General features: G+C 42.9%; 86 protein-coding genes, 1 tRNA gene and 2 pseudogenes. 53 read left to right on the top strand and 36 right to left on the bottom strand.

Going from position 1 to position 115,092, the window contains the following annotated elements:
- The first annotated feature begins 89 nt into the window (after positions 1–89).
- The 6 genes from DW862_RS14590 to DW862_RS14565 all read left to right on the top strand — a co-directional run bounded on the left by DW862_RS14590 (position 90) and on the right by DW862_RS14565 (position 9,616).
- Complete coding sequence (locus tag DW862_RS14590; protein ID WP_120068987.1) at positions 90–2,096, top strand: TonB-dependent receptor; 2,007 nt, start codon at positions 90–92, stop codon at positions 2,094–2,096.
- Positions 2,093–3,253, top strand: a complete 1,161-nt coding sequence (locus DW862_RS14585; protein WP_120068983.1) for a DUF5074 domain-containing protein — start codon at positions 2,093–2,095, stop codon at positions 3,251–3,253. Before DW862_RS14590 ends, DW862_RS14585 begins: the two co-directional genes overlap by 4 nt.
- 20 nt (positions 3,254–3,273) lie before the next feature.
- A complete protein-coding gene (locus DW862_RS14580; RefSeq protein WP_120068980.1) occupies positions 3,274–4,590 on the top strand; it encodes a PKD-like domain-containing protein in 1,317 nt (438 codons plus the stop codon).
- A gap of 30 nt (positions 4,591–4,620) precedes the next feature.
- Positions 4,621–5,922: a DUF5074 domain-containing protein gene (locus tag DW862_RS14575; RefSeq protein WP_004313554.1), complete on the top strand. Its 1,302-nt coding sequence runs from the start codon at positions 4,621–4,623 to the stop codon at positions 5,920–5,922.
- 252 nt (positions 5,923–6,174) lie between these two features.
- The gene (locus DW862_RS14570) at positions 6,175–8,931 is read left to right on the top strand and encodes an outer membrane beta-barrel protein (RefSeq protein ID WP_120068976.1); all 2,757 of its coding nucleotides are present in this window, start codon (positions 6,175–6,177) and stop codon (positions 8,929–8,931) included.
- A 52-nt stretch (positions 8,932–8,983) separates the two neighbouring features.
- Positions 8,984–9,616 carry an AAA family ATPase gene (locus DW862_RS14565; protein WP_004313556.1) on the top strand — a complete coding sequence of 211 codons (633 nt, stop codon included), beginning with the start codon at positions 8,984–8,986 and terminating at the stop codon, positions 9,614–9,616.
- A gap of 94 nt (positions 9,617–9,710) precedes the next feature.
- Here the strand turns inward: DW862_RS14565 and DW862_RS14560 are convergent, their stop codons facing one another.
- Positions 9,711–11,375: a putative transporter gene (locus DW862_RS14560; protein ID WP_008641106.1), complete on the bottom strand. Its 1,665-nt coding sequence runs from the start codon at positions 11,373–11,375 to the stop codon at positions 9,711–9,713.
- Positions 11,376–11,644: 269 nt separating this feature from the next.
- Here DW862_RS14560 and mutA point away from each other — a divergent pair, with 269 nt between their 5' ends.
- From mutA to DW862_RS14505, 11 genes are all read left to right on the top strand, one after another.
- A complete protein-coding gene (mutA, locus tag DW862_RS14555) occupies positions 11,645–13,546 on the top strand; it encodes a methylmalonyl-CoA mutase small subunit (protein WP_008641109.1) in 1,902 nt (633 codons plus the stop codon).
- A gap of 1 nt (position 13,547) precedes the next feature.
- On the top strand, positions 13,548–15,695 hold the full coding sequence (gene scpA / locus DW862_RS14550; protein WP_087318868.1) for a methylmalonyl-CoA mutase: 2,148 nt from the start codon (positions 13,548–13,550) through the stop codon (positions 15,693–15,695).
- Positions 15,696–15,842: 147 nt separating this feature from the next.
- Positions 15,843–16,394: an RNA polymerase sigma-70 factor gene (locus DW862_RS14545; protein WP_008641117.1), complete on the top strand. Its 552-nt coding sequence runs from the start codon at positions 15,843–15,845 to the stop codon at positions 16,392–16,394.
- A gap of 63 nt (positions 16,395–16,457) precedes the next feature.
- Positions 16,458–17,474: a FecR family protein gene (locus DW862_RS14540; protein ID WP_008641120.1), complete on the top strand. Its 1,017-nt coding sequence runs from the start codon at positions 16,458–16,460 to the stop codon at positions 17,472–17,474.
- Between the two features lie 177 nt (positions 17,475–17,651).
- On the top strand, positions 17,652–21,014 hold the full coding sequence (locus tag DW862_RS14535; protein ID WP_120068973.1) for a TonB-dependent receptor: 3,363 nt from the start codon (positions 17,652–17,654) through the stop codon (positions 21,012–21,014).
- Between the two features lie 5 nt (positions 21,015–21,019).
- Positions 21,020–22,660 carry a SusD/RagB family nutrient-binding outer membrane lipoprotein gene (locus DW862_RS14530; protein WP_118408308.1) on the top strand — a complete coding sequence of 547 codons (1,641 nt, stop codon included), beginning with the start codon at positions 21,020–21,022 and terminating at the stop codon, positions 22,658–22,660.
- Positions 22,661–22,685: 25 nt separating this feature from the next.
- Complete coding sequence (locus DW862_RS14525) at positions 22,686–23,588, top strand: glycoside hydrolase family 18 (RefSeq protein WP_008024826.1); 903 nt, start codon at positions 22,686–22,688, stop codon at positions 23,586–23,588.
- Between the two features lie 12 nt (positions 23,589–23,600).
- On the top strand, positions 23,601–24,896 hold the full coding sequence (locus DW862_RS14520) for a DUF1735 and LamG domain-containing protein (RefSeq protein WP_008024824.1): 1,296 nt from the start codon (positions 23,601–23,603) through the stop codon (positions 24,894–24,896).
- 29 nt (positions 24,897–24,925) lie between these two features.
- Positions 24,926–26,479 carry a glycosyl hydrolase family 18 protein gene (locus DW862_RS14515; protein WP_008024822.1) on the top strand — a complete coding sequence of 518 codons (1,554 nt, stop codon included), beginning with the start codon at positions 24,926–24,928 and terminating at the stop codon, positions 26,477–26,479.
- Between the two features lie 248 nt (positions 26,480–26,727).
- Positions 26,728–27,495 (top strand): DNA-binding domain-containing protein, encoded by a 768-nt coding sequence (locus DW862_RS14510; RefSeq protein WP_049702111.1) that lies wholly within the window; start codon positions 26,728–26,730, stop codon positions 27,493–27,495.
- A 285-nt stretch (positions 27,496–27,780) separates the two neighbouring features.
- Complete coding sequence (locus DW862_RS14505) at positions 27,781–29,499, top strand: ATP-binding protein (RefSeq protein WP_120068969.1); 1,719 nt, start codon at positions 27,781–27,783, stop codon at positions 29,497–29,499.
- Between the two features lie 47 nt (positions 29,500–29,546).
- Here the strand turns inward: DW862_RS14505 and DW862_RS14500 are convergent, their stop codons facing one another.
- Complete coding sequence (locus DW862_RS14500; RefSeq protein WP_120068964.1) at positions 29,547–31,109, bottom strand: ATP-binding protein; 1,563 nt, start codon at positions 31,107–31,109, stop codon at positions 29,547–29,549.
- A 123-nt stretch (positions 31,110–31,232) separates the two neighbouring features.
- On the opposite strand from DW862_RS14500, the gene DW862_RS14495 reads away from it, so the two are divergent.
- Both DW862_RS14495 and DW862_RS14490 read left to right on the top strand, forming a co-directional pair.
- On the top strand, positions 31,233–33,410 hold the full coding sequence (locus DW862_RS14495) for a DNA topoisomerase 3 (protein WP_008024816.1): 2,178 nt from the start codon (positions 31,233–31,235) through the stop codon (positions 33,408–33,410).
- Between the two features lie 109 nt (positions 33,411–33,519).
- Positions 33,520–35,556, top strand: a complete 2,037-nt coding sequence (locus tag DW862_RS14490; protein WP_004313572.1) for a hypothetical protein — start codon at positions 33,520–33,522, stop codon at positions 35,554–35,556.
- Positions 35,557–35,583: 27 nt separating this feature from the next.
- Here the strand turns inward: DW862_RS14490 and DW862_RS26630 are convergent.
- Positions 35,584–35,727, bottom strand: a pseudogene (locus DW862_RS26630) (formylglycine-generating enzyme family protein); the annotation flags it as partial.
- Between the two features lie 180 nt (positions 35,728–35,907).
- Here DW862_RS26630 and DW862_RS14485 point away from each other — a divergent pair.
- Positions 35,908–36,966, top strand: coding sequence for a linear amide C-N hydrolase (locus DW862_RS14485; protein ID WP_009038764.1), 1,059 nt, complete (start codon positions 35,908–35,910; stop codon positions 36,964–36,966).
- A 113-nt stretch (positions 36,967–37,079) separates the two neighbouring features.
- Here DW862_RS14485 and DW862_RS14480 read toward each other — a convergent pair whose 3' ends face one another.
- Positions 37,080–38,444, bottom strand: coding sequence for a dipeptidase (locus DW862_RS14480; protein WP_087318873.1), 1,365 nt, complete (start codon positions 38,442–38,444; stop codon positions 37,080–37,082).
- Complete coding sequence (gene aroC, locus DW862_RS14475; protein ID WP_008024813.1) at positions 38,444–39,520, bottom strand: chorismate synthase; 1,077 nt, start codon at positions 39,518–39,520, stop codon at positions 38,444–38,446. The genes DW862_RS14480 and aroC overlap by 1 nt, the downstream gene beginning before the upstream one ends.
- A 162-nt stretch (positions 39,521–39,682) precedes the next feature.
- Here aroC and DW862_RS14470 point away from each other — a divergent pair, with 162 nt between their 5' ends.
- Complete coding sequence (locus DW862_RS14470) at positions 39,683–40,249, top strand: calycin-like domain-containing protein (RefSeq protein ID WP_008024812.1); 567 nt, start codon at positions 39,683–39,685, stop codon at positions 40,247–40,249.
- 103 nt (positions 40,250–40,352) lie between these two features.
- On the opposite strand, the gene DW862_RS14465 is transcribed toward DW862_RS14470, so the two are convergent.
- Positions 40,353–41,138, bottom strand: coding sequence for a porin family protein (locus DW862_RS14465; RefSeq protein WP_032812068.1), 786 nt, complete (start codon positions 41,136–41,138; stop codon positions 40,353–40,355).
- A 121-nt stretch (positions 41,139–41,259) separates the two neighbouring features.
- On the bottom strand, positions 41,260–42,345 hold the full coding sequence (locus DW862_RS14460; protein ID WP_004313579.1) for a PCMD domain-containing protein: 1,086 nt from the start codon (positions 42,343–42,345) through the stop codon (positions 41,260–41,262).
- Positions 42,346–42,478: 133 nt separating this feature from the next.
- Here DW862_RS14460 and DW862_RS14455 point away from each other — a divergent pair, with 133 nt between their 5' ends.
- A complete protein-coding gene (locus tag DW862_RS14455) occupies positions 42,479–43,765 on the top strand; it encodes a serine dehydratase subunit alpha family protein (protein WP_009038761.1) in 1,287 nt (428 codons plus the stop codon).
- 141 nt (positions 43,766–43,906) lie between these two features.
- On the opposite strand, the gene DW862_RS14450 is transcribed toward DW862_RS14455, so the two are convergent.
- A complete protein-coding gene (locus DW862_RS14450; RefSeq protein ID WP_004313581.1) occupies positions 43,907–44,485 on the bottom strand; it encodes a peptidylprolyl isomerase in 579 nt (192 codons plus the stop codon).
- A 481-nt stretch (positions 44,486–44,966) separates the two neighbouring features.
- Here DW862_RS14450 and ilvD point away from each other — a divergent pair, with 481 nt between their 5' ends.
- The 6 genes from ilvD to DW862_RS14420 all read left to right on the top strand — a co-directional run bounded on the left by ilvD (position 44,967) and on the right by DW862_RS14420 (position 53,203).
- Positions 44,967–46,766, top strand: a complete 1,800-nt coding sequence (ilvD, locus tag DW862_RS14445) for a dihydroxy-acid dehydratase (protein WP_015531434.1) — start codon at positions 44,967–44,969, stop codon at positions 46,764–46,766.
- A gap of 114 nt (positions 46,767–46,880) precedes the next feature.
- The gene (gene ilvB / locus DW862_RS14440) at positions 46,881–48,575 is read left to right on the top strand and encodes a biosynthetic-type acetolactate synthase large subunit (RefSeq protein ID WP_015531435.1); all 1,695 of its coding nucleotides are present in this window, start codon (positions 46,881–46,883) and stop codon (positions 48,573–48,575) included.
- A gap of 57 nt (positions 48,576–48,632) precedes the next feature.
- Positions 48,633–49,190 carry an acetolactate synthase small subunit gene (ilvN, locus tag DW862_RS14435; RefSeq protein WP_117611042.1) on the top strand — a complete coding sequence of 186 codons (558 nt, stop codon included), beginning with the start codon at positions 48,633–48,635 and terminating at the stop codon, positions 49,188–49,190.
- Positions 49,191–49,195: 5 nt separating this feature from the next.
- Complete coding sequence (locus DW862_RS14430; RefSeq protein WP_004306752.1) at positions 49,196–49,939, top strand: acyl-[acyl-carrier-protein] thioesterase; 744 nt, start codon at positions 49,196–49,198, stop codon at positions 49,937–49,939.
- Positions 49,940–50,006: 67 nt separating this feature from the next.
- The gene (ilvC, locus tag DW862_RS14425; protein WP_004321861.1) at positions 50,007–51,050 is read left to right on the top strand and encodes a ketol-acid reductoisomerase; all 1,044 of its coding nucleotides are present in this window, start codon (positions 50,007–50,009) and stop codon (positions 51,048–51,050) included.
- A 191-nt stretch (positions 51,051–51,241) separates the two neighbouring features.
- Positions 51,242–53,203 carry an LruC domain-containing protein gene (locus tag DW862_RS14420; protein WP_120068960.1) on the top strand — a complete coding sequence of 654 codons (1,962 nt, stop codon included), beginning with the start codon at positions 51,242–51,244 and terminating at the stop codon, positions 53,201–53,203.
- Positions 53,204–53,346: 143 nt separating this feature from the next.
- On the opposite strand, the gene DW862_RS14415 is transcribed toward DW862_RS14420, so the two are convergent.
- Positions 53,347–55,284 carry an AAA domain-containing protein gene (locus DW862_RS14415; RefSeq protein WP_165861927.1) on the bottom strand — a complete coding sequence of 646 codons (1,938 nt, stop codon included), beginning with the start codon at positions 55,282–55,284 and terminating at the stop codon, positions 53,347–53,349.
- A gap of 66 nt (positions 55,285–55,350) precedes the next feature.
- Between DW862_RS14415 and DW862_RS14410 the strand changes: the two genes are divergently transcribed.
- The 9 genes from DW862_RS14410 (at position 55,351) to DW862_RS14370 (ending at position 68,569) form a co-directional block, all read left to right on the top strand.
- Positions 55,351–57,594, top strand: a complete 2,244-nt coding sequence (locus DW862_RS14410) for an aconitate hydratase (protein WP_008770744.1) — start codon at positions 55,351–55,353, stop codon at positions 57,592–57,594.
- Positions 57,595–57,597: 3 nt separating this feature from the next.
- Positions 57,598–58,794: an NADP-dependent isocitrate dehydrogenase gene (gene icd, locus DW862_RS14405; RefSeq protein ID WP_004315788.1), complete on the top strand. Its 1,197-nt coding sequence runs from the start codon at positions 57,598–57,600 to the stop codon at positions 58,792–58,794.
- Positions 58,795–58,814: 20 nt separating this feature from the next.
- Entirely contained in the window at positions 58,815–60,158 is a 1,344-nt protein-coding gene (locus DW862_RS14400; RefSeq protein ID WP_004299485.1) for a citrate/2-methylcitrate synthase, read from the top strand.
- A gap of 193 nt (positions 60,159–60,351) precedes the next feature.
- Positions 60,352–61,113, top strand: a complete 762-nt coding sequence (locus DW862_RS14395; protein WP_087320508.1) for a DUF1295 domain-containing protein — start codon at positions 60,352–60,354, stop codon at positions 61,111–61,113.
- A gap of 51 nt (positions 61,114–61,164) precedes the next feature.
- Positions 61,165–62,388 carry an NADH:flavin oxidoreductase gene (locus DW862_RS14390; RefSeq protein WP_004315786.1) on the top strand — a complete coding sequence of 408 codons (1,224 nt, stop codon included), beginning with the start codon at positions 61,165–61,167 and terminating at the stop codon, positions 62,386–62,388.
- On the top strand, positions 62,385–63,236 hold the full coding sequence (locus DW862_RS14385; RefSeq protein ID WP_008770745.1) for an SDR family oxidoreductase: 852 nt from the start codon (positions 62,385–62,387) through the stop codon (positions 63,234–63,236). The genes DW862_RS14390 and DW862_RS14385 overlap by 4 nt, the downstream gene beginning before the upstream one ends.
- Positions 63,237–63,427: 191 nt before the next feature.
- The gene (locus DW862_RS14380) at positions 63,428–65,842 is read left to right on the top strand and encodes a TonB-dependent receptor (protein WP_117611036.1); all 2,415 of its coding nucleotides are present in this window, start codon (positions 63,428–63,430) and stop codon (positions 65,840–65,842) included.
- Between the two features lie 40 nt (positions 65,843–65,882).
- On the top strand, positions 65,883–67,271 hold the full coding sequence (locus DW862_RS14375; RefSeq protein ID WP_008776298.1) for a DUF4374 domain-containing protein: 1,389 nt from the start codon (positions 65,883–65,885) through the stop codon (positions 67,269–67,271).
- A gap of 89 nt (positions 67,272–67,360) precedes the next feature.
- Positions 67,361–68,569, top strand: coding sequence for a PepSY domain-containing protein (locus tag DW862_RS14370; RefSeq protein WP_032849564.1), 1,209 nt, complete (start codon positions 67,361–67,363; stop codon positions 68,567–68,569).
- 745 nt (positions 68,570–69,314) lie between these two features.
- Here the strand turns inward: DW862_RS14370 and pfkA are convergent.
- The 3 genes from pfkA to cmk all read right to left on the bottom strand — a co-directional run bounded on the left by pfkA (position 69,315) and on the right by cmk (position 72,208).
- A complete protein-coding gene (pfkA, locus tag DW862_RS14365; RefSeq protein WP_004297914.1) occupies positions 69,315–70,295 on the bottom strand; it encodes a 6-phosphofructokinase in 981 nt (326 codons plus the stop codon).
- A gap of 201 nt (positions 70,296–70,496) precedes the next feature.
- A complete protein-coding gene (locus DW862_RS14360; protein ID WP_004306786.1) occupies positions 70,497–71,366 on the bottom strand; it encodes a 4-hydroxy-3-methylbut-2-enyl diphosphate reductase in 870 nt (289 codons plus the stop codon).
- Between the two features lie 8 nt (positions 71,367–71,374).
- Positions 71,375–72,208 (bottom strand): (d)CMP kinase, encoded by an 834-nt coding sequence (gene cmk / locus DW862_RS14355; RefSeq protein WP_181985794.1) that lies wholly within the window; start codon positions 72,206–72,208, stop codon positions 71,375–71,377.
- 70 nt (positions 72,209–72,278) lie between these two features.
- Between cmk and DW862_RS14350 the strand changes: the two genes are divergently transcribed.
- From DW862_RS14350 to DW862_RS14310, 9 genes are all read left to right on the top strand, one after another.
- Positions 72,279–72,962, top strand: a complete 684-nt coding sequence (locus DW862_RS14350; protein WP_004321840.1) for an energy transducer TonB — start codon at positions 72,279–72,281, stop codon at positions 72,960–72,962.
- Between the two features lie 69 nt (positions 72,963–73,031).
- Positions 73,032–74,006 carry a polyprenyl synthetase family protein gene (locus tag DW862_RS14345; RefSeq protein ID WP_049702117.1) on the top strand — a complete coding sequence of 325 codons (975 nt, stop codon included), beginning with the start codon at positions 73,032–73,034 and terminating at the stop codon, positions 74,004–74,006.
- 15 nt (positions 74,007–74,021) lie between these two features.
- On the top strand, positions 74,022–74,738 hold the full coding sequence (locus DW862_RS14340; protein ID WP_008024785.1) for a hypothetical protein: 717 nt from the start codon (positions 74,022–74,024) through the stop codon (positions 74,736–74,738).
- On the top strand, positions 74,732–75,508 hold the full coding sequence (locus tag DW862_RS14335) for a TatD family hydrolase (protein WP_008024783.1): 777 nt from the start codon (positions 74,732–74,734) through the stop codon (positions 75,506–75,508). The genes DW862_RS14340 and DW862_RS14335 overlap by 7 nt, the downstream gene beginning before the upstream one ends.
- A 120-nt stretch (positions 75,509–75,628) precedes the next feature.
- A tRNA-Ser gene (locus tag DW862_RS14330) sits at positions 75,629–75,716 on the top strand.
- A 74-nt stretch (positions 75,717–75,790) separates the two neighbouring features.
- Positions 75,791–76,591 carry a MotA/TolQ/ExbB proton channel family protein gene (locus tag DW862_RS14325; RefSeq protein ID WP_004315775.1) on the top strand — a complete coding sequence of 267 codons (801 nt, stop codon included), beginning with the start codon at positions 75,791–75,793 and terminating at the stop codon, positions 76,589–76,591.
- A 6-nt stretch (positions 76,592–76,597) separates the two neighbouring features.
- Positions 76,598–77,083 (top strand): hypothetical protein, encoded by a 486-nt coding sequence (locus DW862_RS14320; protein ID WP_008019454.1) that lies wholly within the window; start codon positions 76,598–76,600, stop codon positions 77,081–77,083.
- A gap of 36 nt (positions 77,084–77,119) precedes the next feature.
- Positions 77,120–77,713, top strand: coding sequence for a biopolymer transporter ExbD (locus tag DW862_RS14315; RefSeq protein WP_004315773.1), 594 nt, complete (start codon positions 77,120–77,122; stop codon positions 77,711–77,713).
- Positions 77,714–77,716: 3 nt separating this feature from the next.
- Positions 77,717–78,187, top strand: a complete 471-nt coding sequence (locus DW862_RS14310; RefSeq protein ID WP_004315772.1) for a biopolymer transporter ExbD — start codon at positions 77,717–77,719, stop codon at positions 78,185–78,187.
- A 111-nt stretch (positions 78,188–78,298) separates the two neighbouring features.
- Here DW862_RS14310 and DW862_RS14305 read toward each other — a convergent pair whose 3' ends face one another.
- Together DW862_RS14305 and DW862_RS14300 are read right to left on the bottom strand one after the other, a co-directional pair.
- Entirely contained in the window at positions 78,299–78,838 is a 540-nt protein-coding gene (locus DW862_RS14305; RefSeq protein WP_008024780.1) for a GNAT family N-acetyltransferase, read from the bottom strand.
- A gap of 98 nt (positions 78,839–78,936) precedes the next feature.
- Positions 78,937–80,214, bottom strand: a complete 1,278-nt coding sequence (locus tag DW862_RS14300) for an IgA Peptidase M64 (protein WP_120068952.1) — start codon at positions 80,212–80,214, stop codon at positions 78,937–78,939.
- Between the two features lie 152 nt (positions 80,215–80,366).
- On the opposite strand from DW862_RS14300, the gene DW862_RS14295 reads away from it, so the two are divergent.
- On the top strand, positions 80,367–80,846 hold the full coding sequence (locus DW862_RS14295; protein WP_004315769.1) for an Lrp/AsnC family transcriptional regulator: 480 nt from the start codon (positions 80,367–80,369) through the stop codon (positions 80,844–80,846).
- A gap of 46 nt (positions 80,847–80,892) precedes the next feature.
- Here the strand turns inward: DW862_RS14295 and DW862_RS14290 are convergent, their stop codons facing one another.
- From DW862_RS14290 to DW862_RS14265, 6 genes are all read right to left on the bottom strand, one after another.
- Complete coding sequence (locus DW862_RS14290) at positions 80,893–81,387, bottom strand: dihydrofolate reductase (RefSeq protein ID WP_008024774.1); 495 nt, start codon at positions 81,385–81,387, stop codon at positions 80,893–80,895.
- 5 nt (positions 81,388–81,392) lie between these two features.
- Complete coding sequence (locus DW862_RS14285) at positions 81,393–82,187, bottom strand: thymidylate synthase (protein WP_008019458.1); 795 nt, start codon at positions 82,185–82,187, stop codon at positions 81,393–81,395.
- Between the two features lie 39 nt (positions 82,188–82,226).
- Positions 82,227–83,498, bottom strand: a complete 1,272-nt coding sequence (gene cls, locus DW862_RS14280; RefSeq protein WP_165861926.1) for a cardiolipin synthase — start codon at positions 83,496–83,498, stop codon at positions 82,227–82,229.
- Positions 83,499–83,684: 186 nt separating this feature from the next.
- Positions 83,685–84,014, bottom strand: a complete 330-nt coding sequence (locus DW862_RS14275) for a DUF5056 domain-containing protein (protein ID WP_087318893.1) — start codon at positions 84,012–84,014, stop codon at positions 83,685–83,687.
- On the bottom strand, positions 83,995–84,546 hold the full coding sequence (locus DW862_RS14270; protein WP_004314132.1) for an RNA polymerase sigma factor: 552 nt from the start codon (positions 84,544–84,546) through the stop codon (positions 83,995–83,997). The genes DW862_RS14275 and DW862_RS14270 overlap by 20 nt, the downstream gene beginning before the upstream one ends.
- Entirely contained in the window at positions 84,543–85,328 is a 786-nt protein-coding gene (locus DW862_RS14265) for a DUF6249 domain-containing protein (protein ID WP_087318894.1), read from the bottom strand. The genes DW862_RS14270 and DW862_RS14265 overlap by 4 nt, the downstream gene beginning before the upstream one ends.
- Positions 85,329–85,436: 108 nt before the next feature.
- Between DW862_RS14265 and DW862_RS14260 the strand changes: the two genes are divergently transcribed.
- Positions 85,437–86,969: an rRNA cytosine-C5-methyltransferase gene (locus tag DW862_RS14260; protein ID WP_120068948.1), complete on the top strand. Its 1,533-nt coding sequence runs from the start codon at positions 85,437–85,439 to the stop codon at positions 86,967–86,969.
- Positions 86,970–86,984: 15 nt separating this feature from the next.
- Here the strand turns inward: DW862_RS14260 and DW862_RS14255 are convergent, their stop codons facing one another.
- From DW862_RS14255 to DW862_RS14220, 8 genes are all read right to left on the bottom strand, one after another.
- Entirely contained in the window at positions 86,985–87,812 is an 828-nt protein-coding gene (locus tag DW862_RS14255) for a hypothetical protein (protein ID WP_049702126.1), read from the bottom strand.
- Between the two features lie 179 nt (positions 87,813–87,991).
- On the bottom strand, positions 87,992–89,176 hold the full coding sequence (locus tag DW862_RS14250; RefSeq protein ID WP_120068944.1) for a TolC family protein: 1,185 nt from the start codon (positions 89,174–89,176) through the stop codon (positions 87,992–87,994).
- 157 nt (positions 89,177–89,333) lie between these two features.
- Positions 89,334–92,432, bottom strand: a complete 3,099-nt coding sequence (locus DW862_RS14245) for an efflux RND transporter permease subunit (protein ID WP_120068941.1) — start codon at positions 92,430–92,432, stop codon at positions 89,334–89,336.
- 77 nt (positions 92,433–92,509) lie between these two features.
- Entirely contained in the window at positions 92,510–93,745 is a 1,236-nt protein-coding gene (locus DW862_RS14240; RefSeq protein ID WP_008024757.1) for an efflux RND transporter periplasmic adaptor subunit, read from the bottom strand.
- 85 nt (positions 93,746–93,830) lie between these two features.
- Positions 93,831–94,241, bottom strand: coding sequence for a DUF6769 family protein (locus DW862_RS14235; RefSeq protein ID WP_008024755.1), 411 nt, complete (start codon positions 94,239–94,241; stop codon positions 93,831–93,833).
- 17 nt (positions 94,242–94,258) lie between these two features.
- Complete coding sequence (locus tag DW862_RS14230; protein ID WP_004314140.1) at positions 94,259–94,459, bottom strand: hypothetical protein; 201 nt, start codon at positions 94,457–94,459, stop codon at positions 94,259–94,261.
- Positions 94,449–95,030 carry a zeta toxin family protein gene (locus DW862_RS14225; protein ID WP_004314141.1) on the bottom strand — a complete coding sequence of 194 codons (582 nt, stop codon included), beginning with the start codon at positions 95,028–95,030 and terminating at the stop codon, positions 94,449–94,451. The genes DW862_RS14230 and DW862_RS14225 overlap by 11 nt, the downstream gene beginning before the upstream one ends.
- An 88-nt stretch (positions 95,031–95,118) precedes the next feature.
- Positions 95,119–96,756 carry an ABC-F family ATP-binding cassette domain-containing protein gene (locus DW862_RS14220; protein WP_015531460.1) on the bottom strand — a complete coding sequence of 546 codons (1,638 nt, stop codon included), beginning with the start codon at positions 96,754–96,756 and terminating at the stop codon, positions 95,119–95,121.
- 118 nt (positions 96,757–96,874) lie between these two features.
- Here DW862_RS14220 and DW862_RS14215 point away from each other — a divergent pair, with 118 nt between their 5' ends.
- Positions 96,875–97,273, top strand: coding sequence for a response regulator (locus DW862_RS14215; protein WP_004314143.1), 399 nt, complete (start codon positions 96,875–96,877; stop codon positions 97,271–97,273).
- A gap of 282 nt (positions 97,274–97,555) precedes the next feature.
- Here the strand turns inward: DW862_RS14215 and DW862_RS14210 are convergent, their stop codons facing one another.
- Together DW862_RS14210 and DW862_RS14205 are read right to left on the bottom strand one after the other, a co-directional pair.
- Positions 97,556–99,169 (bottom strand): SusD/RagB family nutrient-binding outer membrane lipoprotein, encoded by a 1,614-nt coding sequence (locus DW862_RS14210; protein ID WP_120068937.1) that lies wholly within the window; start codon positions 99,167–99,169, stop codon positions 97,556–97,558.
- Positions 99,170–99,180: 11 nt separating this feature from the next.
- Positions 99,181–102,150 (bottom strand): annotated as a pseudogene (locus tag DW862_RS14205) (SusC/RagA family TonB-linked outer membrane protein); the annotation flags it as partial.
- A 342-nt stretch (positions 102,151–102,492) separates the two neighbouring features.
- Between DW862_RS14205 and DW862_RS14200 the strand changes: the two are divergent.
- On the top strand, positions 102,493–102,714 hold the full coding sequence (locus tag DW862_RS14200; protein WP_008024747.1) for a carboxypeptidase-like regulatory domain-containing protein: 222 nt from the start codon (positions 102,493–102,495) through the stop codon (positions 102,712–102,714).
- A gap of 548 nt (positions 102,715–103,262) precedes the next feature.
- On the opposite strand, the gene rpiA is transcribed toward DW862_RS14200, so the two are convergent.
- From rpiA to DW862_RS14175, 5 genes are all read right to left on the bottom strand, one after another.
- Positions 103,263–103,964, bottom strand: a complete 702-nt coding sequence (gene rpiA / locus DW862_RS14195) for a ribose 5-phosphate isomerase A (protein WP_120068927.1) — start codon at positions 103,962–103,964, stop codon at positions 103,263–103,265.
- A gap of 362 nt (positions 103,965–104,326) precedes the next feature.
- Positions 104,327–104,977, bottom strand: coding sequence for a hemolysin III family protein (locus DW862_RS14190; RefSeq protein WP_049702131.1), 651 nt, complete (start codon positions 104,975–104,977; stop codon positions 104,327–104,329).
- A gap of 81 nt (positions 104,978–105,058) precedes the next feature.
- Complete coding sequence (locus DW862_RS14185) at positions 105,059–106,978, bottom strand: transglutaminase domain-containing protein (protein ID WP_120068923.1); 1,920 nt, start codon at positions 106,976–106,978, stop codon at positions 105,059–105,061.
- Positions 106,979–106,996: 18 nt separating this feature from the next.
- A complete protein-coding gene (locus tag DW862_RS14180) occupies positions 106,997–109,036 on the bottom strand; it encodes a DUF3857 domain-containing protein (RefSeq protein ID WP_120068920.1) in 2,040 nt (679 codons plus the stop codon).
- A gap of 96 nt (positions 109,037–109,132) precedes the next feature.
- Positions 109,133–110,032 carry a diaminopimelate dehydrogenase gene (locus DW862_RS14175; RefSeq protein WP_055236482.1) on the bottom strand — a complete coding sequence of 300 codons (900 nt, stop codon included), beginning with the start codon at positions 110,030–110,032 and terminating at the stop codon, positions 109,133–109,135.
- Positions 110,033–110,219: 187 nt separating this feature from the next.
- Between DW862_RS14175 and ruvA the strand changes: the two genes are divergently transcribed.
- Both ruvA and DW862_RS14165 read left to right on the top strand, forming a co-directional pair.
- Positions 110,220–110,822 carry a Holliday junction branch migration protein RuvA gene (ruvA, locus tag DW862_RS14170; RefSeq protein ID WP_120068915.1) on the top strand — a complete coding sequence of 201 codons (603 nt, stop codon included), beginning with the start codon at positions 110,220–110,222 and terminating at the stop codon, positions 110,820–110,822.
- A 1-nt stretch (position 110,823) separates the two neighbouring features.
- A complete protein-coding gene (locus DW862_RS14165) occupies positions 110,824–111,816 on the top strand; it encodes a DUF3843 family protein (RefSeq protein ID WP_120068910.1) in 993 nt (330 codons plus the stop codon).
- A 605-nt stretch (positions 111,817–112,421) separates the two neighbouring features.
- On the opposite strand, the gene DW862_RS14160 is transcribed toward DW862_RS14165, so the two are convergent.
- Entirely contained in the window at positions 112,422–113,258 is an 837-nt protein-coding gene (locus tag DW862_RS14160; protein ID WP_055236483.1) for a hypothetical protein, read from the bottom strand.
- A gap of 163 nt (positions 113,259–113,421) precedes the next feature.
- Here DW862_RS14160 and DW862_RS14155 point away from each other — a divergent pair, with 163 nt between their 5' ends.
- Positions 113,422–114,855 carry a CCA tRNA nucleotidyltransferase gene (locus DW862_RS14155; protein ID WP_008641195.1) on the top strand — a complete coding sequence of 478 codons (1,434 nt, stop codon included), beginning with the start codon at positions 113,422–113,424 and terminating at the stop codon, positions 114,853–114,855.
- Positions 114,856–115,092: the final 237 nt, after the last annotated feature.

Genomic DNA, 115,092 nt, shown 5'->3' with positions numbered 1-115,092 from the left:
TCACTTTAAAGAAAGCTACAAATAGTTACCCCCAAGAAATTGCGGGTGAGCCTGAAAGTTTATTATTTAAATTAATAAACAGGAGGATTATGTTCAGGCAGATTCATTTTAGAGTATTTTGGATAGGATGCTTTTTGAGCATGTTTTTATTACTATCAGCACAAAGTAAACTGGATAGCTTACACCATCTTCATGAAGTAGTAATTACTGCTAAAATTAATAAGGAAGTGATTCCGGTGCAGTCTTTATCTGGTGATAAGTTAGAAAAATTAGCCGTACATTCGGTTGCAGATGCCATACGCTATTTTTCGGGAGTACAAATAAAGGATTACGGTGGAATAGGAGGATTGAAGACCGTAAATATCCGAAGTATGGGGACGAATCATGTCGGAGTGTTCTATGATGGCATTGAATTGGGGAATGCACAGAATGGAGTGATTGATTTGGGACGCTTTTCTTTGGATAATATGGAGGCCGTTACTTTATATAATGGGCAGAAAAGTGCTATTTTCCAGCCGGCGAAAGATTTCGGTTCTGCCGGTTCTATTTATCTTCAGTCGAGAACGCCTGTTTTTCAGGCGAATAAGGCTTATCATGTAAAAGCTGCTTTTAAAACAGGTTCCTTTGGCGTTGTCAATCCATCTCTACTTTGGGAACAGAAACTAAGTGAGAATGTAAGTGCGTCACTTAGTACTGAATATATGTATACCACCGGAAAGTATAAATTTACTTATGCAGTAGCTGGGGGATACGATACTACGGCAGTCCGCCGTAATGGCGATGTGAATGCTTTACGCACGGAAGGTGGTTTATATGGTAAAATAAAAGGCGGTTACTGGCGCACAAAAGCTTATTTTTATAATTCAGAACGTGGGTATCCCGGTGCTGTTGTGCGGAATCGTTTTTCACATGAAGATCGCCAATGGGATACCAATTTCTTTCTTCAGTCTTCTTTCAAGAAAGATTTTGGTGAAGCATATAGTCTGTTGTTGAATACCAAATATGCATATGATTATTTACACTATTTGGCAGATCCCAGAAAAGAGGAGGCTACTATGTATGTAAATAATACATATCGTCAACAGGAGGTTTACTTGTCAATGGCTAATAGAGTCACTGTTCTTCCTTTTTGGAATATAAATCTTTCAGTGGACTACCAGTGGAATAAGTTGAATGCCAATCTGACTGATTTCCCTTATCCACGGCGAAATACGACGTTGGTGGCAGCGGCTACCTCTTTGCATTTTGATCGTTTTAAGTTTCAGGCTAGTGTCTTGGGAACTTTCGTGCATGAGAACGTTGCTTCGGATACTACTTCAGCTGGGAATAAAATGGAATTTACTCCTACTGCCATCGCTTCCTATAAACCTTTCAAGAATATTGATTTTAATTTGCGTGCCTTTTATAAGCGGATATTTCGTATGCCGACTTTAAATGATTTGTATTATACATTCATAGGAAATATCAAATTAAAACCAGAATATACAAATCAGTATAATATTGGATTCACTTATCAGAAGTTATTTACCGGAACATGGTTGCAAGCCTTGAATGTTCAGTTGGATGCATATTATAATGAAGTGGAAAATAAAATAATAGCTACTCCTACCAATAATTTCTTTCGTTGGACAATGATTAATTTGGGGCTTGTTGAAATAAAAGGAGTGGATGTTGTTTTACAAGGAGGCTGGAAATTAGGTGATAATTGGACCTTTGACAGCCGCTTATCATATACTTATCAGAAAGCACAGGATTTTACTGATAAGTTGGATGAGGATACATATGGAGGACAAATATCGTATATACCTTGGCATAGTGGCTCGGCTATACTAAATGCTGAATATAAATCATGGGAACTAAACTATAGTTTTATATATATAGGTGAGCGCTATGGTATTTCGGCCAATACTCCGCATAATTATTATCTTCCCTGGTATACAAGTGACGTGTCTCTGGCAAAGAAATTCAATTGGAAAAAGAAGGATTTCAAGTTGGCTTTGGAAGTCAATAATATTTTAAATCAACAATATGAAGTGGTGAGGGCTTATCCGATGCCAGGAACTAACTTTAAATTCATTTTAAACTTAACTATATGATTGTGAATAATATTTTTTCACGCATCTTGTTTGGAATATTAGCAAGTTGCTGTTTGCTGGCTTGCCGGGGAGAGCTTCCGGTTTTACCGTCTGATGAGATAGAAGTCGGTAAGGATCCTTTAGGGGGTGTTCATATTAAAGGAATGTATCTTCTCAATGAAGGAAATATGGGTAGTAATAAGTGTACACTTGATTTTTATGACAGTACTACCGGTAAGTATCATCGTAATATTTATGCTGAACGGAATCCATCTGTAGTGAAGGAGCTGGGAGATGTTGGAAATGATTTGCAGATTTATGGAGACAAGTTGTATGCTGTAATCAATTGTTCCAATTTTATAGAGGTGATGGATGTGGAAACTGCACAACATTTGGGGCAAATAGATGTGGTTAATTGCCGTTATATCACTTTTAGTAATGGAAAGGCGTATGTCAGTTCGTACGCGGGGCCTGTTGGGATAGATCCCAATGCGCGTCCGGGAAAAGTGGTTGAAGTGGATACGACAAATTTAGCTATCACCCGTGAAGTGGTAGTCGGTTATCAACCGGAAGAGATGGTGATAAAGGATGGAAAACTTTATGTTGCCAATTCTGGCGGATATCGTTTCCCTGATTATGACCGGACTGTATCGGTTATTGATTTGAAGACTTTTCAGGTTATTAAAACAATTGATGTAGCTATTAATCTTCACCATATGAAGTTGGATCGTTATGGACGTATATATGTTAGCTCGCGAGGGGATTATTATGGAACCGGATCAAATGTCTTTGTTATAGATACTCAAACGGATCGTGTGACAGGAAGCTTGGGTATTGCCGCGAGTGAAATGTGTTTAAGTGGGGACTCTATTTACATGACTAGTGTAGAATGGAGTTACGTTACAGAAAGTAATACAATTACTTATGCTCTCTATGACGTGAAACAAAATAAAATGGTCTCTCGCAATTTTATAACCGATGGAACAGAGGCGGAAATAGCAATTCCGTATGGGGTGACTGTGAACCCGGAGACGAAAGAAATATTTGTAACAGATGCAAAAAGTTATGTCGTGCCTGGTTATCTCTATTGTTTTAGTCCTGAAGGAAAGAAAAGATGGAAAGTCAGGGCAGGCGATATACCGGCTCATTTTGCTTTTACAACGAAAACATTTCAATAACTAACTGATATTTAATAAAAATGGACAAAAAGATTTTAAGACTAACATTAGTCGTTGCAGTTTCTTTATTTTGGGGAACTGCATTTACAGGGTGTAGTGATGAAGAAAATACTCCGGCGGCTTATCAACTAAAGAAGGAGGATATTCGTGTATCACAACCGGAGGGTGGTTTTGCGGTTGTGATAGATCAACTACTAAAAGTGCAGGTTGAAAGTGAATCAGACGAAGGAATCTCTTATGTGTGGTTGTTGGATGGTACTGAAATTGCTCAGACGAAAGGCTTGGAGTATATGTTTGAAGAGGTGGGAGAATACGAATTGACATTACGTGTGTCACAGGGAGAGAGTCGTTTTGATTATCCCTTTACGGTTACAGTAACTTTTGAAAACATAGAACCAGCTCCTGAAGGAGCGACAGCTTATGTTACTAAAGTTTTTGATTTTGTTCCGGCTGTCGGACAATTTACTAATACATTGCCGGTATATAAAGAAGGTGATACACAGGAGGCTATGAATGAAAAAGTATTGGCAGCCATTGGCAATAATAAAAAAGGAATGATTTCGTTAGGGGGATTCGGAGGATATGTTGTAGTCGGTTTTGACCATACGATAACCAATGTTACCGGGAAACGTGATTTTCGGGTACTTGGCAATGCTTTTTATTCTGCGGCTAATCCAGACTCTGGCGCGCCAGAAGGAGGAAGTTGTGAACCGGGAGTTATCATGGTGGCTTATGATAAAAATCAGAATGGGAGACCGGATGATGATGAATGGTATGAAATTGCTGGTAGTGCTCATGAAGATGCTACATTAGAATTATGGTATGATAAGGCTGTCGCTGCCGGGAATGATGTGAAGACTTATCGAAATTATGAAATTACTTACTATCGGCCGGAAAAAGAACCGATAACTGCGGAAGAAAGAGAAATGTATATTCGCTGGGAAGATAACCAGGGAAAATCTGGATATAAAGTGAAGAATACATTTCATAATCAATGCTATTACCCGGAATGGATAAAGGAAGATAAAGTAACATTTAAGGGAACTTGTTTGCCTCAAAATGCTGTTGATGAGAGTGGACAAGGAAGTTATTTTGTTTTGTATAAATTCCGATATGGTTATGCTGATAATGAATTGAATAGTAAGGATGAATCTGCTATTGATATAGATTGGGCAGTAAATTCGAAAGGTCAAAAAGTACACCTGCCAGGAGTCGATTTCATAAAGATATATACTGGTGTCAATCAGGAAAACGGTTGGCTGGGTGAATGTTCTACTGAAATATCAGGGGTTGAGGATTTACATGTTTTAGGAGTTGATATTGATACTCGCAAATAAGCTAAGAAATAATTGAAAATAAAAGTAAGAATGAGAAAGTTTTTAGTATTGGCAACTGTTGCCTTGGGATTTGTTTTTACAGCGTGTGATGATGAAGATAATTTGAATTCGTCTGTATTAATCGGAAATAAGTCGGGAAGTAATGTGATAGTGCAATTAGATACCTTGTATCTGGATGCCCGGGCTGAAAATCTGTCCGGAACGATGGAGTATTTATGGACAGTAGATGGGAAAGAAGTCTCAACCGCTTCAACATATAAGTTTTCACAACCTAAGACTGGAGAGTATGTTATAGGGTTGACTGTGTCGGATGGCAATGGAGAAACTCTTCAAACGAATATAACTGCCAAGGTAGAAGGTCGGTTTGGAAAAGGAACTTTTATTTTGAATGAAGGAAATATGAGTAATGAAACCGGAACTTTGACCTTTGTGGATTCAAAAGGAACAGCGATGGATAGTGCATACTATCGGGTAAATCAAACTTTACTCGGTAATGTCTGCCAGGATTTGTTCATTAGTGATAGTAAAATTTATGTACTTTCTCAAAATGGAGCAAAGAATGGTGGCGAGGGATTACTGACTATTGCTAATGCGGATAATTTAGAGAAAGAAAGAATTTATGATAATGCTACTTTGTCTTGGCCTACTAATTTAGCGGTAATAAAAGAGGCTCTTTATATTCGTGATAATAAAGGTGTCTATATGCTAAATACTTCTACAGATGCTTTGACTTTTGTCGAGGGTACTGGCGGAGCCTTGAAAAATCGTATGGCTGTGGTTGGAGAAAAAGTTTTTGTGATGGGTAGTAAGAAGCTTTTTGTTATTCAGAATGGAACAGTTATACATACTATTCCTTTTGAAAGTGCCTTGTCTGGTATCGCGAAGGCATATGATGAAAACTTATGGGTATCATGTACAAATCCGGCAAGTATTAATAAAGTTAATCCTCTTGATTATACGGTTGAGTCTCATGCTTTAGATGTTAGTATTGGCGCCGGTTGGGGTGTTGCTCCTGCTTTTTCTGCGAAAGATGATATTGTTTATTTCAGTAATGCAGGCTTTAATCTGTATCGACATATTTTCTCTCAAAATAAGACGGAAAAAGTTGCTAATATCAAAGATTATGTAGAAGATGCCGGAACATATTACAATAGCTTAGGTGTTGATCCGGTAAGTGGAGAGGTTTATTTTGCGACTTTAAAGGGATTTTCAGAGTACAAAATAAATGATATTGCCATATTTGATTTTACTAAAACACCAGCTTTACAGGCTGACATTAAAAATAAGAATAGTTTTCCGGCAGGAGTTTTCTTTACGGAGAATTTTAAGTGATAGATTTAACTCTATAATCTATCATTTTTATTGATGAGGACTTTCTCATTCAATCAAAAAATGTCCTTTTAAAAAGAGTATGTTTTTTGATTGATGGGAAAGTCTTTTTTTTAGATTATACTGTGACCTTGTGTGATTGGAATGTAATAAGTTTTAATAAAATGAATAAAGTGATATACTTTCAGGAAAACTCCTTAAATTTACCTCCACAATTCTGACTCAATTAAAAAACAGACTTATACTGCTATTGACATGAAAACTTGTAGACTATGTGGACTACTTTTGCTGTTACTTTGCATACATACTATATTATATGCTCAACAAACAAGAACTGTCAAAGGCAGAGTGCAGACGTTGGAGCCTGGGAGTAATAAACGACAACCTTTACCTTCGGCTAGTGTTGTTGTTTTGCAAAAGAATGACTCTACTTTCATAAAAGGAATAACAAGCGATAAAAATGGTCGTTTTACTCTTAGTTACCAGCCGCAGAAGAAAAAACAGTATCTGTTGAAAGTCTCTTTTATGGGAATGCAATCCGTATATCATGTATTGGGGGATTCGGCATTAGTGAATGTTGGTACACTTACATTGAAGGATGATGATATTCAGATTGGGGAAGTGATAGTGACCGGGAAATTGCAAGAGGTAGTGATGGAAGGAGATACTACCGTTATTAATGCTGCAGCTTATAAAACTCCCGATGGAGCTTATTTGGAGGATTTGGTGAAGCGTGTTCCTGGATTGGTGTATAATAAGAAAGATCAATCGCTGACATATAACGGACAACCTATCAGTGAAATCAATGTGAATGGTGAATCCTTTTTCTCCGGAGATAAAAAGACGGCACTCGAAAATCTGCCGGCAGATTTGATTAGTAAGTTGAAAGTGTACGATAAAAAATCAAAAGAAGAAGAATTTACCGGAATTAGTTCAGGAGAAAAGAAATATGTACTTGACTTGCAGACTAAGGATGAATTGAATAAAACCTGGCTGACGAATGCCACTGTGGGATATGGAAACAATCAAAAGAAGGATTTAGAAGGGCAGGTGAATTATTTTAGCAAAGACGGGGAAAATCTTTCTTTCATAGGACGTTCCACCAACCGATATCAGAATAGCACTTACAAGGATAATATTAATAATTCGGTGGGAATGAATATGACTCATAAATTCGGAAAGAAGTTTTCTTTGACCGGAAGCATGAACTATAATCTCAATCGGAATGGAAATATTTCTTCCATGTATCAGGAGCAATATTTAACTGCTGGTAACCAATATTCTGCGTCCACTAATGAGGGTAACTCTAAAAGTCGGTCGTTCAATTCTAATATCATGGGTAGTTGGGAAGTGGATAAACGTACACGCATACATTTTAACGGTGGTTTCAGCTTTTCTCCTAACCGGAATGAAAGTAATAGCCAGAATGCTTCTTTTGACGCTCCTCCTAACGTCAATCATGAAAGCTTGTTCGATGATTTTGAATCGATTTCCCAAGATATCAAAGTAAATCGTAGTGAAAACCGGTCGCGTTCGGAAGGGCAATCGAACCGTTATAATTGGATGATGGGGATTATGAGGCGGCTGAATGAAAAAGGTACAACTTTAGGATTGAACATTCAAAGTTCGGATTCTTGGGGGGATAATGAAAGTTTTTCGCTTTCAAAAACTACTTATTTCCGTCTCAAAGATAAGCAAGGCAACGATTCATTGCTTTATCGTAACCAGTATTTGAAGTCACCCCAGAAAAATAATTCGTGGCGGGTAGGGATTAACTTCACCCAACCTATCGGTAAGAAAATGCATATTCGTGCAGCGTATAACTGGAACACTCATTATGAACGCGATAACCGCGACACTTATGAATTGTCTTCTTTGGCGAAGTCGGATGTTTTTGGTGAGTTGCCTCCTGACTATGAAACGGGGTATGTAGATAGTTTGAGTAATCGAAGTCATAGTCGTACTAATGGACATGATCTGAATGTAGGCTTCAATTACTCTGATGATACATGGATGGTGAATGCATCATTAGGGATTACTCCGCAAAGGCGAACCATTGAACGGAAAATGGGGAAATTGTATGCGGATACCACTGTGCATACTATCGACTTTCAGCCTATGATATGGCTGGCCTGGAAAAAGAAAGAGGCACGAATTACTTTTAATTATGACGGTAGAACCCGGCAACCTTCTTTATCGGACTTAATGCCACTTACAGATAATAGCAATCCATTATATATTACTCGAGGGAATCCGGATTTGAAGCAAATGTTTGCTCATAGTATGCGTATAAGCTTTCAACATTCTAAAAAAGGCATATCTGCGAATCTTGGAGGACAGTTGGAACAGAATAGCGTTACACAGGTAATGATATATGATGCACAGACTGGCGGACGTGAGACATATCCTGTCAATATAAACGGTAACTGGAATGTGTATGGAAGTGCTAACTGGTGGAAACGTTTAGGACATTTCTCTTTACGGTTGGATATGAACGGTAATCATAGTAATAGTGTCAGCATGATTAATGAAGATAGAAGTCTTGAGCCGGTGAAAAGTACAACGCGTGACACCGGCTTGAATTGTGAAGCGAATGTTTCTTATCAGCCTGCCTGGGGAGGTCTTGACTTCTCTACTTCCTGGAATTATCAGTATTCGCTTAACTCTGTGAATGATAACAATACATATACCCGTTATTATAATTTCCGTTTGGAAGGATATGTTGATCTTCCTTTGGGCATACAATTACGGACGGATGGGGCTTATACTTTCCGTAATGGTACGAATATCCGTAAAGGAGAAGATGATGAGATGTTATGGAATGCGAGTGCTACCTGGAGGTTCTTGAAAAAGAAAGAAGCAGAACTGTCTGCTTATTGGGTAGACATTTTAGGAAAGAGGAAAAGTTATAACCGTATGGCAACTTCCGACGGCTTTTATGAGTATCGTACGCAGGAAATAAAAGGGTATTTCATCGTTACTTTCAAATATAACTTTCGTTTGATGATGTGATTTTTAGAAAAAAGTCGTATGTTTGCTACAGAACCATAAAACAAAATGTACTATGAGCGGTAATTATGTTATCAACATCGGTCGGCAACTAGGTAGCGGCGGAAAAGAAATAGGAGAGAAGTTGGCAGCCCGTTTGGGGATTGACTTCTACGATAAAGAATTGATTAATCTGGCTTCTGAAGAAAGCGGGTTGTGCAAAGAATTTTTTGAAAAAGCGGATGAGAAAGCTTCGCAAGGTATTATTGGCGGATTGTTCGGCATGCGTTTTCCTTTTATCAGTGAAGGAGCTATGCCATGTAATAACTGTTTGAGTAATGATGCCCTGTTTAAAGTGCAAAGTGATGTGATTCGTCATCTGGCGGCAGAAAAATCTTGTGTCTTTGTCGGACGCTGTGCGGACTATATTCTGCGTGAACATCCCCGTTGTGCGAATGTTTTTATTTCGGCCTCTAAGGAAGATCGTATTGCGCGATTATGCGCCATGCATCATATTGATGCGGAAGCTGCAGAAGAAATGATAGAAAAAGCGGATAAGAGACGTTCGGAGTATTATAATTATTATAGTTATAAAACGTGGGGAGCAGCTGCTACTTATCACTTATGTGTCGATTCTTCTTCTTTGGGAGTTGAAGAGACAGTTCGGTTTATAGAAGAATTTGTAGTGAAGAAACTACAGCTTATATAATAGGCGTAGAAGAAGTCTATAAGAAAAAGAAATAAAGCCGGTATATTCCATTGAAGGATATGACCGGCTTTATTATTTATAAATAAAACATGATTTACATCATCGTTAATAATATCATCTGTCCCGTCAGAATACGGAGGAACATGGATAATGGGTAAACTGTAGAATACCCTACTGCCGGAGCATCTCCGGATGTTGTTTGATTGGCATAAGCCAATGCGGGCGGGTCGGTATTACTACCGGCTATCAATCCCATCAGGGTAAAGTAGTTTACCTTATAATATAATCTTGCGATAGCACCGATTATAAGCAATGGGATAACGGTGATAAGGAAACCACAACCTACGTATAGTAATCCGTCACCTTCGACTACCGTTTGCACAAAGTTGGCTCCGGCATCTATACCGACACTAGCAAGGAAGAGCACGATACCGATTTCGCGAAGCATCAGGTTAGCGCTCATGGTTGTATAAGTCACTAAATGGAGCTTATGACCGAAACGTCCGATAAGAATAGCTACTACCAGCGGTCCGCCTGCCAAACCTAATTTCAGAGGAGTCGGCATACCGGGGAATGCTATAGGAAGGCTACCCAGGAGAATTCCTAAGAAGATACCAACGAAAATAGTCACAATGTTCGGTGTGTCCAGACGTTTTAACTGATTACCCAAAACACCTGCCACACGTTCAACTGCATCTTGCTGACCTACCACCATTACACGGTCACCTACCTGAAGTACCAGATTTGGATCGGCAAACAAGTCCATACCGGAACGGTTGATGCGGGTAACGTTCACTCCGTACATACTACGAAAATGCATAGATCCTAAAGTCTTTCCGTTGATTTCCGGTTTAGTCACCAGAATACGGCGGGAAACCATGGGAAGGTCTTGTTTCTCCCAGTCGAGTTCCACTTCTTTACCGATAAATACGGTAATTGCAGGAGCATCTTCTTCTGAACAGACAATGAATAATTGATCCCCCATATTGAATATGGTTTCATGGTTGGGGATACTTACATGACCTTCATGACGAATACGGGAACAAACGAACTGGCGGCCTAAAAATTCCTTGATTTCAATCAAAGTTTTTCCGCTGATTGATTCATTGCGTACTTCCAGACTCATCATGTGAGGTTTGTGATGTGCATCTCCACTTTGGATTTTCAGACTTTCTTCCTCTTTAGCCATATTGACACGGAAGATGTAACGGATAGCAATGATTGAACCGATAATACCTACCACGCCCAGCGGATAAGCACACGCATATCCCAGTGCGATTTGTGGACCAGTGTAATTAAGCTGGTTCAATGCTTCATTGGCGGCACCAAGTCCCGGAGTGTTTGTGACAGCTCCATAGAGGATACCTACCATCATCGGCAGTTCTACCCGGCCGTTCCAGAGGTAGTAAAGCCCCAGTGCAACAGCGATATTTAACACTACGATGCCTACAGCCAACAGGTTCAATGTCATTCCTCCTTTTTTGAAAGAAGAGAAGAAAGATGGCCCCACCTGAAGACCGATACAGAATACGAACAAGATCAATCCGAATTCACGGATGAAATGTAGGATGTGTGTATCGGCTGTGAAGCCGAAATGTCCCATTAGGATGCCGGCAAACAAAACAAATGTGACGCCCAAAGATACTCCGAATATCTTTATCTTGCCCAAATACACTCCGGCTGCCACTACAAATGCGTAGAGAAGCACGATGTGAGCTACGGAGCTGGGGTCCCACAATAAACTTTGTAACCAATCCATAATATAGCAGTTTTTATAATGTTTTTCTAAAAACGGGTGCAAAATTACTCATAACATTGGAGCAAATCAAATAAATGGAGAACTAAAAAAATAAAGAATGAAGAATTTCTATACAGATTCTATGCGAGAGTGAGAGGTGTGCGAATTTTCTATAAAAAGAAGTTTTGTTTTAACTTATTGGTTATATTTGCAAGTCGAACAACAGACAATTAGAAAGAAATAGATAAAAATAAAGACAATATTAATCTTGTTTTAATTTTAGATAAACTATGGCAGACAAAAAAGAAAAACTCTTCTCAGACTTTTCTCCTGTCTCCACCGAACAATGGATGGAGAAGGTTACAGCCGACTTGAAAGGTGCTGATTTTGAGAAGAAGCTCGTTTGGAAAACAAACGAAGGGTTTAAAGTGAAACCTTTCTACCGGATGGAAGATCTGGAGGGTTTAAAAACTACTGATGCGCTTCCCGGAGAGTTCCCTTATCTGAGAGGAACTAAAAAAGACAACAATGAGTGGTTGGTTCGCCAGGAAATCAGGGTAGAATGCCCCAAAGAGGCCAATGCAAAAGCACTGGACATCTTAAATAAGGGTGTTGATTCACTATCTTTCCATGTAAAAGCAAAAGAACTCAATGCGGAATATATCGAGACGCTGTTGAATGATATTCAGGCAGAGTGCGTTGAATTAAATTTCTCAACTTGCCAGGGGCATGTTGTGGAGTTGGCTAATTTGCTGGTGGCTTATTTCCAGAAGAAAGACTATGATGTGAAGAAGCTGAAAGGCTCTATCAATTATGATTTCTTCAATAAGATGCTGACTCGCGGTAAGGAAAAAGGGGATATGGTACAGACAGCGAAAGCGTTGATCGAAGCTATCCAGCCGCTTCCTTTTTATCGTGTATTGAATGTAAATGCAATCTCATTAAACAATGCCGGAGCTTATATCTCTCAAGAGTTGGGTTATGCATTGGCTTGGGGTAATGAATACATGAATCAGTTGACTGATGCCGGCATTCCCGCTGCCGTAGTAGCTAAAAAGATAAAATTCAACTTCGGTATCAGCTCCAATTACTTCCTTGAAATTGCGAAGTTCCGTGCCGCACGTCTATTGTGGGCAAATATCGTAGCTTCTTATAAACCTGAATGTCTGCGTGATTGCGATAATAAGGGAGCTAATGGCGAATGTCGTTGTGCAGCAAAAATGGCGGTTCATGCCGAAACTTCTACTTTTAATCTTACTTTGTTTGACGCACACGTGAATTTGCTTCGTACACAGACTGAAGCAATGAGTGCCGCTTTGGGTGGGGTAGATTCAATGACAGTCGTTCCGTTTGATAAGACTTATGGGACTCCGGATGAGTTATCAGAACGTCTGGCTCGCAATCAACAACTATTGCTGAAAGAAGAATCTCATTTCGATAAAGTAATTGATCCGGCTGCCGGTTCTTATTATATTGAGAACCTGACTGTATCCATTGCTAAACAAGCGTGGGAAATCTTCCTTGCTACAGAAGAAGCAGGTGGTTTCTATGCCGCATTAAAAGCTGGTACGGTTCAGGCTGCAGTAAACGAAAGCAATAAAGCTCGTCATAAAGCAGTGGCACAGCGTCGTGAAATTCTGTTGGGTACTAACCAATTCCCGAATTTCAACGAAAAAGCCGGTGACAAGAAACCTGTGGAAGGAAAATGCTGCTGTGGAGGTGACTCTCATACTTGTGAGAAAGATGTGGATACATTGGTATTCGACCGTGCAGCTAGTGAGTTTGAAGCGTTACGTCTTGAAACGGAAGCATCGGGCAAACGTCCGAAGGCGTTCATGTTGACAATTGGTAATCTGGCGATGCGTCAGGCACGTGCGCAATATTCTTGTAACTTCCTGGCTTGTGCCGGTTATGAAGTAATCGATAATCTTGGATTTGAAACAGTAGAGGCAGGAGTAGAGGCAGCGATGGCTGCGAAAGCTGATATTGTTGTAATCTGTTCCAGCGATGATGAATATGCTGAATATGCAGTTCCTGCTTTCAAAGCCTTGAATGGTCGCGCTATGTTTATCGTTGCCGGTGCTCCGGCTTGTATGGATGACTTGAAAGCCGCAGGTATCGAAAACTTCATCCATGTTCGTGTCAACGTATTGGATACCTTGAAAGAGTTTAACGCTAAACTATTGAAGTAAGATGAGAAAAGATTTTAAAAACATCGATATATATGCCGTATTTCAGCCTGCTAATGGTGCTGAATGGCAAAAGGCTAACGGTATCTCCGCCGACTGGAAAACACCGGAACACATTGAAGTGAAGCCTGTTTATACAAAAGAAGACCTCGAAGGAATGGAACACCTCGGCTATGCTGCCGGACTTCCTCCGTATTTGCGTGGTCCGTATTCAGTAATGTACACCCTTCGTCCCTGGACCATCCGTCAGTATGCCGGATTCTCCACTGCCGAAGAATCCAATGCTTTCTATCGCCGTAATCTGGCTTCCGGTCAGAAAGGTTTGTCAGTAGCATTTGACTTGGCTACTCACCGCGGTTATGACCCCGACCACGAACGTGTAGTGGGTGACGTAGGTAAAGCAGGTGTATCTATCTGTTCATTGGAAAACATGAAGGTTTTGTTCGATGGTATTCCTTTGAATAAGATGTCTGTATCCATGACGATGAATGGTGCTGTACTTCCGATTATGGCATTCTATATCAATGCCGGTTTGGAACAAGGTGCTAAACTCGAAGAAATGGCAGGTACTATCCAGAACGATATTTTGAAAGAATTCATGGTGCGTAACACCTATATTTATCCGCCTGCATTCTCTATGAAGATTATCTCTGATATCTTTGAATACACTTCACAGAAGATGCCTAAGTTTAACTCTATCTCTATCTCCGGTTATCACATGCAGGAAGCAGGTGCTACCGCAGATATCGAGCTGGCTTATACATTGGCTGACGGTTTGGAATATCTTCGTGCCGGAACAGCGGCAGGCATCGATATCGATGCATTTGCTCCGCGTCTTTCTTTCTTCTGGGCAATCGGAACCAATCACTTCATGGAAATTGCCAAGATGCGTGCTGCACGTATGCTGTGGGCGAAGATTGTGAAACAGTTTAATCCGAAGAACCCGAAATCACTGGCCTTGCGTACTCACTCACAGACTTCCGGATGGTCATTGACGGAGCAAGATCCGTTCAACAACGTAGGACGTACCTGTATTGAGGCTATGGCTGCAGCTTTGGGACATACCCAATCTTTGCATACCAATGCATTGGATGAGGCTATTGCTCTTCCGACAGATTTCTCTGCACGTATCGCACGTAACACACAGATTTATATTCAGGAAGAAACTTACATCTGCAAGAACGTTGACCCATGGGGCGGCTCTTACTATGTAGAATCTCTGACGAACGAACTGGCACACAAGGCTTGGGAACATATTCAGGAAATTGAAAAACTGGGTGGTATGGCGAAAGCTATCGAAACAGGTATTCCTAAAATGCGTATCGAAGAAGCGGCTGCACGTACACAGGCTCGTATCGACAGCGGTCAGCAGACCATTGTGGGTGTGAACAAGTATCGTTTGGAAAAAGAAGCTCCGATTGATATCCTTGAAATTGATAATACGGCAGTTCGTCTTGAACAGATTGAAAATCTGAAACGTTTGAAAGAAGGACGTAATCAGGCTGAAGTGGACAAGGCATTAGCAGCTATCACTGAATGTGTGAAGACCGGCAAGGGTAACTTGCTTGAACTGGCAGTTGAAGCAGCTCGTGTTCGTGCTACTTTAGGCGAAATTTCTTATGCGTGCGAACAGGTTGTAGGACGTTATAAAGCAATAATTAGAACTATATCAGGCGTGTATTCATCAGAAAGTAAAAACGATAGCGACTTCAAGCGTGCTTGTGAACTGGCAGAGAAGTTTGCGAAAAAAGAGGGACGTCAACCTCGTATCATGGTTGCAAAGATGGGACAGGACGGTCATGACCGTGGTGCCAAGGTAGTAGCAACGGGTTATGCGGACTGTGGTTTCGACGTGGATATGGGACCGTTGTTCCAGACTCCGGCAGAAGCTGCTCGTGAAGCGGTAGAAAACGATGTTCATGTAGTAGGTGTTTCTTCACTGGCTGCCGGTCATAAGACATTGGTTCCGCAGATTATTGAAGAACTGAAGAAACTGGGACGTGAAGACATTGTGGTGATTGCCGGTGGTGTTATTCCTGCACAGGATTATGACTTCCTGTATAAGGCAGGTGTAGCTGCTATCTTTGGTCCGGGTACTCCGGTGGCGAAGGCTGCTTGTCAGATTTTGGAAATTCTGATGGATGAAGAATAACTTCTGAGATTCTTTAGAATCTTATAATATTCCCACCTTTTAGACTTGTTTTGGTTTAAAAGGTGGGATGTTTTTTTGTTTATATTCTTTGTCTTCTCTTTATTTTGTCTATATTTGTCCGGCTTTCATTGTAAAAAGACTTAATGAATGAATGGAAACAGAGACAATATAGATGTCTGTTTTGAGCAGTTTTATGCCGCTAACTTCCCGAGGGTCAAGAACTTTGCAAGGTTGTTGACTAAATCGGAGGAAGATGCGGAAGATATTGCTCAGAATATATTTCTTAAGTTATGGACACGTCCTGAACTTTGGCAAGAACAGGAAACCATGACTGGTTATCTCTATACTGTGACCCGGAATGAAATTTTCAACTTGTTCAAGCATCAGAAGGTAGAGCAGGAATATGAAGACAAAGTTTTGAAAGCCCAGTTGTTGGGTGAACTTTGTGACGAAGATTCCTCCCTGTTAGAAAATCTATACTATAAAGAAGTATTGATGCTTATCAAAATGACACTCAGTCAGTTGCCTGATCGTCGCAGACAAGTTTTTGAGATGAGCCGTTTTGAAGGACTTTCTCATAAAGAAATAGCAGATAAATTGCAAATCCCATTACGTACGGTAGAAGATCATATCTATAAAACATTGACCGAACTTCGCAAAGTGTTAATGTTTGTTATTCTCTTCCGGATCTTCCCGTAGTTTCTTTTCCTGAATAGTGATATTTATGTAAGTGTTTCTAAATACAATAATAAATACCACTTTATGAAGAATTATATTCGCGACGTAATCGACCGTTATATTAAGCATGACTATCCGGAAGAAGTCGATCAGGATTTTCGCACATGGTTGATTAGTGAGGAGCGTGCTGACGAGAAAGACTGTGAACTCAATAAACTTTGGGAGGCAACCGAAGCTGCTACAACTCCCGGTTATCGTGATTCTTTGGAACGGATGCACGAACTTACGGGGATCGGGGTGAGACGGCGGATTCATTTTCTACATGCGCGTTTGATAGTCTGGCGGATAGCAGCAGCTTTATTGATAGCCATATCTTCTGTTTCGATTTATTTGGCGTTGCAGAACCGTCAGGCACCGGATCTGTTGCAAGCATATATTCCTACTGCCGAAATGCGGAATCTTACTTTGCCGGACGGCACACAGGTATTAATTAATTCTCAAAGCACTTTACTTTACCCCAAAGAATTTACGGGTGATACACGTTCCGTATATTTAGTGGGAGAAGCCGCTTTCAAAGTGAAGCGTGATGAAGAACATCCTTTTATTGTAAAATCTTCTGATTTTCAGGTGACTGCGTTAGGAACAGAGTTCAACGTGACAGCTTATCCGGATGAAGAAGAAGTGACAGCAACATTGATTTCAGGAAAGGTGCTGGTAGAGTATAACGGACAGAAAAAACAGGAAATATTGAAGCCGAACGAGCAGTTGGCTTACAATAAGCGTAGTCGCTCCGGAAACGTACTTCGTCCTGATATGCAGGATGTCACAGCTTGGCAGCATGGTGAACTTGTCCTTCGTAGTATGACGCTGGAGGAAATATTCACCCGCCTTGAACGTAAATACCCTTACACATTTGTTTATAGTTTCCGTAGTATGAAAGAAGACCGTTTCAATCTTACTTTCGGGCAAAATGCTTCCATAGAAGAAATAATGGATATTGTTGCTCGTGTAGCAGGGAATCTGGACTATCAGATTGTGGGAGACAAGTGCTATATTTCCATTAACGGAAAAAGCAAACTCCGACATCAGGGGACGAAATAGAACCTGTATATTATACTAATATTAACCTTAAAATACATTGAGCCTATGCGGAAAAAATATCCGGGAGAAGCTGCAACCTTCCCCCGGATGTGAAATCGAAATTCTTACTATTAGCGTTAACCAGACGCTACTAAATTCGAGAATCTAACTTTATCTGTATAAACTAATACTAAGAAGATGCAGCAAATTTATGAATTTATAGCCAATAAGCAGGCAATCAGTCGAGTATTTATGCTTTTTTTGTGCTGTCTGCTCCTTTCTACCCCTACTTTTGCTCAAAGTAGTAATGCCCGGATTACGATCCATAAGAAAAACATATCGGTCATCGAGGCATTGAAAGAAGTGGAAAAACAAACGAAACTGTCCGTTGGTTACAACGAGTCGCAGTTGAAAAACAAACCCTCCATCGATTTGGCGTTGGAAAAAGCCACGTTGGAGAACTCTCTCACGGAAATCCTAAAAGGTACAGGATATACGTATCAGCTCAAAGGAAAATATGTCATCATCGTTCCACAAGAACAGAAAGCAACCGAAACTGCTTCCACCAAACGTATCACCGGACGCGTACTGGATGATAGCGGAGAACCGTTGATTGGTGTCAATGTACGTGTGGAAGGTACAAGCATTGGAACTATCACAAACATAGACGGTAACTTTTCGCTCGAAGCTCCTGCAGGAAGTGTGTTGAGTATCAGTTATGTAGGTTACACTCCACAGACGGTAAAAGTAACCGGACAGAATACATATAGCGTGCAACTGGCTTCGGATACAAAACTGTTGAGTGAAGTCGTTGTAACAGCACTTGGCATCAAACGCGAGCAGAAAGCATTGAGCTACAACGTACAGCAAGTAAAGTCCGACGAACTGACCCAAATTAAGGATGCTAATTTTGTAAACAGCCTGAATGGTAAAGTTGCGGGTGTTACTATCAATACGAGCTCTTCCGGTGTCGGTGGGGCAAGTAGAGTGGTGATGCGTGGAACAAAGTCTATTGAACAGAGTAGTAACGCCTTGTATGTGATTGACGGTATTCCGATGTATAATTTCGGTGGCGGAGGAGATACGGAATTTGGTTCAAAGGGAGCTACCGAGGCCATTGCTGATATTAATCCGGAAGATATAGAAAGCATTTCCGTACTGACTGGAGCGGCAGCTGCCGCCCTTTATGGTAGTAATGCGGCAAACGGTGCGATTGTGATTACTACAAAAAAAGGACAGGTAGGTAAGCTGCAAGTAGGTGTATCAAGTGGCATCGAATGGTTGAATGCTTTTAAGATGCCCAAGTTCCAGGACCGTTATGGTACAGGTAGTAATGGTAAAACAGGAAATTCCAATATTTATAGCTGGGGACCGAAGTTGAACTCGGCTGCTCAGACAGGATATGAGCCGGATGATTTTTTTGATACGGGTGCAGTATATACAAATTCCGTTACGTTGTCTACCGGAACGGATAAAAATCAGACTTTCTTTTCTGCAGCTGCCGTCAATTCGGCAGGGATGGTTCCCAACAATAGGTATAACAGATATAATTTCACTTTCCGCAATACGACCAGTTTCTTGAATGATAAGATGAAACTGGATGTAAGTGCAAGCTATATTCTTCAGAACGACCGTAATATGACCAATCAGGGGCAGTACTCCAATCCGTTGGTTTCTGCTTATCTTTTCCCTCGTGGGGATGATTTCTCTATAGTGAAGAATTTCGAGCGTTGGGATGAAGCCCGGAAAATTAGCGTACAGTTTTGGCCGCAGGGCGAAGGTGACCTTCGTATGCAGAATCCTTATTGGATTGCTTACCGTAATCTCCGTCTCAACAATAAGAAACGCTATATGGCTTCAGCAGGTTTGAGTTACCAGATTCTTGACTGGCTGAATGTGGCAGGGCGTGTCCGCATCGACAATACTCATAGCGAATATGAAGGCAAGCTTTATGCAAGCAGTAGCAACACGCTGACTGACGGTAGTTCACAAGGCCATTATACAGTAAATAACGGACAATATTCGCAGACTTATGCCGATGTGTTGGTGAATATTAATAAACGTATTCAGGATTTTACGATTGTAGCCAATATCGGTGCCAGTTATAGTGGAGTGACTAGTAAGGAATTGGGCTATGCGGGGCCTATACGAGAAACTGGTATTCCTAATCTGTTCAATGTTTACGACCTTGACAACGCAAAAAAACGTGCTACGCAGGTGGGTTGGCGCGAAGCGACCGAATCTATTTTTGCCAGTGCCGAAGTAGGGTGGAAAAGTATGCTTTATCTCACCGTTACAGGACGTAACGACTGGGCTTCGCAGCTGACACATTCTCCGCAGGCTTCATTCTTCTATCCTTCCGTAGGGCTTTCGGCTGTCATCACTGAAATGTTGAAACTGCCTGATTGGGTGGATTATCTTAAAGTACGCGGAGCGTTCAGTTCCGTAGGTAATCCTTATCCTCGTTTTCTTACCTATCCTACTTACTCGTATGATGCCAATAAGCAGGACTGGAAATCGCAGACGAATTATCCCATTGGTAAACTATACCCCGAGCGTACTGACTCATGGGAAGTAGGTCTGGATGCAACCCTGTTTAAAGATTTCAAATTGAGCGGATCTTTCTATTACGCCAATACTTATAATCAGACATTTGATCCTCGGCTTCCTGTTTCGTCAGGATATGACAAATTGTATGTACAGACCGGATATGTACGCAACTATGGTTTCGAGGCTATGTTGTCTTATGGGCATCGTTGGGGAGATTTCGGCTGGGACAGCAGCTTTACTTTCTCGGCCAACAAGAATGAAATCGTCGAACTAGTGAAGGATTATGTTCACCCGGAAACGGGCAAAACTTACAACGTCGATAAACTGGAACTCAAAACCGATGAAGGTCGCGGATTCGGAAAGGCGAAATTTATCCTGAAGGAAGGTGGTACGCTGGGCGATCTTTATACCCATGCCGATTTGAAGCGTGATATTAACGGTAATATCCTGATTGACGATAGCGGCAATGTGACAGCCATCGACAATGCCGGTGACATAAAGTTGGGAAGCGTACTTCCTAAGGCAAATTTAGCCTGGAATAATAGCTTCTCTTATAAAGGTATCAATGCCGGTTTCTTGTTGACAGCCCGTTTGGGCGGAATCGTTTATTCGGCAACACAGGCTTATCTTGATCTCTACGGAGTATCTGAAACATCTGCTGCCGCGCGTGATGCCGGAGGAGTATGGATAAACGGCCGTAGCCGCGTGAATCCGCAAAGCTTCTATGAAGTGGTAGCATCGCAGAGCGGATTGCCTACCTACTATACTTATAGTGCTACCAACCTGCGTCTGCAGGAGGCACATATCGGTTACACCGTTCCGCGCCGCTGGCTGGGCAATGTCTGTGATATCAATGTATCCCTTGTGGGCAGAAATCTCTGGATGATCTACTGTAAAGCTCCTTTCGATCCTGAAGCAGTAGCTACTACGAACAACTATTATCAGGGAATCGACTACTTCATGATGCCGAGTACCCGGAATATAGGATTTAACATAAAGATTAACTTCTAAATACTATGATGGACATGAAACGAATATATAACATTCTTCTGATAATGATCCTTTCATTATTTCTGCTTCCGTTGGGCGGTTGTTTCGACAGCGACATCAACCGGAGTATGTACGAAGCGGACGGAGAAGAAATGCAGCGTGAGAATCATATTGTAGGTGCTACGCTCAAAGGAATGCAGGGATTGGTGATTCCTACACGTGAACACCTTTACCAGTTTATGGATGCCATGGCAGGAGGAGCATACGGTGGTTATCTGGAAGGAATTGTAGACACTTGGGTGATGAAATTCTCTACTTTCAATCCCGAACAGGGATGGCTCAAATCCCCGTTTGCCGATCCGATTAAAGACATGTACCCGCAGTACCGCGATATGATGAACAAGACGGATGACCCTGTGGCTTTAGCTTTTGGTAAAATTCTCCGGGTGTGTATCATGCATCGTGTGACGGACATTTATGGTCCGATTCCTTATTCGAAGATGATGGATAATGATAATTCGGGTGAAGACCTGGCTGTCCCTTACGATTCGCAGGAGCAGGTATATACACAGATGCTGAAAGAACTGGAAGAAGCGGATAAAGTGTTGGAGGAAAACAAAGACCTGTCGTCCGAGGCTTTCCGCAAACTGGAAGACTTGTATTACGGAAATATTTCCAAATGGCGTAAGTTTGTACATTCCATGCAACTTCGCATTGCCATGCGTATGAGCTATGTCAATCCTACCGAGGCGCAACGTATTGCGCAGAAGGCTGTGGAAGCGGGAGTGATTGAATCGAATGAGGACAACGCCATGCTTCATGTGGCGGAGAACCGTTCGGAGTTGCTATTTAATAACTGGAATGACTACCGTATCAGTGCCGATTTAGTTTCTATTATGAAAGGTTATGAAGATCCGCGTTTGGATAAGATGTTTGTCAAAGGTGTGCAGACAGTCGATCAGGATGGCGAGAAAGTCGATGTATACGATTATTACGGTGTACGTATCGGCATATTTACCCAGAAGAAAGACGACATGATTAACCTTTACTCAAAGCAGGTGATTTCCAGCACCGACCCTTATCTCTGGATGAATGCGGCGGAGGTGACTTTCCTTCGTGCCGAGGGCGCGTTGCGTGGTTGGAATATGGGAGGCGATGCGCAGGCATTGTATGAAAAGGCTATTGCCCTTTCATTCGAAGAGCGTGGCGGAGCCACCGGAGCAGACCAATATGTGAAGGATGCGGAGAAAAAGCCTATAGACTATGTGAACCCGATGGACGGGGCTGATATTAAGTATAGCCATCCGGCGGTAAGTACCATTACGATTGCCTGGGAACCTGGAGCGGAGTATTTCGAACGGAACCTGGAGCGTATCATTACTCAAAAATGGATTGCAATATTCCCGCTGGGGCTGGAAGCATGGGCGGAACATCGTCGTACGGGCTACCCGAAGTTGTTGCCTGCCGTGGAGAATAAAGACCCCAATAATAGTGTGAATGTAACAATCGGTCCCCGTCGTCTGCCTTTCCCTGCAGATGAATATACGGGAAATCCGAAATACATCGATCAAGCTGTAGAAATGCTGAATGGTCCCGATGCCGCAGGAACTAAACTTTGGTGGGATAAGAAAGACCATTCCATTGAGAATAGTCAATCTTCAAACTAGAACGAACCTTTAAATCAATGAGATTATGAAATATAAATCAATCTTTAAGTTATGCCTACTGACTACTTTCCTGTCGGTTGCCACCATCAGTTGCGACGACTGGACGGAAATGGAAATACACGATAGTCAGGTGAATGGGTTTAAGGAACAGAATCCGCAAGAATATGCGGCATATACGCAGAATCTTCGCGCATATAAAGCAACGAAACATGCTGTCGTTTATGCCCGGTTGGATAATGCTCCGGAAGTATCTACCGGTGAGAAGGACTTTCTCCGTGCGTTGCCGGACAGTATCGATATAGTGACGATGCGTAATGCCGACCGTCTGTCCGAATATGACCGGGAGGATATGAAGTTGGTACGTGAGGATTATGGTACGAAAGTGCTTTACTATATAGATTGCACGGCTAAAGATAAACTGAATACCTCTATTACTTCTGCTGTTGAGGCAGTGCGTACAGGGACATTTGACGGGCTTGCCCTCGGTTCGGAAGGCTCTGCGGTAGACGTCTCGGCGTTAAAGTCGCTACTGGATGCTTTGGGACAGACACCGTGTCTGTTAGTTTTTGAAGGTACCCCTTCCTTGTTGCCGGAAGCGCAGCGCAGCCTTTTCAACTATTTCGTACTTGATATTTCCGGTGCATCCGATGAATATGATATAGAAACCTCCGTATTTTATGCCACCGGATATGGCAAGGCCGCTCCGGACCGTCTGTTGTTGGCTGTCACTCCTGACGGTACATTGACCGACTATAACGGAGTGACGCGCAATGCCATCGCCGGTGCTGCTTACGGTGCTCTCAATATGGAAACACCATTGGGAGGTATTGCTATTTACAATATCTCTGCCGATTACTACGATACTGATATTATTTATAAACAGACCCGTGGAGGTATTCAATTCCTGAATCCTGCTTCGGCTCACTAAACGATGTAAGCTATGAGAATACATAAACTTTATCAGTGCTTTGCAGCCGCAGTTTTGTTATTTCTGCCGGTTGCCTGTGATAATACGGATTACAGCGAAAAGTCACCGTTCGATAATTCGGCATACTTGAATGTGGCTGCCAGTAAAAATACGGAGGCTTTCACTTTTAACCGTAAGGTGACAAGCCAAACGAAGACTTTTGCGGTGAAATTGTCTTATCCGGCGGGGGATGATGTGAAGGTCAGCTTGAAGGTAGACGCTTCGTTGACTAGTGAATATAATGCAAAGAACGACACGCATTATGAAGTGCTGCCTGAAACATATTATCAGCTGTTGAAAACAGAAGTGGTGATTCCTGCCGGAAAGACTACTTCCGAAGAAGTAGGCATTAAATTCTCCAAACTCGATGAGTTGGAGATTGACGTAACTTACCTCTGCCCGCTTTCCATTGGAGGAGCCGATGGAGTGGGAGTAATGGACGGTTCGCGCACGATGTATTATTTGGTACGCCGTTCCAGTGCCATTACTACGGCAATGAACTTAAAGAATATTTATGTTGCTGTGCCTGGGTTCGATAAAGGAAGTTCGACGTCAGATGTGGTGAATAACTTGAGTGCGGTAACAATGGAAGCTATTATACGAGTGAACAGTTTCCAGCAAGAAATATCCTCTATAATGGGCATTGAACAGTATTTTCTGATGCGTATTGGGGATAAAGAATTTCCGAACCGACAGTTACAAACACAGACTACGTTTGGTAAATTCCCCGAAATCAATAACCAGAAATTACTGTTGGCAGGTGAGTGGTATCATGTGGCATTGACATGGGATATAGCTACTGCGACTATTGCTTTCTATGTAAACGGACAATTACAAAGTATAAGTACCAGTCATGGTAAAAGTGACTTGACTAGTATCAGTTTGGGAGATAAGTTACCTGATGATGAATTTGGGAATGGGGGTGATTTTAACTTCTATTTTGGGCGTTCTTATGGAGAGTCGCACGATATAAGCCGCCAGTTTGATGGTGAGATATGTGAAGCTCGCATTTGGAATGTAGCCCGTACACAAGAACAGATTTATCAGAATATGTATGAAATCTCTAACCCGACAACCGAACCGGCTTTGTGTGCTTATTGGAAGTTCGACGAAGGGACAGGCACTGTCGTGGCAGACCGAACCGGGCATGGGAACGATGCGAAGGTAGTACCTTACTGGAAAGGTAGTGACCATCTCGAAATGTACAGTAAAACCGATGCGGAATTGTGGCCGAGCGGAATCGAAGTACCGAAAGTGAATCAGGAATAAGTGTGTAGAACTTTTTAAATAATCTATATATGAAACGAATAATACGAAATATATCTTTGTGTGCGTTGCTAGCAGTGGCAATGGGAGCCTGCGAGGAAGAGGCTGCATTGGTGAACCCAAGCGTTGCGCATGACAAATCTACACAGTCACCGGAAGAAGTTGTTGAAGCCGCTTCCTTGCAAAGTGCTTCAGCACCGGGAAGTGGACTTATCTTCCGTGACTTTGTGGTACAGACAGGTGATGAACTATATGTGGAATTGGCGAAACCGGCGGAGCACGACATGACTTTTACCATAGGTTTGAATATTCCTTTAAGTAACGAGGAGTTGAAAGCTTTGCCAGCAAAGTATTATAATATATTTATAGAAAACGTGATAGAAGAACCGGGAGATAAGTTAACTATTACCAACGAGGGAAAAGTAACGATAGCTAAAGGCGAACGGAAATCGACGCGGGTAAGCTTTGCCTTATCAAGAATGACTGTTGATGCTTCAATGGCTGGGTCTCAATATCTGTTACCATTGGTAGCGATGGACGAGGATGGCAATCAATATAAGCTTTTCTATTCTATCACGGAACGAGATGAGGAATATCAGGATAGAACTAAAAAAGATTATAAAGTAGTAGCGTATATTGATACGGAAGTGATGAATCCTTTGATAGCTGACAAAACTACAGCTAAACTAGAGTATCTGAGATCTCGTAGAGACAGAGAAACGATTTATGAAAATGTACCTGTTGTTGATATTGTAAATGTGCGCAAAGCCCTTTTGGGATATGATGCTTCCTCTCGGAGAGTAATTTTGAAGTATACACCAGATATGGAATATGTGCTGAAGCACAATGTTCAGTACATTCAACCGTTGAGGCGGAATGGTCTGAAAGTGTGTCTTTCTATCGAAGGAGGTGGAACGGGAATAGGCTTCGCTAATTTGACAGATCCTCAAATAATTGATTTTGTGGCTCAAGTTAAGGTAGCTGTAGAACTGTTTCAGTTGGATGGTATTCATTTGCGTGATGAGGGAGCCGGATATGACAAGGCCGAAGCACCGACTGTCAATGAAACTTCGTATCCGAAATTAATCAAGGCTCTGCGTGAAGCAATGCCGGATATAATGCTCACTCTTGCAGATGATGGCGGTACTACAGCCACAATGAATAAAGAACAAGAGGGCATTGTAGTGGGCGATTATATTGACTTGGCTTGGAATGTAATCTGGGATTCTCCGGTAAATCCTTGGGCGGATGGTTCGGAACGCAAACCCATTGCAGGGATGACGAAAGAACGTTATGGTGGAATTGCGCTTTATATTAAAGAACGGACCCCAGAAGACATGGGATTTTTTGAAGAATTGCAGGCAAAAGCTAGAGTAATCACTATAGACGAAGGACTTGGAAAAGTTGCGGTTGTAGAAAACATTCCTTATAGGCAGTATAATTTAGAAACGATGGTTGTTGATGGATTTAAGAATCTTTTGATGTGCTTCCATGACAATAATGATGGGAATTATCCTAAATATAGTGCAGCTGTACAAGAAGCTCGAGTTGCGACGCAATTTTATGCTTTCCGCAAAGACTGGTAAGGGAATAAAATAAGGAAGAGGTTGCCCTGTAAGTCTGATAAGTATATCATTCTGTCATTCAGAATGTAGTAAAGAATCTTTTCTTTGTATATTCGAAAGAGTAGATTCTTCGCTTAGCTCTGAATGACAGAGTTAAATGATAGCAAACAATATCTTTTCGGACTGCCTCAATCCGGTAAACTTTTTATTGATATTCTTTATTTTTTCGTTTAATAATATTCATAAAACCAAGTAGAAACAACATCATAATGAAGAATGTATTGAAAATCTGGTTAGTCGACAACACTGTAACCGTCGACAACAAAGACGATAAGATCGGTCAGCTCGAATCGTCCGGTAATCTTTCGTTGAAGGACATCCTCGACGAGATGCACAAGGAAGACACCGGGCTCCGTCCCGAAACCATCGAGCACGTCGTGAAGCTCTACAACCGTGTTGTGAGCGATCTCATCCTTAGCGGATATAGTGTCAACACCGGTCTTTACCACGCCGTAGCGCAACTCCGCGGTGTTATCGATGGCGGAAAATGGAATCCCGAGAAGAACTCCGTCTACGTCTCCTTCACCCAAGACAAAGAACTGCGTGAAGCTATCGCCCAAACCTCTATCAGTATTTTGGGCGAACGCCAAAGCGTGATGTACGTTGCCGGATTCTCACCTGCCACCGCCACTGCAGGCCGTCCGTTCACAGTCAATGGCCGTATGTTGAAAATTGCAGGTACGGATTCTTCCGTCGGCATCACTATCACCGACAGCAAAGAACAAACCACACCTGTCGACCTCAATATGTTGGCCGTCAACAACCCGTCACAACTCACATTCATTGTTCCTGCCGGTCTGGCCGATGGCGAATATACCCTCACCGTCACTACACAGTATGCAGGAAGCACGCTCCTGAAGACACCCCGAACCGCTATCGCTACTTTCTACGTCGGCACGAAACCCGATGCAGGAGGCGGCTCCGGTTCCGGTGGTAGCGAAGGCGGCGGAGGAGAGGCGCCCGATCCTGCGGCATAAATGTTCTCTTGGCCTGGCGGAGCAATGTCCCGCCAGGTTTATGCAGAGAGGCTGCATAGCTCTATACACGCATCATGTATAGAGTTGTGCAGCCTTCGTGTATAGGGCTATACATGCTAAATGCATAACTTTGATCTTTTTCTCTGTTTTGCCCTCTTTTTCATCAAAGACTTATGTATATAGCCATAATTGAGCTTGGTATTTATTTATCTTTTTCGCATTATCTTTTTTATGGTACTAATTTATTAGTACTTTTGTCTTTACCGAAAGAAAAGATCAACGATTATGGCAAGAATAACGATTCCATACGCAGTGGCCGACTTCGCAGAAATGCGTGAACGTGGCTTTTATTATGTTGATAAGACAAATTACATTCCGGGGCTTGAAGACTATAATGCTCCCATCTTTCTCCGTCCCCGTCGTTTCGGGAAAAGTCTGCTCATCTCCATGTTGGCCCACTACTACGACCGTACGAAAGCGAATCGTTTTGAAGAACTTTTTGGCGGCACCTGGATTGGCGAACATCCTACGGAAGAACATAATCAATATTTGGTGATTCGTTATGACTTCTCGGCTATGGTGATGGCGGATGATATGGAAGGGGTGGTACAGAACTTCAATGACCTGAATTGTGGACCCGTGGAAGTTACGGTAGAACATAACCGAGACCTGTTTGGTGATTTTCAGTTTACAACTCGAGGAAATGCTGTGCAGATGTTGGAGGAACTTTTGGGTTATATCAGCTCACATGGATTGCCTAAAGCATATATATTGATTGACGAATACGATAACTTCACCAATCAACTGCTTACTTCCTATAATGACTCACTTTATGAGGAAGTAACCACTAGTGATAGTTTTCTTCTCACCTTTTTTAAAGTTATCAAAGCGGGTATCGGCGAAGGCACGATTCGCACTTGTTTCTGCACAGGCGTATTGCCTGTCATCATGGACGACCTGACCAGCGGGTACAACATTGCGGAAATCCTCACATTCAAACCCGTTTTTTTGAATATGCTCGGCTTCACCTATGAAGAAACGAAAACATACTTGCGCTATGTACTTGATAAATATGCTCCCGGTGCAAGCGAAGAACGTTTCGATGAAATCTGGCAGCTTATTGTGAACAACTACGACGGTTATCGTTTTAGCCCTGTCGGTGAACGTCTTTTTAACTCCACTATCTTAACTTATTTTTTTAAGAAATTTGCCGCTAATGCCGGAAGTATTCCCTCCGAACTGATCGATGAAAACCTGCGTACGGACATCAACTGGATTCGCCGCCTGACTCTTTCGCAGAACAACGCCAAAGAGATGCTCGATGCCCTGGTGATAGGCGGTGAATTGTCATACAACGTCAGAGATCTGTCCGGCAAATTCAACAAGAAGAAATTTTTTGAGAAAGAATTCTATCCCGTCAGCCTGTTCTACTTAGGTATGACTACCTTGAAGAGTGCATACCGCATGGTGCTCCCCAACATGACCATGCGTAGCATCTACATGGATTATTACAACCAACTGAACAAGATCGAAGGTAACGCCAGTCGTTACGTCCCGGTTTATGAACTTTATGATTCCAATCGTAGTTTTGAACCCCTTGTGCAGAACTATTTCGAGCAATATCTGGGACAATTCCCCGCACAGGTTTTCGATAAGATCAACGAGAACTTTATCCGTTGTTCTTTCTACGAGCTTGTCTCCCGCTATTTGAGCCATTGTTACACTTTTGCCATCGAACAAAATAACTCCGTCGGTCGTTCGGATTTTGAAATGATCGGCATCCCCGGCACGGATTATTACACGGACGATCGCGTGGTGGAATTTAAATACTATCGTTCCAAAGATGCCGACCGTATGCTTGCGCTCACCGAACCGCTGGCAGAACACGTAGAGCAAGTGAAAGGTTATGCCGCAGATACAAAAAGAAAATTCCCCAATTACCATGTTCGTTCGTACATTGTGTATATCTGTGCCAACAAAGGGTGGAAGTGTTGGGAGGTTTAATATGAATCATTTGTAGATAAATATGAGGAAGAAGTAATTATACTCTCTTATTCCTCGGGTAGCCATCGACTGACATTTCGTGTGTCAGTACTGAATTCTACTCCAACCTTTTTGACTTCCCGTTCATCTGCCTGATAAGGGATAAGATACCCTTTATCTTCGATTTGCTGTAATGCTTGCTCGGCTGTGCCATTTAGTTTGAATTCGAATACATAAATATACTTCGGTGTTTTGACAACTGCATCAGCCCGTCCTTTTGCACTGCGTACTTCTGCTTGTGTGAACTGTCCCATGAGTTTGAATATCAGATAGAAAACAGTCTGGTAATGCCGCTCTGTCTGGTCATTCAGTTCGTAAGGTATATCGGCAAAGAAGGCTTGAAGGCGGGTTAGAAAAGCATTGATATTGCCACTTTCCAACTCATGGACAAATTTGCCAATATAGAAATCTTGCTCATTATCGGGAATATTAGAGTAGAATGGCAGAAGGAAATTCATAAAGCCATATCTCACTTCATCATTGGGAAAAGCAAGTTGATAAGTCTTGAAACGAGGGTCGTATTCTTTAATCGTCAGATACCCGCTTTGATAAATCAGCGGAATAGGATTCCTGCTTTCTGCCCGGTACTCGTTGAATGACGCTGCGTTTGCTTCCACTCCGTCAATGAGCGTTCGCAGGTCATAGTTGCTATCCATCAGCATCTTGACAAGGAAAGTAGGAGTGCCTGTCTGAAACCAGTAATTCTCAAATTTATATCCATCGAACACATTTAATACACTGAACGGATTGAACATGCCTTCTGCATATTCACAGAAATGATACCCGTCGTAAAGTGAGGTCATCTTATGGATTGTATCTTCTGGTGTCATCCGGTTGTATGAGGTCAGCTTATCCAATTCCGGAGTGAATGTATCTATCAGTTCCTGCTTGGTGATGCCGCAAATGGTGGCATAAGGCGGTTTCATGCTGATATCATTCAGTTGATTCAAATCACTGAATACACTGACTTGTGAGAATTTGGTAACACCTGTCAGAAATACGAAACGCAGATAGCGGTCAGCACTTTTCAATACTCCATAGAATGCTTTTAGCATTTTGCGGTATTCTTCAAACAAGGGCAGATTATCCAGAGCTTGCAAAAGAGGTTTGTCATATTCGTCTACTAATACGACTACTTGCTTTCCGGTTTGCACACATGCGCGTTCTATAATATAGGCGAATCGTTCTTCCGGTTGTCGATCTTGCTTTTCGGTTCCGTAGATTGCTTCCCATTTTTCCAGATGTTGGTTGAGCATCGCTATCAGATCTGCCGGAGAATCATACTTGCGTGCATTCAAGTCAATATGAAAAACCGGATAGACTTGCCAGTCAACTTCCATTTGTGAGATGGCTAGTCCTTCGAATAAGTCCTTGCGTCCCAGAAAGTAAGCCTCGAAAGTGGAAATCAGCAGGCTTTTTCCGAAACGTCGGGGACGGCTAAGGAAATAGGGGATGCTTGTGGACACCATTTTTCCGACAAGGGCGGTTTTATCTACATACAGATAATTTCCTTTGCGGATTTTCTCGAAAGTTTGTATTCCGATGGGCAATTTGCGGTTTAAATCAATCATACTTGTTCTTTGTTATAAGAATTCTACTCTTGCAAAGGTAACATATTTTGTGGGATATTGTTCTTTTAGACAAATATTCGTGTAACTTTGCAAATTGATAGTTTAAAAACAAGAAGAGAAAAAATGATAGTTTGCATAGCCGAAAAGCCGTCTGTAGCACGTGATATAGCCGAAGTACTCGGCGCTCATACCAGAAAAGAAGGATATATAGAAGGAAACGGATACCAGGTGACCTGGACATTCGGGCATCTTTGTACCCTGAAGGAGCCACATGAATACACCCCTAACTGGAAATCATGGAGCTTGAGCAGTCTGCCGATGATTCCGCCACGTTTCGGTATCAAGCTGATTGGGCATGATCCGGGTATTGAGAAGCAGTTTCATGTGATAGAGTGGCTGATGCAGAATGCGGATGAAATCATCAATTGCGGTGATGCCGGGCAGGAGGGAGAATTGATTCAGCGCTGGGTGATGCAAAAAGCTGGCGCACGCTGTCCGGTGAAGCGCCTGTGGATTTCTTCGTTGACGGAAGAAGCTATTCGTGAAGGATTCTCGAAACTGAAAGACCAAGCTGAATTTCAATCACTTTACGAAGCCGGTCTTTCCCGTGCGATGGGTGACTGGCTGTTGGGAATGAACGCTACCCGTCTTTATACCCTTAAATACGGTCAAAACAAACAGGTGCTCTCTATCGGTCGTGTACAGACACCGACGCTGGCATTGATTGTCAACCGTCAATTGGAGATAGCCAATTTTGAACCCAAACAATATTGGGAACTGAAAACAAACTATCGTAATACCACTTTCTCTGCACTCATTCGCAAAAGTGATGAAGAAATTGCCGCGGAAGAGGAAAAGAACGGCGGAAAAAAGAAAATAGATAACCCGGGCATCGACCCTATTGCCAACCGGGAAGAAGGAGAAGCATTGGTAGAACGTATTAAAGACCTACCTTTTGTAGTCACCAATGTCGGCAAGAAAGACGGGAAGGAATACGCTCCACGTTTGTTCGATTTGACTTCCCTTCAGGTAGAATGTAACAAGAAATTCGCTTATTCAGCCGATGAAACACTGAAACTGATCCAGTCTCTTTATGAGAAGAAAGTGGCGACCTATCCGCGTGTGGATACCACTTTCTTGAGCGATGATATTTATCCGAAATGTCCTGCTATCCTGAAAGGACTCCGTGATTACGAAGTCTTGACAGCTCCGTTAGCTGGCACTACACTTCTTAAATCAAAAAAGGTATTTGACAACTCGAAAGTGACGGATCACCATGCCATTATCCCAACCGGAGTCTATGCTCAAAACTTGACGGATATGGAACGTCGTGTCTACGACTTGATAGCCCGTCGTTTTATAGCCGTGTTCTATCCGGACTGTAAAATTTCTACTACCACCGTAATGGGAGAAGTGGATAAGATAGAGTTTCGGGTAACCGGAAAACAAATTCTGGAACCGGGATGGCGTGTCGTGTTTGCCAAGGAAGTAAAAGACCCTACTGAAGAAAAAGAGGAAGAGGATGAAAATGTACTTCCTGCTTTTGTGAAGGGTGAAAGTGGTCCTCATATTCCGGACCTGAATGAAAAATGGACACAGCCGCCCAGACCTTATACTGAAGCAACCTTGCTTCGTGCAATGGAAACAGCCGGAAAACTGGTGGACAATGATGAACTTCGCGATGCTTTGAAAGAGAATGGTATCGGTCGTCCGTCTACCCGTGCTGCAATCATTGAGACGTTGTTCAAGCGAAATTATATCCGTAAGGAAAGAAAGAACCTGATTGCCACCCCGACAGGAGTGGAGTTGGTGCAGCTTATTCACGAAGAATTATTGAAATCGGCAGAATTGACAGGTATTTGGGAAAAGAAGTTGCGTGAGATTGAAAAGAAAACATACGATGCCCGCCAGTTCCTCGAAGAACTAAAGCAGATGGTTTCAGAGATCGTAATGAGTGTACTTTCTGATAATACGAATCGACGCATAACTATTCAGGACGCAGTTGCTGCAAAAGCCGAAGAGAAAGAGAAGAAAGAACCTAAAAAGCGTGAACGAAAACCGAGTACACCGAAAGAAAAGAAACCAAAAGCGGAAAAAACGACGAATGAAGTGAAGACTGATTCGCCCGGTTCTCCTGCTCCGGTGGCCATGGCAGCTTCAACTCCTTCTGCGGCAGGTGAGGTAGATGCGTTTGTAGGTCAACCCTGTCCACTTTGTGGTAAAGGAACCATCATTAAAGGGAAGACTGCTTACGGGTGTTCGGAATGGAGAAATGGATGTACTTTCCGGAAGAATTTCTAATTTTCCGCACAGTAACAAGGTAAAGTGTATGGCTGAAATAGTTTAGTGGAAAACTACTTGATTTATAGAAAAATACACTATATTTGTACATAAATCTATATGGACTACTATGAACCGTTTTGCAAACTACTACAAGAAGATATTCTCGCAAGAGTATATAGATCGCACCATTTCGGGCGGTATCAAGTCACAGCTCACCTTGCTACTCGTTACCATTGCTACGGCGCTGGCTATCTTTTTTATTATCGCGATGCTCTTTTCCATCCAATTGCATGGACACGAGGAATGGGGAGAAAGGCTCTGGGCAGTGTACAACAACTTTGTCGATCCCGGTAACCAAATAGAAGAGACTGCCTGGCCTAACAGGATATTAGTGGGGCTTATCAGCATTTCGGGATCCGTTTTACTGGGCGGTGTGCTCATCTCTACTATCTCTAATATTATAGAGCGGCGTGTGGGAGTGGTATACGCGGGGCGAATGACCTACCGTAATATAAAAAATCATTATGTACTGATCGGATTCAACGAATTGTCTATCAATATGATACGTGAACTGTATGACGAATGTCCTTCGGCACGTATTTTGCTGATGAGCGGTATGGAGTCGGCAACGGTGCGGCATCGTATACAGTCGGCCCTGCCTGTTGAAGTTGAGCGACAAGTGCTTGTTTACTTTGGCAACATTGAGTCGATCGAAGAACTTCAGCGGTTGAACATAGAGAGTGCTATTGAAGTATATGTGCTGGGTGATGAAGAACGTTACGGGCGCGATGCTAAAAATATAGCTATTGTGCACTTGGTAAGTACTCTGCGTGGTAAATGTTATGATGGTAAGATGATGCCTGTGTATGTACAGTTTGATAGCATCCCTTCGTATTCTAACATACAGAAAATGAATCTGCCGCCCGAAGTCTTTTGTATAGAAGGCAAGCCTAATATTTTCTTTCGGCCCTTTAATCTCCATGAAAACTTGGCCCGGCAGCTATGGAGCCTTTATGGAGCTGATTGTGAAAGGCGTTATGATCCGCTGGATTATCGCCCCATAAGCATTACACAACAACCTGATGGAAGTTGGAGTGCTACCAGTCAAGACTATGTGCATCTGGTTATCGTGGGATTCAACCGAGTGGGACGTTCGTTGCTACTCGAAGCATTGCGTATCTGCCATTATGCCAATTATGATGACCGTCTGCCTGCAGATGAACGTATACGTACCCGTATCACTTTAGTGGATCGCGAGATGGAGGCACAGAAAGACTACTTCAAAGCTCAATTCCCCTATATAGAGAGCCAAATAGATGATATTGAGGTGGAATATTGCCATGATGATATTTGCAGTACTGCTATGCGTACCCGCCTGCAGCAGTGGGCACAAAATAAGCATTGTATGCTTACAGTGGCCATTTGTGTGCATGATCCTGATTTGAGTCTTTCATTAGGACTCAACTTACCACATGAAGTTTATCAGTATCAGTGTCGTGTGCTAATCCGTCAGGAGTTTAATAATGATTTGTCGTCGATGGTGGACGACGAGAAGGGACGCTATCGCTATGTCAAGGTGTTTGGTATGGTAGACAGGGGAATAAAGAAAAACATCTTGCAAGATAAACTGGCTTTGTATGTGAACTACTTATACGATTGTTGTTATGCTGATGAAAGCCTCAAACAAAAAGAGGTATTGAAGAAGATGTATGAATCCTATGGTAACCATTCTGCCGACTTTATTTTGATGAACCACCAGGCGCAGTATTTGTGGAATAAACTAAGCGAACCACTACGTTGGGCTAATCGCTATCAGCTGGATGCCTATAGTGTATTTTGTCGCACACTGGGCTACGGCATCAGACGGAGTGACCACTCACCGGCACACATATCCGAATCTATGTTCAATGAAGATCTGCCAGCTCAAGTTTTGTATCTGTTAGTACGCATGGAGAAGTACCGATGGAATGCCGAGCGTACGGTGGCCGGCTGGAGACGTGCTAAGGTGAAGGATAAGGTATTTTTGCAACATCCTCTTATTATGCCTTTCAGCGAATTACTACAAAAGTATCCCGAGGAGGTAGAGAAGGATGCTGATGTAATTTATAATCTGCCCTACATACTGGCATTGGGAGGATATGAGCTTTATAGATTGGCCGATTAATAAGCCGACTTAACATTTATACATAAGTTAGAGAGACACTACTAACCGCAACCCGTAATCAATATCCCACCGTTGTGGGGTCACTCCATAACGGCTGGTGACTTTACAGTATTTCTCGAAGGTGTAATAACTGCCTCCGCGTAATACTTTATGCATATCCTTTTCATTTATTTAATATCTATCGCTAGAAATGAGTTCTGCGATGATAACTGTCATGCATCGAAAACCAAAAACTTCCTCATTCACTGAATAAATTCTTTTTTTTCATTAAAATCATCTTTCTTGTAGGCAATAATCGTGTCATATTTGTTATTTATAAATAAGAGTATCAATTATTTAAAAAGAAAGAATATGAAGAAACAATTAGCAGGAGTTGCATTGGTGTTGGTTGCCGTCTCTTTGGGGAGTATACAGCCTGTGGAAGCATGTACGCGTGCAGTATACATAGGTCCTGACCAGATGGTGATAACGGGGCGTACCATGGACTGGAAAGAAGATATCATGACGAATATCTATGTGTTTCCACGTGGTATTCAGCGTGCGGGACATAACAAGGATAAAACGGTGAACTGGACTGCCAAATACGGAAGTGTAATTGCCACAGGATATGATATTGGTACTTGCGATGGAATGAACGAGAAAGGATTGGTGGCGAGTCTGCTTTTCTTACCGGAATCTATTTACTCTCTTCCCGGTGATACCCGCCCGGCAATGGGAATCAGCATTTGGACACAGTATGTGCTTGATAACTTTGCTACGGTACGCGAAGCCGTGGATGAACTGAAAAAAGAGACTTTCCGGATTGATGCTCCCCGTATGCCGAATGGGGGACCGGAATCTACCTTGCATCTGGCTATAACCGATGAAACTGGGAATACGGCTGTATTGGAATATTTGGATGGAAAATTAAGTATTCACGAAGGGAAAGAATACCGGGTGATGACAAATTCTCCCCGATATGACTATCAATTGGCTATTAATGATTATTGGAAAGAAATTGGTGGCTTACAGATGCTACCGGGAACAAATCGTGCGAGTGACCGCTTTGTCAGGGCTTCTTTCTACATTCATGCCATTCCGCAAACTGCTGATGCAAAAATTGCAGTTCCCAGTGTATTGAGTGTGATGCGTAATGTTTCTGTACCATTTGGTATTAACACGCCGGAGAAGCCTTATATTTCTTCTACCCGTTGGCGTTCCGTTTCCGATCAGAAGAATAAAGTGTATTATTTCGAATCTACTTTGACACCGAATATGTTTTGGCTGGACTTGAAGAAAATAGATTTTAGTCCGAAAGCAGGGATTAAGAAATTGTCTCTGACAAAGGGAGAGATTTATGCAGGTGATGCAGTGAAGGATTTGAAAGACAGTCAATCGTTTACTTTCCTTTTCCAGACTCCGGTCATGTAATTTGTTGGTATCTGTAAATATATAAAAAGAGCGGTGGACAGGTTTGTAATCAAACACTTGTCCATCGCTCTTTTTTATATACCGTTTATAATTAGACTTTTTGTCTGTCCGCTTTATCGTCTGGCGTATTCTTGATGAAATTCAATGACTGCCTCTATCCCTTTACGGAAAATATCCAGTGAAAAGTTTTCGTTTGGTGAATGGATGGCGTCTGATTCCAAACCGAATCCCATCAATACAGTTTTGATTCCCAATACTTGTTCAAAAGTAGAAATGATAGGAATACTACCACCACGGCGTACTGCCAGCGGTTTCTTTCCGAAAGCAATTTCAAAGCCTTTTTCGGCAGCCTGATAAGCAGAAAGCGAAATCGGGCATACGTATCCTTGTCCTCCATGCATCGGAGTTACTTTCACCTGAACAGTTTCCGGAGCAATGCTTGAAATATACTCTGCAAACATCTGCGAAATCTTATGATGATCCTGATGCGGAACTAACCGGCAGGAAACTTTGGCATACGCCTTTGAAGGAAGTACGGTTTTAGAACCTTCTCCCGTATATCCGCCCCAAATGCCACATACGTCAAAAGACGGACGACAGCTGTTACGTTCCAATGTGCTGTATCCTTTTTCTCCGAAAAGCTCTTTTACGCCGATTGCTTCTTTGTATTTCTTTTCGTCAAAAGGAATATGCGCAATCATTTCCCGTTCGGCTTGCGGAACTTCTTCCACATCGTCATAGAATCCGGGAACGGTAATCCGTCCGTCAGCATCCGTCACCTTGCTGATAATCTGGCAAAGTGTGTTGATGGGATTAGCCACCGCACCGCCGAAATGTCCGGAATGTAAGTCCCGGTTCGGTCCGGTCACTTCTATTTCCCAATAAGCCAGTCCGCGAAGACCGGTTGTTAAAGACGGAAGTTCAGCTCCCAGCATACTCGTATCCGAGACAAGGATGACATCTGCTTTCAGTAACTCTTTGTGTTCTTCGCAGAAAGCCTCCAGGCTGGGTGAGCCTATTTCTTCTTCACCTTCGAAGATGAATTTTACATTATTCTTCAGCAAATCGTTTTTAAGCAGATACTCGAACGCCTTTACCTGGATGAATGATTGTCCTTTGTTGTCATCTGCTCCACGCGCCCAAATATATCCGTCCCGTATTTCCGGTTCGAACGGCTGGCTTTTCCAAAGCTCCAGCGGTTCGGCCGGCATTACATCGTAATGAGCATAAACCAATACAGTCTTTGCGTCCGGATCGACCATCTTTTGAGCGAAAACAATCGGATTACCCTTTGAGGGCATCACCAATGCTTCATCTGCTCCGGCTTCAAGTAACAACTGCGCCCAGCGTTCCGCACAAGCCAGCATATCATCGTGATGCTCCGGCAGAGCACTGATACTGGGGATGCGGATGAGGCTGAACAGGTCATTCATCATTTCCGGTTCGTGCGCTATTATGTATTTCTGAATTTCGTTCATTACAGTTGCGTCGTTTTATCCAGTAAGTAATAATCAAGTATAGTCATGGCGGCCATTGCTTCCACGATAGGCACGGCACGGGGCAGTACACAAGCGTCATGGCGTCCGCGTGCTTTCAGGGTGGTGTCGATACCATCAATGTTGACGGTTTCCTGTTCCATCAGCAACGTTGCAATCGGTTTGAATACTACACGGAAATAAATATCCTGACCATTACTCAATCCTCCCTGGATACCTCCGGAGTGGTTGGTATGTGTCTCGATGCGTCCGTTGTTATTATAGAAAACATCGTTCTGTTCGGAACCTTTCATTTTCAATCCCTTGAATCCTTCGCCGTATTCAAATGCTTTGGCAGCGTTGATACTTAACATGGCGTTGCCCAAGGCAGCGTGAAGTTTACCGAAAACAGGTTGTCCAAGTCCGATGGGGCATCCTTTGATGACGCAGGTCAGTGTGCCACCGATGGTGTCGCCTTCTCCTTTCACCTTATATATAAGGTCTGCCATTTCTTTTGCTTTTTCCGGGTCCGGACAACGTACATCGTTTGTTTCTATCAAATCAAGATCGTAATCCGAGTAAGTACCCTCCAATTTGATAGGACCTACCTGCGAAGTATAGGCAGTGATATTGATACCCAGTTGACGAAGTGCTAACTTAGCCAATGCGCCGGCTACCACGCGCGAAATCGTTTCGCGTGCGGAAGAACGTCCGCCGCCACGGTGGTCACGGATTCCGTATTTCACTGTGTACGTGTAATCAGCGTGTGAAGGACGATATACATTTTTCAGATTGTTGTAGTCATTGGAGTGTTGGTTTTCATTCCAAACGATAAAACCAATAGGGCATCCGGTGGATTTCCCTTCAAAAATGCCTGAAAGAAACTCAACTTTATCAGCTTCTTTACGTGCAGTGGTAAGAATGGATTGTCCCGGACGGCGGCGATTAAGTTCTTGTTGTACAAATTCTTCGTCGATGACAATTCCTGCCGGAAATCCGTCAATCACTCCTCCAACTCCTTTTCCATGAGACTCACCGAAACTTGTGAGCCGAAAGATATTGCCAAATGAATTAAACATAGTTGTGGCTTTTTTAAAATTACTATATGCAAATATAACAAAGTTTTCGATAAGAAAGTTGTGAACTCGAAATATCTTCGAAAAAGGAAGCATATTGAACCTTTTTTCTTCTTTTTAGTTTATAAGGGACGAAATTTATTATAATAACTAAACCAAAGACGTATGAAAAAGAATCTATTGTATTTATTGGCATTGGTCTGCTCTCTTACTTTCTTTGCTGCTTGTAGCAGTGACGATGACGACAGTGATAACAAGAATAATGGGAATCCTCCTGAAGAGGAAGCTGCGATAACGGCTCCGGATGTAGTCGGAACGTATTGGGGAAATCTGGATATATCCATGATACCGGATGGTTCTGACCAGGAAATTGTCATAGGAGATGGAATAGAGAAGTTTATCACTCTCTCGCAAGTCAGCAATACGGAAGTGAAGATTGAATTGAAGGAGTTTGAACTGTTTATCAACCAACAGATCCTGAAATTTGGAGATATTGTTGTTGATAAGTGCGAAGTGAAGAAGGGGGAAGGGGTGTCTACATTTACCGGACAGCAAGACCTTACGTTTGAGGGAAATGCCGCTGCTTTGGGTACCTGTCCTGTAACTGTTACGGGAACGGTAGAAGATGGAAATGCAGACATGACCATTAACGTGAAAGTGCCTACATTGCAACAGACTGTAAAAGTGACCTATTCCGGAGTGAAACAGGTGGCGGAGTCTGGTGGAAATTAATTCCTTATTCACCACAGATTACACAGATTAACACAGATTATTTATATTGATAGTCTATGACTTATAAATAATCTGTGTTAATCTGTGTAATCTGTGGTGAGACTTAAAATGCGTACCCAAAACCTATATTCAAATAGATAGGATACATTGCAAAAGTGATTGTATTAAAATTGCTTTTAAATATATCGTTCAATCCCCAGGTGAGATCAGCATACACATTGAGGTGCTTGAAAGCTCGCCATCCGGCTCCCACCTGTAATCCCCACTGGAAATGTCTCAAGTCGTCCGAGAAATCGTAGGTTGCAATTTTGCCGTCGGTAAATTCTACTTTCGGACCGGTGGGATCATCTTCCCGCAAATATCCTTCGTACACATGACCTGAAAATTCTCTTGAAAGCAGATACGAGAAATAAGGTCCGGCTTTGATGTTCCATCGGTTACTTAGTTTGTAGGTAGCCATTAGAGGTATAGTCAGTCCGGCGGTATGTACTTTGGTTTTCACTCCGCCCGTCCATACTCCGCTGATTCTTTCACCTCCTTGTCCGAGAATTTCCATATTGTAATTTTTTACGGTGGCTTCGGTGGTCATTGCTTTGTTTTCGAGCCGGAGTCCGACTATGATTCCGAGTTTGTTCTGAACGGCAATCCATTTGGTTACTTCGCCCCCTATGCTGATGGCCAGTGTCGGGTTATATCCGTCAATCGAACGGATTTCTACCGGAAGGGGAAGCGGGGCTGTGCCGCCAATGCTGAAACCTGCTTTGATTTCATATTCCAGTCCGTGAAGGGCGGAACGGATCAGCGTTTCATTTCGGTCTACCTGTGAATAGCCGGGGAGAGCTATTCCTATACAGGCTAATAAACTGAATATATACGGATAGATTTTCATCATTATGGTTGTTATAAAGTTATTTAATTCCGTTCGTTTGATAATGTGCACGTTTTGTGTGGGTACATTGCTTGAGTGTATTATGAGGTATTGTTATGGAAAATCCTTCATCGAAATCCCGCTAATTTTCCGAGTGATAGATTAACTCGGCCTCGTCGATCAGTAATGTACTTCCGATTGCTCCGTTAAAATGATCTCCTTCCAGACTTGAGGTAAACACAATGGCTATATTATATTTCCCATCCCTTAGCTTCTCCTTATCAATGAATTTTCCGGGGAGAGTGATGAAAGGAAGTTTAAAGTAAGTCCATTCGTTCGTTTCTTTGGCATTATTAATCCGTGCTGTTGAAATCAGGTTCGGACTGGTGAATGCATTCGTTCCGTCGAGAGTGGGAACAGATTCACTGGTTTCGTACATGATGGCATATATGTCACAGATGTCCCGTTTCCCGTTCACAGGTTTTCCTCCCTCTGTAAACTGATCTCCTGCTTTGTATTTATAATAACCAGCTAGATAAGTGGGTACATGCCGGAAAGGAAGGCCGAATTTAGTCGCTTTCAGTGGATTGCTCATTGCGTTACTCACATCGAAAGAACCGATAAACAGATTTCCTGCCGCAATAGGCATTCCTGCTAGCTGACCGAAGAATCCGGTACTGCGTGTCACTAAGGAGAGGCATTTGCCGGCTTTTCCGTCCGTTATTTGGAAAGTGGGATAATCATCGGCTGTTTTGGCTACTCCGGTCATGGCATAACCCGCATTTCCGCTGGCCCATTCCATGACGACCTTATCTCTTTCGCGTTCTACAAATATGTAGTACTTCTTTCCGCCCAGTGTATCTTCGAAGTTATAGTTCGTGGCAAGTTCCGTGTCGATCACTGATACTGTATATGCTTTTTTCCAAATACCGTCGGCAGCTGTGACAGTATATTCCTGTGGGGTATTGAAATTTCGTTCTGTGCCGCTAAGTGGACTGATCGTAGCTCCTGGAGTCAATGTAAATTCAGGTTTGAGTTCTGAAATATCAGTTCCCGGACCGACAAAGATAGTTATGGAATTATTGTTAATAATAGGGCTGGTTGTCATGGCTACTCCCGGTAGTATACAACTTAATATGTCTGCTTCTGCATTGAGAGCTTCTTCGCGGATGCATGAAGAGGAAACAATAGCTAGTAGCAAATAGACAATTACGTGTTTTGCTTTCATTTTTCTATCAATTCTTTCTGTTAAAGTTTGGTATATGGGAGATTTTATAACAATATGAGATTTTATTTGTTCATTATAGAATGTTGGAAAAGAAAGAATTTCCTATTTTTGTGGAATCAAAACTTATAAGTCTATGACTGAATCAGAAAGAAGGCAAATTATAGAATTGATTAAGAAGGAGGTCATTCCGGCTATCGGATGTACGGAACCTATCGCAGTAGCGCTTTGTGTTGCTAAGGCTGCCGAAACATTGGGAGCGAAACCGGAAAAGATAGAAGTCCTGTTAAGTGCTAATATATTAAAGAATGCTATGGGAGTAGGAATCCCGGGAACGGGTATGGTCGGGCTTCCCATAGCGGTTGCTTTGGGTGCGTTGATTGGCAAATCAGATTATCAGTTGGAGGTGTTGAGGGATTGTACATCGGAAGCGGTGGAACAGGGAAAACTGTTTATCGCAGAAAAACGGATTTGTATTTCTCTAAAAGAAGATATTACGGAAAAGCTTTATATTGAAGTGAACTGTAAAACGGGAGATAAAACGGCTAAAGCCATCATTGCCGGTGGACATACTACTTTTATATATATAGCCAAAGATGAACAAATGTTGCTCGACAATCAACAGACAGCTAGCGAAGAAGAGGAAGAGGCTTCGCTCGAACTAAATTTGCGCAAGGTCTATGATTTTGCACTGACTGCTCCGCTGGATGAAATCCGTTTCATCCTTGACACAGCCCGTTTGAACAAAGCTGCTGCCGAACAAGCATTTAAAGGTAACTACGGACATTCTTTAGGGAAAATGCTTCGGGGAACTTATGAGCATAAAGTGATGGGGGATAGCGTGTTTTCTCATATCCTCTCTTATACGTCGGCTGCCTGCGACGCCCGTATGGCTGGCGCTATGATTCCTGTAATGAGTAATTCCGGCAGTGGTAATCAGGGGATATCCGCTACACTTCCTGTCGTTGTCTTTGCAGAAGAAAACGGAAAAAGTGAAGAAGAACTGATCCGTGCTTTAATGCTTAGCCATCTCACTGTTATATATATCAAACAAAGTTTGGGGCGTCTGTCTGCTTTGTGTGGTTGTGTGGTAGCTGCCACAGGTTCCAGTTGTGGAATCACCTGGTTAATGGGAGGAAACTACAATCAGGTTGCCTTCGCTGTTCAAAACATGATTGCCAATTTGACAGGAATGATTTGTGACGGTGCAAAACCGAGTTGTGCCTTGAAGGTAACCACCGGAGTTTCGACAGCCGTACTGTCTGCCATGATGGCAATGGAAGACCGTTGTGTGACTTCCGTAGAAGGAATTATAGATGAAGATGTAGACCAAAGTATCCGTAACCTGACAAGAATCGGCTCGCAAGCCATGAACGAAACGGATAAAATGGTGCTTGACATCATGACGCACAAAGGATGCTGATTTTAAGTATTAAGTATCAAGTATTAAGTATTAGGCATTAAGTATTAGCCGGAATGACGGCATAAAAAAAGTATTAAGTATTAAAACTCCGGCTATATTCGCACGAAATTAATACTTAATACTTTATACTTAATACTTCAATTAATGACAGTGTCCGCCTTCGCAACCGCAGTCGTCGCCACAGCCATCACCGCAGCTGTCGCATCCGCAACCGCAACCACCTTCGCCACTCATCATTTTCACCAATTCCTGGATTTCTTCGTTAGTAGCAGGACGGCTTTCCAGTATTTCACCTTCGAAAATCAGGTCGGCACCAGCCAACGGGTGATTGAGGTCAACTACTACAACATCCGGTTTGATTTCTACTACGCTGGCATTTACGCGCTGACCGTCACCAGTCATCAAAGGTACGATGTTACCTTCTTTAATACGTTCGCTGTCAAACTTGCCATCTATTTCAAAAATATTTTTGGGGAGGTCAATAACGTGTTGTTCGTCATATTGTCCGTAAGCCTTATCTGCCGGAATGGTAAAATCAAATTTATCACCTTTAGAAAGAGCAGTTATCTGATTTTCGAAATCTTCGAGTGTTGTTCCTAATCCTGAAATGAATTGAAAGGGATGTTCTGCTTTTGCTTCTTCGAACAACTCTTTTTCACCATCTTCCATTGTATATAGTTTGTATGCAACGGTAATGTACTTGTTTTCTACTGTTTCCATCTGATCTTTTTTGTTTCTGATTAATAATTCCCGTAAATACGGGTCTACAAAGATACGAATTATTTGCTTGTACTCCGGTATAGGGAGGGTAAATTTCAGATTATTAAGTGCTTTTGTCAGAAAAAGGAAGTGAGGTGCGCAGTTAGATAATAGTTGTAAATTCAACCTTTAAGTGATAAAATAGAGAAATAATACCTCTCTTTTCTTACAATTATTCGCTTTTAAGTGATTTTTTTCTTCGATTTGTTTGGATATAATAAAAAAGCCCTTACCTTTGCAGCACGAAAATAAAGAAAAGAAGATATGAATATGTTACATACATCTATTAACCTAGCAGTCCTGCATATTATTCGCGTCGTGGTGGTCCCATCAAGAGCGTGAGAAAGGTTTTTGTGTTGTATGTGTTCGTACCATAAAAGATAGAATTTAGAGCCTTTCTCACTTGTGTGAGGAAGGCTCTTTAATTAAAAGATAGATTGAAATGAAAAAGCAATTACGCAGTTCGTTTAGTACACAAGGCCGTCGGATGGCGGGAGCCCGTGCATTGTGGGCAGCCAACGGCATGAAGAAGAATCAGATGGGTAAACCCATTATCGCTATCGTCAATTCGTTCACACAGTTTGTCCCGGGGCATGTACACCTACATGAAATCGGTCAGCTGGTGAAGGCAGAGATTGAGAAGCTGGGATGCTTCGCTGCGGAATTCAATACAATAGCTATCGACGACGGTATAGCAATGGGACATGATGGTATGCTTTACTCGCTTCCTTCACGTGACATCATTGCAGACAGTGTAGAATATATGGTTAATGCGCACAAGGCAGATGCAATGATATGTATCAGCAATTGCGATAAGATTACTCCCGGAATGTTGATGGCGGCTATGCGTTTGAATATTCCTGCCGTATTTGTATCGGGCGGTCCGATGGAAGCCGGAGAATGGAATGGTCAGCACCTGGATTTGATCGACGCGATGATTAAATCGGCTGATGAAAGTGTCAGCGATCAGGAAGTAGCGAATATCGAGCAAAATGCTTGTCCTACTTGCGGATGTTGTTCCGGTATGTTTACCGCCAATTCAATGAACTGCCTGAATGAAGCAATCGGACTGGCTCTTCCCGGAAACGGAACCATCGTAGCTACACACGAGAATCGCACGCAGCTTTTCAAAGATGCAGCAGAACTGATCGTAAAAAATGCAAAGTTATATTATGAAGAAGGAGACGAAAGTGTGCTTCCTCGTAGCATTGCTACCCGTCAGGCTTTCTTGAATGCCATGACGCTGGATATAGCAATGGGTGGTTCTACTAATACAGTTCTTCACCTGTTGGCTATTGCTCATGAAGCAGAGGTAGATTTCAAGATGGATGATATCGATATGCTTTCCCGCAAGGCTCCTTGTCTCTGCAAGGTGGCTCCCAATACACAGAAATATCATATTCAGGATGTAAACCGTGCCGGTGGTATTATTGCTATCATGGATGAACTGGCAAAAGGCGGTCTGATAGATACATCTGTTCGACGGGTAGACGGAATGTCATTGGCGGAAGCTATTAATGAATATTCAATCACCAGCCCGAATGTAAGCGAAAAGGCAATTAAAAAATATTCGAGTGCAGCCGGAAATAGATTCAATCTCGTACTTGGTTCACAGGGCATGTACTATAAGGAACTGGATAAAGACCGTGCAAACGGATGTATCCGTGATTTGGAACATGCTTATAGCAAAGACGGTGGATTGGCCGTATTGAAAGGCAATATTGCCCAAGACGGTTGTGTGGTAAAAACAGCAGGTGTAGACGAAAGTATCTGGAAATTTACCGGACCTGCCAAAGTATTTGATTCGCAAGAAGCAGCCTGTGAAGGCATCCTCGGAGGCCGAGTCGTCAGTGGCGATGTAGTCGTCATTACGCACGAAGGTCCGAAGGGTGGTCCCGGTATGCAGGAAATGCTTTATCCTACCTCTTATATCAAATCTCGTCATCTCGGAAAAGAATGTGCTTTGATTACCGACGGACGTTTCAGTGGTGGAACTTCCGGATTGAGTATCGGACATATTTCTCCTGAAGCGGCAGCTGGAGGCAATATCGGAAAAATTGTAGACGGAGACATTATCGAAATCGATATTCCGGCCCGGAAGATTAACGTGCGACTGACGGATGAAGAACTGGCGGCCCGTCCGATGACTCCTGTCACTCGTGACCGTTATGTACCGAAGAGCCTGAAGGCGTATGCCAGCATGGTAAGCTCTGCCGATAAGGGAGCAGTGAGAATTATATAATATAGTTGATAGGTAATAGTTAGCTGCGCAGCACTTAGCGCAATGATTGTAAACCATTCATTTTCAACTGTCATTTCTCAACTATCATTTATCATTTATCAACTATCAACTAATATGAAAGATTTAATAACAGGTGCAGAGGCTTTGATGCGCTCCTTGGAACATCAGGGAGTGACTACCATCTTTGGTTACCCCGGTGGTTCTATTATGCCGGTATTCGATGCCTTGTACGATCATCAAAATATATTGAACCATATCTTGGTTCGTCACGAGCAGGGAGCCGCCCATGCCGCACAAGGTTATGCCCGTGTATCGGGTGATGTAGGTGTTTGCCTGGTGACGAGCGGTCCCGGAGCAACCAATACGGTAACAGGCATTGCGGATGCGATGATCGATAGTACGCCTATCGTGGTGATTGCCGGACAGGTAGGAACAGGCTTTCTTGGGACGGATGCTTTTCAGGAAGTTGACTTGGTAGGTATCACCCAGCCAATCACTAAATGGAGTTATCAGATTCGCCGTGCGGAAGATGTAGCCTGGGCGGTAGCACGTGCGTTTTACATTGCCCGTAGTGGTCGTCCGGGTCCGGTGGTATTGGACTTTGCCAAAAATGCGCAAGTAGAGAAAACGAAATACGAACCGACGAAAGTCGATTTTATCCGTAGTTATGTTCCTGTTCCCGATACGGACGAGGAGACTGTACAGGCTGCTGCCGAACTGATTAATAACGCTGAACGTCCGCTTGTATTGGTTGGACAAGGTGTTGAACTGGGAAATGCACAGAGCGAATTGCGCGAGTTTATCGAAAAAGCGGATATGCCTGCGGGTTGTACGCTGCTCGGACTTTCGGCTTTGCCGACAGAACATCCGTTGAATAAAGGTATGTTGGGTATGCACGGCAATCTGGGACCGAATATCAATACCAATAAATGCGATGTGCTGATTGCTGTTGGTATGCGTTTTGACGACCGTGTGACCGGTAATTTGGCTACTTATGCCAAACAGGCAAAAGTGATTCATTTTGATATCGATCCTGCGGAAGTTAATAAGAATGTAAAGGTAGATGTAGCTGTATTGGGAGATTGCAAGGAAACACTGGCTTCTGTGACGAAACTTCTGAAAAAGAACACTCATACCGAATGGATTGATAGCTTCAAAGAATATGAGAAAGTGGAGGAGGAAAAAGTAATCCGTCCTGAACTTCATCCTGCCACAAACTCTTTGAGTATGGGGGAAGTGGTACGTGCGGTTAGTGATGCTACTCACCATGAAGCTGTTTTGGTAACAGATGTAGGTCAAAATCAGATGATATCTGCACGCTACTTTAAATATACGAAAGAACGCAGTATCATTACTTCCGGAGGACTTGGAACAATGGGCTTCGGGCTTCCCGCAGCTATCGGGGCAACTTTCGGAGCACCGGAACGTACCGTATGCGTATTTATGGGAGATGGCGGACTGCAAATGAATATTCAGGAACTGGGTACGATTATGGAGCAGAAGGCTCCGGTGAAGATTATCTGCTTGAACAATAATTACCTCGGAAACGTACGTCAGTGGCAAGCTATGTTTTTCAACCGTCGCTATTCGTTTACCCCGATGTTGAATCCGGATTATATGAAAGTGGCCTCGGCTTATGATATTCCTTCCAAGCGTGTTTTCACTCGTGAAGAACTGAAGGAAGCTATTGCTGAAATGCTGGCAACGGACGGTCCGTTCCTGCTCGAAGCTTGCGTGGTGAAAGAAGGCAATGTTTTGCCGATGACTCCTCCGGGTGGTTCGGTAAACCAGATGTTGCTGGAGTGCTAGGAGAAGTTGAGAGTTGAGAATGGAGAGTTGAGAGTTCGCATTTAAAAAATTAGAGTTATGAGTGATAAAACGTTATATACAATCATTGTTCATTCGGAGAATATAGCCGGGTTGCTGAATCAGGTAACTGCTGTATTTACCCGTCGGCAAATAAATATTGAGAGCCTGAATGTATCTGCTTCTTCTATTAAAGGTGTACATAAGTATACAATAACAGCTTGGACTGATAAGGACATCATTGAGAAGGTAGTGAAACAGATCGAAAAGAAGATCGACGTGATTCAGGCACATTATTTCACAGAGGATGAGATTTATTTCCACGAGATTGCATTATATAAGGTGTCTACTCCTGCTTTTCAGGAGAATCCGGAAGCATCCAAACTGATTCGTAGATACAATGCACGTATAGTGGAAGTCAATCCGATATTTTCTATTGTCGAGAAAAATGGAATGAGCGAAGATATAACTTCGCTCTATGGTGAACTGAAGGCTTTGAATTGTGTTTTGCAGTTTGTCCGTTCAGGACGTGTAGCGATTACTACCAGCTGCTTTGAACGGGTGAATGAGTTTCTCGATGGACGGGAAGCTATGTATAACCAAAGTAAAAACCAATAAGAATAATGAGTGAAGAAAATAGAATAGGGACTTATCAGTTTGTGGCAGAACCGTTCCATGTTGACTTCAACGGACGTCTGACTATGGGGGTACTGGGAAATCATCTGCTGAATTGTGCAGGTTTTCACGCCAATGACCGTGGTTTTGGTATTGCAACGCTGAATGAGGATAATTACACATGGGTGCTTTCACGTCTGGCTATTGAGTTGGATGAAATGCCTTATCAGTATGAGAATTTCTCGGTTCAGACGTGGGTGGAAAATGTCTACCGTTTGTTTACGGACCGTAATTTTGCTATTATTGATAAGGATGGGAAGAAGATTGGCTACGCACGTTCCGTATGGGCAATGATTAATCTTAATACCCGCAAGCCTGCCGACTTGTTGACTTTGCATGGGGGAAGTATCGTAGACTATGTCTGTGATGAGCCTTGCCCGATTGAAAAGCCTTCACGCATCAAAGTGACAAGCGATCAGCCGATAGCTACCCTGACGGCAAAATACAGTGATATAGATATCAACGGTCATGTAAACAGCATCCGTTACATCGAGCATATCCTTGATTTGTTCCCGATTGAATTGTATAAGACCAAACGTATCCGTCGTTTTGAAATGGCGTATGTGGCGGAAAGCTATTTTGGTGATGAACTCTCTTTCTTCTGCGATGAAGTGAACGCAAACGAGTTTCACGTAGAAGTGAAGAAGAATGGCAACGAAGTTGTTTGCCGCTCGAAAGTGATATTTGAATAAATGTGAGAATATAAAATCAATTAATAACAGATGGCGTAAGTCATCAAAAACTAAAAACAAAAAGAAAATGGCACAGTTGAATTTTGGAGGTACTACTGAAACTGTAGTAATCCGTGACGAATTTCCATTGGAAAAAGCTCGTGAAGTATTGAAAAATGAAACAATCGCTGTAATCGGTTATGGCGTACAGGGTCCTGGACAGGCACTGAACTTGCGTGATAACGGTTTCAATGTAATCGTTGGTCAACGTGAAGGAAAAACATACGATAAGGCAGTAGCAGACGGATGGGTTCCGGGTGAAACTTTGTTCGGTATCGAAGAAGCTTGTGAGAGAGGTACTATTGTAATGTGTCTGTTGTCTGACGCAGCAGTAATGTCAGTATGGCCTACTATCAAGCCTTACCTGACTGCTGGAAAAGCTCTTTATTTCTCACACGGTTTTGCTATCACTTGGAACGACCGTACAGGTGTAGTTCCTCCTGCTGATATCGACGTTATCATGGTTGCTCCTAAAGGTTCGGGTACATCTTTGCGTACTATGTTCCTCGAAGGACGTGGCTTGAACTCTTCTTATGCTATCTATCAGGATGCTACAGGCAAGGCTTACGAAAGAACCATCGCACTGGGTATTGGTATCGGTTCCGGTTATCTGTTCGAAACAACTTTCCAACGTGAAGCTACTTCTGACTTGACAGGTGAACGTGGTTCATTGATGGGTGCTATCCAAGGTTTGTTGCTGGCACAGTACGAAGTATTGCGTGAAAACGGTCATAGTCCTTCTGAAGCATTCAATGAAACAGTGGAAGAACTGACACAGTCATTGATGCCGTTGTTTGCAAAGAACGGTATGGACTGGATGTACGCTAACTGCTCTACTACTGCTCAACGTGGTGCTCTCGATTGGATGGGCCCATTCCACGATGCTATCAAACCGGTAGTTGAAAAGTTGTATAACAGTGTGAAGACTGGTAACGAAGCACAGATTTCTATCGACAGTAATTCACAACCTGATTATCGTGAAAAATTGAACGAAGAACTCCGTCAATTACGCGAAAGCGAAATGTGGCAGACTGCTGTAACTGTTCGTAAACTTCGTCCGGAAAATAATTAATTAGACTAGATTATACAAGTTTTAAAAGAAGGAGAGAGCTTTTTGCTTTCTCCTTTTTTTATTAATAAGATATTTTAAAATGGGTAGGTGAAGCTTGCAGAAACTTTTTTTTGAAAAATATATCAATAATGTGATTAAAATATGCAAGTTTATGTTTATATTTGCACCATCAAATAAAATGAACGAGAAGTATGATGTGTTTTAACTTACCCCAAAGAATGATTAACATTGCTAAATTAGCATGTGTTATCGGTGTTGTTTCTGTTGCTTTCTCAAGCTGTTTACAGAAAGATGTATATGATCCTGCTAATTCAGGAGATAAAGAAGAAGTTACTTTAGATAACTATTTCGACTTTGCCACTACTAAAAATATTCAATTGAATATTGATTATGGAAAGGAATGTCCTAGGGCTTATTTTGAAGTTTATGCTGAAAATCCGCTTTCTTATGTGGCAGAAGGTGGTCAGATTATAAAGAAAGCAGGGGTGTCACATATTGCAACCGGATTTACAGATATACAAGGACGTTATATCAAACCGGCTTCTTTCCCGACAGCAGTTTCAGAAGTTTATATTTATTCTCCGGATTTTGGTGTGCCGACTTTGTATAAAACTAAAGTTGTCGGTTCGGATGTCAGCGCAAAAATAACCTTTGAGAATGCTCTTGATGTTACTCCTGTGGATTCATCAACGAGAAGTGCACAAACAAGGGCTGCGGTGAAATTTATTACAGATGTAATCCCGAACGTATTAGGAACTTGGAATGCAAATTCAGGTAAGCCTGACTATTTGGATGCTTCTAAGAAGATCAACGTGGATGCAACTCTCAAGAGTTATATAACGACATATTTTCCGGAAGGAAAGAATAACGTAGGACCTTTAGTTACTGATAATGCTGATATTCTGATAAAAGAAGATGCAAATGTCGTTATTAACTATTTTGGGGGAGACACAGGAGCGAAAAGTGTATTTGCTTATTATTGCTATCCGAAAGATGCTTCTACTGATGAAATAAGGAAGGCAACAAAGCATGCATGTGTCATATTTCCTAACGCACATGGAAATAGTTTAGGTTATTATAGTGGGGTTGCAGTTAATTTAAAATATATAAATGAGACTGGTAATTTCCCTCAAGAGGACCCGGAACGTATTCCGGCAAATACAAAGATTGGTTTCTTGATATGGAATAATGGCTGGGTAAATGCCAAGGCTAATGGGAATATGTTCTACTCAACCAAATCTTTGAATAGTGACAAAATTTCTCACACTGCAATTTTTGCAGCAAAAAATAAAGCAGGTGACAGAGTGAATGTTATTACGATGGAAGACTGGAAAAGTGGAGAAAATGACTATAATGATGTTGCTTTTGTTATCTCTTCTAATCCTATTGCTGCTATTGAAGTTCCGGAGGTTCCTAATCCAGGTGATCGACAAGGAACAGAAAAGTATTCTGGAGTGCTTGGCTTTGAAGATAACTGGCCGGAGCAAGGAGATTATGACTTGAATGATGTAGTCATGAAATATCAGTCAAGTGTTGATTATAATATAGATAATAAAGTTCTTAATATTATTGATAAGTTCACATTGGCTTGGACGGGAGCTAATTATAAAAACTCGTTTGCGTATGAGGTTCCTTTCGATTTGAGTAAAGCGTCCCAAGTAATAATCAATGGCGATGAAATTACTTCCTATTCAGGTAATGTGATAACATTATTCAAGGATGCTAAAGCTGAATTGGGAGTATCCAATGTGAATGCGGAGGATATGATTAATCAGAATATTCAAGAGAAGACATATACGGTATCCATACAATTTAATAACCCTACTCTTGATAAATCAGTGGTGGTAGCTCCTTATAACCCTTTTATAAAAGTATTCAACTCTGCCACAGAAGTCCATCTGACAGATCATAAGCCGACGACTGGTGCGAATAATCGTTTCCCTTCCGGAGCTGATATTTCTCGTGGTGATGTAGATGGTACCTATTTCATTTGCAAAGATGGTTTTCCGTTTGCAATTCATGTAGATGCTCGTTTGGACGCTTCTATTTTGAATTTAGATCTTAAAAAGGAGAATCAGCGCATTGATAAAACATATCCTAAATTTGCAGAATGGGCAAAAACGCGCGATCCGCAAATAAAATGGTGGAAATAGTTGGAGTGCATTGGAATAATCGACTATCTTTGAGGGTGAAAAATTAAGAATAGTACTGATGTAAAATATTGTTTGTTTTGTTTGTGTTAAAAAAAGTGTGGTTTCGGGAGAAAGTGTGCTTTGTTAAAAGGAGGATTAAGTATTTAATCCTCCTTTTTAATGAATAACATCAACCTTTTATAGAAAGGATGCTTGGCAAGGGTGGAGGTATCTCCTAATATAACAAGTTTCATTCGTGCCCGCGTAATCGCTACATTCATTCTTCGCAAGTCATTTAGAAACCCGATTTGTCCGTCCTCGTTGGCACGTACGAGACTGATGAAAATAACGTCTCGCTCCTGTCCCTGAAAGCCGTCTACCGTATTCACGGTGATGAGGCTGCGGAAAGGGCGTAAAAAGCTGCTTCCTTTTATTTTTCCTCTCAAATATTGCACTTGTGCCTTGTATGGCGAAATCAGACCGAAATCAATTCTTTCATCCAGTATTCGCTCTTTGCCGATACGTTCGATGTAAGTTTCCAGTTCTTGCAGTAGTAGGTTGGCTTCCTGCTTATTGATGCGTCCGAAGCTTTCTCCTACAAAATCTTCGTGAAAGTCCATCTCTGAAGTATTGATCCAGTTCATGGGAGTGTCGAAATCAAGAATCCCCCGATAGCGTACTTCCGGAGCAGCTTCCAGTTCTCCGTGATAAAACCAGTCGGAGGGAAACTGCATGATGGTTTCATGCATTCTGTACTGTACTTTTAATAGAGAGACCGCGGAAGGTTTTTGTTGAACGACTTTTTCCATTAATGTATGATCCAATCCTCCACGGGAAGCTTCTATACATTTGATAGTCGGCGGAAGCTGACAATGATCTCCTGCAAGGATGACCCGGTCTGCTTTGCGGATAGCGATCCAGCAGGCAGCTTCGAGGGCTTGTGCAGCTTCGTCGATGAATAAAGTCGAAAAACGACGTCCGTTGAGCAGGCGGTGGTTGCTGCTGACTAGGGTAGAAGCAATCACACGGGCACTGTCGAAAAGATCGGCATTGATTTGTATTTCCAACTCCGTGGCACGGTCGCGGAGACGACTCATGCGATTACGCATTCCTTCCCGTTCAGAATAACTACCCCGGCGCATCCGGCTACCCATTTCGCGGATAGATTTACGGATTCCCCAAAGCTCCGGATAGGCAGGATGACTTTCAAACCGGCGTTCGTAGGTGGATGAAAGCATTTTGTCGTTGACTCGGGTCGGATTTCCAATGCGGAGCACGGGTACTCCCCGGTCTACCAGTTTCTCACAAATCCAGTCGACAGCCGTGTTGCTTTGTGCACAGACAAGCACTTGTGGTTCCCGGTGTAACGTTTCGTAAATCGCTTCGACAAGAGTCGTTGTCTTTCCGGTTCCCGGAGGACCGTGAACAATAGATACGTCACGCGTACATAGCACCTTGTTGACTGCTGTTTCCTGTGTACTGTTCAGCCATGGAAAGCGGACAGGATATAATTCGCGGAATCCCGGTTTTTGGGTACCCAACAAAATGTCGCGCAGTTCCGCCAGGCGGTTGTCTTTGGCGCGTATCGTGTCTTCCAGTGCCTCGAACATGGCCCGGTACGATGTTTCGTCAAAATAAAGTTGTACCCCCAGTATACCGTCAGTTTGCAGTTCCGCTAAAGCTCCCGCTCCGGGGAGTACAACGACCATTCGTTCTTCGTCGGCAAAGCTGACGGTAGCGATGAAATCCATATACTTCACTTTTCCTTCGAATGACTGGTGGAAAAAGCAAACAGGACGGCCGAACTCAAAGGAATGCTCTATTTCTTTATTTTCGGTCCGTGTAATATCTATTACAAGCTGATTCAGCGAATTGTAGTAACTTCGGCCAAGAGAGACAGGATACCAGCAGAGACCGCGCTTCACTTTACGGGCAACGCCCATTGTTTCGGTCTGCCGCTTAAATTCTTCCTTCTCATATTCATACTCCATCCGCAGGAGGAGTTGCTGTTGCTGAAGGTCTATAATGGGACTTTTCGGATTATTACTCATAATAGGCGCAAAGGTAACAAATCTTCGTTCCGGGTAGAAAAAATATTTCATTTTGTTAAACATTACTCGAACGTCGTTCGTTATTTTAATAGATAGACTAAAAAAACAAAAAGCAATATGGTATATGATGTGACTATGTTAGAAGCTTTCTACGCTGCTTATAAAGGAAAGGTAGAACACGTACGGGCTATACTGAAACGCCCTTTGACGTTGGCCGAGAAGATTTTGTATGCTCATCTGTATGATGTAGCCGATTTGAAAGATTACAAACGGGGGGAGGATTATGTGAATTTCCGTCCCGACCGTGTGGCTATGCAGGATGCAACTGCGCAGATGGCATTGCTTCAATTTATGAATGCAGGTAAGGATCAGGTGGCTGTGCCTTCAACAGTGCATTGCGATCACTTGATACAGGCGTATAAAGGTGCAAAGGCGGATATTGCTACGGCAAGACTAACCAATGAAGAAGTATACGACTTCCTCCGTGATGTATCTTCCCGTTATGGCATCGGCTTCTGGAAACCGGGAGCAGGAATTATCCATCAGGTAGTGCTCGAAAACTATGCTTTCCCCGGCGGTATGATGGTGGGAACAGACTCTCATACGCCTAATGCAGGCGGACTGGGCATGGTGGCTATCGGTGTCGGTGGCGCGGATGCCGTGGATGTGATGACAGGAATGGAATGGGAGCTGAAAATGCCGAAGATTATCGGTGTCCGTCTGACCGGAAAACTAAGCGGTTGGACCTCTCCGAAAGATGTAATCCTGAAATTGGCCGGCATCCTTACCGTAAAAGGAGGAACGAATGCTATTATCGAATATTTTGGTCCCGGAACCGAATCCCTTTCTGCTACCGGGAAAGCCACCATTTGCAATATGGGTGCCGAAGTTGGAGCTACTACCTCTTTGTTCCCCTTTGACGGGCGCATGGCTACTTATTTGAGAGCTACCGGAAGAGATTGTGTAGTTGATTGGGCTGAATCTGTTGATGCAGATCTTCGTGCAGACGACATTGTGACCGACGAACCATCCAACTATTACGACCGTGTGATTGAAATAGATTTGTCAGAACTCGAACCTTATATAAACGGGCCGTTTACACCGGATGCCGCTACTCCTATCTCTGAATTTGCAGAAAAAGTGTTATTGAACGGCTACCCCCGTAAAATGGAGGTGGGCTTGATAGGTTCATGTACCAATTCTTCTTATCAGGATTTGAGCCGTGCAGCTTCTCTGGCAAAGCAGGTGACAGAAAAGAATTTGAGCGTCGCTTCTCCGCTGATCGTCAATCCGGGTTCGGAGCAAATCCGGGCTACTGCCGAAAGAGACGGTATGATTGAAGCTTTTGAACGGTTGGGAGCCACGATTATGGCAAATGCTTGTGGACCTTGTATCGGTCAGTGGAAACGTGAGACGGACGATCTGACACGAAAGAACTCAATCGTCACCTCTTTCAATCGTAATTTTGCCAAACGCGCTGACGGTAATCCCAACACCTATGCATTTGTAGCTTCTCCGGAACTAACGATGGCGTTAACAATAGCCGGTGATCTCTGTTTCAACCCGTTGAAAGACAGACTGGTGAATCATAACGGAGAAAAAGTGAAACTCTCCGAGCCTGTAGGAGATGAACTTCCTTTGAAAGGTTTTGAACAGGGAAATGAAGGGTATATTGCCCCGCACGGAGCAAAAACGGAAATCAGGGTAAAACCGGATTCCCAACGTCTCCAGCTTCTGACTCCTTTCCCGGCATGGGACGGACAGGATTTGCTGAACATGCCTTTATTGATTAAAGCACAGGGAAAATGTACTACCGACCATATCTCTATGGCAGGTCCATGGCTCCGCTTCCGGGGACATTTGGAGAATATTTCTGACAATATGCTGATGGGAGCTGTCAATGCTTTCAATGGTGAAACGAACCGTGTTTGGAATCGTTCGACAAATACTTATGGAACAGTTTCCGGTACGGCAAAGATGTATAAATCCGAAGGTATTCCGTCTATTGTTGTTGCCGAAGAGAATTATGGAGAAGGTTCCAGCCGTGAACATGCAGCCATGGAACCACGCTTCCTCAATGTACGTGTCATTTTGGCTAAGAGTTTTGCCCGTATCCACGAAACAAATCTGAAAAAACAAGGAATGCTTGCTCTTACTTTTGTAGATAAAGCAGACTATGACAAGATTCGGGAACACGATCTTTTGTCCGTATCAGGCTTAGTCCATTTCGCACCGGGGCGCAATCTGACGATTGTTCTTCATCACGAAGACGGAACGAAAGAAAGTTTTGAAGTGCAACATACCTATAATGAACAGCAGATAGCCTGGTTTCGTGCCGGTTCTGCCTTAAATGCAAGATAAAAAATGAGCAAAATAACCATGCAAACAGATGGTACGCTGTTGGTACCCGATGTGCCTACCGTACCTTATATTACCGGCGATGGAGTAGGAGCCGAAGTGACTCCTGCCATGCAAGCCGTAGTGGACGCAGCTATCCGGAAAGCATACGGTGGCAAACGTCGTATCGAATGGAAAGAAGTGTTGGCGGGAGAACGTGCCTTCAACGCGACTGGTTCCTGGTTACCGGATGAAACAATGGAAACCTTTCAGGAATACCTGGTAGGAATCAAAGGTCCGTTGACAACTCCTGTCGGAGGTGGAATCCGTTCGTTGAACGTAGCACTGCGTCAGACACTTGATTTATACGTCTGTCTTCGTCCGGTTCGTTGGTATCAGGGAGTACAGTCGCCTGTCAAATCACCGGAGAAAGTGAATATGTGTGTGTTCCGTGAAAATACGGAAGATATTTATGCAGGTATCGAATGGGAAGCCGGAACTCCGGAAGCTGAAAAGTTCTATCAATTCCTGAAAGACGAAATGGGCGTGACAAAAGTCCGTTTCCCGGAAACCTCTTCTTTCGGTGTGAAACCTGTATCACGTGAGGGCACGGAGCGTCTTGTACGTGCTGCCTGCCAGTATGCGATCGACCATCATTTGCCTTCCGTAACGCTGGTGCATAAAGGGAATATCATGAAGTTTACCGAAGGTGGTTTCAAAAAATGGGGCTACGAACTGGCGCAACGTGAATTTGGCGATGCTTTGGCAGATGGCAGACTGGTGATAAAAGATTGCATTGCAGATGCTTTCTTGCAAAATACACTCCTGATTCCCGAAGAATATTCCGTAATAGCCACCTTAAACCTCAACGGAGACTACGTTTCTGACCAACTGGCGGCTATGGTAGGCGGTATCGGTATCGCTCCGGGAGCAAATATCAACTACCAGACAGGTCATGCCATCTTTGAAGCGACTCACGGAACAGCCCCCAATATTGCGGGAAAAGATGTGGTGAACCCTTGTTCTATTATCCTTTCGGCAGTAATGATGCTCGAATATTTTGACTGGAAAGAAGCGGCTGCTCTGATAGAGAAAGCCTTGGAACAAAGCTTCCTGGACGCTCGCGCTACACACGATTTAGCCCGTTTTATGCCGAATGGAACCTCCCTCTCTACTTCCGCTTTCACTCGTGAGATCGTGGAAAGAATTGAAAAACAAAAGTAACGAATAAAAAACGAAGAAAGATGAAAAAAGAGTACTTGATTTACAAGCTTTCCGAGGAAATGAAGGAAGCTACCCGGATTGATACAGAATTGTTCTCCAAGTTTGATGTGAAGCGCGGATTGCGTAATGAAGACGGCACAGGTGTATTGGTAGGTTTAACCAGAATCGGTAATGTAGTAGGATATGAACGTGTTCCGGGTGGTGGACTGAAACCCATACCGGGAAAACTGTTCTATCGCGGTTATGATGTAGAAGATATTTCTCACGCTATAATCAAAGAGAAACGCTTTGGCTTCGAAGAAGTGGCTTACCTATTGCTTTCCGGACGTCTGCCGGATAAAGAAGAATTGCTTTCTTTCCGTGAGTTGATTAACGACAATATGCCGTTGGAACAGAAAACGAAAATGAACATCATCGAGTTGGAAGGAAACAACATCATGAATATTCTTTCACGCAGTGTATTGGAAATGTATCGTTTTGACGCAAATGCGGATGATACCTCCCGGGATAACCTGATGCGTCAGAGTATTGAACTGATTTCAAAGTTCCCCACTATCATCGCTTATGCTTATAATATGCTTCGTCATGCTACTTTCGGACGTTCTCTGCATATCCGCCATCCGCAGGAAAAGCTCTCTATTGCCGAAAATTTCCTGTATATGCTGAAAAAAGACTATACCGAACTGGATGCACGCACCCTTGATTTGTTATTGATTCTTCAGGCAGAGCACGGTGGTGGTAATAACTCCACTTTCACCGTTCGTGTTACTTCTTCTACCGGAACAGATACTTATTCGGCCATCGCCGCCGGTATCGGTTCGCTGAAAGGCCCGCTTCACGGAGGTGCCAATATTCAGGTTGCCGACATGTTTCAGCACCTGAAGGAAAATATTAAAGACTGGACAAGTGTAGATGAGATAGACACTTATTACACCCGAATGTTGAACAAAGAAGTGTATAACAAAACCGGATTGATCTATGGTATCGGACATGCCGTTTATACCATCTCCGACCCTCGTGCTCTTCTATTGAAAGAACTGGCTCGCGACCTTGCCCGTGAAAAAGGCAGAGAAAGCGAATTTGCTTTTCTTGAACTGCTGGAAGAACGTGCCATCGCTACTTTCGGACGGGTTAAAAACAACGGAAAGACAGTGTCCAGCAATATCGACTTTTATTCGGGCTTCGTGTATGAAATGATCGGTTTGCCGCAGGAAATCTTCACTCCACTGTTTGCCATGGCGCGTATCGTAGGCTGGTGTGCACACCGCAATGAAGAATTAACCTTCGACGGTAAACGGATTATCCGCCCGGCTTATAAAAATGTACTTGATGATTTGGCTTATATCCCAATTAAGAAACGCTGATAAGAACAAATCCTTTTATTAAATAGATAAGTAATCCCGGATGTGTGCCCGATCATTTCAGAAGCGCATCCGGGAAATTTTACATTTTCTCCTTTTTTATGTTCGTAAAAGAATGTACTTCAGATTCTTTCTATTTTTTGTATCGTCATTTATCTCATTTTTGTTATTTTTGCGTGTTACAAAATAGATCGGTATGAGTATAGATACTTTTAATCTGTTTCTGGGGGTGATGAGCCTGATTGCTTTGTTTGTTTTTATCGCCCTTTACTTTGTGAAAGCCGGATATGGTATTTTCCGCACAGCATCGTGGGGAGTAGCTATCTCCAATAAACTAGCCTGGATATTGATGGAAGCTCCGGTTTTCGTGGTGATGTGCGTGATGTGGATCTATTCCGAACGTCGGTTCGAGCCGGTGATTTTCACTTTCTTCCTCTTCTTTCAGATTCACTATTTTCAGCGTGCTTTCATCTTCCCTTTGCTATTGAAAGGAAAAAGTAAGATGCCGCTGGCAATCATGTCGATGGGAGTTCTTTTTAATCTGCTGAATGGTTATATGCAAGGAAAATGGATTTTCTATCTTGCTCCCGAAACGATGTATCAATCCGGTTGGTTCACTTCACCGTGGTTTATTATCGGCACACTGCTCTTTTTCGCAGGTATGCTGTTGAACTGGCAGTCGGATTATATCATCCGTCATTTGCGCAAACCGGGAGACACCCGGCATTATCTGCCTCAAAAAGGAATGTACCGTTATGTCACTTCCGCCAACTATTTCGGTGAGATAGTAGAATGGGCAGGTTGGGCGATACTCACTTGTTCACTTTCCGGTCTGGTCTTCCTTTGGTGGACGATTGCTAACCTTGTTCCCCGTGCCAACGCTATTTGGTGCCGTTACCGCGAAGAATTCGGAGACGCAGTGGGAGAACGGAAACGAGTGTTCCCTTTTCTTTATTAGGGGCGCTTTTCATCACGACTTACGTATGACTTAAATAAAATATCAACTACTATGGAATCTAAACTTTTTAGCCCGGTCACCTTTGGTCCTTTGACGCTGCGGAATCGAACAATCCGTTCGGCAGCTTTTGAGAGCATGTGTCCGGAGAATACTCCCACGCAGATGTTGCTGGATTACCATCGGTCGGTAGCTGCGGGGGGAGTGGGTATGACAACAGTGGCTTATGCTGCCGTGACACAAAGCGGACTTTCTTTCGACCGTCAGTTGTGGTTGCGTCCGTCCATTATTCCCCGTTTACACGAACTGACAAAAGCCGTGCACGATGAAGGTGCCGCAGTAGGTATACAAATCGGGCATTGTGGAAATATGTCCCATAAAAATATATGTGGTGTCACTCCTATATCCGCATCTTCAGGCTTCAACCTCTATTCTCCTACGTTTGTGCGTGGAATGGAAAAAGAGGAGCTGCCGGAAATGGCGAAAGCGTATGGAAATGCAGTCAATCTGGCGAGGAAAGCCGGATTTGACGCCGTTGAAGTACATGCGGGGCACGGCTATTTGATTAGTCAATTCCTGTCTCCCTACACCAATCATCGGAAAGATGAATATGGCGGTTCGCTCGAAAACCGGATGCGTTTTATGGATATGGTGATGGAAGAAGTGATGAAAGCGGCAGGCAGTGATATGGCAGTTTTCGTAAAAATGAATATGCGCGACGGTTTCAAAGGAGGAATGGAGATTGACGAATCCATACAAGTGGCTAAACGACTGTTGGAACTTGGCGCTCATGGATTGGTGTTGAGTGGTGGTTTTGTCAGCAAAGCGCCGATGTATGTAATGAGAGGTGCCATGCCGATTCGTTCGATGTCTTACTATATGAATTGTTGGTGGCTGAAATACGGAGTCCGTATGTTTGGCAAATGGATGATACCCTCTGTGCCCTTCAAAGAGGCCTATTTCCTTGAAGATGCACTGAAATTCCGTGCGGCTCTTCCGGATGCGCCGTTGATTTATGTCGGTGGTCTTGTTTCCCGTCAGAAAATAGATGAAGTGCTCGATTCCGGTTTTGATGCCGTGCAGATGGCGAGAGCATTACTGAACGAACCGGGATTCGTGAACCGGATGAAACAGGAGGAACAAGCACGCTGCAACTGTGGACACAGTAATTATTGCATAGGACGTATGTATACGATAGAAATGGCTTGTCATCAACATTTGAAAGAACAATTACCTTCCTCTTTACAAAAGGAGATTGATAAACTGGAGAAAAAATGAGTGAAATGAAATGGGCAATCATCACCGGTGCGGACGGAGGAATGGGAACAGAAATAACACGTGCCGTAGCCAAAGCCGGTTATCGAATCATAATGGCTTGTTATCATCCGAAGAAAGCGGAGGTTGTTCGTGAACGTTTGAGCAAGGAAATTGGAAACCCGGATTTGGAAGTAATAGCTATCGATTTATCTTCTATGCAATCCGTAGTTGCTTTTGCCAGTCAGATCTTAGAAAGGAATCTTCCCATCTCTTTGTTAATGAATAATGCCGGAACGATGGAGACAGGTTTTCATACTACTTCCGAAGGATTCGAACGAACAGTAAGTGTGAACTACATGGGACCTTATCTGCTTACCCGGAAATTAATTCCGTTGATGGTGCGTGGAGCGCGTATCGTAAATATGGTTTCCTGTACATACGCAATCGGCAAGCTCGACTTCCCAGATTTCTTTCATAGAGGGAAAACGGGAACGTTTTGGCGGATTCCTGTTTACAGTAACACGAAGTTGGCTTTATTATTGTTTACTTTCGAGCTTTCCGAGCAACTTCGAGAGAAGGGGATTACCGTCAATGCTGCCGATCCGGGAATTGTTTCTACTGATATCATCACTATGCACAAGTGGTTCGATCCGTTAACGGATATTTTTTTCCGTCCTTTTATCCGTAAACCCAAGAAAGGGGCTTCTACGGCAATCGGTTTACTGTTGGACGAAAAGGAAGCCGGTGTGACAGGACAACTGTATGTCAATAACCACCGGAAAAACTTGTCTGATAAATACACGAATCATGTGCAAAAAGAGCAGTTGTGGGAGGTAACGGAACGTGCGTTGGCGAGTTGGCTGAAGTAGGTTTTCTTTTCTTTTTTTATTTAAATTATCCAGTATTTACTTATATATAGGTATTGTACATATCTATATATCTCATTTTTGTTGTCTTATTTTTACCAATAGATAGGGATTGTTTGGTATCCCTCTTTCTGCTTACCTTTGCATCGCTTTTAGAGCAATGAAAAGGTATAAAGTAAAAAGGTAAAAAGGAGATGAGCAATAAATATTTTTTGGTTTTTCTGGCATTCTTGTTTTCCGTATCCGTATATTCACAACATGGGCGTCACCGTAATAGTTTAATTTCGGGTAGAGTAATGTCCACGGAGAAAGAAGTGGTGGATTTTGCGACAGTTTATCTGAAAGGAACCAACCAAGGATGCTATACAGATGAAAAAGGTATATATCATTTGAAAACTACAGCCGGTGAATATACACTTGTCGTTTCGGCTATCGGTTATCAAACGGTAGAAAAGAAAGTTAAATTAGCCAAGGGAGAAAGAATAAAAGTAAACGTCACTATCGCGCCGGCGGTAAAAGAACTGGGAGAGGTGCTGGTCACGACATCCGGAGTCGGTCGTGTGAATCAGTCTGCTTTTAATGCGGTAGCCATTGATGCGAAGAAATTGCATAATAGTACGCAGACTTTGGCAGGTGCACTGACTAAAGTGCCCGGTGTAAAACTCCGCGAATCAGGTGGAGTGGGGTCGGATATGCAATTGTATATCGATGGCTTTAGCGGGAAACATGTGAAAATCTTCATTGACGGCATACCACAGGAGGGAGCCGGTGCCGCATTCGATTTGAACAATGTTCCTATTAATTTTGCCGACCGTATAGAAGTCTATAAAGGAGTAGTTCCTGTAGGATTCGGAACCGATGCTATTGGGGGAGTGGTTAATATTGTCACCAACAAGCAACCCGGAAAGTGGTTTATGGACGCTTCCTATTCTTACGGGTCATTTAATACTCATAAATCATACGTGCGCTTCGGACAAACGTTCAAGAATGGTTTTATGTATGAGGTCAATGCTTTTCAGAATTTCTCGGATAATGATTATTATGTAGACACTTATGTACGCGAATTTGAGATTAAAGAAGATGGAAGCGTACGTTTTCCGCCACTTGACAAAAATAAGATTTATCATCTGAAACGTTTTAATGACCAGTATCATAATGAAGCCGTGATTGGAAAAATCGGCCTGGTAGGAAAGAAATGGGCAGATCGTTTGGCGTTGAGTTTCAATTATTCTCATTTCTATAAAGAGATACAAACAGGCGTTTATCAAGATGTCGTGTTCGGTGAAAAATTCCGCAAAGGACATTCGTTGGTCCCTTCTTTAGAATATTACAAAAAGAACTTATTGGTGAAAAACCTGGATCTGCTGTTGACTGCCAATTACAATCATAATATCACCAATAATGTCGATACCGCTTCGCGGGCTTACAACTGGCGTGGAGATTTTTATGAAAAAGGTAGCCGGGGAGAACAGTCTTACCAGAACAGTGAATCTAAAAATAAAAACTGGAATGGGACGCTGAAGATGAATTATCATATCGGACAGGCGCATACGTTTACTTTCAGTCATGTAATCAGTGATTTTGAACGTACGAGCCGCTCTACCATCGGTGCTTCTTCCAAATTCACGGACTTTTCTATTCCTAAAATCACCCGTAAAAACGTCAGCGGGCTTTCTTACCGTCTGATGCCGTCGGACAGATGGAATGTGTCGGCATTTGCCAAATATTACCGGCAATACAACAAGGGACCGGTATCGCAGAATACGGATGGAATAGGCAATTATATCAATCTGTCCAATACGGCAAGCGCTCTTGGATATGGAGCGGCAGGTACCTATTTTATATGGAAAGATCTTCAGGTGAAACTTTCGTACGAAAAGGCTTTCCGCCTGCCGACCACGGACGAACTCTTTGGAGATGAAGACCTTGAAGCTGGCAAAATGAATCTGAAACCGGAGAAAAGTGATAATGTCAATTTGAGTTTCAGCTATAATCATCAGTTTGGCAAGCATGAATTGTATGCCGAGGCCGGTTTGATATATCGGGATACGAAAGATTACATAAAAAGAGGACTGGACGTATTGGGAGGAACAAGCTACGGATATTATGAGAACCACGGTCACGTAAGGACCAAAGGGTATAATTTGTCATTGCTTTATAGCTTCTCGCGTTGGTTTGATATAGGAGGAACATTCAATAGCATCGATACTCGTGATTACGAAAAGTTTCTGGCGGGTTCCTCTTTGCAGGAAAGCATGCACTATAAAGTGCGTATGCCGAATCTGCCCTATCGTTATGCTAATATCAATGCAAATTTTTATTGGAATGACCTGTTTGTCAAAGGAAATGTGTTGAGCATCGGCTATGATAGCTACTGGCAGCACGATTTTCCTCTTTATTGGGAAAATCTCGGAGATAAAGATTCAAAGAATATGGTGCCGGAACAGTTTTCTCATAATCTGTCTTTGTCCTACACCATGAAGAATGGACGTTATAATGTATCATTTGAATGTCGGAATTTCACCGATGCCCAACTGTTTGACAATTTTAGCCTGCAAAAAGCGGGGCGCGCATTCTATGGAAAGTTCAGAGTGTTTTTCGGTAAATAATAAGAGTAAGTTTTTAGTATCAATCAATAATAAAGAATATATGAAGAAGTTTTTATTACAGGCTTTTGCCGTAGCTTTTTGTTTGAGTAGCGGTGTGTTTGTGGCATCTTGCGACGATGATAATAATCCGGTGGATAACCCGCCAATTGATGGAGAAACGGCTTATGTGGTGGCTGCCACAACCGGTGAAGCAAGTTATTTGGTAGTAGCCAATTCTTTGGATGAAGGAACAGTGTCGACTCAAGGGAATGGAACCGAGGTGATTGGCGGTACCTATTGGGTATATAAAGGATTGGATTATGTGTTTGCTTTAGTTTATAATAAAGGTGGCGCAGGTACAGGAGCTTCCTATTATCTGGGGGCAGATGGTAAAATGAAAGAAAAGTACACATACACTTATAATCGTATCACGTCTTATGGAACCTGGGGGGATAAAGTGGTGACTGTTTCCACCGGGGACTCGAAAATAACAGATGAGGATCAGAATGTGGCTCAAGCATTGTTGTTCAACTATTTGGATGCGACCGATGGCAGTCAGGAAGAGGGTACCTTGCTTGCCGAAAATTACTTGGGTAATGGTGAAAAAGTTTCATGGGCAGGTCTGGTTGAAGCTAACAATAAGATTTATACATCTGTCATCCCAATGGGAATGAGTAAGTACGGTATTAAAAAATGGCCGGAAGCTGTGACAGATCAGGAACTTGTGACTAAGACTGACGGTGGTAGCGGCAGCGGTGCATATACAGCCGGTGTCATTCCTTCTACACAATACCCGGATAATGCTTATGTGGCAATTTATAGTGGCACGAACTTCAATGAGACTCCGGTGATTGCCAAGACTGATAAAATAGGCTATGCATGCGGTCGTATGCGTTCACAATATTATCAGACCATTTGGGCCGCTGATAATGGTGACGTCTATGTGTTCTCTCCCGGATATGGACGTACGGCAGTTTCATCTTCAGATTTGAAGAAGGTAACAGGACAGAAGCCTTCGGGCGCAATGCGTATCAAAGCAGGCGCAACAGATTTCGATCCGGATTACTATGTGAACTTTGAAGAGATAGGCACTAAACATCCTATTTTCCGTTGCTGGCACATCTCTGAAGATTACTTCCTGCTTCAATTGTATAAAAAGGGAGCGGAAGATATGATTAGTGGCGGTACAAGTGCAGATGTCAGCGAATTAGCTGTTTTCAAGGCGGAAGATCAGACGATTATGCTTGTTACAGGTCTGCCGGCTGACGGAAAGTTTGGTGGCGAGCCTTATGGAGAAAAAGGGTATGCTTATATGGCTGTCACTGTGACTACGGGCGAGAAACCGGCCTTCTATAAAATAGACGCAAAAACAGGCAAGGCAGTCAAAGGTTTGACGGTAGAAGCTGACGCTATCACTACGGTAGGTAAGATGGAATATCTTTCAAAATAATACAGTCGGTTAAATAGAGAATCTTTTGTATATAAAAGCCTGCCGAGCGGAAAGCTTTGCAGGTTTTTTCAAGAAATAGGATTGAAAACATGAAAAAAATATTCAGAAAGATACATTTGTGGCTTTCCGTCCCTTTCGGACTGATAATAACTCTTGTCTGCTTCTCCGGTGCCATGCTGGTATTTGAAAATGAGGTGAATGAGTGGTTTCGACGCGATCTTTACTACGTAGAAACGGTAAAGGAGTCTCCTCTTCCTATGGATAAGCTGCTTGAAAAAGTGGCGACGACATTGCCTGACAGTGTATCGGTGACCGGTGTCAGCATATCTTCTGATCCCGGACGTGCGTATCAGGTTAGTCTTTCCAAAACACGTCGTGCATCTTTGTATGTAGACCAGTATACGGGCGAAGTAAAAGGAAAAAGCGAGCGTAGCGGCTTTTTTATGTTTATGTTCCGAATGCATCGCTGGTTGCTGGATAGTATGAATCCGGGAAATGAAGGAATCTTTTGGGGCAAAATGATTGTAGGTGTCAGTACGCTTTTACTTGTTTTTGTACTGATTTCGGGAATTGTCATTTGGTGGCCGCGTACACGTAAAGCATTGAAGAATAGCCTGAAAATAACAGCAACAAAAGGTTGGAGAAGGTTTTGGTATGACTTGCATGTGGCAGGTGGAATGTATGCTCTGATCTTTCTACTGGCTATGGCACTGACGGGGTTGACCTGGTCTTTTCCGTGGTATCGGACGGCTTTCTATAAGGTCTTCGGGGTAGAAGTACAGCAACGTGCCGCCCAAGGACATGAACAGAAAAGTGATGCTCAAAAGAGGGATACCAAACTGGCAGCCCATCGGGAAAAGAAAAGAGAAGGAAATGAGGTTCGAAAGGGTGAAAGAGGCGGACGTCCGGAAAACAATCACAGTGATATGTACTCGGTAACTTCACCCTTCGTTTATTGGCAGGAGATTTATGATAAACTAAGACGTCAGAATCCGGAGTATAAGCAAATCAGTATTTCTTCTGGTACGGCAAGCGTGTCTTTCAACCGTTTCGGGAATCAGCGGGCATCTGACCGTTATTCTTTCAATACGGATAATGGTGAATTTACAGAAACAAGTCTTTATCAACATCAAGACAAGTCGGGAAAGATTCGTGGTTGGATTTATTCTGTGCATGTTGGTAACTGGGGAGGAATGTTTACTCGCATACTTACCTTTATTGCTGCCTTATTGGGGGCTGCACTACCACTGACTGGATATTATTTATGGATAAAAAGACTCATAAAGGTACGGAAATGAATGAAATTTTTTCCTACTATAAAGTTGAAAAACATAAAAACATCTGCCACCTGCAACGAAACGTGTGTAATTCACTAGTTAATAGATAGTTGTAACGTTGCAGATACCTGTGGCAGATAGGTTGCAGATAAAGTATCTGCAACACGTTATATAATCAAAGAAAAAGCCTTGATTCCTTTGAGCAAAGCTATGGGATAATTGGGGTGACTCTATGGAGAATTTGTAAAATATCTACGGGGAAACGACAGTATCCTTACGTAGAAACTGTAGTGTCCCGCCTTAGAAACTGTCGTTTCCTGCCGTGGAAATTGTAATTTCTAATGCCGGAAACGACAGTTCCCCGCCTGGAAACGGGAAGTTAATGTATACAATAAACTTTTGCACCCATGGAGAATTGGCTTTGCAAGGCTTATACTGTGTGGCAGATACTTTGATCTGCAACCTATCTGCAACAGTATCTGCAACGTTACAACTATCTATTAACTAGTGAATTACACACGTTTGGTTGCAGGTGGCAGATGTTTTTATGTTTTTCAACTTTATAGTAGGAGGATTACGCATCAAAATTAGGGTCGCAACCGTAAGTCATAAAACAAATTCACCTCTGTGTCCTCCGTGTCCTCTGTGGTGAAAAGAAGCATTGAATAAATGAAAGAAGAGCGGTGAATGATAAGGAAATCTCCCGTTCATCCACCGCTCTTTATCTTATATACTGATATAAGCTGAACTCCTAAAAATAAAAAGATTAGATTGAAAGCTCTTTCAATACAGTGACAAGATCTCTCTTGATTGGTTTGTCATTCTTAATAGCCTTGCTGAACGGTACGTAAACGATTTCATCATGTTCGATTCCGATCATTACGTTACGTTGATCTTCCATAATAGCATCGATAGCAGCAGCACCGAGGCGGCTTGCCAGGATACGGTCGTGGGCAGTCGGGCTACCACCACGTTGCAAGTGACCTAAGATCGTCACACGTACATCGTATTGCGGGTATTCGTTTTTCACACGTTCGGCATAATGCATGGCTCCTCCGGTCAGTTCGCTTTCGGCTACCAGTACAATACTACTGTTTTTTGATTTACGGAATCCGTTCTTGATAAACTCTTCCAGTTGGTCGACTTCCGTACTGAATTCCGGAATAATAGCAGCTTCCGCTCCCGAAGCGATTGCTCCGTTCAGTGCAAGGAAACCGGCATCACGTCCCATCACTTCTACAAAGAACAAACGTTCGTGTGAAGTGGCCGTGTCGCGTATTTTATCCACAGCGTCCAATATCGTATTTAATGCAGTGTCATATCCGATGGTAGTATCTGTACCGTAAAGGTCATTATCAATAGTTCCCGGCAGTCCGATACACGGAACATCAAATTCCTGTGCAAAGATGCGTGCACCTGTCAGTGAACCGTCTCCACCAATGATAACCAAGGCATCAATGCCTTCTTTTTTCATATTATCATAAGCCAACTGGCGACCTTCTGGAGTCGTGAACTCTTTACAACGGGCTGTTTTCAGGATAGTACCACCCAACTGGATGATATTACTCACATTCTGACTCTTAAATTCTTTGATTTCACCCGTGACCAGACCTTTATAGCCTCTGTATATACCTTTGACTTGCAATCCATTGTAGATAGCTGCACGTGTCACTGCACGTATAGCAGCGTTCATTCCCGGAGCATCACCTCCGGAGGTCAAAATTCCGATACACTTAACTGTTCCCATATAACAATCTCTCATTAATTAGTTTGACGCGGCAAATGTACAATAAAAAGTTGAAAGCAGCGGTTATGAAGTTTTTTTTCGTATGAAGAAAACATTAAAAATGTTCAAATAGCCCTTTCTTGCTTTCTTTTTATTCATTCGTGTTACTTTGCCGTTTTTTCTTATGTTGCTTTGCTATTATTCTTTATATGAATAAAGCAATTATTCTTTGATAAGCGTCCGAATGTGATTGTAAATCTTCTCCATCAACCATTTCGGAGTAGAAGTCGCCCCACATACACCAATCGATTTTACGTTTTGAAGAAGAGAAGGATCGATTTCTTTCTCGTTATCTATCAAATGCGAATTAGCGTTCACCTTCAAACATTCTTCAAACAGCATCTTTCCGTTCGAACTCTTTTTGCCGCTGACGAAGAAGATCAAATCGTGTGTAGCCGCAAACTCCCGGAGCTTAGGCATACGGTTGGCAACCTGACGGCAGATCGTATCATAATATTCGAAAGTCGCCTCCGGTGAAATATGTTGTTTGAAGTATTCTACGATTTCTTGAAATTCGTCCAGTGACTTGGTTGTCTGTGAGAAAAGGCGGATACTTTTGTTTAAATCCAGCTTTTTGGCTTCCTCTGCCTTTTCAATCACAATTGCCTTTCCGTCTGTCTGCCCTACCAGTCCCAACACTTCAGCGTGTCCGCTCTTGCCGTAGATGACAATTTGCTTTTCTTCGTCACTGTCTGCCAGATACCCTTGTCGGATGCGTTTCTGCAAACGTAATACAACCGGACAGGTCGCATCGATAATCTCGATCTTATTTTCACGGGCAATCATATAAGTTTCCGGTGGCTCGCCATGCGCCCGGAGCAATACTTTTGCATTTTTCAATTGCTTGAATTCTTCCCGATTGATGGTGATTAATCCCATCGTTTTCAGCCTGTCCACTTCCCGACTATTATGCACAATGTCTCCGAGGCAATAGAGTGTTTCTCCCTTTGCCAACTCTTCTTCTGCCTTATGAATGGCTGTCACCACACCAAAGCAGAAGCCGGAACCTTCGTCTATCTCTACCTTGATCATAAAACAAACTATTTACTTACCTTATTAAATTGTTCGAAAAGCCATTTTTTCTGCTCTTCAATCGATAAGTCGGTATTATCCAGGAGCAGCGCATCTTCTGCTTTGCGCAACGGACTTACTTCACGGTTTTGATCGATATAATCCCGTTGTTTCACATTTTCCAGAATCTCGTCGAAGCTGGCTGCCTGTCCCTTTGCTTTCAGCTCGTCATAACGGCGTTGAGCACGGATTTCGGGAGTGGCGGTTACAAATATTTTCAGTTCCGCATCCGGGAAAACAGTGGTACCTATGTCCCGGCCATCCATGACAATCCCCTTCTCATTTCCCATTGCTTGTTGTTGAGCTACCATTGCTTCACGTACGAAGTCGAGCGTACTGATAGGACTCACTTTGGAAGAAACCTCCATCGAACGGATTTTATTCTCTACATTCACACCGTTGAGATAAGTGTCGGGACGTCCGGTTTCCTTATTCAGCCGGAACGATATATGAATGTCCTTAATTTCTTTTTTCAGCCTCTCCGTATCGATAACGTCTCCGTCGAAAATTCCGTTTTCTATACTATATAAAGTGACCGCACGATACATGGCTCCGCTGTCAATGTAAATGTAGCCCACTTCACGGGCCAGATCTTTAGCCATTGTGCTTTTTCCGCAAGAGGAAAAACCATCGATTGCAATTGTTATCTTTTTCATATTCAGTTCATCTGATTTGTCCGCCAAAGATACGGTAAATTTGAAAATCAACCATAAGTTTGCCGTTAAAAGGAGCAAGACAAGTACGAAAGAATTAAAAAAGTTAAAAAGCCGGATAAAAAGAGGCAAAGAGGGGAACGAATACATGAAAATGTACTATATTTGCCCGGAGACACATGAAAGGACACTTTTTTTTAATCATTATATTAATAAATTTATGGAAGTTAAAAAATCACCCAAAGCAGACCTGGAAGGCAAGAAGTCTACATGGTTGCTCGTTGGTTACGTGGTAGTTCTAGCTTTCATGTTCGTGGCGTTCGAATGGACCCAGCGTGACGTGAAGATTGATACAAGCCAGGCAGTAGCTGATGTCGTGTTTGAAGAGGAAATTATTCCTATTACCGAAACCCCTGAACAAGCAGCTCCACCACCACCTGAAGCTCCAAAAGTAGCAGAATTGCTGGAGATTGTGGATGATAAAGCTGATATTGAGGAAACAACAACTATTATCAATGAAGATAACCAAGCTCGTGTAGAAGTAAAATATGTGCCTGTACAAGTTGTTGAAGAAGAACCGGAAGAACAGACTATTTTCGAGGTTGTAGAAAACATGCCGGATTTCCCGGGCGGACAAGCAGCTTTGATGCAGTATCTGGCAAAGAATATTAAATATCCGACTATTGCACAGGAAAACGGAACTCAAGGACGTGTTATCGTACAGTTCGTTGTTAACAAAGACGGTAGTATTGTAGATGCGAAGGTTGTACGTAGCGTTGACCCGTATCTGGATAAAGAAGCCCTCCGTGTGATTAATACCATGCCGAAGTGGAAACCAGGTATGCAGCGCGGAAAACCGGTACGTGTTAAATTTACGGTTCCTGTGATGTTTAGATTGCAGTAATTTGTAATAATATAAATTAGGAGGCTGCTTTCGGCAGCCTCTTTTTATTCATTAATTTTTTTATTCATCATGTTTACAGCTTCTCAATTACTTGATAAGATAAATCATCATATTTCTGAAATTCAGTTTACCCGGACGCCGAAAGGACTTTATGAACCGATTGAATATATCCTTTCTCTGGGTGGGAAGCGGATACGTCCTGTGTTAATGTTGATGGGATATAACTTGTATCGGGAGGATGTGGCGTCTATATACGATCCTGCCACTGCAATTGAAGTTTACCACAACCACACCTTGTTGCATGATGATTTGATGGATCGCTCGGATGTGCGCAGAGGCAAACCTACTGTACACAAAGTATGGAACGATAACACTGCTGTTCTTTCGGGAGATGCTATGTTGATTCTGGCATTTCGCTATATGACGGGATGTCCGCAGGAACATCTGAAAGAAGTGATGGATTTATTCAGTCTGACTACACTTGAGATCTGTGAAGGGCAGCAGCTGGATATGGAATTTGAGTCCCGCTGTGATGTGACAGAAGACGAATACATTGAAATGATTCGTTTGAAAACGGCAGTGTTGCTTGCTGCTAGTCTTAAAATCGGTGCAATTTTGGCAGGAGCGACTGCTGAAGATGCAGAGAATCTTTATCATTTTGGGATGCATATCGGAGTTGCGTTCCAATTGCAGGATGATTTGTTGGATGTATATGGAGACCCGGAAGTGTTCGGGAAGAAGATAGGCGGAGACATTCTTTGCAATAAAAAAACATATATGCTTATCAAAGCATTGGAGCACGCAGATGAAAAGCAGCAGGAAGAATTGAATCGTTGGTTGAATGCAGAAACTTTTCAACCAGCAGAAAAAATAAAAGCGGTAACTGAAATCTATAATCAGTTGAATATCCGTAATGTCTGCGAAAACAAAATGCGCGAATATTACACCCTTGCTATGGAAAGCCTGGCTGCAGTCGCCGTTGCAGAAGACAGGAAAAAAGAATTGAAGAATCTTGTGAAATTATTAATGTATCGTGAAATGTAGCTAAGTGTCAGAGATATGCCTTACAGACGATTACCAAATACTGATCAAGCAAGAGTTCGGGCGTTGAAAGCGGCAGTCGAAAAGGGGGAGATGTATAACGTACGTGACTTGGCTATTACATTAAAGACATTATTTGAGGCACGTAATTTCTTACATCGGTTCGAGGCTGCGCAAATTTATTATACACAGTGTTACAACAACCAGTCGCGTGCCAGCCGTAAGCATCAGATGAACGTGAAGACCGCCCGGTTGTATATCTCTCATTTTATCCAAGTACTCAATTTGGCAGTACTTCGCGATGAAATCAAAGTGGCGCATAAAGAATTATATGGCCTGCCTGCTTCAAACACAGTGCCGGACCTGTTGAGTGAAGCCGCACTGGTAGAGTGGGGGAAGAAAATAATTGAAGGCGAACAACAAAGAACAACTCAAGGCGGCATACCTATTTATAATCCGACTATTGCACGTGTAAAAGTGCATTATGATATTTTTCTGGAAAGCTACGAACGGCAGAAAAACTATCAGGCATTAACCAGTCGCAGTCTTGATGAATTGGCATCCATGCGTGGGCGTGCAGATGAATTGATTCTGGATATCTGGAACCAGGTAGAAGCTAAATATCAGGATGTCACTCCCAATGATACCAGATTAGAAAAATGTCGCGACTACGGACTGATATATTATTATCGTTCCAGCGAGAAAGTAAAAGAAGAAAAAGAAATATCATGCTGATAGATACTCATTCTCACCTTTTTGTTGAAGAATTTACCGAAGACCTGCCGCAGGTGATGGAACGTGCACGGAAAGCGGGAGTTTCCTATATTTTCATGCCCAACATAGACAGTACCACCATTGATGCTATGTTGTCAGTGTGTAGGGATTATCCGGGTTTTTGCTATCCGATGATCGGGCTGCACCCGACTTCCGTCAATGAATCCTATGAACAGGAATTAGCAGTTGTACGCAAGTACTTGTCGACTTCTAATGAATTTGTGGCTATCGGAGAAATAGGCCTCGACCTTTATTGGGACAAGACTTTTCTGAAAGAACAAATTTTGGCTTTTGAAAAGCAAATAGAGTGGGCATTAGAGTATGACCTTCCGATTGTAATTCATTCAAGAGAAGCATTTGAATATATATATAAGGTAATGGAGCCCTATAAAAAGACGCCATTGACCGGCATTTTTCATAGTTTCACCGGGACATCGGAAGAAGCGGCGAAATTGTTGGAATTCGAAGGATTTATGTTAGGTATTAACGGAGTCGTTACTTTTAAGAAATCGACTTTACCGGAAACACTGACGACAGTTCCTTTGGAACGCATTGTGCTCGAAACCGACTCCCCTTATTTAGCTCCTGTGCCGAACCGGGGGAAGAGAAATGAGAGCGCCAATGTAAAAGACACACTTATGAAGGTGGCGGAGATTTATCAGATAACTCCAGAGCACGTAGCAGAGGTCACTTCTGTTAATGCGCTAAAAGTGTTTGGAATCCGCAAATAAGGTTCGAAAGGTTTTAAATTATATTAATTTGCAGTATTTATTCAAGATAAAAGAGGGAGAATGCTTCAAGAAAAGAAAAAAAAGAATACATTTGTAGCTGAAAATGCAGAAAACATGCAGGGAGAGATGCTCGAGTGGTTGAAGAGGCACGCCTGGAAAGCGTGTATACGCCAAAAGTGTATCCGGGGTTCGAATCCCCGTCTCTCCGCAGACATGAAAAAGAGAAGAGAAGTAAATACAATAATAATAATCAATTAATTAATCTTAAAAATTAGACACACAATGAAAAAGTTATTTGCAATTGTTGCTGTGATTGGGGCCTTCACTTTTGGCTCAATTCAACTTGCTCAGGCTCAAGATGCTCCTGCAGCAGAACAAACTGAACAACAAGCTGCTCCTGCCGCTGAAGCTACTACTGCTGCTGCTCCTGCTGCAGAAGAAGGTGGTATTCACAAGGAAATCAAAGTTAAATTCATCGAAGGTACTGCATCTTTCATGAGTTTGGTAGCTATCGCTTTGGTGATCGGTTTGGCTTTCTGTATCGAACGTATCATTTATTTGAGTTTGGCCGAAATCAACACAAAAAAATTCATGGCATCTATCGAAGCTGCTTTGGAAAAAGGTGATGTTGAAGCTGCTAAAGACATTGCTCGTAACACCAGAGGTCCGGTTGCTTCTATTTACTATCAAGGTCTGATGAGAATTGATCAGGGTATTGATGTAGTTGAGAAGTCAGTTGTATCTTACGGTGGTGTACAGGCTGGTTACCTTGAAAAAGGATGTTCTTGGATCACACTGTTTATCGCAATGGCTCCGTCACTCGGATTCTTGGGTACTGTAATCGGTATGGTGCAGGCATTTGATAAAATCCAGCAGGTAGGTGATATCTCTCCGACGGTTGTTGCAGGTGGTATGAAAGTTGCCTTGATTACAACTATCTTCGGTTTGATCGTAGCATTGATCCTTCAGGTATTCTACAACTATGTACTTGCTAAGATTGAAGCTCTGACTAGCGAAATGGAAGATTCTTCTATCTCTTTGTTAGACATGGTAATCAAATATAACTTGAAATACAAAAAATAATCGAAGATGAGTAAGTTAACATATAGAGCATCGTATTATGCACTTTATGCGATGTTTGCCATCATCCTGATCGTATTGTGCCTTTTCTTCTTAGGAGGAGATGCAACAGGCGATGCAGTGATTGCGGGGGTAGATCCCGAGATGTGGCAGCCGGCTCAAACAGACGCCTTACTTTATTTGATGTATGCTTTGTTTGGCATTGCCATTGCAGCTACTATACTTGGTGCAATATTCCAATTTGGAGCAGCCTTGAAAGATAATCCGGCAAATGCTATCAAATCTTTACTTGGTTTGGTTCTTTTAGTTGTTGTTTTAGTTGTTGCTTGGTCTATGGGTGACGGAACACCAATGCAGATTCAGGGCTATAGCGGTACAGACAACGTTCCTTTTTGGCTGAAAATAACAGATATGTTCCTTTATTCTATTTACATCCTGTTGTTTGTAACAGTTGTTGCAATCATCGTGAGTGGCATAAAGAAGAAATTATCCTAATCAATTGAGTAATTCTCAATTAAATAAGTAATAACAATGGCAAGAGGAAAAAGAAAAGTTCCTGATATTAACTCAAGTTCTACGGCGGATATCGCTTTCTTGTTGCTGATCTTCTTCTTGATTACAACATCAATGGATACGGACCGTGGTTTGGCAAGACTTTTGCCTCCACCGCCCGAAGATCAAGATCAGGATAATACTGATAAAATCAAAGAACGTAACGTATTGCAGGTATACTTGAATAAAGATGATGCTTTGATGTGCGGTAATGATTATATCGGTGTTGATCAGTTGAGAGAGAAAGCTAAAGAATTTATTGCTAACGTTGCTAACGCAGAACATATGCCTGAAAAAACACAAAAGAATGTAGAATTCTTTGGCACATATCTGGTTAATGACAAGCACGTAATTTCTTTGCAGAATGACCGTGGATCTTCTTATCAGGCTTATATCAGCGTGCAGAACGAATTGGTGGCTGCATACAATGAATTGAGAGACGAGTTGGCTGAACAGAAATTTGGAACTACATATGCGGAATTGAATGACGATCAGCAAAAAGCGATTCGTGAAATTTATCCGCAACGAATTTCTGAAGCAGAACCTAAAAAATACGGAGAAAAAAAGAAGTAAGTAATGGGAAAATTTAATAAGACTGGTAAACGTGAAATGCCGGCATTGAATACTTCTTCGTTGCCTGACCTTATCTTTACCTTGTTGTTCTTCTTTATGATTGTAACAACAATGCGTGAGGTAACGTTAAAGGTACAGTTTACACTTCCGCAAGGTACTGAACTCGAAAAACTGGAGAAGAAATCGCTGGTAACATTCATCTATGTAGGAGAACCTACGCAGGAATATCGCGCAAAAATGGGTACTGAAAGTCGTATTCAGCTCAACGACAGCTATGCTGAAGTTGGTGAAGTACAGGACTTCATTTTCCAGGAACGTGCAAGTATGAATGAAGGTGATGCAGCTAAAATGACTGTATCTCTGAAAGTAGACCAAAAGACAAAGATGGGTATTATTACTGACGTAAAAAATGCTCTTAGAAAATCTTATGCTTTGAAGATTAACTATTCAGCTACTAAACGTGGTGAAAAGTAATTAGTTAATTTGATATATAAAAAGGAAGGGTGTCCAAATCGGTTTGGACACCCTTCTTTTTTATATATTAATATTACACATTTGTACAACTCTTTCTATCGGGATTCTTTTTTAATTGTCTTTTACTCCATATACTTCTTTATGTATTCTCTTTTTGATTGTTTCAAAATCCTTTTCACAATCCAGCTCTCCGTGTACCATTAAATACATGGGAAGAAAATCATCTCCGGGTTTGTAAGGAGGTTGACAGTAGTCTTTTTCCCATAGTGTAAAGCCCTGGCGTTGATAAAAGCTGATACGTCGTTTGGCCATTTCCTCCACCGGACGTTCTACTTCCAATACGATCGGGCGTTTTAAATAATTGCACAAGTATTCCAGTGTACGTTTTCCATAACCTCCATTTCGCAGGGCAGGATTGGTTGCAAAGTGTTCTACATAGTAGAAACTGTCAAAATCCCAATAGGTAATGAAGCCGACTGGCAGGTCATCGTCGAAGATGATGTTATTATGAAAGTTGCCCGTACGGTCAGTGTACTCGCGCAGTTGTTCCAGCTGACGGTACTCTTCCGGTGGAAATGCATCAATCAGGAGCTCTTCCATGAATTTGTAATGTTGCAGGTCCGACGTACTGATTGGTTGAAGTCTAATCATGAGGTTTGGGTTTTAAGTTTGACAATAATATGATTGTATATTGATTTTGTTTTTGGATGAGTATTTACCATTGGTTACCATCGATGATTGTTATTCAATTAAGGAACATAAAACTCAATCATTCGGCGGATGGCACGTTGACAAACCGGGCAAAATTCCGGATATCCGTTTGTTTTCATGCGACAGTCGTAGGCAGGACGATAAATACCTTTAGCGGAATAGCCGCCTCCTTCATATACTCCTACCGGATATTTCTTTCTTTCAGCAATAGGAGTAGGGATCGGAGTGCCTAGTGGAAGCATATCTTTCCATTTGGAAGCAAAGTTCACCTGTGTTGAAATATTCTGTTCCCACGGTTCGACGTCCAGTGGATAAGTATCCGTCATCACATCATCCTCATAAAAATACTCATCGGCCAATCCGCCGAAACTGTGCCCGAATTCGTGCACTACCACCGGTTTGAACATGGGGTGATGAGCCGTGGTCAGCGTATAAGAATTGTATATTCCTCCTCCGCCGTATACATCTGTGTTAGCGAGGATAATGATATGTTCGTAGGGGATGCCTGCCAATGCATTGTGGATAGACTTTACCCGGCTGGTAGTCAGATAGCGATCTGAATAAAAGGTATCGAAATGAGAATGAACCGCCGTTTCTTTCCACAGATTTTCGCGAGGAACACTGACACCGCTATCCGTTGAAGGACTGGCTACGGCAACAATATTAAATTTACCCTTCATGGAACGGAACGGCTCGTACGAAAACAAACTTTCGCAGGTACGTTGTGCATCCTGATAGAATATATCCATTTCTTTTTCTGTATATCCCTCTGCCAGGATAGCAACATCTATGCAGTCTTTTTCATTGCCACTTTGCAGCATATACCGGTGTGGAGTAACATGTGATACTCCCCGTTTATGAATCAATATGTCATCCGGACGCACGATATGTTTGTAAGTAGCCATTGTTTTCTTTCGCGGAGAATATAAAGTCACTTCTATTTCCACAGGCTGTTTAGGATAGGGAAGAAGAAAGGTATTCTCAAACCCTTTAGCTGTTTCTTTGGCTTCGTCTGTTGACAGCCATTCTTGAAATAAAGAAGAGAAAGAAGTTTTGTAGATACACTGTTTGCTGGCAAGGTCTTTCACAATAATTTGTCCGTTGCCTTCCAAGGGAAGTTCGGAGAGATGGTGTTGACGGCCTGCCCAGGTGGGAAGCTGTGAAAGCTCATCCAGATAAATAGACTGTTGTGTAGCATCCCCGGTAAAGATATAATCCACTCGCAATGTTTTGTTCTGAAAATAATCAGCAAAATTCTGGGCATAACTTCCTATAGAAGTGTAGAAACACAGAATGATACAGCAAATATGTTTCATATAAATGGTATATTTATGTTTTTCGCAAAGGTACGAACTATTGTTGACTTATCCGCTTTCTGCAAATAAAAGTAATAGATTATAGTATTTGTTGTCGAAAAATCGCTAACTTTGCATAAAAGATTCATTGATAAAAACAATTTGATTCAAAAATGGGACATCATCAATTAGATGCTTTAGATGAGCAAATTCTGAGACTGATTGCAGGGAATGCGCGTATTCCTTTTTTGGAAGTGGCAAGAGCATGTAATGTTTCCGGTGCTGCGATCCATCAGCGTATTCAGAAGCTTACTAATCTAGGAATATTAAAAGGTTCGGAGTATGTTATCGACCCCGAGAAAATCGGATATGAGACTTGCGCTTATATTGGTATATATCTAAAAGACCCCGAATCCTTTGACTCGGTAACAAAAGCTTTAGAGGCTATCCCCGAAGTGGTGGAATGTCATTTCACTACCGGAAAATACGATATGTTTATCAAAATTTACGCGAAGAATAACCACCACTTATTGAGTATTATTCACGATAAGTTGCAACCATTGGGCTTGGCGCGTACCGAAACATTAATCTCCTTCCATGAAGCCATTAAGCGGCAGATGCCGATTATGGTCGACATAGAAGATGAAGATTAATCATTAGTCAGTATTCGTGGTTGGATCACAGTAAGAAACAATTTTCTTACTTTCTTACGTAATCAACGAAAGCATAAGAGCAGAGATGTTTCTCATCCGCAGGATGGGCTTCTCTGCTTTTTTCCTGCCATACCTTTGAAGATACTTCCGGAAAATAGGCATCAGCTTCGGGAGCTGTACTGTCTATCTCTGTCAGGCAAAGTTCGTCAGCGAAGGAAAGAGCCTGCTGATAAATGCTTGCCCCTCCTATAATATAAATATGTTCATCCTCCCGGCAACTTTTCAAAGCCGTTTCGAGTGAAGGAAACACTTCCGCACCGGAACATACTGTATCCGGATTGGAAGATAAAACGATATTTCTTCGATTGGGCAATGCGCCTTTCGGTAATGACTCGAAAGTTTTGCGTCCCATAAGTATGGTGTTTCCGGTAGTTAATGCTTTGAAACGTTTCAAATCATTCGGTAACCAGAAAAGAAGCTTATTCTCAAAGCCTATAGCCATGCGGCGGTCTACGGCAGCAATGATGGATACTTTACTCATATTTTTTACACGGCTACTGCTCCTGCAATATGCGGATGCGGATCATAGTTTACTAACTCGAAGTCCTCAAATTTAAAATCGAAGATGTTTTTCACGTCCGGATTGATTTTCATTTGTGGCAATGGACGAGGCTCCCGTGATAATTGGAGCTTCACTTGTTCCAGATGGTTCAGGTAGATATGAGCATCACCGAAAGTATGAACGAAATCGCCGGCTTTCAAACCTGTCACTTGTGCCATCATTTGCAGTAATAATGCGTATGAAGCAATGTTGAAGGGAACACCGAGAAATATATCGGCACTGCGTTGATATAGTTGCAGGCTCAACCGCCCGTCTGCTACGTAAAACTGAAAGAATGCATGGCAGGGAGGTAAATTCATATTGTTCAAATCTGCTACGTTCCACGCACTAACGATGATACGGCGTGAATCCGGATTGTGTTTGAGTGTCTCCACTACTTCGCTGATCTGGTCGATGAAGCCACCGTTGTAATCAGGCCATGAACGCCATTGATAACCATAGACATGCCCCAAATCACCGTTCTCGTCCGCCCATTCGTTCCAAATACGTACTCCATGTTCCTGCAGGTATTTCACGTTTGTATCTCCTTGCAGAAACCAAAGCAATTCGTATATGATTGATTTCAGATGCAGTTTTTTGGTTGTCAGACACGGGAAACCGTCATCAAGGTTAAAACGCATCTGATGACCGAAGATACTGATCGTTCCGGTTCCGGTACGATCACTTTTTTCCGTGCCTTCGGTAAGTACACGATTGAGTAAATCCAGGTATTGTTTCATAATGAATAATTTGCAGTGAAAATGATTCTCCGTACAAAATTACAAAAATGGAGTGAATAAATTAGCAAACCAGCCGACGAACTTCTTCCAGGGAGAACGCTTTTTCCAAAATTCCGGTGTCAGTTGGGTGCAATGCTCGATATCGTTTCGGAACATATTATTCAATTCACCCGTTATTCTTTTATCAAAAATAAAGGCATTTGTTTCGTAGTCATATCGTAGGCTGCGGCTGTTCAGGTTGGCAGTACCGACTGTGCAGAACAAGTCGTCGACCATCATAATTTTCGAGTGATGGAATCCCCCGTTGTACATGTAGACAGTAGCTCCCCTTTTCATCAGTTTATGTAACTTATAAAGTGCGGCATCCGGGGTAAAAGGAATATCGGAAGCAGAGGAAACCATGATGGTTACATCTACTCCCCGGTCGATTGTCCGGTTCAACGCCTTTTTGATGGAAGAAGTCGGTACAAAATAAGGATTGACGATATGAACATTCTTTTGTGCCGAATAAATGCTCATGGCATAGGCATGACTCAACATACGGCTATTCTTTTTCGGGGTACGGTCTACAATTGCTACAACGATATTTGTGCTGTCTGTCTGTCCCTCATGTTGGGGGAAATAAGCTTCTCCTCCTACGTTCTGTTTAGTCTCTTTGTTCCAAATTGTCAGGAAAATTTCCTGCAAATCATTGACAGCATCCCCTTCGATACGCATGTGCATATCACGCCAGGTTCCGATTTTGGGTAGTCCGTTGATATAATAATCGGCGATATTCATTCCGCCTGTATATGCCACTTTTCCGTCGATAACAGCAATTTTGCGATGGTCGCGGTGGGCGGCATGATTGATATAAGGGAAGGTGAACGGGTCAAACTTGACGATTTCGATTCCTTGTTCACGTATTTTCTTGAGGTGTTTCTTTTTAAGGGGCTTGTTGTTCGACCAGTTTCCGAAAGCGTCAAACATAGCTCGTACTTCAACACCTTCTTTCACTTTTTCGGCTAATAAAGTGAACAAAGCATTAGCAATGGAGTCATTTCGGAAGTTGAAATATTCCAGATGAACATGGTGTTTAGCTTCCCGGATGGCTTCAAATAAATCGATAAACTTCTCCCGTCCGCTTTTTAGCAGTTTGACTTTATTATTATCAGATATAGGGATTCCTGACTCTTCCAAGAAATGCAGTACTAGGGAATCGCTTGTTAGTCTGATTGAGTCTCTGGGCTGCGTCATCAGACTGTCGATGACATCTGCCTGAACATGTAATAAAGGCAGGAATAGAAATAAAATAAATATACGTAGTTTCAAAACTCTTCTCTCTATTTTAGTTTACAGAGCAACAAATATACAACATCTATGTTTGGGCTTACTTGGAGTAAAGGGTAGATTTATTATTGTTTAACACTAAAAGAGAGGGATAAAGAGTTCTTTGACTCATAAAGATAAAAATCCGGGAAACTTATGCTTTGGACTTTTAATCTGTATTTATTTTGTTTATGCCATAGAAGCAACCTTTCGTGTAGCCATAAATAATAATACGACAGCCGCGATAATAATTGACTTTGGATCAAGGCCGGTAGTACCATGATTAATCATACTGATAAATACTTCTCTTATTGTTCCCCAAGCTGCTTCCAATCCGCCTAACCATACAAAAAGTACGGCAGCCACAGTCATTACGAAGGCACTCCAGATACGAGCCAGGTAGTTGCTACGACCGGGTAAATGGTGCATGACACGGCGACTGAATCCGTTGTCTGCTATTTCCTGCTTGTTTTCTGCGAAGAAATCGCGCAAGAGCTTATCATTGTCTATTTCTGTCATAACCGTTTTGTTTTAAATACGTTGCTAATTTTTCTTTTCCACGTGACAGGTGGCTTTTCACCGTTCCTGACGGTACTCCTACAATACCTGCTATTTTGTCGATACTAATGTCCTCCATATAGAACAACATAATGCAGGTTCTTTCCACTTCCTTAAGCATTTTGAGTGACTGATAAACATCCATTTTCTGTCCTACATTCTCTTGTTCGGTACTGTTGATGGCGTCTATTTCTTTTGTATCCAAGTCGGCTGTCTCTTTCCGGCTGCGAATATAATCATAAAAAACATTATAAGCAATACGGTACAGCCACGTAGAGAAACTTGACAAGTTTCGGAAAGAGGCAATGTTTGTATATGCTTTGATAAATGTATCTTGTGCAAGGTCGTCACTCAATTCGCTGTCACCGCAAGTCAGGTTCAGGAAGAATCGCCGGATGGGCGACTGGTACTTCTCCACCAACTGGTCGAAGGCCCTGGTGTTCTTGAACACCACGACCTGCGCGACTAACGATATATCATTGAGTTGGCTCATTTATTCTCGTCGTTCTTTGCTTCGTTTACTTCATTATGTTTCTCTCCGGGTGCGGAAGGGATAATTTCGAAGCTATCGTTTTTGACGTTATCCTGATTCTTTTTTTCATCTTTATGGGTAGTATACGTCCGGGGAGCATCTGTACCTTGAGCCTGTTGTTTACTACCGATGATCCATTGTCCGATACCCATAAATGTAACGAGTAAACCGATCGCTCCAATTCCGAATTCACCGGTGATTGCCCAAAGGAAGATGAAAAGACCGATACCTGTAAAGGTGTTCTTGATGCCTTGTGAACGTGAGTCAACCGTTTTGTTTTCACGAATAAATTCTGCTGGCAATGGCTGACCTGCAGCGAGTGCCTGTTCGGCAAGACGATAGCGTGCTTTCCGATTTTTATAACGGAAGAAGAAGATTACAAACAGAATGAATACCGGAAATCCGAAAACGGCAATGATTGATATGATTGCTACGAGAATTCCTCCGTTGATACCAAAGCCGTGGAATGGGAAATCGTCGTCATCCGATTCGAATGTAAAACTGGCCTTACCATGACCAGTACTGACATTACTTGAGTTTGCATCTACTTCTGTGGAATCAGTGTCCGCTGTATCTACCCCGATGACTGTGACAGCAGTATTGTTTGTTTTTGCTTTATTGTCTTTGGTCACAGTTACCTTTACTTTTCCGACGGAATCGCGGACAACAGTAGTTTGGTTTTGGGCAATAGCCAGTGTGCAAGTGGTCAGTACAACCATCAATGCTAATAGAAAATTTTTCATATCAATAGTTTTTTTATTTATTTCTTTGTCTGTTAGACGTAGTTAATATCATAGAAAGTTGCAAAGAGACGAAATATTTTTGATATTTGCGGAAATTAATAACGAAAAATGGAATTACCCGCTTCTTTTATAGATTATACCCGTGCCCTGCTGGGCGATGAAGAATACGACAAATTAGCTGTTGCCATCCAACAAGAACCACCTGTCAGCATCCGGTTGAATGATGGGAAATTAAAAATTGAAAATGGAAAATGCAGAATTGTACCGCAAGCAGGCTGTATTACTGATTTTCAACTTTCAGCTTTCAATTTTGAATTTAATCAAGTCCCTTGGTCTTCCGAAGGATTTTACTTGGATGAGCGTCTCACTTTCACGTTTGATCCATTGTTTCATGCAGGTTGTTATTATGTTCAGGAGGCTTCTTCTATGTTTGTGGAGCAGGTGCTCCGGCAGTATGTCACCGGACCGGTAAAGATGCTGGATCTTTGTGCGGCTCCCGGTGGAAAGTCTACTCATGCCCGTAGTGTGCTTCCTGAAGGGAGTTTACTGGTGGCTAATGAAGTCATCCGGAATCGTTCGCAGATTCTTGCGGAGAATTTAACGAAATGGGGACATCCGGATGTAGTGGTAACCAATAATGATCCGGCAGATTTTGCGGCTTTGCCATCTTTCTTTGACGTGATTCTTACAGATGTCCCTTGCTCCGGTGAAGGTATGTTCCGTAAAGACCCTGTTGCTGTAGAAGAGTGGAGTCCCGAGAATGTAGAAATCTGTTGGCAGCGGCAGCGGCGGATTATTGGAGATATTTGGGACACGTTGAAGCCTGGGGGAATTCTTATATATAGTACGTGTACATTTAATACAAAAGAGGACGAAGAGAATGCACGTTGGATTCAACAAGAGTATGGAGCCGAGCCGTTAACTGTGCAGGTACAGGAAAACTGGAATATAACAGGAGATCTTTTACCGGATAATTGTGATGGTTCTAAATCTTCTATTCCTGTCTATCATTTTTTCCCTCATAAGACGAAAGGCGAAGGCTTTTTCCTGGCAGCTTTTCGAAAGCCGGAGACAGGAGACGAGATTCCGGTATCTTCTTTCGCCAAGGAGAAGACTTCTAAAAAGAAAGATAAGAAAGGAGGAGCAGCATCTTCTCCTGTTTCGAAAGAACAGCTGAATATTGCAAAAAGCTGGCTGAATGATGAAAATTCGGACAAGTATATATTGTCGGCAGAAGGAACAAGTATCCGGGCTTTTTCAAAGCATTATGCTGATGAATTAATGGCAATGAAACAATGCCTGAAAATCGTATCGGCAGGAGTGGAGATAGGAGAAGTGAAAGGAAAGGATTTGATACCTGACCATGCATTGGCGATGTGTAGTTCACTTTTATGCCGGGAAGCTTTCGCTACGGAAGAAATAAGTTATAAACAGGCTATCACTTATTTACGAAAAGAGGCCATTACCTTGCCGGTAACAGCCCCTCGTGGATATGTTTTGCTTACGTACCGGCATATTCCTCTCGGATTTGTGAAAAACATCGGTAATCGTGCCAATAATCTTTATCCGCAAGAATGGCGTATTCGTAGCGGATACTTGCCGGAAAATATACGCATATTATCGGAAAGTACAGTTGATTAAAGAAGACCCTGCTGATTAAGGCAGTATTCCGGCAGGTATTTCCTGTTCGGAAAGGGTAAAACTAATTTGTTTGCCTGTGCCTGGTTCACCTCCAGCGATTTCTTCCAGCGTGTAGGAAGGAGGTGGTGCAGGTGATGTCCGCGTTTCTCCGATGGGTGGAGTATTCCAATTCAGATTCAAGCTTTTATCCAAGCGGTGAAATACGTATGCGTTTCCCCACAAGATGAATTTATGATTGGAAATAGGTGTTGCCACATCTTCCGAAAAGGTGAGAGTCAGTATAGCTTTCTCATTATTTCCTTCTTCTTTTTCCAGTTTGTAACTTCCTCGAGTTATTAAGGTTAGTCCGGATGAAAAAGCTGTTTGTTCTCCCTGTTTGAAAAAATAAGCATCCCGTGCGTGATTGTTAATTAGAAAAATGTCGGAAATGCCGGGCAGAAGATTTGCGTCTCCGTTGGGTAAGTTAGACAAGTAGCTGCGGAGCAACTTTATATCTTCGTAATTGTCGACAACCTTGATTGGCAGGGTGCAGGTTTCTTGTGTGGCGTTGTCCGTTACTGTCAGATAAGTTTGCCCGGTGAGAATACCGGTAACATAAATCATACGTCCGGCAGGTACTCCGGTCCAGCCGGTTTCGGTTCCTGCGCTTGCGATGCGTGTGTCTTTAACTTCAAGTGAGTAATCACCATTTCCGCTTTCCAGTCCAAGGTAACGTCTGCCACCCATGGGCACTTCATATTCACTGTTGTAAAAACGAAGTGGATTTTCTTCATCCTCTTTACATCCACTGAATAGTGTAAGGATGCAACATAACATGAATAGATAGAATTGTTTAGGTCTCATAATCTGTATTTTATGTTCGTTGCAAATGTAACATATTATTTTGAAATATTTAGTTGGAACTTGAAGAAAATGAGAGGGGAGATATATTTAGACACGGATTATATAAACATACTTACATCACTTAAAATAGAAATTAGTATGTTCAGCGTAATCCATGTCTAAAGGATTTTATGTACTATTTACAGTTTACTCTTGTAAATCCGTGCCATTGCTTTCTGGTACTGATTTTCCAGTTGCAGATAATTTTGATGGCTTTGATAGATGACAGAAACTTCAACGAAATATTCAATCATACTAATCTGTCCACCTGTCAGAGCCTGTTTCAGCAGTGACAGATCTTGTTGCGACTGGAAAGTCTTGCTGTATTCTTCCATCGAAGCATGCAGTGTTTTCGCTTCCCGGTAAAGCTGTGCCAATTCGGACTCCACTTGCAGGGTAGCATTATCCTTTTGCAAGTCAATGTTAAGAGCCTGTGCTTTAGCGATTTTTACCTTATTCCGGTTTTCGAAAAGTGGGAAAGAGAAACCTACCACTACACCGTTGAAAGGTACGCCTGTTTCTGTGTTCCGGCGGTAGCCGAGTTCCAGTTTGGGTAGCCATTGTGATTTATTGACAGCAATCTGTTTACGGGCAACAAGACTTTCGTTGCCGAGTGCCATAAGAGTACGGTCCGTTGCCATGACTTCCGACTTCAATATTTGATAATCAGTAGGGAAAGGTATAGCCGGATATTGGTTTTCCTCGAAAACTACCGGAATATTACCATTCAGCGTATTCAGCTCCTGCTGTTTGTTGCGGAGTGCTGTTTCGTTCAGAGACGCTTCTGTTCTGACATTCAACAGTTCCAGATTGATTTTGTTGGTTTCGAGAGCATTTGCATCTCCCGTTTGAAGACGCTTGGCATACATCTTTGCAAGTTCTTCCGCATTGCGGAGGCGTTCTTCCAGAATATGCTTTTGCTGACGAAGCATGATAATATCCAGGCAAAGTTCTTTCGCCTGTAACAGCTTCTCTTGACGGAAAACATCCGACTGACTGTCAAGAGCTCCGGCTTTGAGACGATTCAACTTGTTGCGTGTAGCATATAAACTAGGGAAATCAAAGCTTTGTGAAACAACCAGTTCGCCGATTGTTTCGCTTTTATCTTTCGCTCCCCATAGATGTGCGTAAGAAAGAGTAGGATCAGGCAGGTTATTATCCGTTTTAGCTTCCAGCTTCTGCGAAGTAATCAGTTGCTCGTTTGCCTGCAACTCCTTATTGTTCGTTTCGATATTCTTCAATACCTGTTCAATTCCGTTTTGGGCTTGCACTTTGCCTATGGTTAAGAAAAGAAGTGCAGCGCTTATGGTCATGATTTGTTTCATTTCTAATTTCTTTATTTATTACAAGCTATTGTTGATAGATACTTTATGATAAGACATCTATTTGTTTGGCACCGAGGAACGACCCGTTTCTCACCGAGAAACACTTGGTTCCTCACCGGGGAACGATGGTTTCCTCACCGAGGAAAAACATCACCCGCTACAGGCTTTCCTGGGCCTTTTTCCGATGCATCATCAGATAAACAATCGGAACGATAAAACCGTTCAAAAAAGTAGACGTTAATAACCCTCCTAAAATCACTTTTGCCATCGGACTTTGAATTTCGTTACCGGGCAAGTCGCCGCCGAGTGCCAATGGAATCAGTGCCAGTGCAGAAGACAATGCCGTCATCAAAATCGGATTCAGACGGTCGAGAGAACCTCGGATCACACTATCATACACATTCAAACCTTCTTCCTTTTGCAGATGATTGTAGTGGCTGATGAGCAACATACCGTTACGCGTTGCAATACCGAACAAGGAAATGAAACCGATGATAGCCGGAATACTGACTTCTCCTGTTGTAATCACCAAAGCAAATACACCACCGATCAGTGCCAGCGGAAGATTCAGCAAGATGACGCCCGACTCTTTCACGCTGCGGAACTCATTATACAATAACAAGAAGATTACTACAATGCTGATAAATGAAGTCAACGCCAGTGTCCGGCTGGCAGCCTGCTCACTTTCAAACTGTCCGCCATACTCGATGTGATAGCCTTCGGGCAGTTGCACCGATGTGTCGATGCGTTTCTGAATATCATTTACAACACTACGCAAATCGCGGTCGGCCACATTGGCAGAAATCACAATTTTACGTTTTACATTCTCGCGGTTGATCGTATTTGGTCCCATGGCCGATACCACTTCTGCTACATAGCTCAAAGGAACTTTGCGACCGTCATTCGTGTCTACCATCAAGTTGCGGATTTTTTCTATTTCATCCCGGGCATCATCCTTCACTTTCACGATCAGATCGAAACTCTTGCCTTGCTCATAAACCTGCGAGATCACTTTTCCAGCCAAAGCTACGTTCACATATTCCGAGAACTCCGGCAGAGTAATACCGAACTTAGCCAGCATTTCCCGTTTAGGCTGTATTTTCAGCTGCGGACGCTCAATCTGTTGTTCCACGTTCAGGTCGGCAACACCGGGAATATCACTGATAGCTCCTTTAATTTGATTACCGAGTGAGAACATTTTATTCAGATCGTCTCCGAATAGCTTGATAGCGATATTCGCTTTCGTACCCGATAACATAGCGTCGATACGGTGGCTGATTGGTTGTCCGATTTCTATATTTGCCCCGGTGATAGTACCCAACTTTTCACGTACATCAGCTACCAGTTCACTGCGCGAACGATCTTTCAGTTCAAACGGAGCTTCTATTTCAGAAACGTTTACCCCTAATGCATGTTCGTCCAGTTCGGCACGTCCCGTTTTCCGGGCTACGGTTTGTATTTCGGGAATCGTCATCAATAACTCTTCTGCCCGATGTCCCATTTTATTGCTTTCTTCCAGTGAAATACCCGGTAGAGAACTAATATTGATGGTGAACGATCCTTCATTAAAGGAAGGAAGGAAACTGCGTCCGAGTGTAAAGAACACTCCGAGCGCAACCACAAAGAGTGCGATTGTACCTCCAAGTGTCACTCGTTTGTGTGCCAGCACCCAAGTCAGTGCCTTTTCATAAATCCCTTTCATCCAACGGGCAAGGGGAGCTTCTTTCAGTTCCTTGTTTGTCTTATTGCTTCCTAATAGATAAGAACAGAGCACCGGAGTCAGCGTCAGAGCAACTACTGTCGACGCGAACAATGCTACGATAAAGGCAACGCCCAGCGGAACCAACATTCTGCCTTCCATTCCGCTAAGGAAGAACAACGGAACAAAGCTGACAACGATAATCAGCGTAGAATTAAGTATAGGCATCCGCACCTCTTTCGAAGCATTGAATACCACCTCGAGTGTACTTAACCTTTCCGCTTCTGCTTTCTGACGGTTCTCCCGCAGTCGTTTATACACGTTTTCCACATCGACGATGGCGTCGTCTACCAATGAGCCGATGGCTATCGCCATACCTCCTAGACTCATGGTGTTGATTGTCAGTCCCATGTAATGCAGCGTCAGAATCGAAACAAGCAGGGAAAGAGGCAGCGTTACCAATGAAATCAATGTAGTGCGCACATTTGCTAGGAACAGGAAGAGTACGATTACTACAAAAATACCTCCTTCAAAGAGTGATTTCTTCACATTGCCGATGGAACTTTCGATAAAGCGGCTTTGACGGAATATGTCCGTTGAAACTTTTACGTCTGGTGGCAGATTCTTTTGCAGGTCTTTCAAAGATGCTTCCAGTTTATCCGTCAGTTCCAGCGTACTGGTAGCCGGCTGTTTGGTAATAGTCATCAGTACGGCAGATTTTCCACGCTCTGAAGCAGTTCCCAGTTTCGGGGCTTTCGGTCCGATGGTTACGTCCGCAATATCTTCCAGCGTGACAGGGAAGTTGTTCACTGTCTTTACTACCGCTTTGCCAAGTTGCTCTGTTTTAGAAGTTGAAAGTACACCGCGTACAATATATTCATTTCCAAATTCATAGAGCACACCTCCATTTGCGTTCAGGTTCATATCCTGTGTCACAGCCATCACTTCTCCCATCGAAATGCCGTAATGACGCATCCGTTCGGGATCCAGCTGAATCTGATATTCTTTGATATCTCCTCCGAGTACGGCAACCTGTGCCACTCCTCCGGTAGACAATAGACGGGGACGGATAGTCCAGTCCGCAATTGTACGAAGATCGAGCATCGAAGTGGAGTCGGCAGTCAGACCGACGATGAGCATTTCGCCCAAGATGGAAGATTGTGGGCCGAGTGTCGGTTTACCAACGTTGACCGGCAGTGATTCACTCACCACTGCTAACTTCTCGCTAACAATCTGGCGAGCGAGATAAATATCGGTTCCCCAATCAAATTCTACCCAGACAACGGAAAATCCGTTGGTAGAAGAAGAGCGGACACGGCGTACACCCGTAGCTCCGTTTACGGCAGTTTCAACAGGAAAAGTGACGAGCTGTTCAACTTCTTCTGCAGCCATACCGTTGGCCTCGGTCATGATGACTACCGTAGGTGCGTTCAGGTCGGGGAATACGTCTACTTCCGTATGCATGGCGGTATACGTTCCCGCAATTAGCAGGAGGATGGCCGCGCAGACTACAACCAACCGGTTGTGTAGGGAGTAATGTATAATTTTATTAAGCATGATATTTCATTAATTGAGAGTTATAAATAACTTGATAGATGCGCCGCAAGAAAATCCGGCTGCGGCACCTCGCCGCTTTAATGTTCGTGACTATGTGCCGGGATGGCATTGCTAGCGCTTGCCAGTCTAACCTGATAAGCACCTTCGGTCACTACACGGTCGCCAGCCTTCACTCCGGTCAGGATCTGAACACTTTTACCGTTGTCGGCTCCTATCGTTACTTCCTGTTTTTTATAACCCTCTTCGTCCAGTTGCAGGTAGATAAAGAAGATACCTTGTTCCTCTGTCAGTGCCGTGCGTGGGAGAGACAGTACGTTTTCCATCGTTGAAGAAAGCAAGAACACCTCTACGAATGATCCGGGGATCACTTCCCCTTTATTGTCGAACTCAAAAGTGACAGGCACATAAAAAGAGTTGTCTCCGGCAGCTTTTCCAAAAGAGAGAAGTTTGCCGTTCAATGCTTTCAGCTCGTAAACCTGATTATTATAAGGAGTCTGGAAATTGGCGGAACTGATTGTACGGAGGTATGGATAATACTTTTCCGACACTTCGGCACGGAGGAAAAGACGACGATTCTGCGTCACGCTCACCAGCGGTTGTCCGATGGTCACGTAGTCACCTTCTTTCACAAGAATGCTTTTCACATATCCTGCAATAGGAGCTGTAATACTTTGGCCGATAGCCGAATGATTCTTGGAAAGGGCTTCGTAACTAAGGCGGGCATTTTCATAACTTTGCTCTGCCTGTGCAAAATCCTTGTCAGATACAATCTTGTTTTTAACAAGCTCTTTCATACGTTCGTACTCCTTCTTAGATACCTCGTAGGCAATGCGGGCACGTTGTACCGGATCACCGTCGGCGATATTTTTTGAAGAAATCGTGACTAGCGGCGTGCCGCTGCCGACGCTCATTCCTTCCGTTACTTTTCCACGGAAAGATACAACGCCGGCCACTGTAGCTACGGCAACCGATTCATCACCTTGGGCAGCCAGCACCTGTCCGCTGGTTTTAATCACTTGCTGGAAAGGTGCAGGTTCGATAACGCTCACCTTGACACCGGCTGCTTCAGCTTTTGCCTTCGGAAGGATGATTTCATCACTGTGCGCTTCGGCAGACTCGTTATGTCCATCGGCCGCTTCATGGTTGTGTTCTCCGCTACATTCGCCTTCATGAGAATGATTGGAACCCTCTGCCTCGTGATTATGTCCTTCCGTGGCATGATCGTGTTCATTGTGTGTGTGTGTGACGGTACTATTATTACAGGAACCCAGCACGAATAAGCCTAGGATTCCTACGAAAATAAGTTTTTTCATAATGATATTTTCCTACTAAATTTTACTGTTTTTTTACGCTACAAAGATAAGGTAACGCAAATGCAACTGATTTGCATTTACGCTTTTACGCAAAAACAGAGTAGGGAGGGGCACGAAGAGGAGTGGCACGGTGTATATCCGTGCCATGCAGAGAGTCTCGGTAGACGTAATAGTTCTTAATCCGTCTCTCTTGTGGCCGTAATAGATGTTCGATGATTACATCCGTGAACAGGGTAGCGATGAATACATAATCCGGTCCGCTATCCGTATGTACGGATGGAGTGGGAGAGTAGAAACGAGTCATACATTCGCTGCTGCAACATGAATCGTTTCCCGGGTGATGATGATGCGTGGGACATTGTTGTTCTACAGGCAAGTCCTGCTTCATGCAAATCATTCCGTTGGGGTGATGATGATGGGGAATAACGGCTGCCACCAACATTATAATGTTGATTAAAAACAGCAGAGTTACTATTATTCGTTTCTTCCCTTTCATCCTTTCTTTTAGAGAATTTATTTTTTTATTGATTCCTTTTCTTTTTCTTGCAAACGTTCCAGCAATTCTGTTGCTGATACATAAATTACTTTTCCATCTGGTGTTCCCTGACTAAGGAGTTTACCATTGCGAGCATTTTTTTCCAGCAATCGCTTTTCTGCCAGCTGAAGACCGCGTCGTAATTTATCGCTCAATTCTTGCATTTCATTATTTGACATAATTCTTGATGCATTTAAAAAGTTCAAGTTCATATATTCGATCCTCGCCATGTTGGTAACCTTCGGCTACAATTACTCGAGGAGAAATACTGTTATCGGCTAACAGCCAATAGTCTACACGCGGCATATAAATCTGAAACAGATTGTTAATGCCTGCCTGATATCGGCGGTAGATAACGTCCATCGGTACATTATGTCCCCCTTCATTGACCCGTTGTAACACACGGTTGACGGCAAGTTCCGGAGAATTCAGCCAGAAATAAATCAAGCTGACTTTATATCCGGCATTTTGTGCTCTTTGAATGAGCCGGGTGTATGAACGGGTTGCCAATGTTGTTTCAATAGAGAAACTTACTTTAGCAGCTAATAGTTCATTAATACGTTTCAACATCAGACGGCCGGCTTCTATAGCCATACTTTCCGGATTGAACGGTGATAAACCTTTGGCGATTTCATCCGCATTAACGAACTCTTTGCATAATAAAATTTCAGGCAGTACAGTGTAGGAAGCTGTTGTTTTACCAGCTCCGTTACATCCGCTTATAATGTATAACTGCCTTGTTTCATCCATTTTTTTCTAACTGCCTGTTATAAATGATGTTGCAAATATACAAATACTTTTATTCCGCCTGCAGCCGATACCCTCTTTTTATTATTTATTATTTCTTTTCCAGTTCTTGCAACGAATCCATTTTTTTCTTTTCGAGGAACTCGTAGATGCCGCAAAGATGTTCCGTCACCTTTTGATTACCGAACTCATACACCTTGCTCACCAGTCCGTCGAGGAAGTCACGGTCATGTGAAACAACAATCAGCGTGCCGTCAAAATCCAGCAATGCCTGTTTCAGGATATCTTTCGTTTTCATGTCCAGATGATTCGTCGGCTCATCCAGGATCAGGAGGTTGACAGGTTCCAACAGCAATTTAATCATGGCAAGGCGGGTACGCTCCCCACCCGAAAGTACTTTCACCTTCTTCATTGATTCCTCGGGACCACCAAACATGAAAGCACCCAGTAAATCACGAATCTTGTTCCGGATATCCCCCTTGGCTACATCATCAATCGTTTGGAAAACTGTCAGGTTTTCATCCATCAACGAAGCCTGATTCTGAGCGAAATATCCGATTTGTACATTATGTCCTAGAGTCAGTGTACCGTCATGTTCGATTTCCTTCATGATACATTTCACGAGTGTAGATTTACCTTCACCGTTTTTACCGACAAAAGCTACTTTATCACCACGCTCAATCGTCAGGTTAGCGTTGCGGAACACCACTTTCTCTCCGTATGCCTTTCCAACACCTTCCATGATAACTGGATAACTGCCCGAACGGGGTGAAGGCGGGAATTTCAGTCGCAATGCAGAAGTATCCTCCTCATCGACTTCGAGCAATTCCAGCTTTTCCAGCATTTTGACGCGGCTCTGTACCTGCAACGTCTTTGAATATGTTCCTTTGAATCGTTCGATGAACTCCTTCGTTTCAGCAATAAACTTCTGCTGCTCGTCGTATGCCTTCTGCTGCTGTTCGCGGCGATCCTTACGCAGTTGCAGATATTGGGAATAGTTCACCTTATAATCATAAATACGTCCCATCGTCACTTCGATGGTGCGTGTTGTAATATTATCCACGAATTTGCGGTCGTGGCTGATTACGATAACTGCTTTCCCGTTATTAATAAGGAAATCTTCCAACCATTGAATAGATTCAATATCCAGATGATTCGTCGGCTCATCGAGCAAGAGTACGTCCGGTTTCTGCAACAGCAACTTAGCGAGCTCGATGCGCATCCGCCATCCACCGCTGAAATCACTCGTCTGGCGTTGAAAATCGCTCCGGGTGAACCCTAATCCGAGCAATGCCTTTTCCACATCCTCTTCATAATTAGTTGCGTCAATCGAATAAAACTTCTCGCTCAAGGCAGACACTTCTTCAATCAGCGCCATGTAACTGTCGCTCTCGTAGTCCGTCCGTGTCTCGAGCTCTTTGTTCAGTTTTTCAATCTGCGCTTCCATTTCATGCAGATGTGAAAAAGCCTGTGCCGTTTCGTCAAACACTGTTCTTCCGTCTTCCGTCATCAGATGTTGAGGCAGATAGGCTACTACGCAATCTTTGGGCGCGGAAACTTTTCCACGTGTCGGTTGTCGTGCGCCTGCCAAAATTTTCAGCAGCGTACTTTTTCCCGCCCCATTTTTACCCATCAGTGCGATGCGGTCTTTTTCATTAATTACGAAAGAAATATCACTAAATAAAGTAGTGCCGCCAAACTCTACGGCTAGTCCGTCAACAGAAATCATACTATTCTTTTAAATTGAGGCGCAAAGATAGCGAAATATATGAATCTTTTTTATAACTTGCGGGCTGAAAAGGGAGATTAATCCCAAAAAACAGATAAAAAAACAATATATAAGCGATATGGAAAGCGAACAAATGAATGAATTCAGACCCTTAATTTTAGTAGCTGAAGACGATGACAGCAACTTTAAATTAATCAAGGCTATCATAGGCAAAAAGTGTGATATCGAGTGGGCTAAAAATGGGCAGGAAATGGTGGAGTTGTTTCAACAGCATCAGGAAAGAACCAAAGCAATGCTGATGGATATCAAGATGCCGGTGATGAACGGGTTGGAGGCAACGAAGATAATTCGTGAGTCTAATACTGAAATTCCTATTATCATGCAGACAGCTTATGCTTTCAGCTCGGATAAGGAAAACGCAATGAACGCAGGAGCAACTGAAGTGTTGGTGAAACCTATTACTTTGAGTATTCTCCGCACTACTTTAAGCAAATATCTACCCGATTTGCAGTGGTGAAATTGATTCGTACGGGAATTTTTTTAATTTATTTAAAAGATGCTTAAACGTTAAATACGGAATAGCGTAGAAAAAGAGTATGATTGGGTAGAAAAATGGTATGTAAAAGATGCCGTTGAATATTCCTTTTTCTCTATTATATTTGAGCATTCATCTGATGAAATTGGATAAAATAAAATAGGCGAACCTCACGGTTGGCCTATTTTTGTTCGCCTCTGTTAATTTGTTAGAGTACAGAAACGACTCTATGTAAAGTCTCTCCTTTGAGAGATTTTAAGTTCATTATTTGTTTCCGCCGGCCCACCAGACCGCTTCGCTATATACATACTGGCCATCACCGAAAGCAGCTTTCACTTCAGGATTTGCCAATACGTCGTCTGCTCCATAACCGAAGCGCAATGGGAACTTATTGTTGTTCAGCGGGTTCTTCAGTACAATGAAGTTTTCTCCTGCACCTTTCAAACGACGGTAGTCGTTATAGGCTTCCAGTGATTCGCCGGATGCACCGAAGAAGGCGAGATACTTCTGTATCATTGTCTCTTGCAGAGGGTTGGCATCGAATAACGGTTCTACTTCATCCGTGAAATAGGTTTCTGCTACATCTGCACCCAAATCACTGTCGCCATCAGCTACCCAAGTGTCAGCGGCATCTATAATTGAGTTTTCCAGATTCTCGAATCCGGCAGTGATTGCAGCTTTTAAAGCACTCTTAGCTTCATCCAGTCTGCCTCCCAAGCGGCATAATGCTTCTGCTTCGAGGAATTTCACTTCATGATAACTGATTAAAAGAGTCGGAGCCGACATTGCCCATGATATCATTGACATACCATAATTGTTCTGCAACTCTTGCGGGGTTCCGTTAGGAGCTGCTTTGATACTTGCGATGTCTGTAGCTTGCGTACCTCCGTATCCATAAGCAATATAGCCGGTGGGATCGGGCTCCAGAAATGCTTGCGGTGCTCTGGGGTCATTGCGCTCAACAAACTTTTCAATCAGACTGGCACTGGCTGCCAAACTGTTACGGCTATAGCTGAATGACCAAAGCGGATTCAACTGCGAATCAGCGTCATAAACAGCCAGTTTACATTCTTCACTTGCATTAGCAAATGATTTGCTCACATAAGTAAGAATGTTCTGAAGATCAGTTGTCTTATTGGCACTTTTATTGAGCAGACGCATTGTATAGCGTGCTTTTAACGCATAAGCTGTCTTGAGCCACATACTTGCTTGAGTACTGGTGTTTGAACCGTAGATCAAGTCTTTAGAACCGACTGCGCCGGACAGACCTGCATCTTTGGCAGTACCGTTATTCAGCAGAGTGATGGCATCATCCAGATTCTGCATCACTTCCTGATAAATGCTTTCCTGCGTATCTATTTTGGGCTGCATATACATTGGTGTGCCGTCCGGATTGAGGATACCAGTCTGGCTGTACGGTGTATTTCCAAATACATCGGCAGCCACTGCTCCGTTGTAAGCGAGCAGGATTTTAGCAATTGCTTCCGTCACTACGTTTCCTTTTTCCGAAGGATCTTCTTCACACTTCTTGATAACGATTTTAGCGTTCTTGATATTTGAATACACGTTGATCCATGCGTTGTTGTAGGTAGTAGCCGTTGTAGGCTCTCCGCTACGTACTTCCGCCCGGTAAAGCTGGTTGGATATACCCGTTTCGTGTTCAATGTAAACAGAAGAATAGAGCGAGAAATCCCCTCCCACAGTGCTGAATGCAGTGCTTACCCCTAAGTCTGTAATCAAAAATTTTGCAGGCGCATCCAGAGGATTGTTAGGGTTTTCATTGATTTTATCCATTGCGTCTTCCGTACAAGCAGAAGCAATGGCAGCAGTCAAGAAAGAAACTGCCAGCAATTTTCCTATTGATTTATATTTTTTCATTGTCTTGCAGATTAAAATTTAATGTTGAAACCAAAGCCGAAACTAGCTGTCTGCGGCATTGAATAATCTTCAAATGCTCCTGCCATGTTGTTGTTACCCTGACTGGCTTCCGGATCGAGGTCAGGCAATTGAGCCCAGATTAGGATATTTCTGGCAAATGCGTTTACAGAAAGTTCCATTGAACGTTTTTGAAGAATTTTGTAGTTGACAGCCACTTCACGCAGTTTGATGAAAGAATTGTCATATACAGAAGATTCGTCAATATCGTTCAGGCGGCTGTAAAATACCTGTTGTGCGTTTGCACCTGTGATAGCGATATCATTTTTAGTTCCATCGGTTTTGTATCCGTCGAAGATGATGGTACCTTCGCGGTTTTCCGTTCTCTTGCTGACACCGTAGTAGTCTGCCAGTCCGGTTGTTCTGCTGTACATCTGGCCACCCTGTTTCCAGTCGAGTACTGCGCTGATTGTACACTTCCATAAACGTAATGTGGTGTTGAAACCCATCAGGAAGTCCGGAGAAACCTTTCCGATTACCTGTGCTTCACCAGCGATAGGAAGACCGTTTTCGTCTACCAGACGATTACCGTTTTCATCTCTCTTGAAACCTACACCATAGATTACAGGGAATTTCTCACCTGCCGAAGCACGTACCTGCGGAGTAACATAACCACCCAGAGAGATATTTTCTACACCCGGTGCCAGTTCATCTACGTAGTTATCGATCTTCGTCCAGTTGAATGCAAAATCCCAGTTGATATTCTTCGTTCGGATGGGGTTGAAGCCGAGAGTGAATTCGTGCGTGTTGGTATGAATCTTACCACCGTTGGTGAGCAGTTTGCTGGCACCGGTAGAAGAAGCCAAAGGCACTTCAAAAATCTGGTCTTTTACATTCTGGCGTGAGTACGTATAACTGAATGTGATTAAATTATCGAGGAAGTTCACGTCAGTACCCACTTCATACGAACGTGTGTTCTGCGGTTTCAGTTTCGGGTCGAAAATCGTGTAGTACGGAGTATAGGCAGTAGTACCTTTCATCGGATACATGATCGGAGTCAGTGTGTAAAAACCACCTCCGTATGTCGGAGTTGAGTAGTAGTTTTCGAGGAAATCCCCTGCTTGTCCTACTTCCGCATAAGATACTCTCAATTTAGCGTGATTAACAACATTGTTTTTCAATGCATCCAGTTCCGTCAGGATGAAGCCTGCCGAAATAGAAGGATAGAAGAACGAACGGTTGTTACGTGGCATATTAGATACGTAGTCCTGACGTCCGGTGAGGGTCAGATAAAGCATATTTTTGTAAGAAGCCGATACGTTACCGAAGAATCCCACTGTACGGTTTTTCCACGTCTCTTCCTCTGTCTGTTGAGTAGTGGCGTTGTTGATGTGGTTCCATCCCGGGAAGTTGTAGTTCGTACCATATTCATAATACTTCTTTCTGTTACTTTGGATAATTTCGTTACCCAATACAGCATTCAATCCCCAGTCCTCGTTGATGCGCCAGTCATAGTTGATGGTCAGCAAAGAGTTGTATGTAGCGTTCGTCCAGCCGTAGTTTTCGATCTGTCCGCGACCGCCACCGGTATTACTACCGTATCCGTAGCTGTCTACATAGTGAGTGGTGTAAGCATCCACGCCGACCATGTATTTTGCGTTCAACTTGTGGTTGGTTGTACCAAAATCAGTCTGATAGCTTGCGTATACATTTCCGAAGAAACGGTTGGTATCTTCTGTGAATTTGTTGTTTTCCATCGCCCAATAAGCGTTGTCAAAGCTACCACGGAAAGAATTCTGTGTGTACGGGTTACCGTCTACGTGACTTGGAATACCGGCAAGATCATAGCTGGGAGGAGCTGCGTAAACCGTTCTTAACAGACCGTTACCGGAAGTCACTGCCTTGTCGATAGAAGTAGTGATATAGTTAGCTGTAAATCCGGAACTCCAGTTGTTGGTCAGTTTCGTGTCAGCACTAACCTTTACATTATATCTGTCCATACCAGTGCTTGAGATAATACCGTCCTGATGTGTATTTCCCAATGAGATAGAGTAGGAGCTCTTGTCGAGCATCTGCGCTACATTCAATGAATTGCTCCAGGTGATTCCTGTGTCGAAGAAGTCTTTTGCATTGTCATACGCCTGTGGAGTAGCCCACGGGTCAAGACCGGCTGCTGCACGTTGGGGAACATAATATTTTCCCTGTTGCTTACCGAACTTCTGCGTGTATTCGTTATCCGTGTTACCTCCATACGTTGCGTCGTTTGGAAGTTCGGAAATCTTAGGTCCCCAAGACGTTCCCGAAGTAGTGCTGAATACTCCACCCGAACCTTGTGCGTATGTTTTCTGGAATTCCGGCAGACGACCGACTACATCGAAGCTGACATTAGAAGAGAAGCTAACCTGTGGTTTGCCTTTTTCCAGCCCTTTACCACTTTTGGTTGTGATGATAATCACACCATTAGAAGCACGGATACCATAAAGTGCAGAAGCAGCCTGTCCTTTCAAAATGTTGATACTTTCAATATCATTAGGGTCGATATCTACCGCACGGTTGGCGAAGTCGGCTCCGCTCACACTACCATTGTTCTGTATGTCTGTGCTAACGTCCGGCGTACTGGTTACCGGCATTCCGTCGATAACGTAAAGCGGAGTGTTGTCACCCGAGAAGGAACGTGCACCACGGATGGTGATCTGTGAAGAAGCTCCTGGCATACCACTTGAAGGCTTAACGTCCAAACCGGATACTTTACCTTGCAGCGCTCCTGCCAGATTGGAGTTGGCAGCCTGCGTCAGCTGATCTGATTTTACGTCCTGAACGGCGTAACCCAGTGCTTTCTTTTCACGCGAGATACCCATGGCTGTCACTACAACCTCATCCAGTGCTTTCGCGTCACTTTTTAATACGACTTTTATTACTCCCGGTTTGATGGAAACGTCCTGCGAAATCATTCCTACATAAGAAATGCGCAAAGTTTTAGCAGAACTTGGTACATGGTCGTTTCAGTTTTCATCATTGTTAATAGTTCTTTAGTCTTTTGGGAGATGTAAAATGATAAAAAGATACCATTTGGGAGGAAATAATGTTCTTTTTATCTTGAAAACATCTTTTTAGACGCTATCTTTATGATAGAAATTCTATTTTAAAATATATTAAATTGAATATTTCTAGTTATAGTTTGTTGGTTTTTACTAGATGGGAGCTTGCAAAATAATACTTTTTAGTTAAATACGTAACACTTTTTCCGGTTTGTCATAATTAGTGTTATCTTTGCAACCTGTTAGAGACAAAAAATCTGTTTATAGGTTAAATTTAAGAGAGAATTTATGAAAAGAAAATTGATGTTCTTAATGACCTTCCTTTTTATAGGTATAGGTCTGATGACAGCGCAGACATCCAGAGTTACCGGTTTGGTTACTTCTGAAGAAGATGGACAACCTGTCGTAGGTGCTTCAATATTGGTGAATGGCACTACCCTTGGTACTATCACTGATATTGACGGTAAGTTTACAATCGCAAATGTACCAAGTTCTGCTAAGACTTATTGATCTTTTTTCTTCCTGTTTTTTCGTGTTTTCTTCTTCTATCTTATTGTTTTTCAGTTATTTTGTTTCTATTTTCGCAAATTGTCCGGTTCTTCCGGTTTCTTTTATTGAAATTTCCTTTATCTGTTCTTGTTTATTTAGTAGTCTCTTTTTCTCATTGATTTTGAGATGGGGGGTAATATTCTACCCGAATTTTTAATGAATTTCCCAGTGTTTTCACTATTATTTTAACTATCATTCGGCTTTGAATAAAAATAAATATGTTTGATGACGTTTTAATATCTGTGTTTTGTGGGAAATGCATTTCTCAACTATACTTATCCCTATGAGAAAAAATACTCATAGCAATGAGAAGAAATACTCATTATAATGAGAACTTTTTCTCATTGCAGTGAGAATATACCCTTGTTAGAATAGGCTAAAACAATGCATTACGGTATATAAATGAAAAGAATCAGAACCGTACAGGCATGAACAAGATTCACCTCTGGGTCCTCTGTGGTAAATAAATTCATTTCCCTACAAAATGCGATTTTCCAGTTTACGTTGTTTTACTCTGCCATGATAACTTCGACATCATAACCTATGAAAAGGCCGCTCTCTATGACACCGATAATGGTTTTGAGTTGTTCTTCGAGCGAAGAATCAATATAGTTAAAACGAGTGTCGAGGATGAAATTCCCATTTTCTGTAAAGACAGGCCCGTCTTTGCCGTGGGCAGGACGCAGGACGATTTCTGATGCACCCAGTCGTTGCAGCTCATGGTCTACATAAGTTAGTGAGTCCGGAAAGATCTCTACCGGAATGGGAAATTTATTTCCCAACTGATTGACGCGCTTGCTGGGGTCGATGATGATGAACGTTTTGCGGCTGTTTCTAATGAGCAGTTTTTCTTTGAACATAGCTCCGCCACGTCCTTTAATCAAGTTTCGCTGCGGGTCTACTTCGTCCGCTCCGTCAAATGTCCAGTCGGGGCGCTTGTTCCAAAGGATAGTTTGTGGGATGCCTAGCTGTATGCAAGTCATCGAGATTTCTTGAGAGGCGGGAATCACTTCAATATGCAAGTGCTCTTCACGAATCCGTCGCGCCAGTTCGAACAGAGTTAGATAGACTGTAGAGCCGGAGCCGGCTCCTATCACATCTCCGTCTTTTGCCGTGGCGGCAATTTCACGGGCTACGTGTTCTTTGGCTTCCCGGTTGATAATGGAGTCCGACCATTGCAGGTGCTTTATAAGATGATTTTCCCAGTCCATAAGTTTATGCTCTAAAATTGTTTTAAGTTTCTCTATATATAACGAATCAGCGAATCAGTTTGTTTGTTCGTTTCAATTTCGGATGGGAAGAGTCTCTTTAGATGAGAAAAGTCTCTTCAACAGCCTTCAATCATTTAAATAGTTAATAAACGATTCGTTAATTTTTAACTTTATTGCGTTAAACGTTAACGAACCTCTGCTTTTTATTAAACCGTGTTATAAGTTAGGCTGCTTTGCCCCGAAAATTTGGAGATAACCGAAAAGTCCGTATCTTTGTACTGTGTTTTTCATAGTATTAGATTTAAGGTTAACAAAGATTGGCTGTCTGGGATAGATAGCCTTTTTTTTGTCCCTACTATTCCTTATAGAATCAGCCAGATGGCAATGATATGCCCGATGCTGCCTCCCAGACAAAACAAGTGGAAAGTGGCATGCATATATGGTTTGCGCAACGAATAAAAAACAGCTCCCACGATATACGAAACTCCTCCGCCAATCAGCCACCAGAAAGCGGTAGTGGCTCCCAGTTCTCCCAGATGATCTAACAAAGGTTTCATGGCTACCAATATACAGGCGCCCATACCTACGTAACAAGCCGTTTCGAGATTACTATGTTCTTTCAGTTTTTTGAAGCTAAGAATGAAACCGGCGATAGCCGACAGCCAGACGAAAGCAAAAATTCCCCATCCCCATCCGCCGGCATGCCGCAGAACAAGCAGGGTAAAAGGAGTGTAGGTTCCGGCAATGTGCAAATAGATAGCTCCATGATCGAATTTACGGAGCAGCTCTTTCAGCTTTCCCGGACGGCTGCCGTGATACCACGTAGAACTGACATAAGAAGAAAGCATCCCCGCCAAGTAGACAGATACACAAGCAACTGCCCACTGCGGTTCTATATTTTCGGAAGCCTTTTCCAATAATAAATATCCGGCCACGATTCCAAGCAGAATACCTATTCCATGGCTAAGGGTATTTGCCCATTCTTCTATATTATTGTATCGTTTGTTCTTCAATGTTCCTTTTTTGAATTGTTAAGTCATAAAAAATATTGAGTTGCAAAGATACTTTATTTTCCGTAAAGCGTTCCCCCCCCCTTATTCTTTTTTTAGAATGATTTTTCCACTGTATTGCCCGGCTACTTGCTTGCGGAAATCAAGAAATGCCGCATATTCATCCGGACTGTAAACCCCTTTAGACATGAACAATCGGTGAACGATGCATATTTTCTTATCTTTCACCTGAATGTCGGAATGAAAACTGCCAAACTTGCTTTTCACGTCAAGTGGTTTCGGAAGTCCTTCAATCACATAGCCTTCCGGCAGTTGGATGCGGATACTGTCTGTATCTGTGTAGCCGTAGTCGATATGAATAGGATAAGTGCGCTTCGTCAGAGGAGGAACACTAAATTCTTTTCGGAACACATTGGCGGGGATAAACAAGCGGTTTCCCGTCTTATGACCGTATTGATTGCTGGTGGCAGTGTAGCGGAAAGTGATGGATGGATTTGTCTCCTTACATTCGCTGATTTGCAGATTCCGGATATCGGCTTGAGACAAGTGGATGCCCGAGCGGATGCGGTCTTTCTGTTTGTTAGGTTCCAGATAGACGATGCCTGCTTCATTTTCGTATTGGAAGATCCGGGAGACTTCGTTCACTTCTATCCGTGCTTTTGCTGTGGGGGAGAGAGTGATGTCGGCAGCGATGTGCTGCGTGTTCAGCGAGTCGGGATAAGTGGGCAGGCGGCACATTTTGCCACCGTCCGGTTCAATTAGTAAAGCATCGTGTCCGGCAATATCCTGGTGAACATAACCGAATGGAAGCGACGGATTGGTGCATTCCAGCCAAAGCGTGTCTTGTGGAAGCGGAACTTGCAGAATGACGTGATTCATTTGGTTGGCACTGGAGAAATCCGGTAACAAACGTTCGTTGGTGGTACTGATAATTGTATAAGTAGAAGCAATCCCCAATTCTTTCAGCATGGCACGAGTGTAATTGGATAATCCCTTACAGTCACCGAATCCCGTGCGGCAGACATCGGTAGCAGCAATAGGCTGTAAACCTCCGATACCCAGTTGGATGCTGACGTAGCGGGTGGTTTTTGCCAGATAATCATAAATGGCTTTCACCTTGTCCCGGTCGGTGGCGCAGTTGGCTGTCAGTTCGTGCAGCTTGGCGCGGAAAGGTTCGGTGAGCAGGTCGCGCCCGTCGAGCAATCGGTATTGCCACTCTCCGTACTTTTGCCAACTGCTCATATCGCCCTCCGACTTGTCATACTTGAAGGCGGAAGGCGCAAAATAGACACGTGGAAGCAGTTCTGCGAAATCCGGCCCGAAAGGTTCTTTGACGATGGGAGAGAGTTTGGAGGCGGTGGCTTCAATCACTTGGTGCCCGTCGGCTCCGGTAGATTCTTTTACTTGGATTTTTTTTCCTTGCGTGTTCAGCTCACGGTATCTGCATCCTTGTCCTGCAGGCAGCTCGATACGGTAAGTTGCTTTCTCCACCCCTTGGTTGGGGTATGCCTGCGGTATAAAGGTGGAATAGCCGATCAATCCGTTATTGCACTTCACCTCCCATTCGTATTTCACTGTGAAAGGGAATGTCGGATAATTACATTCGTAATAATAGAAATAATCGTCCGTGCTAAGCGAAGAACTATATTCACTTTTCTGAAGTTCGCCTTTCTTTATCTTGCGTACACTTTGTCCGCCGGCATTGATGATCTCTCCGGAAAATTTCTGCAAAGAACGGAACATGTCACACCCGCAGAAGAAATGTGCTGCATCCAGTCCCCTATGGTTGAGAACAGTGATTGTCAGGCTCTCTTTTTCTATGGATTGAGTCATGGATTTGCAGAGAACCTCTGTGCGTGCTTCCACGATAATGGAATTGGCATCCTTGAGAATATCCTGTGCACGCACTGTCTGTGTGTGCAGACTTAGGCAAATAAGGACACCGGACAGGCTGAATGCCCGACGTATTATTTGCTTTAGGATGGAGTGATTGGAACGAATCATTCTATTAACAGGTAGAGTTTATATTTTCTTGAGTACGATTAGTGCATTATTTTTTTCGATCACTTTGGTCCAGAGCTCCTGTAGCTGTTTGTATTGTTCGGAAAGGAATATGTATCCTTTCAGGTGGAATACATAATTGAGCAGGATTGTATTTCCCTGTTTCTGGATCATATATTTACATTGTAATCCGTCTCCTTCTGACCGGATAGTTTGTGATTGAGGTAGCTCCTCCACTTCGTAGCCATCGGGGAGAGTCAGCGTAGACAGCATCGTGAACTTGTACGGATAGGGGAATTCGATGGGAAGTACCCGTTCCGTCTGGATAAACGGATTATTTTTCAATTGCGGAAAGAGCATCGGATTAATATAAAGGTGATCGTTCGTCCGGTCGGCTTGCAAGACGAAGTCGAACTCTTCTTCTATCAGTGCGTAGTCATTTTCTTGTTTTTTCACTTTCAGGTTGGTGAAAGTGAGTTTCTCTTTCTGGCTGACATTGTTTTTAGGATTCGAAACGAGACTGTCTTGCTTATGCTTCTCATTCGTCTGATATTCGATGGCTTCCTGCCCGTAAAGAACCGTGCTGCGATGTCCTTTCACTTGGTTTCCCTCTATTCGGGCATCAATCTTCATAAAACTTTTATTGTCGGAAAGAGCCATCACGTTCACCCATTTCTTATCTTCTTTCTCTTTGAGGGAAAGTATGCGTGCTTTGTTTACAGCTAAGTCGAGTGGCAATATATTGAGGGCGGGTACAGCCATGGAGCTGTCTAAAAATACATATTTCTGTTTGGTTATGTCGTAGACGGCGACAATGAATGTATTCAGTTTTTGAAGGGAAGGAAAGTTGTAGGGCAGTATGCCTGATGAACGCCGGCTCATAGCCACCGGATAGGCTTCCAGTCCGAAGTCTTTCAGGATGCTGATAAGGATAAAATTGAGGTCGGCATTACTGCCGCTTCCTTTCTTGATAACCTTTTCGAGTTCTTTACTGTAGAGCTGATACCGTCCGTTCCAGGCCATTTTCTTTTTGAGTACCTGGAAGGCGCAGATGATTTTCTCCTCGAAATTCATTTCGCTGTTGTAGGCTTGTTTGGTTTCGGGACGGAAAGGGTTGGTGAGCGAGAGATATTTGCCGAACTGTGTATTTTCCGGTTTTAGCAGTTGGTGATCTACATCTTCCCATTTCTGGCTGTATGGCTTGTATTCATTGGGTGTGAATTGGGTTCCTTGCAGGTCGAAACTGACTTGTACTTTATAGTCTTCCGGGCACCAGCAATAGGATTCGTCCTGTCGGATAGCCGGAAGGTTGCGTGAGATAAAGGTGGTTTCCTGTGCCGAAACGGTGAAGTCTTTGCTGACTCCCCCTGCACCGGACCCGTCACGTTCCGTGGCATGAATGGAGGAATCTCTTTGCTTCACTTGTATGTAATCCTTTCCTCGGAGTTCGATGTTGTAGACGAACACATGAGGGATTGTGATTTTGTATTGGTTGTAGAGCATAGGAAGTTCCTCTTGCATCATCCAGTTGTCGATATGTGAAAAATAGTCGGAGTAGAGTTTGTAGTGATATTCGATGACAGTCCCCTCTTTGACGGCAGGCAGAGAGAATTTTAGCATTTTATACAGGTTGTTGATTCGCTCGAAAGAAATGGATTCCCGCTTCATGGGTGTTTTGATACATTTTCCATTTTCCATGTTGTAGGAGCAGCCTTCTATGTCACTGGCCCTTTCCTGTCCTTCATCTTTATCGGTAGGAGAGTAGTAAGGAACGGAAACATCGGCGTATGACACTCCCTGCGGTTTTAAAATTTTGATGCGTACCCAGTGCTCGGTAGTCAGCTGAAAACCGTCGTGGTAGATGAAATCACTTTGTCCCTGATGGAATAGATAAATGGCCGTGGCGGTGGTGTCCGGGGCATAAGAGGTGAGAGACAGTTCTTCTTTGGAAGGTTTTCCATATTTCAGATTGAGCTCTATGGTGGCTGTTGTGGCTTGTTGTGGGTAAGCAGGCAACAGATATTGCAATAGAAATGCGCAGAGAATGAATAGTTTTCTCATTATTGTGTTTTTTGTAGTATGCTCACAAAGATAAAAAAAATAGAGAAAGGTGTATCGCCTTTCTCTATTTAATTTTTATTTTATGTATAAAATATATTATACCAAATGTCCGATCCATTCTTCACGGTCGCCGGGGAGAAGGTCGATAACAGGAATTTCTACCATTGTGTAGCATCCCGGCTGTTGCTTCATCGAAGCACGTGCCACACATACTAGCACTTGTGCTGTCAGTGCGGGGTTATTGATGCGCATATTAAATTCGAACAACTGATTCTGTGTTTTGCCGGATACACCTTTGCGAGTGAGATTTACACCATGACCCATATCCAATAGAGCGTCCACGCTCGGAACGAGTTTCACGTGTGTTTCATCATTCACGAAGTAAGGATCTGCTTTGATGGCAGCAGCTACTTCTTCAAATTTATATCCGTCTTTCAGTTCGATGTACACCATGCGGCGGTGGATTCCCGTGCCGGTAGGAATAGTCATGGAAAGAGCGGCTTTCACCCCGTCGATAGCTTTTACGGCTACTGTGTGTCCCATGCTCATACCCGGACCGAAGTTGGTGTAAGTGATTCCTTTCGGAGCAATCGCTTCGAGCATGGTGCGTACGATGGAGTCGCTTCCCGGATCCCATCCGGCAGAGATGATCGATACGGCTTTATGTTCTTTGGCAGCAGCATCCAGTGTGCGGCGTAAGTCTACGATACCAGTGTGGATATCGAAACTGTCTACCGTATTAATCCCCATTGCCAGATATTCTTTTGCATATTTCTCAACGCTGCGGGTTGGCGTGCAAAGAATAGCTACGTCTACATCCCCCAACTCTTTTATGTCCTTTACTACTGCATAGTTTGCCAACTCTTCCGGTTTGTTCTCTGCTCCTGCACGACGAACGACTCCGGCTATTTCGAAATCAGGTGCCGCCTGAAGCGCTTCCAGTACATAATGTCCGATGTTACCATAACCAACGATGGCAGCTCTTACTTTTTTCATTCTTTTCTTGGTTTTAATGAACAAATTTCTTTCTTTTGCTTGCAAAAGTAAACAATTTACTACTAACTTTGGTTCATTCGCTTTAATATTTTTATTTTTTTCATATTCTTCATATCTGATGTACAAAAGAATAATCTGTGAAAATCAGTGTAATCTGTGGTGAGAAAGTTTTATCTTTGTCCCTGTTATGATAGAATATATTAGAGGCGAACTTGCCGAACTAAGTCCGGCAACCGCAGTGATTGACTGTAACGGGGTGGGATATGCCGCCAATATATCCTTGAATACCTATTCGGCTATTCAGGGAAAGAAAAACTGTAAGTTATATATTCACGAGGCGATTCGGGAAGACGCTTATGTGCTTTACGGATTTGCCGAGAAGCAGGAGAGGGAGATTTTCCTGTTGTTGATTTCCGTCTCCGGAATCGGGGGGAACACGGCACGTATGATTCTCTCGGCGCTCTCACCTGCCGAACTGGTGAACGTAATCAGCACCGAAAACGCAAATATGCTGAAAACGGTGAAAGGTATCGGGCTGAAGACTGCGCAACGGGTGATTGTCGACCTGAAAGATAAGATAAAAACGATGAGTGGGCCTGCCGGCGGAGGTGCTTCCGCAGGTCTGTTGCTGCAAGCTGCCAATGCGGAAGTGCAGGAAGAGGCGGTGTCTGCATTGACAATGCTCGGTTTTGCTGCCGCACCTTCGCAAAAGGTGGTGTTGGCTATCTTGAAGGAAGAACCGGATGCTCCGGTAGAAAAGGTTATCAAACTGGCTTTGAAACGTTTGTAGTATGAAACAACAGAAAATTTATATGAAGGCATGGCTGGATGCTCACGGCCGTGTAAAAGCGGTGGATACGGATGAATGGTATCTGGATTTTGCTAATCAGCTATTGCCTTTGGTGGCTGAATCGTATATATATGGTGGGAAAGACATGGAAGAAGACCAGAAGCAAGTGGCTCTGACGTGTGCTTTATACTTGGAAGATTGCGTGGCAGACGGAGGAAACTGGCGTCAATTTATCCACTGGCATCAGGAAAACTACGGACGTTACCTGCCTTTCTACACGTTGACGGACGAATATCTGCCGGACGAAATCAATCGTGAAGATGTTGTTTTCCTTTTGTGGGCAATCAATTCACCGATCGGTGATGATTTTGACGGAGTGGAGAACCCGATGGATGCAGATTTGCTGGAGTTTGCAGATGTATTATACAACCGTTTGGATGCTGCGTTCGAATTGGCTCCTATCAGTGATTACCTTGCGACCGACTGGCTGCTGGAAACGGAATTGATGCAAAAGAAGCGAATGCCTCTACCGATAGCTTTGCCGGGAGAAAAAATGCCTGCCAACGTTGAGCGTTTCCTTGAAGCAAGTAAAGGTGAACCGCTTTTGTACTTCGACTCTTACGATGCGCTGAAATTTTTCTTTGTGCAATCATTGAAGTGGGAGGATGAAGAAGATTCTCTGTTGCCTGATTTAAAAGAGTTTGATAACTTCGTGGTTTTCGCCAATCCGAAAGGTCTGTTGATCGGTCCTGATGTGGCCCCATATTTTGCGGACAAACGCAACCCGCTTTACAATGCTGAACTGGCAGAAGAGGAAGCATACGAACTGTTTTGTGAAGAAGGTTTGTGCCCGTTTGATTTGTTGAAATATGGAATGGAACATGAGCTGTTGTCGGAAGCACAGTTCCCGTTTGAGAACGGAAAGGAACTGTTGCAGGAAAACTGGGATTTTGTGGCTCGCTGGTTTTTGGGCGAATATTACGAAGGAGAATAAGAGAACAAGAATCAGATATAAGTACTGTTTATATAAGTGTTGTCTATGCCAATCAAAAAAAATAACAATCCTTTCGTCGGAAAGACAAAGTCCGCAGCCGGTAAAAAGAAGGCAACCGGAAAACGGGTTGGAAAATCAAAACGGGAAAAGGCTAATAATCAATTGAATAGAAGGGTAAAATAAGGATGTGGAGGATACGCCGTTTTTGCTTACCAGGCTACGCCGTTTTATGATGGCAGACTACGCCTTTTCTCCATACCAGGAAACGCCTTTTCTTCCGCGCAGAGAATAAAGAGGTTTATTATACATTTGACGGGAATAGTTGTCGTTTATGAAAAATAACAACTATTCCCGTCAGTTTTATTGTTGACCGAGGTTTTTTCTGCTAAATAGCTTCTCTTTTGACGGTTTTTAGTTAAATGGGAATATAATTCAGACAGAAGAACAAAAGAACAAGAAATAAAATAGCAGTTCAATAAGCAACAAAAATAATTTTCAAAGCGCAGCCTTTATGTTCTTTTGTTCTTATGTCTAAAAATAAAAAAATCATTTATCTCATTTCCGCACAGATCGTTTTCTTTTTGCCAAATGGAGTTTCCTTTTTATTAATCGGTAATTTCCTCCTGTGCCTTCCGTTCTTTTTTCTTATTGATAAATCCGATTTTCAGGTTAGCTTCCTCTTGTTCTTTTTTAATCTGTTCCATCGCGGAGAGGATTTGCGCTAATTCATAAACATTGGCTGCGGCTAGTCGGTCGGTGGGACTCATCGTTGTTTTATAGGTACGGTCGCCCATATATTCCACACGGATATTTTTGTCTTTATTGAGATGTAGGAATTCGATTACATTACCGTCTTCTCCCAGTTTGTAATCAGCTTTTTCTATTTTCTCGTTCATATCGGTCGTTTCGTAGCTGTCTTTGGAACTTGGAGTTTCGGCAAAACTGCCGTCAGGAGCAATCACTTTCACTTTGTTGTGGTGGATATTGCCGGCACCGCAATAGATAGAGGTCATACTCATGATGCCTTGCTCGTTCACTTGGAAGCGGAGGTATGAACGGTGCATGTTTTTCTCAATGGTCTGTGTAGGCCAGAGGTAGTTGCCTACTTGTTGATATTCGGCATCTTTTTCTAGTGTGAATTTGTCTTTGATGGCGTTGAATTCTTTCGTTTTTGCCTGAAAGGCGCTATCCAGATAAGCAAGTGTTTTTTGCTGTGCTTTTGTTTCAACATCAAGCATTAGTGCCTGTCCTGCCTTACGTGCTTCGAACGCTTTGGGATACAGAATCTTGATACTGTCAATTTGTAACTTAGCTTCTTCATAGTCGCCACGTTCGTAGGCAGCCTTGGCAACCATCAGTTTTTCATTGGCTTTTTTCTCAAGGCCATTTCCGCAGGCAGCTAATGCCAGCGTACCACAAAAGAGGATAATCAGTTTTTTCATCACAAATTCTATTTACTGGTTCTATTATTTATATGAAGAAGCAGTGTCCGTTTGCCATTCACTGTTCATCGTTCTGTTCTTCATTCACTTTATTAGCGGCAAAAATACAAATATATCCCTTATTTTTGTAATTTTGTCCCCTCAAAACTTATAACTAAAAAGAATGATAGAGTTGACTCAAGAGGAATTGAAGCAGCATTTTAGCGAACCCATCTTCGGACAGATAGCCGAAACGGCCGATGCGCTCGGCATGGAGTGTTATGTGGTAGGTGGCTACGTTCGTGATATTTTTCTGCAACGTCCCTCTAAAGATATAGATGTAGTAGTTGTAGGAAGTGGAATTGCAATGGCAGAAGCCCTTGGAAAACGGTTGGGACGTGGTGCTCATGTCTCTGTTTTCAAGAATTTCGGAACAGCACAAGTAAAATACAGAGGTACGGAAGTAGAGTTTGTAGGTGCGCGTAAGGAGTCTTATCAACGGGATTCGCGCAAACCGATTGTTGAAGACGGTACGCTGGAAGACGATCAGAACCGTCGTGATTTCACGATCAATGCTCTTGCCGTATGTCTCAATAAGGCACGTTTCGGCGAACTGGTAGACCCGTTCGGAGGCATGGAGGATATGAAGGAAAAGACAATCCGCACTCCGCTCGACCCGGATATCACTTTCAGCGATGATCCTTTGCGCATGATGCGTTGCATCCGTTTTGCTACGCAGCTGGGCTTTTACATTGACGATGATACTTTCGAATCGCTTTGCCGGAATAAAGAACGGATTGAAATCATCTCCCGTGAACGTATTGCGGACGAACTGAATAAGATTATTCTGTCTCCGATTCCCTCAAAAGGTTTTATTGATTTGGAACGTAGCGGTTTGCTGCCGTTGATTTTCCCGGAATTTGCTGCCTTGCAGGGAGTGGAAACACGGAACGGACGTTCGCATAAGGATAATTTTTATCACACATTGGAAGTGCTGGATAATATCAGCAAGAAGACTGATAACCTTTGGTTACGCTGGGCTGCTTTGCTGCATGACATTGCCAAGCCTGTCACGAAACGTTGGGAACCGAAAGCGGGATGGACGTTCCATAATCATAATTTTATCGGTGAAAAGATGATTCCGCATATCTTCCGCAAGATGAAGTTGCCGATGAATGAGAAGATGAAGTACGTGCAGAAGCTGGTTAGCCTGCACATGCGTCCGATTGTTATCGCGGATGATGTGGTGACAGACTCGGCTGTACGCCGTCTGCTCTTTGAAGCGGGAGATGACATTGACGACTTGATGATGCTCTGTGAAGCGGATATTACTTCCAAGAATATGGAACGTAAGCAGCGTTTCCTGAATAACTTCCAGTTGGTTCGACAAAAGCTGAAGGATTTGGAGGAGAAAGACCGTGTCCGTAACTTCCAGCCACCCGTGAGCGGAGAAGAAATTATGGAGATTTTCGGTTTGGAACCTTGTCGTGAAGTCGGTGTTCTGAAAAGTGCTATAAAGGATGCTATCTTGGATGGAGTGATTCCGAACGAATATGAGGCTGCTCATGCTTTCATGCTGGAGCGGGCTAAGAAGATGGGGCTGACGCCGGTGTGCTGATAGAAGGACGGAACAGATATATTATAGTATTCAAACACAGGTTTATACGAATCAGTAGTTGAATTGGAGTAAAACTGTACTGAAATGAACTAAATGATAATTTTGCGGAGTGCCCTGAAAGGGCTTAATTATATAGCGTAAGGCAACGCCCTACGTAAAAACGACAATCTGAATTTGCGCCCTAAAAGGGCATAATTGTATACAGTTCCGCCCTTTCAGGGCTTGTGGCTGGTGTGT

Source organism: Bacteroides sp. AM37-9, from assembly GCF_003603455.1.
GTDB classification, from domain to species: Bacteria; Bacteroidota; Bacteroidia; order Bacteroidales; family Bacteroidaceae; genus Bacteroides; species Bacteroides xylanisolvens.
The sequence above is the reverse complement of the archived record's forward strand: the minus strand, read 5'-3'. Positions and strand labels throughout refer to the sequence as shown.

Bases quoted from the DNA above. Each gene is read 5' to 3' on its own strand.
- DW862_RS14590 (WP_120068987.1), top strand. From the start codon at position 90: ATGTTCAGGCAGATTCATTTTAGAGTATTTTGGATAGGATGCTTTTTG.
- DW862_RS14585 (WP_120068983.1), top strand. From the start codon at position 2,093: ATGATTGTGAATAATATTTTTTCACGCATCTTGTTTGGAATATTAGCA.
- DW862_RS14580 (WP_120068980.1), top strand. From the start codon at position 3,274: ATGGACAAAAAGATTTTAAGACTAACATTAGTCGTTGCAGTTTCTTTA.
- DW862_RS14575 (WP_004313554.1), top strand. From the start codon at position 4,621: ATGAGAAAGTTTTTAGTATTGGCAACTGTTGCCTTGGGATTTGTTTTT.
- DW862_RS14570 (WP_120068976.1), top strand. From the start codon at position 6,175: ATGAAAACTTGTAGACTATGTGGACTACTTTTGCTGTTACTTTGCATA.
- DW862_RS14565 (WP_004313556.1), top strand. From the start codon at position 8,984: ATGAGCGGTAATTATGTTATCAACATCGGTCGGCAACTAGGTAGCGGC.
- DW862_RS14560 (WP_008641106.1), bottom strand. From the start codon at position 11,375: ATGGATTGGTTACAAAGTTTATTGTGGGACCCCAGCTCCGTAGCTCAC.
- mutA (WP_008641109.1), top strand. From the start codon at position 11,645: ATGGCAGACAAAAAAGAAAAACTCTTCTCAGACTTTTCTCCTGTCTCC.
- scpA (WP_087318868.1), top strand. From the start codon at position 13,548: ATGAGAAAAGATTTTAAAAACATCGATATATATGCCGTATTTCAGCCT.
- DW862_RS14545 (WP_008641117.1), top strand. From the start codon at position 15,843: ATGAATGGAAACAGAGACAATATAGATGTCTGTTTTGAGCAGTTTTAT.
- DW862_RS14540 (WP_008641120.1), top strand. From the start codon at position 16,458: ATGAAGAATTATATTCGCGACGTAATCGACCGTTATATTAAGCATGAC.
- DW862_RS14535 (WP_120068973.1), top strand. From the start codon at position 17,652: ATGCAGCAAATTTATGAATTTATAGCCAATAAGCAGGCAATCAGTCGA.
- DW862_RS14530 (WP_118408308.1), top strand. From the start codon at position 21,020: ATGATGGACATGAAACGAATATATAACATTCTTCTGATAATGATCCTT.
- DW862_RS14525 (WP_008024826.1), top strand. From the start codon at position 22,686: ATGAAATATAAATCAATCTTTAAGTTATGCCTACTGACTACTTTCCTG.
- DW862_RS14520 (WP_008024824.1), top strand. From the start codon at position 23,601: ATGAGAATACATAAACTTTATCAGTGCTTTGCAGCCGCAGTTTTGTTA.
- DW862_RS14515 (WP_008024822.1), top strand. From the start codon at position 24,926: ATGAAACGAATAATACGAAATATATCTTTGTGTGCGTTGCTAGCAGTG.
- DW862_RS14510 (WP_049702111.1), top strand. From the start codon at position 26,728: ATGAAGAATGTATTGAAAATCTGGTTAGTCGACAACACTGTAACCGTC.
- DW862_RS14505 (WP_120068969.1), top strand. From the start codon at position 27,781: ATGGCAAGAATAACGATTCCATACGCAGTGGCCGACTTCGCAGAAATG.
- DW862_RS14500 (WP_120068964.1), bottom strand. From the start codon at position 31,109: ATGATTGATTTAAACCGCAAATTGCCCATCGGAATACAAACTTTCGAG.
- DW862_RS14495 (WP_008024816.1), top strand. From the start codon at position 31,233: ATGATAGTTTGCATAGCCGAAAAGCCGTCTGTAGCACGTGATATAGCC.
- DW862_RS14490 (WP_004313572.1), top strand. From the start codon at position 33,520: ATGAACCGTTTTGCAAACTACTACAAGAAGATATTCTCGCAAGAGTAT.
- DW862_RS14485 (WP_009038764.1), top strand. From the start codon at position 35,908: ATGAAGAAACAATTAGCAGGAGTTGCATTGGTGTTGGTTGCCGTCTCT.
- DW862_RS14480 (WP_087318873.1), bottom strand. From the start codon at position 38,444: ATGAACGAAATTCAGAAATACATAATAGCGCACGAACCGGAAATGATG.
- aroC (WP_008024813.1), bottom strand. From the start codon at position 39,520: ATGTTTAATTCATTTGGCAATATCTTTCGGCTCACAAGTTTCGGTGAG.
- DW862_RS14470 (WP_008024812.1), top strand. From the start codon at position 39,683: ATGAAAAAGAATCTATTGTATTTATTGGCATTGGTCTGCTCTCTTACT.
- DW862_RS14465 (WP_032812068.1), bottom strand. From the start codon at position 41,138: ATGAAAATCTATCCGTATATATTCAGTTTATTAGCCTGTATAGGAATA.
- DW862_RS14460 (WP_004313579.1), bottom strand. From the start codon at position 42,345: ATGAAAGCAAAACACGTAATTGTCTATTTGCTACTAGCTATTGTTTCC.
- DW862_RS14455 (WP_009038761.1), top strand. From the start codon at position 42,479: ATGACTGAATCAGAAAGAAGGCAAATTATAGAATTGATTAAGAAGGAG.
- DW862_RS14450 (WP_004313581.1), bottom strand. From the start codon at position 44,485: ATGGAAACAGTAGAAAACAAGTACATTACCGTTGCATACAAACTATAT.
- ilvD (WP_015531434.1), top strand. From the start codon at position 44,967: ATGAAAAAGCAATTACGCAGTTCGTTTAGTACACAAGGCCGTCGGATG.
- ilvB (WP_015531435.1), top strand. From the start codon at position 46,881: ATGAAAGATTTAATAACAGGTGCAGAGGCTTTGATGCGCTCCTTGGAA.
- ilvN (WP_117611042.1), top strand. From the start codon at position 48,633: ATGAGTGATAAAACGTTATATACAATCATTGTTCATTCGGAGAATATA.
- DW862_RS14430 (WP_004306752.1), top strand. From the start codon at position 49,196: ATGAGTGAAGAAAATAGAATAGGGACTTATCAGTTTGTGGCAGAACCG.
- ilvC (WP_004321861.1), top strand. From the start codon at position 50,007: ATGGCACAGTTGAATTTTGGAGGTACTACTGAAACTGTAGTAATCCGT.
- DW862_RS14420 (WP_120068960.1), top strand. From the start codon at position 51,242: ATGATGTGTTTTAACTTACCCCAAAGAATGATTAACATTGCTAAATTA.
- DW862_RS14415 (WP_165861927.1), bottom strand. From the start codon at position 55,284: ATGAAATATTTTTTCTACCCGGAACGAAGATTTGTTACCTTTGCGCCT.
- DW862_RS14410 (WP_008770744.1), top strand. From the start codon at position 55,351: ATGGTATATGATGTGACTATGTTAGAAGCTTTCTACGCTGCTTATAAA.
- icd (WP_004315788.1), top strand. From the start codon at position 57,598: ATGAGCAAAATAACCATGCAAACAGATGGTACGCTGTTGGTACCCGAT.
- DW862_RS14400 (WP_004299485.1), top strand. From the start codon at position 58,815: ATGAAAAAAGAGTACTTGATTTACAAGCTTTCCGAGGAAATGAAGGAA.
- DW862_RS14395 (WP_087320508.1), top strand. From the start codon at position 60,352: ATGAGTATAGATACTTTTAATCTGTTTCTGGGGGTGATGAGCCTGATT.
- DW862_RS14390 (WP_004315786.1), top strand. From the start codon at position 61,165: ATGGAATCTAAACTTTTTAGCCCGGTCACCTTTGGTCCTTTGACGCTG.
- DW862_RS14385 (WP_008770745.1), top strand. From the start codon at position 62,385: ATGAGTGAAATGAAATGGGCAATCATCACCGGTGCGGACGGAGGAATG.
- DW862_RS14380 (WP_117611036.1), top strand. From the start codon at position 63,428: ATGAGCAATAAATATTTTTTGGTTTTTCTGGCATTCTTGTTTTCCGTA.
- DW862_RS14375 (WP_008776298.1), top strand. From the start codon at position 65,883: ATGAAGAAGTTTTTATTACAGGCTTTTGCCGTAGCTTTTTGTTTGAGT.
- DW862_RS14370 (WP_032849564.1), top strand. From the start codon at position 67,361: ATGAAAAAAATATTCAGAAAGATACATTTGTGGCTTTCCGTCCCTTTC.
- pfkA (WP_004297914.1), bottom strand. From the start codon at position 70,295: ATGGGAACAGTTAAGTGTATCGGAATTTTGACCTCCGGAGGTGATGCT.
- DW862_RS14360 (WP_004306786.1), bottom strand. From the start codon at position 71,366: ATGATCAAGGTAGAGATAGACGAAGGTTCCGGCTTCTGCTTTGGTGTG.
- cmk (WP_181985794.1), bottom strand. From the start codon at position 72,208: ATGTATTCGTTCCCCTCTTTGCCTCTTTTTATCCGGCTTTTTAACTTT.
- DW862_RS14350 (WP_004321840.1), top strand. From the start codon at position 72,279: ATGGAAGTTAAAAAATCACCCAAAGCAGACCTGGAAGGCAAGAAGTCT.
- DW862_RS14345 (WP_049702117.1), top strand. From the start codon at position 73,032: ATGTTTACAGCTTCTCAATTACTTGATAAGATAAATCATCATATTTCT.
- DW862_RS14340 (WP_008024785.1), top strand. From the start codon at position 74,022: ATGCCTTACAGACGATTACCAAATACTGATCAAGCAAGAGTTCGGGCG.
- DW862_RS14335 (WP_008024783.1), top strand. From the start codon at position 74,732: ATGCTGATAGATACTCATTCTCACCTTTTTGTTGAAGAATTTACCGAA.
- DW862_RS14325 (WP_004315775.1), top strand. From the start codon at position 75,791: ATGAAAAAGTTATTTGCAATTGTTGCTGTGATTGGGGCCTTCACTTTT.
- DW862_RS14320 (WP_008019454.1), top strand. From the start codon at position 76,598: ATGAGTAAGTTAACATATAGAGCATCGTATTATGCACTTTATGCGATG.
- DW862_RS14315 (WP_004315773.1), top strand. From the start codon at position 77,120: ATGGCAAGAGGAAAAAGAAAAGTTCCTGATATTAACTCAAGTTCTACG.
- DW862_RS14310 (WP_004315772.1), top strand. From the start codon at position 77,717: ATGGGAAAATTTAATAAGACTGGTAAACGTGAAATGCCGGCATTGAAT.
- DW862_RS14305 (WP_008024780.1), bottom strand. From the start codon at position 78,838: ATGATTAGACTTCAACCAATCAGTACGTCGGACCTGCAACATTACAAA.
- DW862_RS14300 (WP_120068952.1), bottom strand. From the start codon at position 80,214: ATGAAACATATTTGCTGTATCATTCTGTGTTTCTACACTTCTATAGGA.
- DW862_RS14295 (WP_004315769.1), top strand. From the start codon at position 80,367: ATGGGACATCATCAATTAGATGCTTTAGATGAGCAAATTCTGAGACTG.
- DW862_RS14290 (WP_008024774.1), bottom strand. From the start codon at position 81,387: ATGAGTAAAGTATCCATCATTGCTGCCGTAGACCGCCGCATGGCTATA.
- DW862_RS14285 (WP_008019458.1), bottom strand. From the start codon at position 82,187: ATGAAACAATACCTGGATTTACTCAATCGTGTACTTACCGAAGGCACG.
- DW862_RS14275 (WP_087318893.1), bottom strand. From the start codon at position 84,014: ATGACAGAAATAGACAATGATAAGCTCTTGCGCGATTTCTTCGCAGAA.
- DW862_RS14270 (WP_004314132.1), bottom strand. From the start codon at position 84,546: ATGAGCCAACTCAATGATATATCGTTAGTCGCGCAGGTCGTGGTGTTC.
- DW862_RS14265 (WP_087318894.1), bottom strand. From the start codon at position 85,328: ATGAAAAATTTTCTATTAGCATTGATGGTTGTACTGACCACTTGCACA.
- DW862_RS14260 (WP_120068948.1), top strand. From the start codon at position 85,437: ATGGAATTACCCGCTTCTTTTATAGATTATACCCGTGCCCTGCTGGGC.
- DW862_RS14255 (WP_049702126.1), bottom strand. From the start codon at position 87,812: ATGAGACCTAAACAATTCTATCTATTCATGTTATGTTGCATCCTTACA.
- DW862_RS14250 (WP_120068944.1), bottom strand. From the start codon at position 89,176: ATGAAACAAATCATGACCATAAGCGCTGCACTTCTTTTCTTAACCATA.
- DW862_RS14245 (WP_120068941.1), bottom strand. From the start codon at position 92,432: ATGCTTAATAAAATTATACATTACTCCCTACACAACCGGTTGGTTGTA.
- DW862_RS14240 (WP_008024757.1), bottom strand. From the start codon at position 93,745: ATGAAAAAACTTATTTTCGTAGGAATCCTAGGCTTATTCGTGCTGGGT.
- DW862_RS14235 (WP_008024755.1), bottom strand. From the start codon at position 94,241: ATGAAAGGGAAGAAACGAATAATAGTAACTCTGCTGTTTTTAATCAAC.
- DW862_RS14230 (WP_004314140.1), bottom strand. From the start codon at position 94,459: ATGTCAAATAATGAAATGCAAGAATTGAGCGATAAATTACGACGCGGT.
- DW862_RS14225 (WP_004314141.1), bottom strand. From the start codon at position 95,030: ATGGATGAAACAAGGCAGTTATACATTATAAGCGGATGTAACGGAGCT.
- DW862_RS14220 (WP_015531460.1), bottom strand. From the start codon at position 96,756: ATGATTTCTGTTGACGGACTAGCCGTAGAGTTTGGCGGCACTACTTTA.
- DW862_RS14215 (WP_004314143.1), top strand. From the start codon at position 96,875: ATGGAAAGCGAACAAATGAATGAATTCAGACCCTTAATTTTAGTAGCT.
- DW862_RS14210 (WP_120068937.1), bottom strand. From the start codon at position 99,169: ATGAAAAAATATAAATCAATAGGAAAATTGCTGGCAGTTTCTTTCTTG.
- DW862_RS14200 (WP_008024747.1), top strand. From the start codon at position 102,493: ATGAAAAGAAAATTGATGTTCTTAATGACCTTCCTTTTTATAGGTATA.
- rpiA (WP_120068927.1), bottom strand. From the start codon at position 103,964: ATGGACTGGGAAAATCATCTTATAAAGCACCTGCAATGGTCGGACTCC.
- DW862_RS14185 (WP_120068923.1), bottom strand. From the start codon at position 106,978: ATGATTCGTTCCAATCACTCCATCCTAAAGCAAATAATACGTCGGGCA.
- DW862_RS14180 (WP_120068920.1), bottom strand. From the start codon at position 109,036: ATGAGAAAACTATTCATTCTCTGCGCATTTCTATTGCAATATCTGTTG.
- DW862_RS14175 (WP_055236482.1), bottom strand. From the start codon at position 110,032: ATGAAAAAAGTAAGAGCTGCCATCGTTGGTTATGGTAACATCGGACAT.
- ruvA (WP_120068915.1), top strand. From the start codon at position 110,220: ATGATAGAATATATTAGAGGCGAACTTGCCGAACTAAGTCCGGCAACC.
- DW862_RS14165 (WP_120068910.1), top strand. From the start codon at position 110,824: ATGAAACAACAGAAAATTTATATGAAGGCATGGCTGGATGCTCACGGC.
- DW862_RS14160 (WP_055236483.1), bottom strand. From the start codon at position 113,258: ATGAAAAAACTGATTATCCTCTTTTGTGGTACGCTGGCATTAGCTGCC.
- DW862_RS14155 (WP_008641195.1), top strand. From the start codon at position 113,422: ATGATAGAGTTGACTCAAGAGGAATTGAAGCAGCATTTTAGCGAACCC.